The 113,821-nt window shown below is 62.0% G+C and carries 107 protein-coding genes and 1 pseudogene (2 of these 108 only partly in view); 52 read left to right on the top strand and 56 right to left on the bottom strand.

The window, feature by feature from the left end; all coding sequences use genetic code 11:
• The 11 genes from FJ443_RS08795 to FJ443_RS08745 form a co-directional block, all read right to left on the bottom strand.
• Positions 1-1,045, bottom strand: partial view of a hydantoinase B/oxoprolinase family protein gene (locus FJ443_RS08795; protein ID WP_140663522.1) — the 5' portion only. The gene continues 2,765 nt to the left of window position 1, outside the view; only the first 1,045 of its 3,810 coding nucleotides appear in the window; the start codon lies at positions 1,043-1,045; its stop codon lies beyond the left edge, outside the window.
• A 263-nt stretch (positions 1,046-1,308) separates the two neighbouring features.
• Positions 1,309-2,310 carry a N(2)-acetyl-L-2,4-diaminobutanoate deacetylase DoeB gene (doeB, locus tag FJ443_RS08790; protein WP_140499259.1) on the bottom strand — a complete coding sequence of 334 codons (1,002 nt, stop codon included), beginning with the start codon at positions 2,308-2,310 and terminating at the stop codon, positions 1,309-1,311.
• A gap of 5 nt (positions 2,311-2,315) precedes the next feature.
• Positions 2,316-3,494: an ectoine hydrolase DoeA gene (gene doeA / locus FJ443_RS08785; RefSeq protein WP_140499261.1), complete on the bottom strand. Its 1,179-nt coding sequence runs from the start codon at positions 3,492-3,494 to the stop codon at positions 2,316-2,318.
• 138 nt (positions 3,495-3,632) lie between these two features.
• Positions 3,633-4,625: an ectoine utilization protein EutC gene (gene eutC, locus FJ443_RS08780; RefSeq protein ID WP_140499263.1), complete on the bottom strand. Its 993-nt coding sequence runs from the start codon at positions 4,623-4,625 to the stop codon at positions 3,633-3,635.
• Complete coding sequence (eutB, locus tag FJ443_RS08775) at positions 4,625-5,611, bottom strand: hydroxyectoine utilization dehydratase EutB (protein ID WP_140663520.1); 987 nt, start codon at positions 5,609-5,611, stop codon at positions 4,625-4,627. Before eutB ends, eutC begins: the two co-directional genes overlap by 1 nt.
• 28 nt (positions 5,612-5,639) lie before the next feature.
• Entirely contained in the window at positions 5,640-6,416 is a 777-nt protein-coding gene (eutA, locus tag FJ443_RS08770; RefSeq protein ID WP_140517339.1) for an ectoine utilization protein EutA, read from the bottom strand.
• Positions 6,417-6,421: 5 nt separating this feature from the next.
• The gene (gene ehuD / locus FJ443_RS08765; RefSeq protein ID WP_140521357.1) at positions 6,422-7,081 is read right to left on the bottom strand and encodes an ectoine/hydroxyectoine ABC transporter permease subunit EhuD; all 660 of its coding nucleotides are present in this window, start codon (positions 7,079-7,081) and stop codon (positions 6,422-6,424) included.
• A gap of 16 nt (positions 7,082-7,097) precedes the next feature.
• Positions 7,098-7,757: an ectoine/hydroxyectoine ABC transporter permease subunit EhuC gene (gene ehuC / locus FJ443_RS08760; RefSeq protein ID WP_140499272.1), complete on the bottom strand. Its 660-nt coding sequence runs from the start codon at positions 7,755-7,757 to the stop codon at positions 7,098-7,100.
• Between the two features lie 208 nt (positions 7,758-7,965).
• The gene (ehuB, locus tag FJ443_RS08755) at positions 7,966-8,817 is read right to left on the bottom strand and encodes an ectoine/hydroxyectoine ABC transporter substrate-binding protein EhuB (protein WP_140521356.1); all 852 of its coding nucleotides are present in this window, start codon (positions 8,815-8,817) and stop codon (positions 7,966-7,968) included.
• A gap of 93 nt (positions 8,818-8,910) precedes the next feature.
• Complete coding sequence (ehuA, locus tag FJ443_RS08750) at positions 8,911-9,702, bottom strand: ectoine/hydroxyectoine ABC transporter ATP-binding protein EhuA (RefSeq protein WP_140499274.1); 792 nt, start codon at positions 9,700-9,702, stop codon at positions 8,911-8,913.
• A 221-nt stretch (positions 9,703-9,923) separates the two neighbouring features.
• Positions 9,924-11,309, bottom strand: a complete 1,386-nt coding sequence (locus FJ443_RS08745; RefSeq protein ID WP_140499275.1) for a PLP-dependent aminotransferase family protein — start codon at positions 11,307-11,309, stop codon at positions 9,924-9,926.
• 84 nt (positions 11,310-11,393) lie between these two features.
• Between FJ443_RS08745 and FJ443_RS08740 the strand changes: the two genes are divergently transcribed.
• The 4 genes from FJ443_RS08740 (at position 11,394) to FJ443_RS08725 (ending at position 16,210) form a co-directional block, all read left to right on the top strand.
• Positions 11,394-11,885: an Lrp/AsnC family transcriptional regulator gene (locus FJ443_RS08740; RefSeq protein ID WP_140517347.1), complete on the top strand. Its 492-nt coding sequence runs from the start codon at positions 11,394-11,396 to the stop codon at positions 11,883-11,885.
• 199 nt (positions 11,886-12,084) lie between these two features.
• The gene (locus FJ443_RS08735) at positions 12,085-13,578 is read left to right on the top strand and encodes an NAD-dependent succinate-semialdehyde dehydrogenase (RefSeq protein ID WP_140663844.1); all 1,494 of its coding nucleotides are present in this window, start codon (positions 12,085-12,087) and stop codon (positions 13,576-13,578) included.
• A 32-nt stretch (positions 13,579-13,610) separates the two neighbouring features.
• Positions 13,611-14,990, top strand: coding sequence for an aspartate aminotransferase family protein (locus FJ443_RS08730; protein ID WP_140499277.1), 1,380 nt, complete (start codon positions 13,611-13,613; stop codon positions 14,988-14,990).
• Between the two features lie 113 nt (positions 14,991-15,103).
• On the top strand, positions 15,104-16,210 hold the full coding sequence (locus FJ443_RS08725) for an alcohol dehydrogenase family protein (RefSeq protein ID WP_224646819.1): 1,107 nt from the start codon (positions 15,104-15,106) through the stop codon (positions 16,208-16,210).
• Between the two features lie 62 nt (positions 16,211-16,272).
• On the opposite strand, the gene FJ443_RS08720 is transcribed toward FJ443_RS08725, so the two are convergent.
• Genes FJ443_RS08720 through ehuB (FJ443_RS08700) form a run of 5 tightly spaced genes read right to left on the bottom strand, consistent with a single transcriptional unit; the run spans position 16,273 to position 20,082 of the window.
• Complete coding sequence (locus FJ443_RS08720; RefSeq protein WP_140517353.1) at positions 16,273-16,998, bottom strand: GntR family transcriptional regulator; 726 nt, start codon at positions 16,996-16,998, stop codon at positions 16,273-16,275.
• A complete protein-coding gene (ehuA, locus tag FJ443_RS08715; protein ID WP_140663518.1) occupies positions 16,995-17,774 on the bottom strand; it encodes an ectoine/hydroxyectoine ABC transporter ATP-binding protein EhuA in 780 nt (259 codons plus the stop codon). The genes FJ443_RS08720 and ehuA (FJ443_RS08715) overlap by 4 nt, the downstream gene beginning before the upstream one ends.
• Positions 17,771-18,430 carry an ectoine/hydroxyectoine ABC transporter permease subunit EhuD gene (gene ehuD / locus FJ443_RS08710; RefSeq protein WP_140499281.1) on the bottom strand — a complete coding sequence of 220 codons (660 nt, stop codon included), beginning with the start codon at positions 18,428-18,430 and terminating at the stop codon, positions 17,771-17,773. Before ehuD (FJ443_RS08710) ends, ehuA (FJ443_RS08715) begins: the two co-directional genes overlap by 4 nt.
• On the bottom strand, positions 18,427-19,155 hold the full coding sequence (gene ehuC, locus FJ443_RS08705; protein WP_140517355.1) for an ectoine/hydroxyectoine ABC transporter permease subunit EhuC: 729 nt from the start codon (positions 19,153-19,155) through the stop codon (positions 18,427-18,429). Before ehuC (FJ443_RS08705) ends, ehuD (FJ443_RS08710) begins: the two co-directional genes overlap by 4 nt.
• A gap of 57 nt (positions 19,156-19,212) precedes the next feature.
• Positions 19,213-20,082 carry an ectoine/hydroxyectoine ABC transporter substrate-binding protein EhuB gene (gene ehuB, locus FJ443_RS08700; protein ID WP_140517357.1) on the bottom strand — a complete coding sequence of 290 codons (870 nt, stop codon included), beginning with the start codon at positions 20,080-20,082 and terminating at the stop codon, positions 19,213-19,215.
• A gap of 452 nt (positions 20,083-20,534) precedes the next feature.
• On the opposite strand from ehuB (FJ443_RS08700), the gene FJ443_RS08695 reads away from it, so the two are divergent.
• The 5 genes from FJ443_RS08695 to FJ443_RS08675 are packed head-to-tail and all read left to right on the top strand — an operon-like array spanning position 20,535 to position 26,672.
• On the top strand, positions 20,535-21,683 hold the full coding sequence (locus FJ443_RS08695) for a Xaa-Pro peptidase family protein (RefSeq protein ID WP_140663516.1): 1,149 nt from the start codon (positions 20,535-20,537) through the stop codon (positions 21,681-21,683).
• Positions 21,684-21,692: 9 nt separating this feature from the next.
• Positions 21,693-22,949, top strand: coding sequence for a sarcosine oxidase subunit beta family protein (locus tag FJ443_RS08690; protein ID WP_140517363.1), 1,257 nt, complete (start codon positions 21,693-21,695; stop codon positions 22,947-22,949).
• A gap of 12 nt (positions 22,950-22,961) precedes the next feature.
• Positions 22,962-23,228 carry a sarcosine oxidase subunit delta gene (locus FJ443_RS08685; protein WP_140584683.1) on the top strand — a complete coding sequence of 89 codons (267 nt, stop codon included), beginning with the start codon at positions 22,962-22,964 and terminating at the stop codon, positions 23,226-23,228.
• Positions 23,225-26,173 carry a sarcosine oxidase subunit alpha family protein gene (locus FJ443_RS08680; RefSeq protein ID WP_348641932.1) on the top strand — a complete coding sequence of 983 codons (2,949 nt, stop codon included), beginning with the start codon at positions 23,225-23,227 and terminating at the stop codon, positions 26,171-26,173. Before FJ443_RS08685 ends, FJ443_RS08680 begins: the two co-directional genes overlap by 4 nt.
• Positions 26,166-26,672: a sarcosine oxidase subunit gamma family protein gene (locus FJ443_RS08675; RefSeq protein WP_226880567.1), complete on the top strand. Its 507-nt coding sequence runs from the start codon at positions 26,166-26,168 to the stop codon at positions 26,670-26,672. Before FJ443_RS08680 ends, FJ443_RS08675 begins: the two co-directional genes overlap by 8 nt.
• 224 nt (positions 26,673-26,896) lie before the next feature.
• Here FJ443_RS08675 and FJ443_RS08670 read toward each other — a convergent pair whose 3' ends face one another.
• The 5 genes from FJ443_RS08670 to FJ443_RS08650 all read right to left on the bottom strand — a co-directional run bounded on the left by FJ443_RS08670 (position 26,897) and on the right by FJ443_RS08650 (position 31,836).
• Positions 26,897-27,490: a DJ-1/PfpI family protein gene (locus tag FJ443_RS08670; RefSeq protein WP_140499290.1), complete on the bottom strand. Its 594-nt coding sequence runs from the start codon at positions 27,488-27,490 to the stop codon at positions 26,897-26,899.
• A 66-nt stretch (positions 27,491-27,556) separates the two neighbouring features.
• Positions 27,557-28,507 carry a substrate-binding domain-containing protein gene (locus FJ443_RS08665; protein WP_140499292.1) on the bottom strand — a complete coding sequence of 317 codons (951 nt, stop codon included), beginning with the start codon at positions 28,505-28,507 and terminating at the stop codon, positions 27,557-27,559.
• Positions 28,508-28,564: 57 nt separating this feature from the next.
• Entirely contained in the window at positions 28,565-29,536 is a 972-nt protein-coding gene (locus tag FJ443_RS08660; RefSeq protein ID WP_140499447.1) for an ABC transporter permease, read from the bottom strand.
• 17 nt (positions 29,537-29,553) lie between these two features.
• On the bottom strand, positions 29,554-31,131 hold the full coding sequence (locus tag FJ443_RS08655) for a sugar ABC transporter ATP-binding protein (protein ID WP_140521353.1): 1,578 nt from the start codon (positions 31,129-31,131) through the stop codon (positions 29,554-29,556).
• A gap of 6 nt (positions 31,132-31,137) precedes the next feature.
• A complete protein-coding gene (locus FJ443_RS08650) occupies positions 31,138-31,836 on the bottom strand; it encodes a GntR family transcriptional regulator (RefSeq protein ID WP_140663514.1) in 699 nt (232 codons plus the stop codon).
• Between the two features lie 206 nt (positions 31,837-32,042).
• Here FJ443_RS08650 and FJ443_RS08645 point away from each other — a divergent pair, with 206 nt between their 5' ends.
• From FJ443_RS08645 to FJ443_RS08635, 3 genes are read left to right on the top strand one after another with little or no spacing between them, the layout of a single operon-like run.
• Positions 32,043-33,266, top strand: a complete 1,224-nt coding sequence (locus tag FJ443_RS08645) for an iron-containing alcohol dehydrogenase (RefSeq protein ID WP_140663512.1) — start codon at positions 32,043-32,045, stop codon at positions 33,264-33,266.
• A 14-nt stretch (positions 33,267-33,280) separates the two neighbouring features.
• A complete protein-coding gene (locus FJ443_RS08640) occupies positions 33,281-34,768 on the top strand; it encodes an NAD-dependent succinate-semialdehyde dehydrogenase (RefSeq protein ID WP_140663510.1) in 1,488 nt (495 codons plus the stop codon).
• Positions 34,769-34,779: 11 nt separating this feature from the next.
• Positions 34,780-35,595 carry an alpha/beta hydrolase gene (locus FJ443_RS08635; RefSeq protein ID WP_140517373.1) on the top strand — a complete coding sequence of 272 codons (816 nt, stop codon included), beginning with the start codon at positions 34,780-34,782 and terminating at the stop codon, positions 35,593-35,595.
• A 59-nt stretch (positions 35,596-35,654) separates the two neighbouring features.
• On the opposite strand, the gene FJ443_RS08630 is transcribed toward FJ443_RS08635, so the two are convergent.
• From FJ443_RS08630 to FJ443_RS08605, 6 genes are all read right to left on the bottom strand, one after another.
• A complete protein-coding gene (locus tag FJ443_RS08630) occupies positions 35,655-36,023 on the bottom strand; it encodes a putative quinol monooxygenase (RefSeq protein WP_140517375.1) in 369 nt (122 codons plus the stop codon).
• 1 nt (position 36,024) lies between these two features.
• Complete coding sequence (locus FJ443_RS08625; RefSeq protein ID WP_140499306.1) at positions 36,025-36,999, bottom strand: ABC transporter permease; 975 nt, start codon at positions 36,997-36,999, stop codon at positions 36,025-36,027.
• On the bottom strand, positions 36,989-38,575 hold the full coding sequence (locus tag FJ443_RS08620; RefSeq protein WP_224680599.1) for a sugar ABC transporter ATP-binding protein: 1,587 nt from the start codon (positions 38,573-38,575) through the stop codon (positions 36,989-36,991). Before FJ443_RS08620 ends, FJ443_RS08625 begins: the two co-directional genes overlap by 11 nt.
• A complete protein-coding gene (locus FJ443_RS08615) occupies positions 38,572-39,741 on the bottom strand; it encodes a Gfo/Idh/MocA family oxidoreductase (protein WP_140499308.1) in 1,170 nt (389 codons plus the stop codon). The genes FJ443_RS08620 and FJ443_RS08615 overlap by 4 nt, the downstream gene beginning before the upstream one ends.
• Before the next feature lie 64 nt (positions 39,742-39,805).
• The gene (locus tag FJ443_RS08610) at positions 39,806-40,927 is read right to left on the bottom strand and encodes a substrate-binding domain-containing protein (RefSeq protein WP_140499310.1); all 1,122 of its coding nucleotides are present in this window, start codon (positions 40,925-40,927) and stop codon (positions 39,806-39,808) included.
• Positions 40,928-40,967: 40 nt separating this feature from the next.
• Positions 40,968-41,795 (bottom strand): sugar phosphate isomerase/epimerase family protein, encoded by an 828-nt coding sequence (locus FJ443_RS08605; RefSeq protein WP_140663508.1) that lies wholly within the window; start codon positions 41,793-41,795, stop codon positions 40,968-40,970.
• A gap of 314 nt (positions 41,796-42,109) precedes the next feature.
• On the opposite strand from FJ443_RS08605, the gene FJ443_RS08600 reads away from it, so the two are divergent.
• The 3 genes from FJ443_RS08600 to FJ443_RS08590 are packed head-to-tail and all read left to right on the top strand — an operon-like array spanning position 42,110 to position 44,779.
• Positions 42,110-43,483 (top strand): ROK family protein, encoded by a 1,374-nt coding sequence (locus FJ443_RS08600; protein ID WP_246681205.1) that lies wholly within the window; start codon positions 42,110-42,112, stop codon positions 43,481-43,483.
• A gap of 46 nt (positions 43,484-43,529) precedes the next feature.
• Positions 43,530-44,543, top strand: coding sequence for a substrate-binding domain-containing protein (locus tag FJ443_RS08595; protein ID WP_140499314.1), 1,014 nt, complete (start codon positions 43,530-43,532; stop codon positions 44,541-44,543).
• Positions 44,540-44,779, top strand: a complete 240-nt coding sequence (locus FJ443_RS08590) for a transporter substrate-binding domain-containing protein (RefSeq protein ID WP_181167255.1) — start codon at positions 44,540-44,542, stop codon at positions 44,777-44,779. The genes FJ443_RS08595 and FJ443_RS08590 overlap by 4 nt, the downstream gene beginning before the upstream one ends.
• Before the next feature lie 193 nt (positions 44,780-44,972).
• On the opposite strand, the gene FJ443_RS08585 is transcribed toward FJ443_RS08590, so the two are convergent.
• Positions 44,973-46,040, bottom strand: a complete 1,068-nt coding sequence (locus FJ443_RS08585) for an ornithine cyclodeaminase (RefSeq protein ID WP_140559895.1) — start codon at positions 46,038-46,040, stop codon at positions 44,973-44,975.
• Between the two features lie 3 nt (positions 46,041-46,043).
• Positions 46,044-46,964 (bottom strand): arginase, encoded by a 921-nt coding sequence (gene rocF, locus FJ443_RS08580; protein ID WP_140663506.1) that lies wholly within the window; start codon positions 46,962-46,964, stop codon positions 46,044-46,046.
• A gap of 128 nt (positions 46,965-47,092) precedes the next feature.
• Between rocF and FJ443_RS08575 the strand changes: the two genes are divergently transcribed.
• Complete coding sequence (locus FJ443_RS08575; RefSeq protein ID WP_140552091.1) at positions 47,093-47,530, top strand: Lrp/AsnC family transcriptional regulator; 438 nt, start codon at positions 47,093-47,095, stop codon at positions 47,528-47,530.
• Positions 47,531-47,756: 226 nt separating this feature from the next.
• Here FJ443_RS08575 and FJ443_RS32055 read toward each other — a convergent pair whose 3' ends face one another.
• The 4 genes from FJ443_RS32055 to FJ443_RS08560 form a co-directional block, all read right to left on the bottom strand.
• Positions 47,757-48,359, bottom strand: a complete 603-nt coding sequence (locus FJ443_RS32055; protein ID WP_348641931.1) for a cation transporter dimerization domain-containing protein — start codon at positions 48,357-48,359, stop codon at positions 47,757-47,759.
• Complete coding sequence (locus tag FJ443_RS32050) at positions 48,307-49,083, bottom strand: cation diffusion facilitator family transporter (protein WP_348641930.1); 777 nt, start codon at positions 49,081-49,083, stop codon at positions 48,307-48,309. Before FJ443_RS32050 ends, FJ443_RS32055 begins: the two co-directional genes overlap by 53 nt.
• A 10-nt stretch (positions 49,084-49,093) precedes the next feature.
• Positions 49,094-49,375 (bottom strand): metal-sensing transcriptional repressor, encoded by a 282-nt coding sequence (locus FJ443_RS08565; protein WP_140521342.1) that lies wholly within the window; start codon positions 49,373-49,375, stop codon positions 49,094-49,096.
• Between the two features lie 219 nt (positions 49,376-49,594).
• Positions 49,595-50,665 (bottom strand): NAD/NADP-dependent octopine/nopaline dehydrogenase family protein, encoded by a 1,071-nt coding sequence (locus tag FJ443_RS08560; protein WP_140499326.1) that lies wholly within the window; start codon positions 50,663-50,665, stop codon positions 49,595-49,597.
• A gap of 242 nt (positions 50,666-50,907) precedes the next feature.
• Here FJ443_RS08560 and FJ443_RS08555 point away from each other — a divergent pair, with 242 nt between their 5' ends.
• From FJ443_RS08555 to FJ443_RS31620, 10 genes are all read left to right on the top strand, one after another.
• Complete coding sequence (locus FJ443_RS08555) at positions 50,908-51,879, top strand: LysR family transcriptional regulator (RefSeq protein ID WP_140517381.1); 972 nt, start codon at positions 50,908-50,910, stop codon at positions 51,877-51,879.
• The gene (locus FJ443_RS08550) at positions 51,876-53,345 is read left to right on the top strand and encodes an NAD(P)/FAD-dependent oxidoreductase (protein ID WP_140663504.1); all 1,470 of its coding nucleotides are present in this window, start codon (positions 51,876-51,878) and stop codon (positions 53,343-53,345) included. The genes FJ443_RS08555 and FJ443_RS08550 overlap by 4 nt, the downstream gene beginning before the upstream one ends.
• Positions 53,342-53,824, top strand: a complete 483-nt coding sequence (locus FJ443_RS08545) for a hypothetical protein (protein ID WP_140521339.1) — start codon at positions 53,342-53,344, stop codon at positions 53,822-53,824. Before FJ443_RS08550 ends, FJ443_RS08545 begins: the two co-directional genes overlap by 4 nt.
• Positions 53,821-54,384 (top strand): peroxidase-related enzyme, encoded by a 564-nt coding sequence (locus FJ443_RS08540; RefSeq protein ID WP_140517387.1) that lies wholly within the window; start codon positions 53,821-53,823, stop codon positions 54,382-54,384. The genes FJ443_RS08545 and FJ443_RS08540 overlap by 4 nt, the downstream gene beginning before the upstream one ends.
• Before the next feature lie 57 nt (positions 54,385-54,441).
• A complete protein-coding gene (locus FJ443_RS08535; protein ID WP_140663502.1) occupies positions 54,442-55,182 on the top strand; it encodes an amino acid ABC transporter ATP-binding protein in 741 nt (246 codons plus the stop codon).
• Positions 55,183-55,206: 24 nt separating this feature from the next.
• A complete protein-coding gene (locus FJ443_RS08530; RefSeq protein ID WP_140499338.1) occupies positions 55,207-56,034 on the top strand; it encodes a transporter substrate-binding domain-containing protein in 828 nt (275 codons plus the stop codon).
• 66 nt (positions 56,035-56,100) lie between these two features.
• Positions 56,101-56,817: an amino acid ABC transporter permease gene (locus FJ443_RS08525; protein ID WP_140499340.1), complete on the top strand. Its 717-nt coding sequence runs from the start codon at positions 56,101-56,103 to the stop codon at positions 56,815-56,817.
• Positions 56,818-56,837: 20 nt separating this feature from the next.
• Positions 56,838-57,530 (top strand): amino acid ABC transporter permease, encoded by a 693-nt coding sequence (locus FJ443_RS08520; RefSeq protein WP_140622759.1) that lies wholly within the window; start codon positions 56,838-56,840, stop codon positions 57,528-57,530.
• Between the two features lie 234 nt (positions 57,531-57,764).
• The gene (locus FJ443_RS08515; RefSeq protein WP_246681204.1) at positions 57,765-59,120 is read left to right on the top strand and encodes a D-alanyl-D-alanine carboxypeptidase family protein; all 1,356 of its coding nucleotides are present in this window, start codon (positions 57,765-57,767) and stop codon (positions 59,118-59,120) included.
• A 327-nt stretch (positions 59,121-59,447) separates the two neighbouring features.
• Positions 59,448-59,822: an SH3 domain-containing protein gene (locus tag FJ443_RS31620; RefSeq protein WP_281405485.1), complete on the top strand. Its 375-nt coding sequence runs from the start codon at positions 59,448-59,450 to the stop codon at positions 59,820-59,822.
• A gap of 263 nt (positions 59,823-60,085) precedes the next feature.
• Here FJ443_RS31620 and fdhF read toward each other — a convergent pair whose 3' ends face one another.
• The 4 genes from fdhF to glp all read right to left on the bottom strand — a co-directional run bounded on the left by fdhF (position 60,086) and on the right by glp (position 66,285).
• Positions 60,086-62,878, bottom strand: a complete 2,793-nt coding sequence (gene fdhF / locus FJ443_RS08505; protein ID WP_140630415.1) for a formate dehydrogenase subunit alpha — start codon at positions 62,876-62,878, stop codon at positions 60,086-60,088.
• On the bottom strand, positions 62,878-64,551 hold the full coding sequence (locus tag FJ443_RS08500; RefSeq protein ID WP_140663500.1) for an NAD(P)H-dependent oxidoreductase subunit E: 1,674 nt from the start codon (positions 64,549-64,551) through the stop codon (positions 62,878-62,880). Before FJ443_RS08500 ends, fdhF begins: the two co-directional genes overlap by 1 nt.
• Before the next feature lie 149 nt (positions 64,552-64,700).
• The gene (locus tag FJ443_RS08495; RefSeq protein ID WP_224618804.1) at positions 64,701-64,952 is read right to left on the bottom strand and encodes a sulfurtransferase TusA family protein; all 252 of its coding nucleotides are present in this window, start codon (positions 64,950-64,952) and stop codon (positions 64,701-64,703) included.
• Positions 64,953-65,028: 76 nt separating this feature from the next.
• Positions 65,029-66,285: a gephyrin-like molybdotransferase Glp gene (glp, locus tag FJ443_RS08490; RefSeq protein WP_140663498.1), complete on the bottom strand. Its 1,257-nt coding sequence runs from the start codon at positions 66,283-66,285 to the stop codon at positions 65,029-65,031.
• A 150-nt stretch (positions 66,286-66,435) separates the two neighbouring features.
• Here glp and FJ443_RS08485 point away from each other — a divergent pair, with 150 nt between their 5' ends.
• Positions 66,436-67,320 (top strand): formate dehydrogenase accessory sulfurtransferase FdhD, encoded by an 885-nt coding sequence (locus FJ443_RS08485; RefSeq protein WP_140499459.1) that lies wholly within the window; start codon positions 66,436-66,438, stop codon positions 67,318-67,320.
• On the top strand, positions 67,310-67,951 hold the full coding sequence (gene mobA, locus FJ443_RS08480; protein WP_181175083.1) for a molybdenum cofactor guanylyltransferase MobA: 642 nt from the start codon (positions 67,310-67,312) through the stop codon (positions 67,949-67,951). The genes FJ443_RS08485 and mobA overlap by 11 nt, the downstream gene beginning before the upstream one ends.
• On the opposite strand, the gene FJ443_RS08475 is transcribed toward mobA, so the two are convergent.
• The 5 genes from FJ443_RS08475 to FJ443_RS08455 form a co-directional block, all read right to left on the bottom strand.
• Positions 67,935-69,884, bottom strand: a complete 1,950-nt coding sequence (locus tag FJ443_RS08475; protein ID WP_140521333.1) for a molybdopterin biosynthesis protein — start codon at positions 69,882-69,884, stop codon at positions 67,935-67,937. The two genes, mobA and FJ443_RS08475, sit on opposite strands and share 17 nt — an antisense overlap.
• 14 nt (positions 69,885-69,898) lie before the next feature.
• Positions 69,899-71,026, bottom strand: a complete 1,128-nt coding sequence (locus FJ443_RS08470) for a molybdopterin-binding protein (protein ID WP_140565616.1) — start codon at positions 71,024-71,026, stop codon at positions 69,899-69,901.
• Between the two features lie 42 nt (positions 71,027-71,068).
• Positions 71,069-71,854, bottom strand: coding sequence for an extracellular solute-binding protein (locus FJ443_RS08465; RefSeq protein WP_224519050.1), 786 nt, complete (start codon positions 71,852-71,854; stop codon positions 71,069-71,071).
• 62 nt (positions 71,855-71,916) lie between these two features.
• Positions 71,917-72,639 carry an ATP-binding cassette domain-containing protein gene (locus FJ443_RS08460; RefSeq protein WP_140663496.1) on the bottom strand — a complete coding sequence of 241 codons (723 nt, stop codon included), beginning with the start codon at positions 72,637-72,639 and terminating at the stop codon, positions 71,917-71,919.
• Positions 72,640-72,641: 2 nt separating this feature from the next.
• Positions 72,642-73,334, bottom strand: a complete 693-nt coding sequence (locus FJ443_RS08455; RefSeq protein WP_140521329.1) for an ABC transporter permease — start codon at positions 73,332-73,334, stop codon at positions 72,642-72,644.
• A 94-nt stretch (positions 73,335-73,428) separates the two neighbouring features.
• Between FJ443_RS08455 and FJ443_RS08450 the strand changes: the two genes are divergently transcribed.
• Positions 73,429-74,304, top strand: a complete 876-nt coding sequence (locus FJ443_RS08450) for a helix-turn-helix transcriptional regulator (RefSeq protein ID WP_140521328.1) — start codon at positions 73,429-73,431, stop codon at positions 74,302-74,304.
• 27 nt (positions 74,305-74,331) lie between these two features.
• Here FJ443_RS08450 and FJ443_RS08445 read toward each other — a convergent pair whose 3' ends face one another.
• Entirely contained in the window at positions 74,332-74,538 is a 207-nt protein-coding gene (locus tag FJ443_RS08445; RefSeq protein WP_140499366.1) for a DUF6494 family protein, read from the bottom strand.
• Positions 74,539-74,847: 309 nt separating this feature from the next.
• Complete coding sequence (locus FJ443_RS08440; RefSeq protein ID WP_281405529.1) at positions 74,848-75,576, bottom strand: ATP-binding cassette domain-containing protein; 729 nt, start codon at positions 75,574-75,576, stop codon at positions 74,848-74,850.
• Between the two features lie 385 nt (positions 75,577-75,961).
• On the opposite strand from FJ443_RS08440, the gene FJ443_RS08435 reads away from it, so the two are divergent.
• On the top strand, positions 75,962-77,584 hold the full coding sequence (locus FJ443_RS08435) for an alpha/beta-hydrolase family protein (RefSeq protein WP_140663494.1): 1,623 nt from the start codon (positions 75,962-75,964) through the stop codon (positions 77,582-77,584).
• 8 nt (positions 77,585-77,592) lie between these two features.
• Here FJ443_RS08435 and FJ443_RS08430 read toward each other — a convergent pair.
• The 3 genes and pseudogenes from FJ443_RS08430 to FJ443_RS31615 form a co-directional block, all read right to left on the bottom strand.
• A pseudogene (locus tag FJ443_RS08430) lies at positions 77,593-77,718 on the bottom strand (ionic transporter y4hA); the annotation flags it as partial.
• Between the two features lie 259 nt (positions 77,719-77,977).
• Positions 77,978-79,453, bottom strand: a complete 1,476-nt coding sequence (locus tag FJ443_RS08425; protein ID WP_140663492.1) for a Do family serine endopeptidase — start codon at positions 79,451-79,453, stop codon at positions 77,978-77,980.
• A gap of 656 nt (positions 79,454-80,109) precedes the next feature.
• On the bottom strand, positions 80,110-80,364 hold the full coding sequence (locus FJ443_RS31615) for a hypothetical protein (RefSeq protein WP_224618816.1): 255 nt from the start codon (positions 80,362-80,364) through the stop codon (positions 80,110-80,112).
• Between FJ443_RS31615 and FJ443_RS32045 the strand changes: the two genes are divergently transcribed.
• From FJ443_RS32045 to FJ443_RS08395, 5 genes are all read left to right on the top strand, one after another.
• Positions 80,258-80,680 carry a BA14K family protein gene (locus FJ443_RS32045; RefSeq protein ID WP_318012677.1) on the top strand — a complete coding sequence of 141 codons (423 nt, stop codon included), beginning with the start codon at positions 80,258-80,260 and terminating at the stop codon, positions 80,678-80,680. The two genes, FJ443_RS31615 and FJ443_RS32045, sit on opposite strands and share 107 nt — an antisense overlap.
• Positions 80,681-80,737: 57 nt before the next feature.
• The gene (locus FJ443_RS31610) at positions 80,738-81,298 is read left to right on the top strand and encodes a hypothetical protein (RefSeq protein WP_224618818.1); all 561 of its coding nucleotides are present in this window, start codon (positions 80,738-80,740) and stop codon (positions 81,296-81,298) included.
• 806 nt (positions 81,299-82,104) lie between these two features.
• Complete coding sequence (locus FJ443_RS08405; RefSeq protein WP_181167676.1) at positions 82,105-82,650, top strand: DUF308 domain-containing protein; 546 nt, start codon at positions 82,105-82,107, stop codon at positions 82,648-82,650.
• A gap of 415 nt (positions 82,651-83,065) precedes the next feature.
• Positions 83,066-83,587 (top strand): DUF1269 domain-containing protein, encoded by a 522-nt coding sequence (locus FJ443_RS08400; protein ID WP_140499392.1) that lies wholly within the window; start codon positions 83,066-83,068, stop codon positions 83,585-83,587.
• 85 nt (positions 83,588-83,672) lie between these two features.
• Positions 83,673-84,017, top strand: coding sequence for a hypothetical protein (locus FJ443_RS08395; protein ID WP_140499394.1), 345 nt, complete (start codon positions 83,673-83,675; stop codon positions 84,015-84,017).
• A gap of 31 nt (positions 84,018-84,048) precedes the next feature.
• On the opposite strand, the gene FJ443_RS08390 is transcribed toward FJ443_RS08395, so the two are convergent.
• From FJ443_RS08390 to FJ443_RS08375, 4 genes are all read right to left on the bottom strand, one after another.
• On the bottom strand, positions 84,049-85,077 hold the full coding sequence (locus FJ443_RS08390; protein WP_140663828.1) for an AI-2E family transporter: 1,029 nt from the start codon (positions 85,075-85,077) through the stop codon (positions 84,049-84,051).
• A gap of 147 nt (positions 85,078-85,224) precedes the next feature.
• Positions 85,225-85,482 carry a YMGG-like glycine zipper-containing protein gene (locus FJ443_RS32040; protein ID WP_348640292.1) on the bottom strand — a complete coding sequence of 86 codons (258 nt, stop codon included), beginning with the start codon at positions 85,480-85,482 and terminating at the stop codon, positions 85,225-85,227.
• Positions 85,483-85,737: 255 nt separating this feature from the next.
• Positions 85,738-86,982: an arginine deiminase gene (locus FJ443_RS08380; protein WP_140559915.1), complete on the bottom strand. Its 1,245-nt coding sequence runs from the start codon at positions 86,980-86,982 to the stop codon at positions 85,738-85,740.
• An 18-nt stretch (positions 86,983-87,000) separates the two neighbouring features.
• Complete coding sequence (locus FJ443_RS08375; RefSeq protein ID WP_140663490.1) at positions 87,001-88,434, bottom strand: basic amino acid/polyamine antiporter; 1,434 nt, start codon at positions 88,432-88,434, stop codon at positions 87,001-87,003.
• Positions 88,435-88,699: 265 nt separating this feature from the next.
• Between FJ443_RS08375 and FJ443_RS08370 the strand changes: the two genes are divergently transcribed.
• A complete protein-coding gene (locus FJ443_RS08370) occupies positions 88,700-90,130 on the top strand; it encodes a basic amino acid/polyamine antiporter (protein WP_140499401.1) in 1,431 nt (476 codons plus the stop codon).
• On the opposite strand, the gene FJ443_RS08365 is transcribed toward FJ443_RS08370, so the two are convergent.
• A complete protein-coding gene (locus tag FJ443_RS08365; protein ID WP_140556217.1) occupies positions 90,127-91,182 on the bottom strand; it encodes a helix-turn-helix domain-containing protein in 1,056 nt (351 codons plus the stop codon). The genes FJ443_RS08370 and FJ443_RS08365 overlap by 4 nt on opposite strands.
• A gap of 471 nt (positions 91,183-91,653) precedes the next feature.
• Here FJ443_RS08365 and FJ443_RS08360 point away from each other — a divergent pair, with 471 nt between their 5' ends.
• From FJ443_RS08360 to FJ443_RS31940, 14 genes are all read left to right on the top strand, one after another.
• Positions 91,654-92,847: a succinylglutamate desuccinylase/aspartoacylase family protein gene (locus tag FJ443_RS08360; protein ID WP_140663825.1), complete on the top strand. Its 1,194-nt coding sequence runs from the start codon at positions 91,654-91,656 to the stop codon at positions 92,845-92,847.
• 79 nt (positions 92,848-92,926) lie between these two features.
• Positions 92,927-94,369: an amidohydrolase family protein gene (locus FJ443_RS08355; RefSeq protein WP_140663488.1), complete on the top strand. Its 1,443-nt coding sequence runs from the start codon at positions 92,927-92,929 to the stop codon at positions 94,367-94,369.
• 266 nt (positions 94,370-94,635) lie between these two features.
• The gene (locus FJ443_RS08350) at positions 94,636-95,217 is read left to right on the top strand and encodes an HdeD family acid-resistance protein (protein ID WP_140499407.1); all 582 of its coding nucleotides are present in this window, start codon (positions 94,636-94,638) and stop codon (positions 95,215-95,217) included.
• Positions 95,218-95,232: 15 nt separating this feature from the next.
• Positions 95,233-96,366 (top strand): efflux RND transporter periplasmic adaptor subunit, encoded by a 1,134-nt coding sequence (locus tag FJ443_RS08345; RefSeq protein WP_140663486.1) that lies wholly within the window; start codon positions 95,233-95,235, stop codon positions 96,364-96,366.
• Entirely contained in the window at positions 96,363-99,524 is a 3,162-nt protein-coding gene (locus tag FJ443_RS08340) for an efflux RND transporter permease subunit (protein ID WP_140663484.1), read from the top strand. Before FJ443_RS08345 ends, FJ443_RS08340 begins: the two co-directional genes overlap by 4 nt.
• A gap of 238 nt (positions 99,525-99,762) precedes the next feature.
• Positions 99,763-100,470, top strand: coding sequence for an META domain-containing protein (locus FJ443_RS08335; protein WP_181168378.1), 708 nt, complete (start codon positions 99,763-99,765; stop codon positions 100,468-100,470).
• An 18-nt stretch (positions 100,471-100,488) separates the two neighbouring features.
• Positions 100,489-101,670, top strand: a complete 1,182-nt coding sequence (locus FJ443_RS08330) for an alpha/beta fold hydrolase (RefSeq protein ID WP_140499415.1) — start codon at positions 100,489-100,491, stop codon at positions 101,668-101,670.
• A gap of 38 nt (positions 101,671-101,708) precedes the next feature.
• Complete coding sequence (locus FJ443_RS08325) at positions 101,709-102,410, top strand: MgtC/SapB family protein (protein WP_140663480.1); 702 nt, start codon at positions 101,709-101,711, stop codon at positions 102,408-102,410.
• 62 nt (positions 102,411-102,472) lie between these two features.
• Positions 102,473-102,673, top strand: a complete 201-nt coding sequence (locus FJ443_RS08320) for a hypothetical protein (protein ID WP_140499417.1) — start codon at positions 102,473-102,475, stop codon at positions 102,671-102,673.
• A 68-nt stretch (positions 102,674-102,741) separates the two neighbouring features.
• Positions 102,742-103,722 carry an AraC family transcriptional regulator gene (locus FJ443_RS08315; RefSeq protein ID WP_140584247.1) on the top strand — a complete coding sequence of 327 codons (981 nt, stop codon included), beginning with the start codon at positions 102,742-102,744 and terminating at the stop codon, positions 103,720-103,722.
• A 653-nt stretch (positions 103,723-104,375) separates the two neighbouring features.
• Entirely contained in the window at positions 104,376-105,446 is a 1,071-nt protein-coding gene (locus FJ443_RS08310) for an AraC family transcriptional regulator (protein ID WP_140663478.1), read from the top strand.
• A gap of 534 nt (positions 105,447-105,980) precedes the next feature.
• Positions 105,981-107,048, top strand: a complete 1,068-nt coding sequence (locus FJ443_RS08305) for a helix-turn-helix domain-containing protein (RefSeq protein ID WP_140521311.1) — start codon at positions 105,981-105,983, stop codon at positions 107,046-107,048.
• Positions 107,049-107,299: 251 nt separating this feature from the next.
• A complete protein-coding gene (locus tag FJ443_RS32035) occupies positions 107,300-107,788 on the top strand; it encodes a L,D-transpeptidase (protein ID WP_348641929.1) in 489 nt (162 codons plus the stop codon).
• Entirely contained in the window at positions 107,754-107,900 is a 147-nt protein-coding gene (locus FJ443_RS31940; RefSeq protein ID WP_281405527.1) for a L,D-transpeptidase, read from the top strand. Before FJ443_RS32035 ends, FJ443_RS31940 begins: the two co-directional genes overlap by 35 nt.
• A gap of 137 nt (positions 107,901-108,037) precedes the next feature.
• Here the strand turns inward: FJ443_RS31940 and FJ443_RS08295 are convergent, their stop codons facing one another.
• The 4 genes from FJ443_RS08295 to FJ443_RS08280 all read right to left on the bottom strand — a co-directional run bounded on the left by FJ443_RS08295 (position 108,038) and on the right by FJ443_RS08280 (position 111,655).
• Positions 108,038-108,490 carry a universal stress protein gene (locus FJ443_RS08295; RefSeq protein WP_140499425.1) on the bottom strand — a complete coding sequence of 151 codons (453 nt, stop codon included), beginning with the start codon at positions 108,488-108,490 and terminating at the stop codon, positions 108,038-108,040.
• A 673-nt stretch (positions 108,491-109,163) separates the two neighbouring features.
• A complete protein-coding gene (locus tag FJ443_RS08290) occupies positions 109,164-109,988 on the bottom strand; it encodes a Ku protein (protein WP_140517447.1) in 825 nt (274 codons plus the stop codon).
• Positions 109,989-110,125: 137 nt separating this feature from the next.
• Positions 110,126-111,121 carry a YihY/virulence factor BrkB family protein gene (locus FJ443_RS08285; protein ID WP_140565663.1) on the bottom strand — a complete coding sequence of 332 codons (996 nt, stop codon included), beginning with the start codon at positions 111,119-111,121 and terminating at the stop codon, positions 110,126-110,128.
• Between the two features lie 228 nt (positions 111,122-111,349).
• Complete coding sequence (locus FJ443_RS08280) at positions 111,350-111,655, bottom strand: preprotein translocase subunit YajC (protein ID WP_140500644.1); 306 nt, start codon at positions 111,653-111,655, stop codon at positions 111,350-111,352.
• A gap of 449 nt (positions 111,656-112,104) precedes the next feature.
• Here FJ443_RS08280 and cyoA point away from each other — a divergent pair, with 449 nt between their 5' ends.
• Complete coding sequence (gene cyoA, locus FJ443_RS08275) at positions 112,105-113,196, top strand: ubiquinol oxidase subunit II (RefSeq protein ID WP_348640504.1); 1,092 nt, start codon at positions 112,105-112,107, stop codon at positions 113,194-113,196.
• A gap of 2 nt (positions 113,197-113,198) precedes the next feature.
• Positions 113,199-113,821 carry the beginning of a cytochrome o ubiquinol oxidase subunit I gene (gene cyoB / locus FJ443_RS08270; protein WP_181175081.1) on the top strand. Its footprint extends 1,375 nt past the window's final position, so only the first 623 of its 1,998 coding nucleotides appear in the window; the start codon lies at positions 113,199-113,201; its stop codon lies beyond the right edge, outside the window.

Below are 113,821 nucleotides of genomic sequence, written 5' to 3'. Positions count from 1 at the left end.
AGGCGCGCTCATATTCGCCGTCATAATGGGCGACATCGGTGGAGGTGCCCCCCATGTCGAAACCGATCACCTTTTCGAAGCCGGCGATCTTTGCCGTCTCGACCATGCCGACGACCCCGCCGGCCGGGCCAGACAGCAGCGCATCCTTGCCCTGGAACAGGTCCGCGGCGGTCAGCCCGCCAGAAGACATCATGAACATCAGGCGGGGATTTTCCCTTCCCCTCGAGGGGAGGGTGGCGGCGAAGCCGCCGGGTCGGGTCGGATCGACGGGGTTCGACGTCTTGGTGGTGCCTTCTGCGGCGGTCCCCTCTGCCGGCTTCGCTGACATCTCCCCCTCGAGGGGGGAGAGAACGCCGAGTTCCTGGCCTACCCTTTGCACATATCTCGACAGGATCGGAGACAGATAGGCGTCGACCACGGTGGTGTCCCCGCGGCCGACCAGCTTGATCAGCGGCGACACCTCGTGGCTGACCGAAACCTGGCCGAAACCGAGCTTGCGGCAGACCTTTGCGACTGCCTTTTCGTGATCGGGATATTTCCAGGCGTGCATGAAGACAATGGCGACCGCGTCGATGCCGTCCGCCTTTGCCTGTTCGATCGCCGGGCGACAGGCAGCGATGTCGAGCAGCCGTTCGACACAGCCGTCGGCAAGCACGCGCTCGTTGACCTCGATGACGCGCTCGTAGAGCTGTTCGGGGAGGATGATCTCCTTGGCGAAGATGTCGGGCCGCGCCTGATAGGCGATCCTCAACGCATCGCGAAATCCCTTGGTGATGAGCAAAAGCACGCGGTCGCCCTTGCGCTCCAGCAGCGCATTGGTGGCGACCGTTGTGCCCATCTTTACGTCGCCTATCAGCCCGGCGGGTATAGGCTCGCCGGGGCGCAGGCCGAGAAGGTCGCGAATGCCCTGGATGGCCGCGTCGGCATAGGCCTCGGGATTTTCGGATAGAAGCTTGCGCGGATGCAGGCCGCCCTCGGGATCACGGCCGATGACATCGGTGAACGTGCCGCCGCGGTCGATCCAGAAATCCCATTTTTGTTGCATTCCGACACCCTCTTTATCGCGAGTATGGCAGCAAAGTCATACTCTTTGATACCCGAGTTCGCGCCGGAACAAGTCGTCGCGCCGGCGCCTCTTCGATGACGGTGGCTTTGGATGTCTGAGGCGATGGCAAGGCACGTGCCGCCGCGACGCGCCGGCCGGAGCCGTGAGCGCGGCCGGGCTGGCTCGCCGGCCGCTATCTGGATCCAGGGTGGAAGAATGCGAGATATGTCCAAGCCTGCCCGCCGTGCAGGCCGACCCTTCCGTTAGTCGACCAATGCGGCAACCACCGAGACGCAGTCCCCGGCCTTGACCAGGCCGGGGAAATGCCGCGCCGCCAACATGCCCGACATTTTTGCCCGGATCTCCTGGGGGGCGATGCCGGTTCGGCCGGTGGAATGGATGCGCGCCAGCACCGCGCCCTTCTCGACAGGCTCGCCGAGATCGACCATCGTCTCGACCATGCCGTCTTCCTCCGCGAAGGCAAAGCAATCGCCGGACGGCATGTCGAGCCATTGGGTTGGCGTCTTTTCGACCGCACCGGCAACGATGCCGGCATGCCTCAGCACGTTGAGCATGCCGCGCCGGGCGATCCGCACCGTCTCGGCTCTCGACGTGCCTCCACCGCCGAGCTCGGTGGTGACGAACACCTTGCCCATGTCCTCGGCGGCGGTATCGTACATGCCGACGGCATCGATCTCGATCATGCGCATCGAGAACGGCGCCGCGAAGGCTTCGACCGCCGCGAAGGCCCTTTGTTCCAGGGCCTTGTTCGGCAGCGTATGGGCGGCGCAGAACGGCACGAAGTCCAGCGTCTTGCCGCCGGAATGGAAGTCGAACACGATATCCGCGCGGGGAAGCAGCTCCCGCTGGAAATAATCGGCGATCTTTTCCGTCACCGTACCGTCTGGCCGGCCTGGAAAGCTGCGGTTCATGTTGCCCTTGTCGATCGGCGAGGTGCGCGTGCCGGCGCGGAAGGCCGGATAGTTCATCGCCGGCACGATGATGACCGTGCCGCTGACCTGGGCGGGATCGAGCGTGCGCGCCAGATCATAGAGCGCCAGCGGCCCTTCATATTCGTCGCCATGATTGCCGCCGGTCAGAAGGGCCGTCGGCCCCTTGCCGTTGCGCAGGACGCAGATCGGGATCATCACCGAGCCCCACGCCGAATCGTCGCGGCTGTAGGGCAGGCGCAGGAAACCGTGCTGTGCGCCGTCGCGATCGAAATCGACCGAGGGCGAGACCGGCGACGGACGAAGGTCGGACATCGGTTTCAATTCTTCACCACCAGCTTGCGCGGCACATTGGCCAGGCACTCGACGCCCGTCTCAGTGATCAGGATGGATTCGGTGATTTCCAGCCCCATCGTCTCCAGCCACAGGCCGGTCATAAAATGGAAGGTCATGCCGGGCTTCAGCTCGGTGCGGTCCCCGGGGCGCAGGCTCATCGTGCGTTCGCCCCAGTCCGGCGGATAGGAAAGGCCGATCGGGTAGCCGGTGCGGTTGTCCTTGACGATGCCATATTTCTTCAACACCGCGAAGAAGGCGTTGGCGATGTCTTCGCACGTGTTGCCGGGCTTGGCTGCCGCGAGCCCCGCGTCCATGCCTTCGAGCGTCGCCTTCTCCGCATCTAGGAATTCCTGTGTCGGCTTGCCGAGGAACACTGTTCGCGACAACGGGCAATGGTACCTGTTGTAGCACCCGGCGATTTCGAAGAACGTGCCCTCGCCCGACTTCATCGGCTTGTCGTCCCAGGTCAGGTGCGGCGCCGAGGCGTCGGCGCCCGACGGCAGCAGCGGCACGATCGCTGGATAGTCGCCGCCGATGCCGTCGACGCCACGCGTGCCGGCATCATAGATCTCGGCGACGAGATCGCATTTGCGCATGCCGACCTCTATCTTGTCGACGATGCGCTGGTGCATCGCCTCGACGATGCGGGCGGCCTTGCGCATATAGTCGATCTCGGTCGGGCTCTTCACAGCGCGCTGCCAGTTGACCAGCGCGGTGGCGTCGACGAAACGGGCATTGGGCAGGTGCTTCTGCAAAGAGGCGAAGGCGGCGGCCGAGAACCAGTAATTGTCCATCTCGACGCCGACGGTCAGCTTGCCCCAGCCGCGATCGGCAAGCACGCTCGACAGGAAATCCATCGGATGGCGCTCGGTCGACTGCACATAGTGATCAGCATAGCCGACGATGTTGTCATGCGCGAGATAGGCGGTGCGCTTGGCGCCGTTGGCGTCCTGACCGCGGCCATACCAGACCGGCTCGCCCGACGGCGGCACGATGACGGCCTGATGCACGTAGAAGGACCAGCCGTCATAGCCGGTGAGCCAGGCCATGTTGGAGGGGTCGCTGACAATAAGCAGATCGACGCCTTTCGCCGCCATGGCTTTCCGCGTTTTGGCGAGGCGATCCGCATACTCGCTTCGCGAGAATTTCAAATTCGGTTGCATTTTGTTGGTCCTCGTTTGTTGGGCCCTGGAACCCGCTTCAACTTCCGTTGAATCTGGCTCCAGGTAATTTTTTGTTTGAGCATGATCTCCTCGGAAAACCGGTTCCCACTTTTCCGGATCATGCTCTTGCGGCCAGCATCAACTTTCAAAAATGGTTCCGGCTTTCGCGACCCGGGCCCGGTCACGGGCTAGCGTGGCGATCGCGGTGTCCTGCACGCCGGTGCCGGTCAGGTCGGCGATGGTGATGTCGTCCGCCGCACGCCGGCCATGCCGTTCGCCGGCGATGATCTGACCGAGTTCGGCCACCTCCGTGTCCGCCGCCATCACGCCGGCGGAGATGGCATGGTGCAATTCACCGAGCCGGCGCGTCTGCCTTGCGCTGTCGGCGACATAGAGATCGGCCATGCGCAGGATTGCCGGTGCGATCTCGTTCTTGTGCTCGGCGTCCGAGCCCATGGCGGTGATGTGCTGGCCGGCCGAGACGAAGCCGGCCTTGATCAATGGTTCTGTCGAGGGCGTGGTGGTGACGATGATGTCGGCGCCGGCGGCCGCCTTGGCCGCATCCGGTTCTGCGCGCACCACGATGCCCAGTTTTTCGCTCAAGGCGCCGGCCGCGGCTTGCGCCTTGGCCGCGTCGCGCGCCCAGATGCGAGCTTCTTCGATCGGCCGCACCAGGCGCAGCGCCTCGAGCTGCAATCCGGCCTGCACGCCGGCGCCGAAGATCGCGGCAATGGATGAATCCGGCCGCGACAGATGTTTTGCGGCGACCGCCCCGGCGGCTGCGGTGCGGACGTCGGTGAGATAGCCATTGTCGAGCAGCAACGCCTCGACCAGACCGGTTTTTGCCGACAGCAGCACCATCATGCCGTTGACGCTGGGCAGGCCGAGCTTGGGATTGTCGAAGAAGCCGGGGCTGATCTTGATGGCGAAGCCGTCGATGCCAGGCACATAGGCGGTCTTCACGTCGACCTCGCCGCGATGCTCGGGGATGTCGAGCCGCAGGATGGGCGGCATCGCCACCGGCAGGGTAGCGAGCGCCCGGAAGGCGTTTTCGACGCAGGCGACGGCGTCGAGATCGAGAGCTACGATCTCGCGTAGTTGTTTCTCGGTAAGGATGGTCATCCGGCTCATCAGGCGCGCTCCGCAACTACTTCGCCGCAAACGATCTTTCTGTGCAGGCTCATATCGATATTGCGACCGGAAAGCAGAACGACCACCGGTCCGTTTGGCTTCACCTTGCCGGCAAGCAGCGCAGCGATACCGACCGCGCCGGCGCCCTCGACGATCTCGCGCTCCTGTTCATAGGCATGGCGGATGCCGGCGGCGATCTCGTCTTCGGAAAGCAGCACGACGTCGTCGAGCAGGTCTCGGCACATGGAAAAGGTCAGCCGGTTGTCGAGGCCAATGCCGCCGCCGAGCGAATCCGCCAGCGTCGGCAGTTCCTCCAGCTGCACCGGGCGCCCCGCCTCGAGGCTGGCTTTCATCGCCGCGCCGCGCGCCATCGAGATGCCGACGACCTTTGTGCTCGGCCTGACGCCCTTGACCGCTGCGGCAATCCCGGAGGCCAACCCGCCGCCGGAGAGCTGCACCAGCACCAGAGCGGCGTCAGGAACCTGCTCCATGATCTCCAGCCCGAGCGTGCCCTGCCCGGCGATGATGTCGGGATGGTCGAAGGGTGGCAGCATCACCAGACCCTCTTGCGCCACCAGCCGCTCGACCTCCTGCTGCGCGTCGTCCTGGCTGTCGCCGACAATGCGGATTTCCGCGCCGAGGCAGCGGATGGCATCGAGCTTGTTCCGAGGCACCAGCCGGGACATGCAGACAACCGCGCGCATGCCTTCGAGCCTGGCGGCATGGGCGAGTGCGCGGCCGTGATTGCCGGTCGAGACCGCGACAACACCGCGTGCCCGCTGCTCGGCATTGAGCGAAGCAATGGCGTTCGAGGCGCCACGCAGCTTAAAGCTGCCCGTGGTCTGGCGGTGCTCCAGCTTGAGGTGAACGGGAAGGCCGAGCCGCTCCGACAGGCTCTCGGACGGCACGACCGGTGTCGACTCGACCTTGCCGGTGATGCGTTGGCGCGCGGCGCGGATGTCTGAAAGGGCGACGGCGCGCGTCATGGGTCGCTCGTGCATGCAGGACATGACCTTACTGTCCAAGCGGCAAGGTCGTCAGCCGCCCGAACTCCGGACGCGGCACATCATCGCCACACAGTCGCAGGCAATTCCACGCGCTCGCCTGGTTGCTGGTGACGACCGGGCGGCCGATAGCCTGTTCCATCGCGGCAACCGCCAGCGCCGAGCGCAGCGCCGTGCAGGACACGAACAACGCCTCGGCCTGCGGGTCAGTCGCCTCGCGCGCCAGATCGACGAGGGCTGCCGGCGCAATGCGCGCCATCTCGCGGTCATCCTCGAAGCCGAGACAGGTGAAGCTGGCGATCTCGAAGCCGCGTTCGGCGAAATAGGCCGCCATCGGCCGGCTCGTCTCGACGGTGTAGGGGGTGAGAATACTGATCCTCTTCGCGCCCAGAGCCCTCAGTCCGCGCACGCCCGCCATCGGCGGCGTGACCACGGGCACGCCAGGCTTGGCCGCCTGGATCGCCGCCTCGATCTCGGCATCGCCGATCACCACGGAGGCCGACGTGCAGGAGTAGCAGATGGCATCGAGCGGTTCGTCCGGCAGGATCAGCGCCGCGCCAGCCGTCAGTTCGGGCTGCATCTTGCGCAGATTCTGAGGTGTGGTCGGATTCTTATAGGGGATGCGGGCGACATAGATGCCGATCCTCTCACTCGCCACCATGCGACGGAAGTCCGGCTCGCTGGTGTGGTCGGTGGCCAGGATGATCAGGCCGACGCGCTTTTCCAACGGGCGCACCTCGAGTGCGGGCCTTGTCGGCATCAGCCTGATTTCGGGAAGCGGCTTCATGGGAACTACCTTTCGATCTTGCCGTAGCGATGTTCCAGCCAGCGCAGCAGCATAACCGAGAAAAGGCTGATGATCAGGAAGAAGGCGCCGACCAGCGTCATCGGCTCGACATAGCGGTAATAGGTGTTGGCGACGCTCTTGGCCTGGTTCATCAGCTCCAGCACGGTGATCGCCGACAGCAGCGGCGTCTCCTTGAACATGGCGATGAAATAATTGGCCAGCGCCGGGATCATCGGCGGGATTGCCTGCGGTATGACGATGTGGGTCCAGGTCTGGCGAGCGCTGAGATTGCAGGCTTTGGCCGCCTCCCACTGGCCGCGCGGCACGTTCTCGATGCCGGCGCGATAGACCTCCGCCGTATAGGTGCCGTAGTGCAGCCCAAGACCGATGACGCCGGCCACCAGCGGCGGCAGCAGGATGCCGAAATCGGGCAGCACGTAGAAAATGAAGTAGAGCTGCACCAGCAGCGGCGTGCCGCGGATGAATTCGGCCGCCCAGCCGACCGTGCGCGACATCATCTTGTTCGGCGAGCGGCGGGCCAGTGCGATGCCCAGCCCGACGATTGCCGCCAGCACCGAGCCGAGCACCGTCGCCAGGATGGTGATCTTCACCCCCTCGATCAGCGTCGGCAGGATCTGCCGGACGAAATCCCAGTCCCAATCCATTACAGGGCCCAATCCATCAGACGCGCACTCCGTCGAGGCCGCGCGCCATGCGCCGCTCCAGCGACCGCACGCCCCAGGAGATGACGAGCGCGAGCGCGAAATAGATCACCAGGATGGTGGTGAACGGCATCAGCGTGCTGCCGGTCTGCGAGCGCACCACCTGCGCCTGGAAGGTGAGATCGGCGAGCGAAATCAGCGAGACGACGGATGTCGCCTTGAGCAGTTCGATGGCGTTGTTGCCGAAGGTCGGCAGCATCACAAGAAGCGCCTGCGGTAGGATGACATGGCGCATGCCCTGCCAGCGGCCGAGATTGAGAGCCGTGCAGGCCTCGTACTGCTCGGCGCCGACCGACTGGATGGCACCGCGTACCACTTCCGCCGCATAGGCGCCGACATTGAGGCCCAGCGCCAGCACGCCGGCTTGCAGCGGAGTGAGTTCGACGCCCGCCAGGGGCAACACGAAATAGGCCCAGAACAGCTGTACGAAAATCGATGTGCCGCGGAAGAACTCGATATAAGCGGTGGCGAGCGCCCGCAACGCGAAGAAGCGCGACAGCCGCCCCATGCCGGCCAGGAAGGCCATCACGAGGGCCAGCACCGACCCCATCAGCGTCAGCTCGATGGTGACAAGCGCTCCCTGCAATATCAGGCCGAGATAGCCGGACCATTGGGTCATGTATCAGAGGCTTCCAACGTTTGGTTTTAGCAACTTCTCCTCTCTCACGGGGAGAAGTTGCCGGTTCACCCTCCTTAGCTGCAGCGCAGCTGCCGCGAAGGACGGGCAGGCGGATGAGGCGCGGCTCCAAGCTCGCAAAAACGCGCGCTGCCCCTCATCCGGCCCTTCAGCCACCTTCTCTCCGTGGACGGGGAGAAGGGAAAAGCGCTTATTTCGCCGCGCAGAGCTTGTCGCGCGTCGTCGACATCGCCGCCGCCGCCGAGAAGCCGTAGGGCTCGATGATCTTGGCGAACTCGCCCGACTTCTTCATCTTGGCGAGCTCGACGTCGAAGGCGTCGCGCAGCGCCTCGTCACCCTTCTTGAAAGCGGCGCCGTCGCAATAGACGGGCGCGCCCTGCACGGGTGCTATGACTTCGAGGCTCGGGTCATTGGCCTTCTTCATCAGATCGTTGATCGACAGGACGGGGAGCGAATAGGCGTCGATGCGGCCGTCCTGCACCATCTTCAGCCCGCTCTGGCCGTCGGGCACGACGATGACGCGGTCACGCGGCACGCCGGCGTTGAGCGCGAGCTTCTCCTCAGTGCCGCCGCCGGGCGCGCCGATGGTAGCGGAGGTGTCCTTGGCGACATCCTCATAGCTCTTGAAGCCCTTCGGATTGCCCTTCTTCACCAGCATCGCCTCGGCGTCGCACAGCACCGGCTCGGAATAGGCAACCGCCGCACAACGCTCCGGCTTCATGAACAGCCCGGCGGTGACAACGTCGAAGCGGCCGGCCTGCAGGCCGGGGATCATGGCACCATATTCCGAGATCGAGGCGGCGACGTCGGCGACGCCCAGCCGCTTGAAGATTTCCCGCGCCACGTCGGGCGCGGCGCCCGAAACCTTGCCGTCGGCGGCGACCGCCGTGTAGGGCGGCTCGTTGGCGATGGCGAGGCGGGCGAAGCCTTGCGCCTTCAGCTGCTCGAGCTTGCTGTCGTCGGCCGATCCGACGTTCGAGGCCGCGAGCACCGCGGTCAGCGCAAGACCGGCGACGCCGGCCAGAATGCCAAGTTTTTTCATTGTTCCCAACTCCATGTTTGTGTTCTTGGTTGCAGTCATTTCAGGACGGCAATGCCGCCCTTGCGGACGGTGTCGCCGCCTCTGGCATGGCGGTCAGACGCGATGTCCGGCCGCGATGATCTTCTTCAGGAAACCTTGCGTGCGCTCCTGTTTGGGATGGCGGAAAATCTCATCGGGTTTGCCCTCCTCGACGATGCGGCCGCGGTCGAAGAACAGCACCCGGTCGGCGAAGTCGTGGGCAAAGCCCATTTCATGGGTGACGAGCAGCATCGTCATGTCGGTTTCGGCCGCGAGCTTGCGCATCACGTTGAGCACCTCCTCGACCAGTTCGGGATCGAGCGCCGAGGTGACCTCGTCGAACAGCATGATCCGGGGCGACAGTGCCAGCGCGCGGGCAATCGCGACGCGCTGCTTCTGGCCGCCCGAAAGCTGTGCCGGCATGGCCTTGGCCTTGTCGGCCATGCCGACCATGTCGAGCAATTCCATCGCCCGCTTCTCGGCGGCAGCGCGCGGCGTGCCCTTGGTCAGCATCGGCGCCAGCGTGACATTGTCGATGACGCATTTGTGCGGGAACAGATTGAACAGCTGGAAGACCATGCCGATCTTCTGGCGCATCCTGGCCAGATGCCGCTCGTCGGCAGCCAGCAGCTGGCCGTTTCGCTCCATGTGATAAAGATGCTCGCCGTCGATCTGGATGTGGCCGCCATCGATGCGCTCCAGCGTCATCAGGATGCGCAGGATCGTCGTCTTGCCCGAGCCGGACGGGCCAATCAGCGCCAGCTTCTCGCCGGGCATGACCTGCATGGACAGGCCGTCCAGCACCTTGAAAGTGCCGAAGCTTTTCGAAATGCCATCGACCTTGATGATAGGCGCGGATGCGGACAAACGAATTTCCCGTGCTGGAGAAGCCTATGCCCTTAACGATGCGGAACCCGCCAAATCATGTCAATTGGGAAAATAATATCATGACAATTATTCTGATCCCGCACAATTCTTGGACATTCAGTGCCTAGCAATGTGCCGAGATCGAAATCAAGTCGAACCGAAAATGACAGCACCGGGGACGCCTTTGGCGGTCGGCATCGTCTGGATAGCGGCACATCTCGCTAGATTGCGAGCAGCAGATGCTCGGGGTCGCCAAGCAGCAGCTTGGTGACAACGCCGAGGCCGGCGCGCAGTTCCCCCTCGGTGGTCGAGCCCAGCGAGATGCGCACCGCCGGTTGCCAGGGCGCTTGCGAGATGCGGAAGGAGGCGCCGGGCGCGATCGCCACGCCTTGCAGGCGCGCCTGGGCGACGAAGCTCTCCTCGGCACGGTCGGCGGGCAGCTGCAACCAGACATGCAGTCCGTCGCGCCGGGTGCGATAGTCGACGCCGGCCAGCACCTCGGCGACGATGTCCTGGCGTCGCCGCAATGCTGTGCGCTGCCAGCGCACCAGTTCCATCGCGGTGCCGTCGGTCACCCATTTGGTGGCGATCTCCGCCACCAGCGGCGTCGCCATCCAGTTGGAAACCAGATGCCGGTTGGCGACCGCGGCGACATAGCGGTCGGGGGCGGCGAGATAGCCGATGCGCAGGCCCGGCACCACGATCTTGGTGAAGGACGTGACGTAGAGCGTGCGTTCAGGCGCGAAGGCGGCGACCGGCGGCGGCCGGTCCTCGACCAGCGGCCCCAACACATCGTTCTCGATGATGGCTATGTCGTGCCTGCGCGCAACCGCCGCAATCTGCTCGCGCCGCGCCGCATCCATCAGCGTCGCCGTCGGGTTGATCACCGAAGGCTGCACGAACACGGCGCGGATGTCGGAGATCCGGCAGGCCTCGTCCAGCGCTTCCGGGATAAGGCCATTGCCGTCTATCGGCAGGCCTTCGAGGTTGAAGCCGAGATAGCGGGCGAGCGGCACCAGCGTATGGTGGCCGATCGCCTCGGTGGCGACGGTCGAGCCGGGCGGCGCCACGCTCATCAGCGCCACCGTCATGCCGGCGGTAGCGCCATTGGTCAGGCTGATATTCTGCGGCGAGGCATCGAGACCGCACAGCTTCAGCCACTCGACCGCCACGGCGCGGTGACGGGGAAACACCATGTTGGGCCGGAACGACAGCGCCGAACTCGACGGCAGGTTGTCGGCCAGCCAGCCCAGCGCCTGCTTCAGCCGCTCCAGATGCATCGGCTCGCAGACCGGCTTCAGGATCGAGAGATCGATCACTTCGCCCAGCCGCTCCGGCAGATAGGGCGGCTCAGGCTCGCGCCGCTGCGTCTGGACGAAGCTGCCGCGGCCGATCTCGCCCGAGATCAGGCCGCGGCGAATCAGTTCCTCATAGGCGCGACTGACCGTCTGCACCGATAGTTTCAACTCGTCGGCCAGCCGGCGATGCGTCGGCAGCCGCGCGCCGTTGGCGAGCCGCCCATCATGAATGGCGCGTGCGAACTGGTCGGCCAGCGACTGGTAGGCGGGCCGCCGGATGAGCGCGGGATCAGGTTGCCATAATGTCATGACTTATTAGAGATCGAAATCAGTGCAATTGACAATCGAAATAATGCGCCGTCATGGTACGGCGGGACCAAAAAGTGGATACAGATGGCCGCCGCGAAACTCGACCCGATCGACCTCAGAATCCTCGACGCGATCCAGCGTGACGGGCGCATCACCAAGCTGGCGCTGGCCGACAAGGTCGGCCTGTCACCGACGCCGTGCTGGATGCGGCTGCGCAAGCTGGAAAAGGCCGGCATCGTCTCCGGCTATCATGCCTCGATTGCTATGCGCGTCGTCGCACCCGTCGCCACCGTGCTGATGGAGGTGACGCTGGCCAGCCATCGCCAGGCCGATTTCGACCGCTTCGAGCGTGTCATCCGCGACATACCTGAGATTGTAGCCTGCTGGTCGGTGGGCGGCGGCGTCGACTACGTTCTGAAGGTGATGGCGCGCGATATCGATACCTATCAGCGGCTGGTCGATGCCTTGCTCGAACGCGAAATCGGCATCGATCGTTACTTCACCTACATCGTCATCAAGACGGTGAAGGACGAGACCGTGCTACCGCTTGCCGATCTGTTGCCGGTGCAGTCCTGAGATCGAAACCAGCGTTCATCTGGCACCGTACGCTCGGAGAATGCGCGAAAGCACCCGCCCCACCCCTGCGGCTAGACAGATCGTCCTGCTCCCCAGCCGAATAGAGAGAATCTCTCTATATAGCTGCACCTAAACAGCCTCATCCTTCGCGCCGACGCCCCTAGTCTTGCGGCATCACCCCAATCGGGAGCAATCGATGATGTCCGCGCACTTTGCCCGTTCGCACCGCCATGAGGCGCTCGACCGCCTCGCCGACCGCCGGCTGCTGCGCGAGCTTGCCTATGTCGACGGGCACTGGACGGCAAGCGAGGCGGCGGAGAGCTTCGAGGTCACCGACCCGGCGACCGGCGCCACGGTGGCCTTTGTCGCCGCGCTCGATGGCCGCCAGACGGCAAGTGCGATCGACGCGGCGGCGCGCGCTTTCCCTGCCTGGCGGGCGCTGTTGCCGCAGGAGCGCTCGAAAATCCTGCGCAAATGGTTCGACCTCATCATAGCCGCGAAAGACGATCTCGCTCTGCTGATGACGCTGGAACAGGGCAAGCCCTTGAAGGAATCGCTCGGTGAGATCGATTATGCCGCCTCTTTCGTCGAATGGTATGCCGAGGAAGCAAAGCGCCTCAACGCCGAAAGCGTAACTAGCCATCTGGCGAAGGCGGAAATGACGGTGCGGCGCGAGCCGCTCGGCGTCGTCGGCGTCGTGACGCCGTGGAACTTCCCGTCCGCCATGCTGACCCGCAAGGCGGCTGCGGCCCTTGCCGCCGGTTGCACCATCGTCGCGCACCCCTCTTCGGAAACGCCGCTCTCGGCGCTGGCGCTGGCCGAACTCGGCGAGCGCGCCGGCCTGCCCGCCGGCGTCTTCAACGTCGTCACTGGCAAGGCGTCGATCATAGTCGGGCGAATGTGCGAGGACCCGCGCGTGCGCGCCATGAGCTTCACCGGTTCGACCGAGATCGGCAGGCTGATCGCGGCCCAGAGCGCGCCGACGATGAAGCGGCTGGTTATGGAGCTTGGCGGCCACGCGCCGCTGATCGTCTTTGCCGACGCCGATCTCGACAAGGCCGTGCGCATCGCCGTCGACGCCAAATTCGCCACGTCCGGCCAGGACTGCCTCGCGGCCAACCGCATCTATGTCCAGCGGCCGATCTACGATCGTTTCTGCGCCGCCTTCGCCAAGCGCATCGAGGCGCTGCGGACCGGCAATGGCCTTGCCGACGAAAGCGACATCGGCCCGCTGATGCATGAGCGCGCCGTCAAGAAGGTCGAGCAGCAGGTCACCGACGCGCTCGCCCATGGCGCCCGCTGCCTCGTTGGCGGCATAAGGCACCAGGCCGGCCCGTTGTTTTACCAGCCGACGCTGCTGGCTGACGTATCTGACGAGGCACTGATCATGCGCGAAGAAACGTTTGGTCCGGTCGCAGCCGTGACGCCGTTCGACAGCGAGGACGAGGTGACCGCGCGCGCCAACGCCACTGAATATGGTCTGGTCGCCTATGTCGTGACCGAGAACGGCGCCCGCCAGCAGCGCCTGGGCAGGGCGCTGGACTACGGCATGGTCGCCATCAACCGCGTCAAGATCACCGGTGCGCCGATCCCGTTCGGCGGCGTCAAGCAGTCCGGCATTGGCCGCGAGGGTTCGCGTCAGGGGCTCGAAGCTTTCACCGATCTCAAATATCTTTGCCTGGACGTCGCTTAAGCCGCGTCCACGTTCCTCAAGGAGTCAAAAGAATGCTCGACCAGTCCAACGAACTCGCCGCCTGGGATCGTGATCACTTCTTCCATCCCTCGACGCATATGGGCACCCACGCGCGCGGTGAATCGCCGACGCGCATCATGGCCGGCGGTGAAGGCGTCACCGTCTGGGACAGCAACGGCAGAAAAAGTATCGATGCCTTCGCCGGCCTCTACTGCGTCAATGTCGGCTATGGCCGCCAGAAGATCGCTGACGCCATCGCCGCCCAGGCCACGAACCTCGCCTATTACCACGCCTATGTCGGCCACGGCACCGAGGCCTCGATCACGCTGTCGAAGATGATCATCGACCGTGCGCCGAAGGGCATGTCGAGGGTCTATTTCGGCCTCTCCGGTTCGGATGCCAACGAAACCAACATCAAGCTGATCTGGTACTACAACAACGTGCTTGGCCGCCCGGAGAAGAAGAAGATCATCTCGCGCTGGCGCGGCTATCACGGCTCCGGCATCATGACGGGATCGCTGACCGGGCTCGATCTTTTCCACAATGCCTTCGACTTGCCGCGCGCGCCGATCCTGCACACAGAGGCGCCCTATTATTTCCGCCGCGCCGACCGCTCGATGAGCGAGGAGCAGTTCTCGCAGCATTGCGCCGACAAGCTGGAAGAGATGATCCTGGCCGAAGGCCCCGAGACCGTCGCCGCCTTCATCGGCGAGCCGATCCTCGGCACTGGCGGCATCGTGCCGCCGCCCGCCGGCTACTGGGAGAAAATCCAGGCGGTGCTGAAGAAGTACGACGTGCTCCTGGTCGCCGACGAAGTGGTGACGGGCTTCGGCCGGCTGGGCACCATGTTCGGCTCCGACCATTACGGCATCAAGCCGGACCTGATCACCATCGCCAAGGGCTTGACCTCCGCCTACGCGCCGCTGTCGGGCGTCATCGTCGCCGACAAGATGTGGCAGGTGCTGGTGCAGGGCTCCGACAAGCTCGGCTCGCTCGGTCACGGCTGGACTTATTCGGCGCATCCGATCTGCGTCGCCGCGGGTGTGGCCAACCTCGAACTGATCGATGAGATGGATCTGGTGAGGAATGCCGGCGAGACCGGCGCCTATTTCCGCGCCGAATTGACCAAGGCCGTCGGCGGCCACAAAAACGTCGGCGAGGTGCGCGGCGACGGCATGCTGGCGGCGGTCGAGTTCGTCGCCGACAAGGACGACCGTGTGTTCTTCGATCCGGCGCAGAAGATCGGACCGCAGATCGCCACGACCCTCGCCGCAAGCGGGGTCATCGGCCGCGCCATGCCGCAGGGCGACATTTTGGGCTTCGCCCCGCCGCTTTGCCTGACGCGCGAGGAGGCTGACACCGTGGTGGCCAAGACCGCCGATGCCGTGAAGAGCGTGTTCGCCAATCTCTAATTGCCGAGATCGGCGCTGCCCCTCATCCGCCTGCCGGCACCTTCTCGTCGTTCACGGAGAGAGGGTAAAGGTGAGGGGCAGCGCCACCTACAAAGTATTCGGAAGTGAACGCGATGACCTCTCATCCCACCCTCCCCGCCACCATGGCGGCCGTGCAGCTTACCGGCCACGGCGGCCCGGAAAAGCTCGTCTACCGCACCGACGTGAAAGTGCCTGTGCCCGCCGCCGGCGAAGTGCTGGTCAAGGTCAGCGCCTGCGGCATGAACAACACCGACGTCTGGGTTCGCCAGGGCGCCTATGGCACGGAGGAGGACGCAGGGGCCGTGTCGACATGGCGGCGCCAGGGCAACACCCTGACCTTTCCGCGTATCCAGGGCACCGACACGGTCGGCACCGTCGCTGCCGTTGGCGCAGGGGTCTCGCCGGAACGCATCGGCGAACGAGTGATGGTCGATTTCTCGATCTACAATCGCGACGACGATTCGCTCGCCGACATTGACTATATGGGTCACGGCCGCGACGGCGGTTACGCCGAATACCAGGCTGTACCGGCCGAGAACGCCCATGTCGTCGACACTGACTTGAGCGATGTCGAACTCGCCACCTTCTGCTGCGCCTATCTCACCGGCGAGCAGATGCTGGAACGTGCAGGGCTCAAGGCCGGCGAACGCGTGCTGGTCACCGGCGCCTCGGGCGGCGTCGGCTCCGGCATCGTGCAATTGGCGCGGGCGCGCGGAGCCATTCCCTATGCCGTCGTCGGCAAGGGCAAGGAGCAGGCGGTGCTCGACATCGGCGCCGAAGCCGTGATCACCCGTGGCGTGGCCGACCTGCCGCAAGCCGTGGCCAAGGTGACCGGCGGCCAGCCCATCGACGTCGTGGCCGACCTTGTCGGCGGCGCGATCTTCAACGATCTGTTGCGCATCCTGAGGCCCGAGGGCCGCTACACCACCGCAGGCGCCATCGCCGGCCCGGTCGTCCAGCTCGATCTCAGGACCATGTATCTCAAGCAGCTTCAGCTCCACGGCTCGAGCCAGGGCACACGTGCGGATTTCCGCCGTATCGTGCGCTATATCGAGGAAGACAAGATCCGGCCGCTGGTCGGCGGCGTCTACAGGCTTTCCGATTTCCACCGCGCCCAAGCCGATTTCATCGCCAAGGATTTCGTCGGCAAGCTGGTGGTGGTGCCTGATGCCGTGGCTGAACGGCGGCACCCTAAATAAGAGGACGGAGCAGCAGCGCTTCTCGGCGCCGCAAGCTACGTCACCATGACAAAGGACGACCGTCAGGTCTTGCCGTCAAATTCATCATGTCGGCCGGCATGGCGCACCATGCGCCGAAAGCTCATCGAGATATGGGCTCGCCTGATGTGCCCGATCGATTCCCAATCCCCGATTTCCGCCGCAGCCAGCACTTCCTCCATTTCGCGCCGGAAGGCCGTGAACTCCTCCACCAGGCCGAGCTGCGGCATCATCTTGAGGACTACGCGCGCAACCTGAAAATACAGTCTTTCGCTTATTTCGCGCAGGGGCTGGTTCCCGGTCATGCCGGATAGTTCAGTGAAGAAGTCCATGTTCAGCTGCAGGAAGGCACGCTGATCCGGGTTGAGCATATCGGAATCGCAGCGCGCGATGAGCGCTCGGATGCGATCGAGGTCGACCGCCGTTCGGGGAATTGGCGAAAGCTTGCCGACAAGCAGCGCGAGTTCCAGTCGCAGATGATAGACCTGCTGCAACTCCTCGATGTCGACGTCGGTAACGATCGTACCGACGCCGTGGATCGATTGCACAAGCCCTTCGGCCTCGAGCCGCGCCAGCACGCGTCGGACCGGTGTGCGGCTGATCTCGAATTCCTGGGCGAGTTCTTCCTCGGAGAGCCGGCTCCCCGGCGGATAATCGAGAAGGCAGATACGGTCGCGCAGGATCAGGTAGATGCGTTCGAACCGTTCGCGCGCCGAAAGCGGACGCGAAGGCGGCACTGTCTTGGCCGAGGCATCCGTATCAAGCGTCATCCAGCCTCCAGGACAGCGTGCAGGAACTGCCGCGTCCGCTCATTCTTGGGTGCGCCGAAAAGCTCTGCTGGCGGCCCCTGCTCGCAAATTTTACCCTGGTAGAAGAAGCAGACGCGATCGGAAAATTCCTTGGCGAAGCCCATCTGGTGGGTGACCATGAGCATCGTCAGATCATGCTCGCGGCCGATTTGCCTTATCACTTGCAGCACTTCGCCGACAAGTTCCGGATCGAGCGCGGACGTCACCTCGTCGAACAGCATTATCTTGGGCCGCATCGCCAGCGCCCTGGCAATGGCGACGCGCTGTTGCTGGCCGCCGGAAAGCTGTGAAGGGTAATGATCCTTCTTCTGCGACAGCCCGACCATGTCGAGAAGCTCGGCCGCCCGTGCTTCGGCATCGGCCCGCTTCATGCCAAGCACGGTCATCGGCGCCTCGATGCAATTGGCCATCGCCGTCATGTGTGGAAACAGGTTGAAAGACTGGAACACCATGCCGATCTTCGCCCGGATGCGGCGGATATGGGCAAGATTGGCGGGCACCAGCTTTCCGCCTTGCTTCATATGTGTCAGTGGCTCGCCTTCGACCCAGATGACGCCGTTATTGATCGTCTCCAGCGTCATCAGCATGCGCAAGACCGTGGTCTTGCCGGAACCGGACGGTCCGATGACGGAAACCTTCTCGCCGCGCGCGATTTCGAGGTTCAGCCCGTCGAGCACGGTGAGCGCGCCGTAACGCTTCGAGACATTGTCGAAACGGACCATCGGTTGTTCGGTCATCGCGCGGTCCTCCGGTTGAGCAGGCGTTCGAGAGCACGGATGAGCGCGGCCGAAACCAGGCTCATGGCCAGGAAGAACAGGCCGACCAGCGTGATCGGTTCGGTGTAGCGGAAGGTTTCGGAGCCGATGATCTTGGCCGTCTGCATGAGTTCCAGCACGGCGATGGCCGACAGCAGCGGCGTCTCCTTGAACAGCGCGACGAGATAGTTGCCGAGCGCCGGCACGATCGGCGGTATCGCTTGCGGGATGATGATGTCGCGAAAGGTCGTCCAGGAGGAGAGGTTGAGTGCGATCGAGGCTTCCCACTGGCCGCGATGGATGTTGTCGAAGCCCGCGCGGTAGACCTCCGAGCAATAGGCGGCGTAGTGGATGCCGATGGCCAGAACACCGGCCGTGAATGCGTCGAGCACGACGCCGAATTTCGGAAAGACGAAATAGAGAAAGAAGATCTGGATGAGCAGCGGCGTCGAGCGGATCAGTTCGACCAGCACCGAGATCGTCCAGCCGGTCCAGGGCACCGCGATACGGATTACCGCAAGGACCAGGCCGAGCAAAGCCGCGATGACGAAGCCGAGCAGCGTCGCCTCGATCGAGACGACGGCGGCGCGTGCCAGCACCGGCAGGATCTCCGCGGCAAAACTCCAATCCCAGATCATGCCGCCCTCCCCCGCGCCAGGCCGAGCGAGGCCCGCCTTTCGAGAAGCCGCATGCCGATGGAAACGGTGAGCGACATGGCGAGGTACATCAGCAGCACCAGCGTGAAGATGGGAATGGTCTTGAAGGTGTTCTGGTTCATCTGCTGCGCCTTGAAGGCGAGGTCCGTGAGCGTGATCAGCGAAACCAGCGCCGTCGATTTCAAAAGCTCGATGAAAAGATTGCCCCAGGGCGGGATCATGGCGACGAAGGCTTGGGGCAGGATGATCCGGCGCAGCATTTGCGCGCGGCTCATGTTGAGCGCCGTTCCCGCCTCCCATTGGCCGCGCGCGACCGACTGGATTGCGCCGCGCACGCATTCGGATCCATAGGCGCCGACATTCAAGCCAAGCGCCAGCACCGCGACGGGAAACGCGTCGAGCGTGACCCCGAATTGCGGCAGCACGAAAAACAGCCAGAACAATTGCACCAGCGCCGAGGTGCCGCGAAAGATTTCGACATAGACCGTCGCCAGCCATCTGAGGGGCGCTGGACCATACATGCGCGCCAGCGCGGCGAGCACCCCCATCACGACCGCCAGCAGGCTGCCGAGGACGGCGATCTCGATCGTCAGGACGGCACCCTGCAATAGTCCCGGTAGGAACAGCCTGTATGTCTCCTGCGTCGCCAGCGCCGCGATCACGGCCAGCGAAACGACCAGCATGGCAACGAGCGTGCGGATACCCATCTGCTTCTCCGAGGAAAAAAGAGGGCGGCGTTTTCACGCCGCCCAGCAGTTGGGAATTTATTCGCCCTTGCAGAGCTCTGCAGTCGACTTGTTCGGCAGATAATCCTTGCCGAAGCCGAGCGGCTCGACCAGCGCGATATGCTCCGGCGTACCGAGGAACTTCTTCAGTTCGGCGTTGAACGCTTCCTGCAGATCGGTGTCCTCCTTGCGGAAGCCGAAGCCGCCATGGCCCTTCACCGACTTGCCGGCAACTTCACCGAAGGGCTTGGTCGATTCGACGCCATCGGCCTTCTTGGCCATGTCGGCGATCGAGAGCGCGGTTAGCGCGGCAGCATCGGCACGGCCAGACTGGACCGCCGCGACCAGGCTGGATTGGTCGGGCAAGGAAACGACTTGTCCTTGGGCAACGCCGGCGTCCTTCGCATATCCCCCCTCGACGGCGCCCGCCATCACGGCGAGCTTGAGATCGGGATTGTCCTTGATGCTCGAATAGTCCTTCACGCCTTTCGGATTGCCCTTCGCGACCAGCATGGCCTGGCCGATGCCATAGGACGGTTCGGAAAAATTGATCTCGGCGCAGCGCTTGGGATTGATGAACATGCCGGCGGCGATGATGTCGAAGCGGCCGGCCTTGAGACCCGGAATGAGCGAGCCGAATTCGGTCAGCACGCCGTCGACCTGCGCAATGCCCATCTTGGCGAGCACCGCCTTGGCGACTTCCGGCGCTTCGCCGGTCAATTTGCCGTCAGGCGTGGCGAAACCGAACGGCGCCTCATTGGCGAAGCCGACGCGGATATAGCCGTCCTTCTTGGCGCGTTCGAGCGTCGTTTCGGCATGGGCCGGCAGTGACGTGAATGCGGTCGCGGCGAGCGCAAGACAGGCGGCGGCCTTCACGAGCGCGCGGCGGGATATCTGTGACGTGAACATGCTTTCCCCTTTTCTTCTTCGATAATTATCGGGCTCGAACGATGTTTCTCCACCATCGCGTCAAGCGCACTAAGACGTATACAACTCATCTGGACATATCGCAAGACGCACTGTACGAATCTGGAAAAATCGCCATTGGGCTTGATTGTGCGGCTTTGTGATGCGCAAGTTGTGCACAATTAAGGTGTGCTTTCTCGATGCGATACGAACCGCCTTTGGATGAGGGCAGGAAGGAAAACGGCTTTGGACGCGTCGGGCGGGTTCAGCAAGGCGGAATACGCGCAGCGCCTGGCCGACGTGAGACAACGCATGGCAAGGCCGGCTTCGATCTCATCATCTGTCAGGACCCCAGCGTCACCGAAGGCGGCGGCGAGCGGCTCTGCGACGTGGCCCCCGATCCCATCGTCATTGACTGACCATCAGCCCAGGACCGGCAACTCAAGGACACCTCAATGGACCGCAATCCCTTTTCCGAAGCCGAGATCGCCGGCCGCTTGTCGAAAGTTCGCACGGCATTGGCAGAGCGCAAGCTCGACGCCGCCGTCTTCGCCTCGCCGGAGACTGTTTTCTACCTCACCGGCCTCGACCATTGGGGTTATTTCGCGCCGCACCTCCTGATCGTCACGCTCGACCGGCGCCCTATCCTGGTCACCCGGTCGATGGAGAAGGTAACGATCGAGAACCAGGTAAGGGCGGCGGAATTCCGTGGTCACTCCGACAGCGAGACCGCGGCCGACCTCACCGCACGCGTTATTTCCGAACTCGGCCTGGCCGGCAAACGGATAGGCCTCGAACACTGGACCTCCGGACTCAGCCACGGCCTCGCCCTGAAGCTCGAGGCGCAGGCCGACGCCAAGTGGAGCGACGTCTCCGGGCTGGTCGACAAGATGCGGTTGGTGAAGAGCGCCGAGGAACAGGTGCTGATGCGCCGCGCCGCCAAGGTCACGGATGCTGCGGCAGGTGCCGCAATCGCTGCCATCTCCGACGGCGCCGCCGAGCAGGAGGTTGCCGCCCAATGCGTGGCGGCGATGGTGCGCGCCGGCGGCCACGCGCCGGGCTTCGGCCCGTTCATCCGGCCCGCCGCCCGGCTCGGCGAGGAGCACACGACCTGGGGCGACGGCATCTATCGCAGCGGCGAGCCGGTCTTCGTCGAACTGTCGGGCTGTGTCTCGCGCTATCACGCGCCGCTTGGCCGGCTGATCCGCATCGGCAACATCAAGGACGAAGATGCCGCCATGGCCGAGGTCACGGCCAAGGCATTCGAGGCCGTCGTCAGGGCGCTCGAGCCAGGCGCCTGGGCGCGCGATGTCTACGCCGCCTGGCAAGGCGTCGCTGACGAGGCCGGCCTGTCGCATTATCGCCGCCATCATTGCGGCTATCTCGTCGGCATCGGCCAGCCGCCCTCATGGACCGGCGGCAATTCGGTGACGGGCCTCAGGCACGATTCCGATCTCGAAATCGAGACCGGGATGAGCTTCCACATCCTGTCCTGGCTGATGGGCACCGGCCGCGGCGACCATTTCATCTCCAACACCGTGCTGCTGACCGATGCGGGGGCCGAAGTGCTGACCCGCACCCCGGCCGGCCCGATCGTCCGCTAGACCATGAACATGGCGCGCTATTCGGCGTTTTCGATTTTCCGCAATGCCCTTTCCGGCCAGAAGAACTGGCGGCGCGCCTGGCGCGCGGCCGAGCCGAAGCCCGCCTATGACGTGATCGTCGTCGGTGGCGGCGGGCATGGCCTTGCGACGGCTTTCTACCTCGCCGAGAACCACGGCATCCGCAATGTCGCCGTTCTGGAAAAGGGCTATGTCGGCGGCGGCAATGTCGGCCGCAACACCACCGTCATCCGCTCCAACTACCTGCTCGACGGCAACACCCAGTTCTACGAATTCTCGGTCAAGCTGTGGGAAGGCTTGTCGCGGGCGCTGAACTTCAACGTGATGTTTTCGCAGCGCGGCCAGATCGTCACTGCCCATTCGGCCGATCAACTCGACACATTCAGCCATCGCGCCAACATCATGCGTCTGAACGGCATCGACGCCGACATACTCGACCGCGACGCTGTGCGCCGGCTGGTACCCTATCTCGATTTCTCCGAAACCGCGCGATTTCCGATCCATGGTGCGATCTTGCAAGGCCGCGCAGGCACCGCCCGCCATGACGCCGTCGCCTGGGGCTATGCGCGCGCTGCCGACGGCCACGGGGTCGACATCATCCAGAATTGCGAGGTGACCGGCTTTGTCCGCGACGGCGAAAGGATCGTCGGCGTCGAGACCAGCAAGGGCCGCATCGGCGCCGGCAAGGTCGGCCTCGCCGTCGCAGGCCATACTTCGCTCCTCGCCGCCAGGGCCGGCCTGGAACTGCCGATCGAAAGCCACGTGCTCCAGGCTTTCGTCACCGAGCCGCTCAAGCCGCTGGTAGATCACGTCGTCGCTTATGGCGCAGACCATTTCTATGTCAGCCAGTCGGACAAGGGCGGGCTGGTCTTCGGTGGCAATCTCGACGGCTACAATTCCTACGCCCAGCGCGGCAATCTCGGCGTCGTGGGCGAAGTGGCGGAGGCGGCGATAGCCCTGATGCCCTGCATCTCGCGTGTCAGGCTGCTGCGCCATTGGGGCGGCGTCATGGACATGACGCCGGACGCCAGTCCGATCATCTGCCCGACCCCGATAGAAGGGCTCTATCTCAATGGCGGCTGGTGCTATGGCGGCTTCAAGGCGACGCCGGCCTCCGGCTGGTGCTTTGCCCATATGCTGGCCACCGGCAAGCCGCATCCGCTGACCGCCGCCTACGCGCTCGACCGTTTCCGGACCGGCCACACGCTCGACGAGGCCGGCGCCGGCCCCTCGGCCTGGCTGCAATAGAGAGCGAGAGAAATGCTTCGCATCGACTGCCCATGCTGCGGCCCGCGCGACCATGACGAGTTCCGCTATGGCGGCGACGCTTCCGCGGTGCGCCCGGCGCATGACGATCCCGATCCGGAGGCGTGGTACCGCTATGTCTACGTGCGCAAGAACCCGGCGGGGCTGCACCGGGAATTCTGGCAGCATGTGACCGGCTGCCGGCAATGGCTGGTCATCGAGCGCGACACGAGGAACCACGCTATCGCATCGGTCGGCTTCGCCAGGAACATGCCAGCATGAAAATGATTGGAAATCGTCTGGCCGCCGGCGGCCGTATCGACCGCACGCAGCCGCTCCGCTTCACATTCGACGGCCGCGAGCTGGGCGGCTATCGAGGCGATACGCTTGCTTCCGCGCTGCTTGCCAATCGGCTCATGCTGACAGCCCGCAGCTTCAAATACCATCGGCCGCGCGGCATCTTCTCGGCCGGCCCGGAAGAACCCAACGCGCTGGTTACGCTCGGAAGCGGCGGACGGCGCGAACCGAACCTTCCGGCCACGACACTGGAACTGGCTGAAGGTATGACTGCCGAAAGCCAGAATCGCTGGCCGTCTCTTGCCTTCGACGTGCAGAGCGTCAACGGCCTGTTTGCGCCCCTCCTTTCCGCCGGCTTCTACTACAAGACCTTCATGGGTCCGACCCGCCGCGCCTGGATGTTTTACGAGCATTTCATCCGCAAAGCCGCGGGATTGGGCCGTGCCGGCACCGAACCCGATCCCGACCGTTACGAGACCGGGCATGCATTTGCCGATGTTGCAGTCGTCGGCGGCGGCCCTGCCGGCCTGTCGGCGGCGCGCGCCGCGGCAGCCAGCGGCGCCAGGGTCGTCCTCGTCGAACAGGACTTTCTGCTCGGTGGCCAGCTTCTTGCCGAGCGCACCGATGGCAAGGCGGCAGCCTGGCTGACAAAGATCGAGGCGGAGCTTGCCGGCCAGCCCAACGTCACCCTGATGCGCAAGACGATGGCGTTCGGCACCTATGATGGCAACACGCTGGGGCTGATCGAGAGGCATGACGGCCAGGTCGCGCAAGGCGCTGCTCGGCAGGTTTTCATCGTGCTTCGCGCCGGCTCGATCATCTTTGCCGCCGGTGCTATCGAACGGCCGCTGGTGTTCTCCAACAACGACCGGCCAGGCATCATGCTGGCGTCCGCCGCCCGGACCTATCTCAACCGCTTCGCCGTGCTGCCGGGGAAGAATATCCTCGTGGCCACGATGAACGACGGCGCCTATCGCGCTGCTTTCGACCTCGCCGCCGCCGGCGCGCAGGTGACGGTCGCGGATCAGCGCGGCGCTCCGCCCGCCGGTCTGGCGGCGGAAGCCGGACGCCTGAACGTAGAGATCCGCTCCGGAACCCGGATCGCCGATCTGCGCGGCAGCCATGCGGTGAAGGCCGTACGGCTTGCCGGCCCGAGCGCCAAATCGGAAATCGCCTGCGATTTCGTCTGCGTCTCCGGCGGCTGGTCGCCGACGGTGCATCTCACCTCGCATCTTGGCGTCAGGCCCGTCTATCGCGACGACATCGACGGCTTCGTTCCGGGCGGCTTTCCGGCAGGCCAGTTCGGCGCCGGCGCGATGATGGGGCGCTTCTCGACCGCCGACGCGATCGAGGACGGCCACCGCGCCGGCGTCGAAGCGGCATGCTTCTGTGGAAAACCGGCGGCCATGCCGGCGCCGGATGAACTCGATCTCGAAGGGGCCCCGGCCGCTCCCTTTCGTGCGATCTCTTCCGCGGGGCGCAGCAAGGCCTTCGTCGATCTACAGATGGATGTGACCACCAAGGACATCGAGCTCGCCCATCGCGAGGGCTATGAATCGGTCGAACACCTGAAGCGCTACACCACGCTCGGCATGGGGACCGACCAGGGCAAAACCAGCAATTTCGCAGCACTTTCCGCCATGGCGGCGCTGCGCCGGGCAACGATCCCGCAAACCGGAACCACGACCTTCCGCCCGCCCTACGCGGCGCTCGCGATCGGCGCGCTGGCCGGCCGTGCCGTCGGTCATCATTTCAAGCCGGTCCGCCGCACGCCGATGCACGACTGGCACCTGGCAAACGGTGCCGAGATGCTCGAGGTCGGCCTCTGGATGCGTCCGTATTTCTATCGCGATGCCGGACGCGACGTGAATGAAGCCTATGTCGCGGAGATGCGGGCCGTACGCGGCGGCGCCGGGCTGATGGACATTTCCACCCTCGGCAAGATCGACGTGCAGGGACCGGACGCGGCCATCTTCCTCGACCGCGTCTACGCCAATGGTTTCGCCAAGCTTCCCGTTGGCCGCGCGCGCTACGGCGTCATGCTGCGCGACGACGGCATCGTCTTCGACGACGGCACCACCACGCGCTTGTCGCAAAATCGCTTCTTCATGACCACCTCTACCGCCAAGGCCGCCGACGTCTTGTCGCGGCTGGAATTTCTGCTCGACACCGCCTGGCCGGATTTGCGTGTCGCGGTCTCATCGGTAAGCGACGAGTGGGCGGCGATGTCGATCGCCGGGCCACGAAGCCGCGATGTCCTTGCCGCCGCCTTTCCCGCGCTCGATGTCTCCAACGAGACGCTGCCGCATATGGGCGTCATCGAAGCCGGGTTCGACGGACGGGCCCTGCGCGTTATTCGCCTCAGCTATTCCGGCGAGCGCGCCTACGAGATCTATGTCGGCGCCAGCGCCGGCAAACAGGCCTGGAGCCGTCTCATCGAAGCAGGCGCGCCGTTCGGCCTCAAGCCCTATGGCGTCGAGGCGCTTGGTGCGCTGCGCGTCGAAAAGGGCCATGTCGCCGGGCCCGAGATCGATGGCCGCACCACGCTCGACGATCTCGGCCTCGGCCGCATGGTTGGCAAACGCAGCGGATTCGTCGGCGACGTCCTCCGACGCCGCCCGGCGTTTCAGGCGCCCGACCGCCAGCGCCTCATCGGGCTGGAATGCATCGAGGACGGCAAGCGGCTGCGCGGAGGCGCCATATTGTTCCTGCCTGGCGATGCCGTCACCGGCCACGGGCGCGGCCGGATCACGTCGGTCACCTTCAGCCCGGAACTCGGCCACTATGTCGGACTGGCGCTGTTCGCCGGCAATGCCCCGGCCGAAGGAGACGAGATCACCGCGGTCTACCCGATGCGGACAGAGACGGTTCGCGCCCGCGTCGTGCCCTCCGTCTTCCTCGATCCCAAGGGAGAGCGCATGCATGGTTGAACCTGTGCTGTCGAAGGACTTCAACCTGTGGGCCTCCGATTGCCCGATCGTTCAGATCGAGGGCTGGGACGGAACACTGGCAAGATTCGAAACGAGCGTCTCGCAGGCCTTGGGCGCGACGCTTCCTGCCGACGTCGGCGAGACGGTTCGGCATGCTGGCGCCCTCATCGTCAGGATCGCGCCCCGCCGTCTTTGGCTGATCGTCGAGACAGGTGCGGAACCGCCGGCCATTGCGATCGATCCTGAATTGGGCTGCTCGGTTCTGCTCGGCGAAGGCCGGGTGCGATTCAGGATGGAGGGTGCGCGTCTTCAGGACATTCTCTCTGCCTGCATGCCGGTCGACTGGTCGTCCGCCGCTTCGGCTCCCGGCCGTGCCGTACAGACGTCCGTCCATCACGTGCCGGCGCTCTATCTGCGAACGGGCGAGAGCAGCTGCGACCTGATCGTGCCGCGAAGCTTCGCCCGCAGCCTTGCCGACTGGATTGCCGCCGCGCGTTAAAGCAACCCCAGGAAAAGTGCGTAACGTTTTTCCGCTCGCGATTGCGTAAGGAAAAAGCTGGACCTGTCCGGCGATCCTGTCGGCCGCTAAACCGGCAGGACTCACCGCGCGCATACCTTTTGCACGACGCTCGATACAGTCGTCCGCATCGGCGAAGGTCTCGGCATCACTGGTGGAGGCCGACACGCCACGGCAGCGCGCCGGCCTCCGCCTTGGTTAGCGGCTCAGTTGTGGCGGATTTCCGTGCCGAGCACTTTCAGGCACTCACGGATGAAGGCGGCCAGCGCCGTCCATCCCTTGGCCGACACCATCGTACCATCGACATAGGCTTCCGTCGGCGAGAGGTCGATATAGGTACCGCCCGCGAGAGTGACTTCCGGCTCGCAGGCGCCCAGCGCCCCGACCTTCTTGCCGCGCACGACGCCGTCGACCGCAATCAGGATCTGCACGCCATGGCAGATCGTGAAGATCGGCTTCTTGGTCTCGTGAAAGTGTCGAACGATCGTCTGCACCCGCTTGTCGGTGCGGATGTATTCCGGTCCGCGTCCGCCCGCGCAGTAGACCGCGTGGTACTGGTCGAGCTGCTTTTCCGCATCCGAGAACGTCTTGTTGATCAGCGCGTAGTGCCCGAGCTTTTCGGTGTAGGTCTGGTCCCCTTCGAAATCGTGCAGCGAGGTCTTGATCAGGTCGCCCGCATTCTTGTCGGGGCAGACGACATGGACCGTGTGACCAACGGCTTCCATCGCTTGCTGGTAAACGAAAATCTCGTATTCCTCGGTGAACTCACCGGTCAGCATCAATATCTTCTTGCCTGGCATAGCTCTTCCTCTCTGTTGTTGGCATGCAAGGCGCATCACGCGCCTTGCCTCATTCGGATGCGGGCCTCAGAACGGGGAGTCGGGGAAGTAATATTCCTTGGCGTTGGCCTGGGTTATGAGCGGGGCGTCGAGTTTGACGGCACCGCGAACCGGAGCCTGGCCGATCAAGTTGGCCACGGTCATGTAGATAGCGGTCTTGATCATCGCCGGCGGATACGGCGTCTCGACCGGTGTCATCGCATCCCCGTCTATCACCTTCTTCACGATGTCCTTCATGCCGTTGCCGCCGAGCGCTAGCTTGATATCGGTTCGGCCGGACTGCTTGACGGCCTCGAGCACACCGAGAAGCATGTCGTCGTCATTGGCCCAGACCGCATCGATGTGCGGGTGCTTGGCCAGGTAATCCTGCATGAGCTTGAAGGCCTCGTCGCTGTTCCAGTGTGCATACTGCATGTCGAGCACCTTCAGGCCGGTGCCCTTGATGGTATCCTCGAAGCCCTTGATGCGCTCGTCGTCGATGACGGTGGGAATGCCGCGCAGCACGACGACGTCACCTTTGCCGCCCAGTTTGTCGATCATGAACTTCGCCGTGTTGGTGCCAACCGCGATGTTGTCGCCGGCAAGATACAGGTCCTGGATGGAAGGGTCGGTCAATCCCCTGTCGACGACGGTGATGAACGTACCCATCTCCTTGATGGCTTTCACCGGCTGGGTCAGTTCCTCGGAGGTGTAGGGCAGTATCACCAGCGCATCCAGCTTGCGGCTGGCCGACAGATCCTCCAGCGCGCTTACCTGGTCGGCCGCCGAGGGCGACGTCTTCACGACGACTTCGACATCCGGGAAGGCCGCGTTGATTTCCTTTGCGGCGGCCTGCGCGTGATAGACGATGCCGGCCGTCCAGCCATGATCCGCCGCCGGGATCGACACCGCGACCACCTTCTTGTCGGCTGCAAGCGCCTGGCCGGCCACCATCAGTGCGCCGACTGCCGCAACGGCAACCCATTTCCTGCTAAACATAAATACCTCCCAGAGATATGGACCACACAACAGGCGCCCGTCCGGTCCGAAGACGAGCTATTTCGAAAATCTTTGCACGAGCATGGCGATGATGATGATGACGCCCTGCACCGCGGCGACGAGGTATTCGGAAACGAAATCCGACAACACCATCAGGTTGGCGATCAGCTCCAGGATCACCGCACCGGCGATGGTGCCCCAGATGCGGCCCTTGCCGCCCCGCAGCGCCGTTCCGCCAATGACAACGGCCGTTATCACCTGCAGCTCCCAAAGCTGTCCGGTGGTCGGGGTGGCGGCTCCCAGACGAGGCACGTAACAGATGGCGGCGACCGCCACGCATGCACCCTGGATGACATAGGCAATGGTGCGCGTCTTGACGACCGAGATGCCCGAATAGCGAGCGACGTCCTCGTTCGCGCCCACCGCCGCGCATTTGCGGCCATATTTGGTCTTGTAGAGGACAAATGCGCCGACCACCGCAACGAGCGCCGACAGAAGGATCGGCACCGGAATGCCCGCGACGGCGCCGAAATAGACCGGCCGGTACGCGTCCCGCAGCGAGCGATCGATCGGGATCGTGCCGCCGTCGGTCATGTAGGTGATCAGTGCGCGGAAGATACCCATTGTGCCGAGCGTGGCGATGAACGGCTCGATCCTTCCGACCGTGACGATGAGACCGTTCGCGAGGCCGCATAGAAGCCCCGCGACGACTGCTATCACCATGCCTGCCGGGATGGCCCAAAGGCCGAGGCTGGGGGCCATCATGTTCATGAACATGATCGTGACGCCGGCGATGAAGGCGACCATCGAGCCGACCGAAAGGTCGAGCCCGCCTGATGAGATCACGAATGTGGCGCCGACGGCTATGATGGCGACATAAGCGCTGCGCGTGATCACGTTGCCTAGGTTTGTCGCGGAAAGAAAATCCGGATTGATGAGGAATCCCGCCACCAGCAGTGCGAACAATGCGAGGAAAGGGCCGGCATCCGTCCACGAGAAATGGTGCTGCCTGTCGCTTCGGGCAGACATGGAATGGGTAAGCGCCGTCACTGTCTTCCTCCTTGGGCCGTGCCATGGCCTTTGTCACTGGTCGCCAGCAGCGCGATGTTGCTTTCGATCATCGTTTCGCCCGAGACCTCGCCGCTGATCCTGCCTTCGCGCATGACCAGGACGCGGTCGCAGATGCCGACCAGTTCCTGCATCTCCGACGAGATGACGATGCAGGCTTTGCCTTGGCCCACGAGTTCCTGGATGAAGGCGTAGATCTGCGCCTTGTTGGCGATGTCGATCCCGCGCGTCGGCTCATCGATGATCACGACCGAAGGATTGGTCAGGAGCACCTTGGCCAGCAGAAGTTTCTGCTGGTTTCCGCCCGAAAGCTGCCCTGCCCTGGCGTTGTGGCTCTTCACCCGGATGTCGTAGCTGGAGACGGCCCGGGCGAGCGCCTCGGATTCGCGACCGCGCAGAACCAGCAGTCCCGGATGCAGAAGGTCAAGCGACGAGAGAGTCAGGTTCGGCGCCAGCCGCTCCTGCAAAAGCAGGCCCTTGCCCTTGCGATCTTCCGTCAGATAGCCGATGCCCGCCTCTATGGCCTCGCGCTGCGAACGTATCTGTATCGGCGACCCGTTGAGCTCGATCGTAGCCGTCGCCGGCCTAAGCCCCACAATGCCTTCGAACAACTCGGTTCGCCCCGCCCCGATCATGCCGGCGAAGCCAAGAATCTCGCCTTTGTGAACGGTAAAGGACACGTCCCGTGCATAACCTGGAACAGTCGCGTTTCTGACGGTCAGCATGGGCCGGCTCGTCTGGACCTCGCGCTTGTGAGGATAAAGCGCGGCGAGTTCGCGCCCGACCATAAGCTGCGCCATGTCGGCCTGGCTCAACGCATGGCCGGGATAGGTGCCGATCATCTTGCCGTCGCGCAGGACCGTGACCTTGTCCGCCAGCCGCTGCACCTCGTCGAGGCGATGGCTGATGTAGAGAACCGCGATGCCCCGCGCCCTGAGCCCGAAGATGATGGCGAGCAAACGCTCGACCTCCCCACCGGTCAGCACCGCTGTTGGCTCGTCGAAGATGACGACCCTGTGGTCGTCGAGCAACGCGCGGGCGATTTGCACGAGCTGGCGATCCGCCAGCGAAATGTCTCGGACCAGCGCGGTCGGCGACACCTCGCAACCGATCTCGGCCAGTTTCGCGGCCGCTATGCGGCGCATGGCGCCATCATCGACGATTCCGCGCCTGGAGAGCTCGCGGCCGAGAAAGAGATTGTCAGTCACCGTGAGCGCTTCGGCCAGGAGGATTTCCTGATGCACCAGCGCGATGCCGGCCGCCTGCGCCTGGTGAGGTGTCCTGAAACTCACGCGGTCACCGGCCATGGACAGGCTGCCGGCGGTTGGCTCGATGTAACCGGAAAGCAAGCGCATGAACGTCGACTTGCCGGCGCCATTCTCGCCGATGACGGCATGGATCTCGCCAGGGAAAATATCCAGCGTGATGTCCGACAACACGGTCACCGGGCCGTATTGTTTGCAAAGCCCTTCCGCGCGTAGCACCGGAGCCACAGCCGGTGTGGGCTCCGGCGGCAAAGCGGTGACGCTTCCGTCGATGCGAGTGGCAACTGGCATCGCGGCCTACTCGAATGCAGGCAGGAGCCTGTCCCGCGAATTCTCTATGTGCACGCGCATGGCCTTTTCGGCGGCAACCGGATCGCTGGCCGCGAAAGCGGCGAGGATGGCTTCGTGCTCGTCGAGCGCCTCCTCGGTGACCCGCGAGTGATACATCAGGCGGAAAATGTGGAAGTGGGTGTGCTGGTGGTTCAGCGTTTCGCGGATGAGCTCGTTCTGCGCGAACTCCATGACCTTGTCGTGGAAGATAGCATCCTGGCGGGCGAAGTTCGAATAACGCAGGCGTTCGTCCTTGCCCACCCGCCTGGCCATCACGCCAGCCGCCTCCTGCAAAATCATCAGCCGGGCTTCATCGAGCGCAGCGGCTGTCTTGGCGGCGGCTGCGGGTTCGAGCAGCAGGCGCAGTTCATAGAGTTCGTCGAAACGGCGCCGTGTGATCTGGGGCGCGGCCCGGTACCCGATAAGATGGGTTTTCACCACCAGGCCCTCGCCTTCCAGCCGCCCAAGAGCTTCGCGGATGGGCGTATGCGAGACGTTGAACTCCTTGACGAGGTTATCGACGGTGATCCGCGATCCCGGAGCTATCTTCAGCGACATCAGCTGCTGGAAGATCGCCTCGTAGACGTCGCCCGACAGGCTGTTGGCGCGCTGGATGCGGCCCGCCAACCGAGCGTCATTGTCGACGGTAAGGTCTGGATTCTGCATGTTTTGCCTCTTGACAGGAGCGACCTCTAACACGATGCTCCGCGCAATTCAATCCTATATCCTATACGATTTTATAGAGGATATTTAATGAAGCAGGAAAACTCGACGGCTCTGGCCCGTGCCTTGCCCGAACCACGCCACGCACGCTGGGCAAGCGATGATCTCCGATCCCCCGCTCGCCAATCCATATTCGAAGGACACAGTTCATGACGCTATTTGCAGCAGCCCGGTTGCCGCATGAGATTCTTTTCGGCAAAGGCCAGCGCCACGCGCTGCCTGATATTGCCGCCAAATATGGCCGGCGCGCATTCATCTGCACGGATGAGCGTTTCGCCGGGACGCCAATGTTCGCGCAGATCAGCGCGGCACTGAGAGCAGGCTCGATCGAAACGCTCGTGTACGATCGCATCCTCCCGGATGTTCCTCGTGACAGCGTTGCCGTCTGTGCCGCCCATGCGAAGGACTTCAAGCCGGACATGGTGATCGGGATCGGTGGGGGCAGTTGCCTGGACATGGCCAAAAGCGCCGCGCTGCTGATCAGTCACGGCGGGTCGCTTCAGGACTACTACGGGGAGTTCAAGGTGCCCGGCCCCACGCTTCCGGTAATCGCGGTCCCGACCACCGCCGGCACCGGTTCGGAAGTGACGCCGGTGGCGGTGATCTCCGATCCGGAGCGGACGCTTAAGGTCGGCATTTCCAGTCCCCATCTCATTGCCGCGGTCGCGCTCTGCGATCCGGAACTCACCGCGACATGCCCGCCCTCCCTCACGGCAATCGCCGGAGCCGACGCGCTCACCCACGCGATCGAAGCCTTTACGTCCGCCAAACGCGGCGCCGATCCGCACTTGCCGCAGCGGCATGTCTTCGTCGGCAAGAGCGCCCTGACCGATCATTTCGCGCTGCTGGCCATCCAGCTCCTGGGCCGCAGTCTCGAAAAGGCGTACAGGGACGGCTCGGACGAAGACGCACGCGCCGATGTCATGATGGGAGCGCTGGCGGCCGGCTGCGCTTTCGGCACGGCCGGAACGGCGGCTGCCCACGCCGTGCAATATCCCGTCGGCGCGCTTACCCACACGCCGCACGGATTAGGCGTGGCGACGATGCTTCCCTACGTGATGAGCTACAATCTGCCCGCCGCGACCGACGAAATAGCGGCGGTCGGCGCCGCTCTGGGGGTGACGGAGACAAAGAGCGCCGAGGCGACCGCGCGCGCCACCATCGATGAGGTGGCCCGGCTGTTCGCGGCGATCGGCATCACCCGGACGCTGGCCGATCTGGGTCTTCCACACGACAAGATCGACTGGACCGCCGAGCAGGCGCTCGGCATCGATCGACTGATCAAGAACAACCCTCGTCCTTTCGACATCGCCGCGATGCGGCGGCTGGTGAGGGCCGCCTATGACGGCGACATGGCCGCAAGCTCAGTCTGACCAGAGGTGATGAGATGAACGTACCCCAAGGGCAACTCAACGAAGATCCGGACATGTTCGACTACACCACATTCTCGCACGGCCTCTATATCGACGGACACTGGCGACCGTCTTCCGACGGTCGCCTCATTGAGGTGATCGATCCTTCCACGGAGGCCGTGATTGCGGCTGTCCCGGACGCCACGATTGCCGATGCCACCGCTGCCGTCGAGGCGGCTGCGAAGGCGGCTGCAAGCTGGCGCGCAACCGCGCCGCGCAAGCGTTCGGAAATCCTGCGGCGTTGTTTCGAATTGATGGTCGAACGGTCCGATACGCTGGCGGCGCTGATCTCGCTGGAGAACGGCAAGGCGCTGCGCGACGCGCGCGGCGAGGTCGCCTATGCGGCTGAATTCTTCCGCTGGAATGCCGAGGAAGCGGTGCGCATCAGCGGCGAGTTCGGCCTGGCGCCGTCAGGCGCCAACCGGATCGTCGTTGATTATCATCCGATCGGCATCTGCGTGCTCATAACGCCCTGGAATTTCCCCGCCGCCATGGCGACACGCAAGATCGCGCCGGCGCTGGCCGCCGGCTGCACCGTCATTCTGAAGCCCGCCAGCGAGACGCCCCTGACCGCCTACGCGCTCGCCGCGCTGTACGAGGAGGCGGGTGTGCCTCCCGGCGTCGTCAATGTGCTCACCACTTCGAACCCCGGACCAGTGACCTCCGCCATGCTCGCCGACCCGCGCGTCCGGAAGCTATCCTTCACCGGTTCGACCGGCGTGGGTCGTGTTCTGCTGGCCGAAGCCGCCAAGCACGTCATCTCATGCTCGATGGAACTCGGCGGCAACGCCCCGTTCATCGTCTTCGATGACGCCGACCTGGACGCGGCCCTCGACGGCGCGATGGTCGCCAAGATGCGAAACGCCGGCGAGGCCTGCACGGCAGCCAACCGCATCTACGCGCAGGCCGGCATCCATGACGCGTTTGCCGAAGGTCTGCGCCAACGCATGGCCGCGCTCAAGCTCGGTTCAGGCACCGACCCGGACACCGAATGCGGTCCGATGATTACCAGGAAGGCCGTCGAGAAGATCGATCGGCTGGTCAAGGACGCGGTCGGCCGTGGGGCCAGGATCCTGTGCGGCGGCGCGGTCGCCGACGACAAGGGCTATTTCTATCCGCCGACCGTCCTTCGGGACGTGCCCGCGAATGCCGAGATGGCGCAGGAGGAGATATTCGGTCCGGTGGCCCCGATCAGCCGCTTCGAGAACGAGGACGAAGTCATCGCGCGCGCCAACGACACGGAATACGGCCTTGCCGCCTACATCTACACGCGTGATCTGGCCAGGGGCATGCACGTGGCATCGAAGATCGAAACGGGCATGGTCGCGCTCAATCGCGGCCTGATGTCGGATCCGGCGGCACCTTTCGGCGGCGTCAAGCAGAGCGGCCTTGGCCGCGAAGGCGGACAGAAGCACGGCATTGCCGAGTTCATGGAGGCGAAGTACATCGCCGTGACCATGTGAACGGGCAGCCCATGCAGAATGATCCTTTCCGCATCCGCGACCACGTCGCCGAGTTCGACGACATCGTCGCCGAGATCGTTCGTCGCAGCACGGAGGTGCGGGCAACCATGCCGATGGTTGCCGATATCCCCTATGGAGCGGATGCCACCGAGACCATCGACCTGTTCTTTCCGGAGGGCAAGCGCGACCGCCTGCCGGTCCATGTGTTCATCCATGGCGGCTACTGGCGCATGTTCTCCAAGCGCGACTATTCCTATGTCGCCGAGACGGTGACGCGCGCCGGCGCAATCGCGGTCATCGTCGATTATGCGCTGATGCCGGCTGTGAGGATGGCCACGATCGTCGACCAGGTGCGGCGCGCCAAAAGCTGGGTGCTCGACCATATCGGCGATCACGGCGGCGATACCGAGCGCCTGACCGTGAGCGGACATTCAGCCGGCGCCCAACTTGCGACGATGCTTTTCAATGACGACGGCCGGACTTCGACAATCAAAGGCGCGTTGCTGCTTGGCGGTCTCTACGACCTGAAGCCCCTTCAGACCTCTTTCCTTGCCGCCGAGATCGCGATAACGGACGAGGACGCAGCCAGGTTCTCGCCGCTCACCCGCCGTTTCGATCCGTCGGTGTCGGTCGAGATCGCTGTCGGCACCGATGAAACGCCGCCATTCCACAGCCAGGCCGAGGCGTTTACGCGGCATCTGAAGGAGCAGGGACTACAGGTCTCGCAGACCGCCCTTCCTGGAGCCAATCACATGAGCAGCGTTCTCGACCTCGGCTTGGCCGGCACCGAGGCGGCAACCATGCTGACAAACCTGGTTTCCGGCTGAGGCCATTGGCGTTCCGTCAAAAGCTGGCACTTTCAGCTGTCACCCGCGTCCCGAGCGCTTTACCTGTCTCCATCGGATCTGCTCTCACCGTGCGGGGTTGGAAACGATCGCTCATGCGATGCCAGCGCCAGCTGGCTGAGCATGACGAATTGACGGACATCCACCGGCCGCGCAACGAGGTCGTCGAGCTTCCCGAACAGCGGCATCAGATGTGGCATGGAGAGGTGCCTGTCGAGATCGTCCTTCGAACGCCAGTTCTCGTAAAACATGAATACGCAGGGGTCAGCCGGGTCGACATGGAAGTCGTAGTTGATGCAGCCCTCCTCGGCACGTGTCGGTTCGACGAGGCCCGACAGGATTCTTTGCAGTTCATCGCGGGTTTCGGGTTTGGCAACCACGGTGCCGATGACCGTATAGGGAACCGTCATCTCATTTCCTCCCCTGGCTGAGTGCAACGGCAAGGATGATGATGGCGCCGCGCGCGATTAGCTGCTGGCTGAACTCCAACCCCATCAGAATCAGGCCGTTATTGATGAGGCCGATCATCAGCGCGCCGACAATCGTCCCGATCACCGTGCCGGAGCCGCCGAACAGGCTGGTGCCGCCAAGCACCGCCGCGGCTATCACCGACAGTTCGTCGCCTTGGCCGAGTTGGAAGCGCCCCGATTGCAGCCGGCCGGCGTAGAGCATTCCGGCCAGCGCCGCCGCCATGGCCGAGATGGTAAGCACGCGGAACTTGACCGACTTGGTGTCGATGCCGGAATAACGCGCCGCGATCTCGCCGCCGCCGGTGGCCAGCACGCGGCGGCCAAAGCTCGTTCGCCTCAAAACGACGTGGCCGACGGCTCCCAGCACCAGCATCCAGATCAGCAGCACCGGCACCGGCCCGACATTGCCGCCGCCGAAGATCCAGGAGTAGCTCTTCGAGATGATCGGCACCGCAGCCGTATCGCTGATCCACATTGCGGTGCCGGTAGCGATGCCCATCATAGCCAACGTGGTAAGGAAGGATGGAATTCCGACCCGCGTCGTCAACAGGCCGTTGAAGGTGCCGACGACGGCGCCTGTGGCGAGCCCCGCCATCACACCGGTGATCGGTCCGCCGGCGTCGATCGCCATCGCCGTCGTCACCGAGGCGAGACCCGCGACGGCACCAACGGACAGGTCGATCTCGCCTGCCGACAGAACATAGGTCATGGCGATCGCCATCACCGCGATCATCGCCGTCTGCCGCACGATGTTGAGCAGGTTGTTGAGGTTGAGGAAGCCCTTGTCGAACAACGTTATCGCGAAAATGATGAAGATGACGACGAAACCGATGTAGATGATGTTCTGCCGCCAGTTGGTGAGCCCAAGCCTCGCTGCCAGCGAGGACTGGGACGCGGCAGCCTGACTAGTGGACATGTATTCCTCCCTGGCTCTTGCTCAGCGCTTTCTGGATGACGATCTGCAGCTTGCGCTCGGCCGCCTGGAGTCGCGCAACCGGATCGTTCTTTGGCGCCGAGGGATCGTCGAGATCGGCGCGGCTGACATCGTTCACGACGCGCCCCTCGGAGAGGACGATGATACGGTCGCAGGCCGACAGCATCTCGGACAGCTCCGACGAGATCATGATGATTGCCTTGCCGGCGTTGGCGAGCTGGCGAACCAGCAGGATGATTTCCGACTTCGAACCGATATCGATGCCGGAGGTCGGCTCGTCGAGGACCAGGATCTCCGGATTCCTCGAAAGCCATTTGCCGATGACGACCTTCTGCTGGTTGCCGCCCGAAAGTGTGCGCACCGGGCTGTCGCGCGATGCAGTCTTGATCCGCAGCTGGGCGATCTGGCGATCAGTCAGCTCGCGCATCTTTTTCGTCGACACAAAGGCCTTGCTGCTCAACTGGCCGAGCACGGCGAGCGTCATGTTGGAGGCGACCGAATGCTCCGCGATGACGCCCTGCCGTAGCCGATCCTCCGGCACCAGCGCCACACCGGCCTCGATGGCGTCACTTGGTCTGGCGATCGCCACCGGCTCGCCGGCAATGCGGATCTCGCCTTCGACGATCGGATCTATGCCGGCGATGACGCGCGCGATCGCCGACCGCCCGGAGCCCAGCAGCCCGGCTAGGCCGACCACTTCGCCGCTGTGGACGACGAAGCTGACGTTCTTCGGTTTCTCCACCCCTGAAACACCGTCGAGCTCAAGCAGCGGCGCCCCGACATTCGATTCGCCGCGTACCACGTCGGACAGACCGCGCGAGCGTTTGCCGACAATATGCTCAATCATCGTTTCGATCGGCAGTTCCGACATCGGCGCGGTGATGACGTTGCGGCCATCGCGCAAGATCGTGGCGCGGTCGGCGATGCGGGCTATCTCGTCCATGCGGTGCGAGACATAGATGATGGCGACGCCTTCCGATCTCAGTTTGCGCAGGAAGGCAAACAGCCGCTCGACATCGGATACCGCCAGCGCCGTCGACGGTTCATCCAGGACTAGCACTTTCGCATTCTGCGAGATCGCCTTGACGATCTCCGTCAACTGCCGTTGGCCGGCGCCGAGATTGCCGACCGTCGCTTTCGGATCGACCTCGACCTGCAGCATGTCGAACAGGTCCTTGGCGCGCTTTTCGGCGGTGCGATCGTCGATCAGGCCGAACGCGACCTTGGCTTCGCGGGTCAGGAAAACATTCTGCGCCACGGTCAGCGTGGGGATGAGGCTCATTTCCTGGAAGATCATGGCGATGCCCGCCCGCCTTGAAGCTTCGGGCGAGATTTCGGCGAGTGGCTTGCCATCGACTAGAATGGTACCGGTGTCCGGCACATGAACGCCGCTCAACACTTTCAGGATGGTCGACTTACCGGCACCATTGCCACCGAGCAATGCGTGGATTTCGCCTTTCTCTACCCGCAGGTCGACATCGACCAGCGCCTTGACGCCGCCGAAGGATTTGGTGACGCCTTTCATTTCCACCGCATGAACAGGCGCCGCGATTGTCATGGTCGGACCTTGGTCCACTGGCCGGATTGGCCGGATTCGATCAGCGCGTCGGCCACCCGCTCGGTCTTGTAGCCATCCTCGAAATTGGGCAAGGGCTGCTTGCCCGAAACAATAGCCGAGAAGAAATCGAAACACTCCACGATCTTGGTTTCGGAATAGCCGATGCCGAGCGCCGGGATTGGCCACAGACCCGACCCATAGGGGTGCGCCGGACCGGAATAGACGGACCTGAAGCCGCGTGCATCCGCAGGATCATCGGCAAACATCACCTGCAATTCGTCGCGCCGTTCGTAGTTGAAAGCAATGGAGCCTTTGGTGCCGTGGATCTCGAAAGTGATGAAATTGTTGCGGCCATAGGCGTTGCGGGTCGCCTCCAGCGAACCGATCGCGCCGTCGGCGAATTTCAGCAGCGTCATCACCTCATCGTCGACGTCGACCTCAGCCCGCTCGGTATCGGTATTCCTCTCTGCCGCGCCGAGCCTGTCGAGATTGCCGCGTTGGATCGGTCGCGTTTTGTTGTAGGTGCGCACCAACGCGCTGACCTCGGCGATCTCGCCGACCAGATAACGGGCAAGGTCGACGACATGGGTGCCGATGTCGCCGATCGAGCCGGACCCGGCGATCTTCTTCTGAAAGCGCCAGGACAGAGGCGAATCCGGATCGGCCGACCAGTCCTGCAGATAGGTGCCGCGGAAGTTGAGAATCTTACCGATGCGGCCTTCCTCTATGTACTGGCGGGCAAGCGCCACTGCCGGCGTGCGACGATAGTTGAAGGCAACCATGTGGATGACGCCGGCTTTGTTCACCGCGTCGAGCATGGTCTTTGCCTCGTCGCCGCCGCGCGCCAGCGGCTTTTCGCAGATGATGTGCTTGCCGGCTTCAGCGGCCGCGATCGCGATCGCGGCATGGCTGTCGTTCGGGGTGACGATGTCAATGACGTCGATGTCGGATCGCGTCACCACCGAACGCCAGTCAGCGGATGATTCCTCGAATCCGTAGCGACGGCGGCCTTCGTCGGCCAGTGTCTCGGTGATGTCGACCACCACCTTGCGCACGGGGATGGCGGGGGCGGGCCAGAAGAACATCGGCATCGTCGCATAAGCGAGCGCATGGGCTTTACCCATAAAGCCGCCGCCGATCATCGCCACGTTGAGCGTCTTGGTCATGATGGTCTCCTGTCGAATTGAGAAGAGGTGCGGCCGGCTGGGAGTGCGCCGGCCGCAGGGCGCGCTACATGCTGCCCTTGATCTTGTCGGTCGCCTCGGCGTGATAGACGGCTTTCCAACCCTCGAGCAGCGTGTCCTTGGTGACGGGCAGCGCCGGCAAGGCGACGAAGGCCGGAGCCTCCTTGCCGAGCAGACCGTAGCCTGCGAGCAGGGCTTCGGTGACGCCCTGGTCAAACGGACGCTGGGCGCCCAGGCCCTTCACGAAGCCCCCGCCCGCCATATTGATTGCGACGTTCTCGCCGAGGTCGCAGGTGGTGATGACAAGGTCGTCGCGACCAGCGGTGCGGGCCGCCGAGATGACGCCTTCGGCCGGCACGTCCCACACCGCCCAGATGCCGTTGATGGCAGGGTTGGAAGTGAGGATGGCCGATGCCGCCTTTTCGGCGTCGCCGGTGAAGTCCGGGCCGCCAATGCCTTGTTCGGCGACAATCTTGATATCGGGGTAGTTGTCGGCGATCGTCTTCTTGAAGCCATCATAACGCTGTTTGGTGACAAAGAAGTCGGCGGCGTGGAAGACCAGACCAATGTCGCCCTTGCCCCCCAGCGCCTTGGCCATCAGATGCGCTGCGGCGACGCCGTTGCCATAATTGTCGGCCGAGACTACGGAGACGTAATCCTTGCCCGCGACGAAGCCGGCCGGCACGTTGTCCATGAACACCAGCTTCACGCCCTTATCGGCAACTGCCCTGTACGCGGACGCCGTCGCCGACGGGTCGGTGGGGATCGAAACGATGATCTTGGGGTTCTGGGCCATCACAGTTTCGAGGTCGGCGACCTGCTTTTCCGGCTTGAATCCGGCATCGGTCGTGGCGATCACCTCGATGCCCATCTTGCCAAACTGGTCTTTGAGGCCGGCGATCTGCGCGCGTGACCAGTCATTGCCGCCATAGTGCATGACGATCGCCGCCGTCGCCTTCATGTCCTTGATCTTGGCCAGTTCCTCCTGCGTCAGATTGACGGACGCCGCCGACGCTGGAGCTTCGCCGTTCGGCCCCTTGGAGAGCACTGTCTTCTGCAGTTCGGCGAGTGCTGAATCGGGGTCGGCGAAAGCGGGAGCTGCGGTATAGAGGCTGGCGGCCAGCAATGCCGCCGTGAACGTCCCGGCTATTGTGTTGAAACGTGTCATTTGGGTCTCCTCCCTGATGACAGGCTTGGTACCTGTCGGTTCAACTCTGCTTCAAAGCGCTCTTCAGATATTTCATGCTGAGTTCCGCCCCTTGCTTGGGGTCTGGCCAGGCATCCAGCTCGGTTGCGATCCAGCCGGAAAATCCGGTGTCCTCGAGCGCCTGGATGATCGGCTCCATATCAAGGTCGCCGCGGTCGAGCGGCGTGAAGGCGAAGGGATCGCGCTGCCAGCCCTTCAAATGCACATAGCTGATGCGCTTGCTGAATTCGCGAATCTGCGCGGCCGGATCACCGCCAGCGGCTGCCAGATGCGCGGTGTCCGGACAGAAATCGATCGCGGTATGTTTGAAAATCTCGCGAACTTCGTCGGGACCTTCGACGATGGTCGACAGATGCGGGTGATAGTGCGCGCGCAAGCCCGCCTTGGCTGCGATGTCGATGATCTTGTCGAGCGCCGCGCCGAGGCGCTTGAAATCATCTGGCTGCCGGCCTTTGGCTCGCTTGGCGCCACCGCCGACGACCAGATGCTCGCCGCCGAGTTCGGCCACGGCAGCCGCTCCGCGTTCGATCCGCGCCAACTCCTCGCCAAGGATATCGTCGAAGATAAAGTTGGCACCGGAGTAGCCGGCCACGAGCACGACGCCGGACTGGTCCAAGGCAGCGCGCAGCGCGCCATTGCGTCCTTGATAGTCGAGGAGATTGCCGTCGAAGAGTTCTGTTCCGGTATATCCGGCCGATCCAATGTCGCGGATCGCCTGCTCCATGTCACCAAAGGTGCGATAGGTAAGCTGGGTGATCGAAGTGACGCCGACGGCGTTGCCACCGAGCGCACCCCAGCAATTGGCGTGATAGGCCAGTTTCACCGGCATCTCGTATCCTCCCTGCCTGTAGCCGATGCATCACCGCGCGCAGCGCGGGGCCGGCATCTTTGGCTGGAGAAGAATTCGGACAACGGACGTGCGACATCCTTCGCCTTCGCGAGGGCTGTCGACGTTAGGAGCCCTCCTCCGAACCTGGCTGATACTTATGCCCGCCTTTCGCCGCTCGTCAATCATTAAAATGCAAAAGTCGGCATACTTTTGTTTGTAAAATACATAAGTTCCTGCTTGATCCGTAAATGAGGCCACGGTACCCATGGCTAACGGCGTGATGACCCTGAGCCGGCAGCGATAGAGATCGGGAGATGAGCCTCGGCAAGAGTATGGACGAGCGCAGCGCCACAGACCCCGTACAGTCGGACCAACCGCGCCGCGCCGCCGGCCGGCCGCGTGCCAGCGAATCCGCGCATGGCAGCCTGGCCACGCTGCTCAACCTTATACGGACCGAGGCGGCAACGACCCGCCAGGAGCTAGAGAACCAGTCGGAACTGGGGCGCGCCGTCGTCACGGATCGTCTCGCCACGCTGCTTCGGCTAGGGCTGATAGAAGAAGGCGAACTCGGCCCGGCGATCGGCGGACGCGCACCACGCCATGTCCGCTTCCGGCCGCGCATTGGCATGATCCTGGCCGCCGTGCTCGATCATTCCTCGCTGGCAGTCGGTGTATCAGACCTGTCCGGCCGCCTGCTGGCCGAACATCACGAAGCGGTGGAACTGGCCGCAGGTCCCGAGCCGGTGGTCCAGCGGCTAGCAACGCTGTTTGCCTGGATGCTGGAAGAGCATGGCAGTGAGGCCAGCATCTGGGGCATCGGGCTGGCGGTGCCCGGAGCCGTTGAGAAATGCGATGATCAGCGGCTGTTCGCGCCGGCGCTGAATGCGTTCCAGAACTGGGATGGATTCCCTTTCGTCGAGCAGTTGGCCACGCTTGTCGGCGCGCCGGTATGGGTGCGAAGCGGCGTCCAGACGATGACGATGGGCGAACTGAAGTCCGGCAGCGGCCTCGCCGACATGATCTTCGTCAAGCTCGGCCGCTCGATCAGCGCCGGCGTGGTTTCGGAGGGAGCGTTGCACCGTGGCGCGCAGGGCGCTGCCGGCATGATCGGTCATACTTTCATCGAGGGCAGAAATCTCGAAGCTGTTGCCGGCAGCGAAGCGCTCGGACGCGAGGCCCGCCAGGCGGCCGAGAGCGGGAGCAGCCCCTATCTGGCCGAGATGCTTGCGCGCGCCGGCGAAGTGACGGTCACCGACGCTGGCCACGGCGCCCAATTGGGCGATCCGTTCTGTATCGACCTTCTCGGGCGTTGCGGCCGTGCGGTCGGCGAGGTACTGGCGCCATTGGCCAATCTGCTGAACCCGTCATTGATCGTACTCGGCGGCAGCGTGGCCCAGACCGGGGACATACTGTTGGCAGCCGTACGCGAGGCGGTCTATCGCCAGTCGCATCCGATCGTCACCCGCGACCTGCGCATCGTCCGTTCGCAGATGGGCGGCTCGGCCGGACTGGTCGGCGCCGCCCAAGTCGTTGCGGAAGCACTGTTCGATGCGAAATTTCTGCAGGGGTGGATTACGCTCGGTTCACCGCGTGAGCATCCGGAATTCAAGGATTTTCTCGCGCGGGCCGCACTCGGAACCAGCGCTCGCCCGGCAAAGCCACGGCCACCGGGAGGAGCGCTTGCATAGCATCGCCAAGTCGGCCGGGCCGCGTGAACCTGGGGAGGGTTGAGGAATGGCGATCACCGGCCTTGGGCCGCATGGCGAACGGGCGGTTCCAGCCGACCAGGTCGGGTTGTCGAATGCCGACGCCGATCTCGCCCGCAACCGGCGCTTCTCGGTCGCCATCGTTCTCCACACCACCAAGAGCGACTGGGCTAAGGAGGAATTGGCCGGGATCGTCACCACGCTTGGCCGCTACGGAGCGGCGGTGGTCGAGGTCGTCGACTGCGGCTTCGACATCGAGCGGCAAATTTCGGAACTGAAACGGCTGGCCGGCGAAGCCGTGGATGCGGTGGTCTCCATTCCAATCGGCAGCAACCGTGCCGCCGACGCGCATCGTGCAATATCGGCGGCCGGAAAGAAGCTGTTGCTGCTCGACAATGCCCCAACCGGCATGCTGCCCGGCAAGGATTACGTCAGCGTTGTTTCCAGCGACAATTTCGGTCTCGGTCAGATCGGCGCAGAACTCCTGGCGCCACATATACCACAGGGCGGAAAGGTCGGCGTTCTGGCCTATGGCATCGATTTCTTCGCGACGCATGAGCGCGAGATTGCTTTCCGAAAATGGATGGCTGCTCGACGTCCCGACCTGACGCTGGTTCGCGGCAAGTTTGCCGACGTGTCGCAAGCGAGAGCCGCGACCGCCGACTTGCTGCAGGCCAATCCGGAGCTCGCCGGACTGTTTGCCGTCTGGGACGTGCCGGCAATCGCTGCCGTCGCGGCGATCCGCGATGCGGGCAAGGCTATTCCGGTGACGACAGTCGACCTCGGCAACGACGTCGCCACGGACCTCGTTGGTGGAGGCCTGATCAAGGGCATCGCCGCGCAACTGCCTCACGATCAGGGCGTTGCTACGGGCATTGCCACAATTCTCGGCCTGCTCGAACGCCAGCCGCCGGCCTGGATCGCGCTTCCCGGGCTCAGTGTCACGGCCAGCAATGTAGTAGAAGCCTATCAAGTCGTCTGGCGCACACCAGCGCCCGCCGCCTTGCTAATGGCGCGCAAGCCACGAAACAGCCTGCCTTGACCGACAATGTCGTCTTCGCGAGGGACCGCGCGGCAAAGAGCAACGGCACGCTGATCACAAGCGGTCCGCGTCTCGTCGGCGCCATCATGGCGTCAAATGTTTGCCTGGGCATCCGCAAGCAGGAGCCCGAGCTTCAGGCGATCCTCAACAAGGCGCTCGGCGAGATGGCCGCGGACGGTACGCTCGCGCAGATGTCGAAGAAGTGGTTTGAAGTGGGCTTGAGCCCGAAGAGCTAAAACAATTCCAGGAAAAGTGTAGAGCGGTCTTCCCGGAAAAGCGTGTAGCGCTTTCCCTGGAGAATTGCATAAAAGTGATAGAGCGCTTCGTCATTTCCATCGAACGATGAACCGCTTTAGGATATCGAGCCGCGCGCCGCTCGGCGCCGCAGCTATTGCGAGGCGGACATTCGGCCGCAGGTTCTGCGAAAACTCAGCCGGATACGGCCGTGATCTGGGCGGCCTTGTCGGCGCGCAGCAGCATGCCGAAGAGGTCGCGTGGCTCATCCGGGTCCGCCAGCAGATCGAGCTCCTCGTAGAGGCCGGTGCGCTGAAGCTGGTCGCGGACGTAGCGCAGCGCGGAAAAGTCCTCGATCGCAAAGCCGACGGAATCGAACAAGGTGATCTGGCTGGCATCCCGGCGGCCGGCGGCCTTGCCGGTCATCACTTGCCACAACTCCGTCACGGGATGGTCCGGCTCGAGTTGCTGGACTTCACCCTCGATGCGCGACTGCGGCGGGTATTCGACGAATATGTCGGAGCGCAGCAGAATATCGCGATGCAATTCCGTCTTGCCGGGGCAATCGCCGCCGACGGCATTTATGTGCACGCCCGATCCGACCATGTTGTCCGTCAGGATGGTCGCGGAGCGTTTGTCGGCGGTGACCGTCGTGATGATGTGAGCCCCTTCCACCGCCTCCTGCGCCGAAGCGCAGATCGCGATGTCGAAACCGAACCCCGCAAGGTTTTTCGCGCACTTCAAGGATGCCGACCGATCGATGTCATAGAGGCGAAGCCTGTCGATGCCGAGCAGGGCCTTGAAGGCGATGGCCTGGAATTCCGACTGGGCGCCATTGCCGATGATTGCCATGCAGTCCGCCGCATTGGGAGCAAGGTATTTGGCCGCGACGGCCGACGTCGCCGCCGTGCGCAACGCGGTCAGGATGGTCATTTCCGAAAGCAGCATCGGATAGCCATTGCCGACATCGGCCATCACGCCGAACGCCGTCACGGTCTGGCGCCCGTCGCGCGTGTTTTTTGGATGACCGTTGACATACTTGAAGCCGTAGAGCTGTCCGTCGCTCGTAGGCATCAGTTCGATGACGCCGTCGATGCTGTGCGAAGCGATGCGCGGGGTCTTGTCGAACAATTCCCAGCGTCGGAAATCCTCTTCGATATAGGCAGCGAGATCGATGAGAAAGCGATCGATGCCGACGGCAAGAACCAGCTTCATCATGTGATCGACGCTGACGAAGGGCACGATGTTCAGATGGGGGGTCACAGTTCAATAACTCCGTGTGGGACGGTCCATGATCCGCCGGCCCATCAGGCTCGCGGTCAGGTCCACGAGAAGGGTTGCGGTGCGGTTGCGTTCGTCGAGTGCGGGATTGAGCTCGACCAGGTCGAGGCTGGTGACGAGATGGCTGTCGTGCAACATCTCCATCACCAGATGAGCCTCGCGGAAGGTGGCGCCGCCCGGCACGGTGGTGCCCACGGCAGGCGCGATCGAAGGGTCGAGAAAATCGACATCGAGGCTGACATGCAGCATGCCGTTTTCGGCACTGACCCGCTCGAGAAAGGCGCGAAGCAGCGGGGCCATGCCGTATTCGTCAATCATCCGCATGTCGTGCACGGTGACGCCCGCCTTGCGTAGCGCTTCGCGCTCCGCCGGATCGACGCTGCGGATGCCCAACGTGCAGATACGGGCCGGATCCACGCAAGTCGCCAGGCTGGGGAAGTAGCCTTCGAAGCCGGGTTGCCCGCTGGCATAAGCCAGCGGCACGCCATGCAAATTCCCGCTGGTCGTGGTGTCGAGCGTGTGAAAATCAGGATGTGCGTCGAGCCACAGCACGAAGAGCGGGCGGCCGGCTTCCGCCGCCCGGCGGGCGATACCGGCCAGCGTGCCCGCGGAAATGCTGTGGTCGCCACCAAGGAAGATCGGCATGGCGCCGGCGCTGGCTGCATAGGCCGCCTCGGTAATCGCCGCCGTCCATGCGACGATTTCCGGCAGCGCCTTCAAGGCGGCATTGCCGTGGCTGATCGGGCGCAGGTCGGCGGAGGCGACGGTGCCAAGATCGGCCAACGTATGCCCGAGTTCAGTGAGCGCGGCCGCCAGGCCTGCGGTACGGAGCGCGCTGGGCCCCATCTCGCAACCCATCCGGCCCGAGCCGACCTGGATCGGTGCCCCGACGATCGTGCAATGCATTCCTATGTCCCCGCGAGCGTTTTCGATGCCTTATTGGAGCGCGGACAGCTGGCAGAATGAACATATCAAATTGGCATATTTATCGAAATGGGCTATCAAAATGGAATGATTTGGTTGCATTCTGGGCCATGGATCAGCTTGACGAACAGCTCATCACGCTTTTGCGGCATGACGCGCGGCGCAGCATCTCGGACCTTGCCATGGATGTCGGCGTCTCGCGGGCAACGGTCAGGTCCCGTATGGAGCGTCTTGAAAAAGCCGGTGCGATCATCGGTTATACCGTCATCCTGCGAGCCGATGCCGTCGACCAGCGTGTACGCGGCATCATGATGGTGGAAATCGAAGGGCATGCCGCCGATCGTGTGATCCGCGCTCTTGGCGGCTTCTCGGAGGTTTCGACGATCCATACCACCAACGGCCGCTGGGACCTGGTGATAGAACTGGGGACACAGACACTGACCGAATTCGACGCCGTGCTGCGGCGCATCCGCCTGATCCCCGGCATCACCGGCAGCGAGACCAGCCTGTTGTTGGCGACACCCCGGAGCACCAAGGCGCGGCTTTGATCGCTGTCTGCGAATAGCCTAGCTGGCCAAACCGGCAGTGCTGCTCCTGCACCGTTGTGCGGCGCAACCCTAAATGAGCTCGGACTTGGCCAACCTGTGGCAACCTCCAGCGGGGGCGGACCTTGCTGAGAAGAACAGAGCTGCGTGAGCGGCGAGATCTGTCATCGACCCGCGTCACGCGACACCGATTGAGCGAACGCGTCAAGTCGCGCAAGTCTGCCCCGTCCTAGTGTTGGTGGCCTTCCGGCTCAACCATCTTGAACGGCAGGACCTGTTGCTTGCCCTTAGAGGTCAGGATCAGCCTCGCCTCGAACTCGTGCGGCTCGGCGGGGGCGACGCTGCTTTCACGGCGGTGGTGATTGCCGGCGACAGGCCCGAGCGAAAGCGTCTCGGGACCTTCGGACCGGTCGATGATCACGGTCGCCCCCAGATCGTCGGCATGGCTGTCGATGGTGAGACGCAAGCGCTCGCCAGCGGGCGTATCGACGATTTCGAGCGTTCCCGTTGCCAGGTCGCTGACGACCTTGAAAGGCTCCGGCGCATGATCGGCGTGGGCCGAACCGCCCGCCACGGATCCGCCTTCGCCTTCCAGACGGATGTTCGCCTCCGAGAGCGCCGGCAGGTGGTCGAACAGCTCCCCTCTCAAAGCCTCCGCGATGCCGACCACATCCTTTGCGCTCGCTGTCTCGGCCACCTTGATGGCGATATCCGCATGCAGCCTGTGGCCGATCCAGCGCGCCCGCACCTGGGCGACCCGTTGGATGCCCCTCACATGTTCAGCCGCATGATGGATTTCCTCGACGATGCCCGGCTCGACGCCATCCAGCATGCGTGTCAGCACCGCCTTTGAGGACTGCCAGACGATGGCGAGGATAGCCACAGTGATCAAAAGGCCGATGATCGGGTCCGCGAGCGGGAAGCCTAGCCAGACGCCGGCCGCGCCGGACCACCGCAAGGCTGGTGAAGCCATCGGTGCGGGCGTGATAGCCGTCGGCGATCAGGGCCGCGCTGTTTATCTCGCGGCCGACGCGGATGCGGAATACCGCGACAGCCTCATTGCCCAGGAAACCGACGAGGCCGGCGGCGGCAACCCAGCCGAGGAAGCTGATGGCTTGGGGATGGATCAACCTGTCGATCGCCTCATAGCCGGCGACGATGGCACTGAAGAGGATAATCAGGACGATGATGATGCCGGCCAGGTCCTCGACCCGGCCAAGGCCGTAGGTGAAGGTCTTGCTGGGCTTGCGCCGCGCCAGCATGAAGGCGATCCACAGCGGGATGGCGGTGACCGCGTCGCCGACATTGTGGATGGTGTCGGCAAGCAGCGCCACGCTGCCCGAGAGGAATACGATGACCAGTTGCAGCACCGCTGTAAGGGCTAGCAGCACGAACGACCATTTGATCGCCCAGATGCCGCGTGTGGTCGTCGCGATTGTGGGATCGACCACGCCATGCGTGTGGCCGTGTCCGCCCTCGCCATGGTCATGGCCATGCCCGCCGAAGCCTTGAGCTGCCGGGCCGAAGCCGAACCAGCCGCGAATGCCGTCCATCATGGAGCGTGTCTCACAAGTATTTGGTGATGTCCTTGAATTCATCGATCGAGCGGCGCTGCTCACGCGGCAGCGGCCCCACGACATCTTCCAGGCAGTTGTTTAGGTGATCCTGGATGAGCGTCTTCTTGGCCTGGGAAACAGCCCTTTCGACGGCATGAAGCTGCTGGGCAATGTCAAGGCAAGGCCGGCCTGCTTCGATCATCTCAATAACGCCCCTCAGATGACCGTCGGCCCGCTTCAGCCGTTTGACGATGTCGGGATGGGTCTCGTGAATGTGGGGACGCTCTTTCATTCTGAAGTGCTATCCCCCCGGAGGGGATATTGTCAATTCAGGATGCTCGATTCCCCGCGGCGTCCCGAACGCTACTTTCGAGGGTTGCATGGCTGGTTCTGGCGATCGCGGCGCCAGCGACATCGCCCTGACGCTGCGCACCACTGTTAAAATGCACCGACGCGATGACGTAGCGCGGCGCCCCTAAATGTGATCATGCCGTATCGGCTGCGGGCGCACTCAAAACCCCGTGCGGCAAAGGTTTTCAAGATCCGCCTTTGCTATTCCCTCGAGGCCGAGCGCGGGAAGAATATCGTTATCCCCCTTGAGATCGCGACCGTAAGCCGCCGATAATATCGAAACTCCAGACTCGTGGAGCGTCGCCGGTTTCTCGGTGATCTTACCCAACAATACGGTCGGCAGCAGTCCAAACGGAACATCCTCGAGAATGTAGCGGCTTTCGATTGTTGTCGGACCAAAGCCGCCACGGCCTTGACGATCCATCTCCTGGTTCATCTCCGAAACGGTTCCCTTCGGAACATGAAACGACAATGAAAAATGCTCCTGGACGGTGCGAACCGCGATACCAAAATGGGCCGCGATGGCTAGCCGTTCGGCATCCAGAGCCTCGATAAGGCGGCCAGCGGCAGGGGTGACGTTTCCCCCCTGGCTCCATTGCTCGGCTTTTTCCATGCGTGTCAGGTTGAGGAGGGCAATTCCCAAGTGGTTTTGCGGATTGAGGTTGCTGAGCGCGATCGCAAGCATGCCGTCGCGCTTGACAAAACGATCACCAAATAGGCTCGTGCAAAATCCGTATCCTTCATCCTGAGCTTTGAAAGGCAGCGTCGCGACATCAAGCTTCTGGCGAATGGTGGTGACATGGACCTCGGTTGGCCCGAGTTGCCGCCCGGTCAACAGTGTTGTGCCCCACAGGACGATCGGCAAGCTGACCTTGCGCTCCGCCAACCGCCTGGAGAGATACAGTGCCCCGAACGAACAATGCGAACTGATGATGACCGGGATTCCATCGATCAGATGGGGGGCGGCAGCATCCATCACCATCCTGTGGCCGTAAGCCGGAAGTGCAATCACCACCACGTCCGCGTTGGCGATGGCATCCTTGCAATCCTTGGCGATGCGCACCGGTACCGTCGCCGCGATGTCCCCCGTCGCTTTCAACAATTCGCCGGTAGCCAACCCCTTGGTGCGCTGCCCCGACGGTGACCAAAGCATTGGCGAATGCCCCGATCCTGCCAAATAGGCGGCAAGGCCATAAGCAATTGCTCCGGCGCCCAGAATACTCACGCGCATAATATTCCTCCTGTCGCAGGCTTTGTGGTTCGAGAATCCTTGCCGCCGTCACCTGAATTCTTTTCTTCAGGAGGCTTCGCAAGCTGGAGCCGCGTCTGACGTCCCTGTCCGCCTCCGACCCGGGTTCTGGCGCTGAGGCCGGCATATGCACAAAGCCCGTAACGAACATTCGTTTCCGCTTGACATATATCAAAAACGAATGAGACGATGTCAATCATACGGATTACGCATGTAGGAGAAACATGGAAACCCGGGACCTTCAGACCTTCCTTGCGGTTGCTGCCAGCGGCAGTATCACCAGGGCGGCTGACATGCTCGGGCGTTCCCAGCCTGCGGTGACGCGCACCATTCAGGAGCTCGAGGCCGAACTTGGCTTCGAATTGCTGCATCGGATCGGTCGACGGGTGCAGTTGTCTGAAGAAGGAGTCGCGTTCGAGGAGGAAGCACGACGCCTGCTGATGTCCTTCACCGAACTCGCAGCGCGGGCCAAGATGATCGCCGCCGGCAGAGGGCGAATCCTGCAGATCGTCACCACCTCCGCGATCGGCACCGGCTTGATCCCTACGGCCTTGGCTGAACTCCAAGGTGCCGAGCTTCCGCACGAGACGCATCTCGGGCAGTTCCTTCCCTCGACCGTCGCTCAGGAAGTGCGCAGCGGACGTGCCGAGGTCGGGTTTTCAAGCCTGCCGCTCGATACGCCCGGTCTGGATGTCCTGCGGCTCTATTCGGCGCCTGATGTTGCTGCCGTGCGGGAGGATGATCCGCTGGCCGAACTAGATGTCATACCGCTTTCCGCTTTTGCCGGCCGCCGCGTCGCCACGTTGCTCAACCCGCTGCGTTTCCAGCTGCATGTCTCCAAGGCGTTGGCGGCCAGGGGCATCGACACCGGGCCAGTAATCCGCACGAATACCGCCTACGGCGCGTTGCAGATCGTACGCCGGACTGGTGTTGCGGCTGTCATCGACCCCCTCACCGCCTATGGCGTGGGCCTGCCTGGGGTCGTCATTCGCCCGATCGATGTAACCGTCCTCTTTTATTGGGGTGTTGTGGCTGGCGAAAAACGCCCCCTTCGTCCAGTCGCGCAGGCGTTGGTGGATGCGGTCGAGGCGGTGGCTGAACGGTCGATCGTTGGCTTCAAGAAACTCGATCCGACCCTGGCCGGCCAATTGGTGACCGATCCTGCCTCCGGCACAAATCACGGAACGGGAATATGAAGCACACGCCCAGTTCGCTCCCCCCGAGAGGTCTAGCCGCGCTTGAAGCACAACTTGCTCAGGACCTCGATTTTCTCGAACTGCCTGCCAAGCCATGGGTTCCCGCACGTTCGCGCGATGGCGTGCCGGTCCGTGACGTCGTTGTGATCGGCGCCGGCATGTGCGGACTTGCTGCCACCGCAAAGCTGGTGCTGACGGGGATAACCAATGTCGTCGCCTATGACGCGGCTCCGGCCGGCTTCGAAGGGCCATGGATAACGTTTGCCCGCATGCAAACGCTCCGGTCGCCGAAAACGCTGCACGGTCCGTCGCTCGGTCTGCCGCAACTGACATTCCGCGCCTGGTTCACGGCACAATGGGGCGTCGAGGCATGGCGGTCGCTGGACAAAATCCCCAAAGGCCAGTGGATGGACTACCTGGTCTGGTACCGGAACGTGCTTGGTCTGCCAGTACGCAACAGCGTGCGCATGACAGGCGTTGCAGCCGTTGGCGATCTGATTGCGATCGATGTCGAGGGCGCGGAAACCGGCCGGGTTCTCACCCGTCGTCTCGTTCTAGCCACCGGTCGGTCCGGTCTCGGCGGTTTTGCCGTGCCCGATTTCCTCAGGGGCATCGATCGCTCCTATTGGGCCCATTCTGCCGACGACATCGATTTTGATGCACTGAAGGGCAAGCGTGTTGCGGTTATCGGCGCCGGCGCCTCTTCGATGGACAATGCCGCGACGGCGCTCGAGGCGGGCGCCGGTTCAGTCGACATGTTGATCCGGCGCAAGGAAATGCCGCGGATCAACAAGCTGACCGGGATCGGCAGCCAAGGTGTCATCCTCGGCATGTATCATTTGCCCGATTCCTGGAAGTGGAGATTCTTCGACTACACCGCCTCGACCCAGACGCCGCCGCCGCGTTCATCGACGCTTCGCGTGTCTCGTCATGCGAATGCCCGCTTCTTTCTCGACTGTGGTGTGGTCGCGGTGAAGGAAGATGCCGGAGGCCTTCTGGTCGGAACCACGCAAGGGCCGATGCGCTACGATTTCATGATCGCTGCGACCGGCTTTTCAAATGACTTCAGTGGTCGCCCGGAATTCGCCGCCTTCGCCCCACACATCCGCACCTGGTCGGATGGTCGATATACGCCGGACATGGGGCCGCCGCGCGCAGGCATGTTGGAGGCACCGGATCTCGGCCCCGCCTTCGAATTTCGCGAGCGCGTCCCCGGTTCCTGCCCGATGCTGGCGCATGTCCACTGCTTCAACGACGCCGCCATGCTGACCCATGGCAAGGTCTCCGGCGATATCCCGGCCGTCAGCGCCGGTGCCGACCGTCTGGTCCGCGGCATTGCCGCGTCGCTGTTCGCCGAAGATGTCGAAACCCACTTCGCCAATCTGATCGCCTACGACACCCCGGAACTTCTGGGCGACGAATGGGTCGATTCAACACCCTTGTTGCATAAGGAAGCCGCACTGTGATCGACGCAATGGACAAGGCTGCGGGTCTTTCACCGGACGATGCCCTTTTCGCTGCACGGCGGTTTCGGCCCGAATTCGTGCGAGGGGCTGAGGAATGTCGCCTCTCCGTCCTGCAGCCGGCAAACGATCAGGGGCTGGCACCGAATTTGCGGGTCGCTCTGGCCCGTCGCATGGCAGCTCTGAACGCCGATCCCGTCCTGATGGCCGAATATGATGTACAACTGGCTCAGCTTGGTCCCACGGAGCAGCTTCTGTCCTTGGCCCGGGGGGAAACGGATTTGAATGAACCTCTGGCGACCATCGCCCGACATGTTGACCTGATCACCCTGACGCCGAAAAAGGCGGAGGCGAGCCACATTGCCCTGCTCGCCCAAGCCGGATTGAACGATCCCCAGATCGTTGCGCTCTCCGAATTGATTGCCTTCATCAACTTCCAGACCCGGGTCGCGACCGGCTTGCGATTGATGAGGCGGGCATGATTTCCTCGGTGCGCCTGAAGCCGCTGAATTGGCATCCCTATATCGCACCGGTCGAGCTATCGGAGGCAACGCCGGAACAGCTCGAAGCAATGAAGGTTACGCCGTCGGCCAAGAAAGTTTCGGAATATGTGCGCACCCTTGTGCATGATCCCGAGAGCTATCTTGCCCGCACGGTGTTGTTCAACGCGATCATGTACGTCGAGGGCGGGCTTGCCCGTCCCGACCGCGAGCTTGGCGCACTGGGTGCCTCGATCGTCAATGGCTGCAAATTCTGTGCCGTCGTTCACGCCCGCCGGCATGCAGAGCTGACCAAGAGCGATGAAGTGGTCACGGCGCTGTATCTCGACAAACCTGAAAAGCTTGGGTCGCGCGATGCGGCAATCTACAACTTTGCCCGCCGCCTGTCGGCGGCGCCGTCGGAAGCGACGGCAGACGACGTCGCCTCGCTGCGATCAGTCGGCATGAATGATGCCGAGATCATCGACCTCGTCCACGCCATAGCGATCTTCGGCTGGGCAAACCGGCTGATGCACGTCCTGGGCCATGCGGAGAGCGGGTGATGACGTTGCATCCGGTCAAGCCAGTCCGTCCCACACTTCCCGAAGGGCCAACCAGCAATGCTTGAACTCAAAGATATAAAGCTGTCTTACGGAAGCACGCAGGTCCTGAACGGCGTCAATCTCTCGGTAAAGCGGGGTGACGTGGTGTCGATCATCGGCCCCAGTGGCACCGGCAAGACCACGCTGCTGAAATGCATCAACTATCTGGCCAAGCCGTCGTCAGGAACCATCGCGTTCGATCAGATTCGGATGGACTACCAGCGTGCCGACAAGGCCGCTGTCCAGGCGATCCGGTTGAGGACGGCGATGGTCTTTCAGCAGTTCAACGTCTTCAAGAACATGACGGTCCTCCAGAACGTGATGGATCCGCTCGTTGTGGTGCAGCGCAAATCCAGGGAAGAGGCGCGGGAAATCGCGCTCAGAGAGCTCGATCGGGTCGGTCTCTCGTCGAAGCGAGGCAGCTATCCATCCCAGCTCTCGGGCGGCCAGCTCCAGCGCACCGGCATCGCACGCGCGCTGGCGGTGCGTCCTGACGTCATCCTCTTCGATGAGCCTACGTCATCGCTGGACCCTGAACTTGTCGGTGAAGTTTTGAAGGTGATCAAGGATGTCACGTCGTCAGGGATCACGTCGCTGCTTGTGACCCACGAGATGCAATTCGCAAAGAACATCTCGAACCGGATCGTTTTCATGGACCGTGGCGTGGTTGCCGCCGACGGCAGTCCGGCTGAAATCTTCGACGCGCCTTCCAGTCCACGACTGGCTCAATTCCTGCAGTCGGAACTCGCTTTTCAATAGCTCAACAAGAAGGGAACCCAAGAAATGTCTGCAATCACATCCGGTTTTTCCCGCCGCTATGTCCTGGCCGTCGCTGGTGGCATCGCAATTGCCCTCGCAACCGCGGGGACCAGCTATGGTCAGACCGTCCGGACGATCAAGATCGCGACGTCTGCCGAATCCAAGCCGCTGGCCTGGGGCGCCATCGGCGTCGAACCGCAAGGCTATGAGCCCGATCTTCTGAGGGCGATCAATGCGAAGCTACCGCAATACAAGTTCGAAATGGAAGGTGTGTCCGACATCGCCCAGGAAACCGGCCTTGCCACCGGGAAGTACGACATCGCCGTAGGTGGCTACTACAAGTCGCCCGAGCGAGAGAAGCAATTCATCATTCCAGAGAACCCGATGGGCGCCAGTCTGATGAAAATCTACAGCAAGAAAGACAGCGGCATAAAGGAAATGAAGGACCTGGTCGGCAAGAGGATCGTTCCGACCACAGCCGGTGGCGGAACCTACAAGTTCATCATGAACTGGCAGAAAGAGAATCCGCAATACAAGCTCGACGTCACGGCATCGAGCGCCGGGATCCCCTACCCGAACCGCCTGGATGAAGTTCAGAACGGCAAGTTCGACGCATTGGTTCTACCGTCTAACCTCGGTGAGCAGGCGGTCATCGACAACAAGAAGCTCGATATCGTCGCATCCGATCCGGTCTACAGCAACAACACGTACATGCTGATTCACCGGTCAGCGGAAAACAAGATCCTGGCCGAGGACGTCAACAAGGTGCTCAAGGAACTGAAGGACGACGGCACGATCGACAAGCTCTCGCAGAAGTGGTTCGGCGAGGACATCGTGAAATACATGAAGTAACAAGGCGTCCTCAGCTGCATCTGGATAGCCGGCGTTGAGGCAGAACTGCAAGAAGGAGTGTTCCAAGTGGACGTTTCTGCTATGATTCCCGAGTTGCTCTCGGCGTTGCCGCTGACGCTGGCCATCACTTTTACGGCCCTCATTGCTGGGTTCTGCCTAGCTCTCCTTGCGACAACACTCCGGGTCCGCAGGGTGCCAGTGATCAGTCACCTGGCGGATCTCTACGTATCCTATGCCCGGAGTGTTCCCGTCGTCCTCCAATTGTTCGTTGCGTTTTACGGGCTTCCCTTGCTGGTAATCCTGTTCGGCTCCGAAGATTTTTTCTCGCCGACGATCGCTGCGATGGTGGCATTGAGCTTTTATCACGGCGGCTACCTGTCAGAAGTCCTGCGACCTGCATATCTGGCCGTCGATCGCGGCCAGCATGATGCGGCAGACAGTCTTGGATATACCTTTCGCCAGAAAATCACGCGCGTCATCGGGCCACAAGCAGTGCACTTCGCATTGCCGGGCTACGGGAACTCCGTCATCTACCTGATCCATAACGTTGCGCTGGTGATGTACATCGGGGCGGCGGATGTCATGGCGACCGCGCATTTGATCATGGAGCGCGACTATAATCAGTACCAGTTCGAAACCTATCTCGTGCTGGCGGTCATCTATTCGGTGATGTGCCTGATCGCATGGCTCATCGTCCGCTTCTTCGAGCTTCGTTCCCCGATGCAGGCACCGGAGGCTACGACATCTGCTCAGATCAAGAACACACTGATCGCGAGCGTGTGACCTAACAAGGGTATTTGACCATGTTTGAGACCGATATCCTGCTCCAGGACTCGCGGGAAATTCTGGGCGCCGTACCCGTAACGCTTGCAATGGCCCTCACGATCTTCGTGCTCTCGACGATGGTCGGCAGCCTGTTTGCGCTTGTGGAATATAGACGGATTCCCGCACTGCGAGAGCTCGTCATGGCCTACAAGGTCGTCTTCAAGGGCGTTCCGATGGTGATCGTGATCTTCCTCGCCTATTTCGGTCTTCCCCCCGCGCTTCAGTTTCTGTTTTCATTGGTTGGCATAGACTTCAACGCCCACCAAACGCCCAATTGGGTTATCCTTGTCATTGCGGTGACCGGCTGTGTCGCCGCGTTCCAGGCCGAGATTATCAAGGGAGCCCTCAACGCCTTTGACACCGGTCAGGCAGACGCAGCCTATTCGCTTGGCTATACAAGGGGGCAACTGTTTCGACGGGTGCTATTTCCCCAGGTCGCCCTGACAGCAATTCCCGATCTGACAACCTCGATGATGGTTATCATGAAGGCGCTTTCACTCGGATTCGCCATCGAAGTTGTCGATATCTTCGCGCAGTCACAGCTGACCGCCGCGTTGAATTTCTACTATCTCGAAGCCTTCGTAATTGCCGTCGTGATCTACATGGTGATTGCCTATCTCGTCACACAGATCGCCGACAGGCTGGAGCAAGCGCTTAGGGTACGGACGTGAGGATGTAGAATAGAATCTTCTAGCAAGATCGGCTTGTCTTCCGCGGAAGCATCCTGGTAGTCGGCGCCGCAATCGATGCGCGCCTCGAGCCGTGCGGCGTCAAGTTCCGCGAACCGTCACGGCGACCGACCTTATCTGGTGCGGAATCGAGGGATAGAGCCGAGACAATTTGAGGCCTCTCGTTAAGAATGCGATAACCAATTGGTAACGGTGCCTGCCTAGCTTCGTGATCCGATGGCCGGATCGCCCGGCCACATTTTACACGGAGCGGCGACGGGCGGGCGAATGTATCTGGTATTGGAGAAGCTTGTCGCCTTGCCGGCGTCATTGTTGAAATTCGCCTTGAGGATCTCGGTCGTCATCGTGTTTTGCGCCGCCTCTGCTTCCGCCGTGCAGGCCAATTCCAGATTTTCAGCCATTGTCATCGATGCCAAGACCGGCAAGACCCTCTACAGGGATCATGCGGACGTTCCGCGCTATCCAGCATCTCTCACCAAGATGATGACGCTCTACCTCATCTTCGACGCCCTCGAGAGCGGCAGGATCTCGAAAGGCACGGCAATACCGGTATCGGCCAATGCTGCCAACGAGGCGCCCTCCAAGCTCGGACTGAAGCAGGGTCAAACGATCACCGTCGAACAGGTCATATTGGCGCTGGTAACGAAGTCCGCCAACGATGCCGCGACGGCCATTGGCGAGTTCCTCGGCGGGTCGGAGGTCGGCTTTGCACGTCTCATGACGCAAAAAGCACGACAGTTGGGAATGACCTCCACCACGTTCAGGAACGCTAACGGACTGCCCGACACAGCCCAGAAGACCACGGCGCGCGACATGGCACGCCTTGGCCTGGCGCTCAGGGATCATCACCCTGGCTATTATTCCTACTTCAACACCCGATCCTTCAAATACAAAGGTCGGCGCTTCGGCAATCACAACCATCTGCTCGGCCGGGTGAAGGGCGTGGATGGGATCAAAACGGGATACACGAATGCCTCGGGCTTCAACCTGGTTTCTTCCGTCGAGGCGCAGGGCCGCAGCATCGTCGCGGTGGTGATGGGCGGACATACGGTCAGGAGCCGAGATGCACGCATGAAGCGTCTCATCAGCCGCTATCTGGCTAAGGCTTCCAACGGTCCGGACCGGTTCAGGATCGATCGTGGCGGAGAAAGCGCATTGGTCGCCTCCGCGGCTTCGAACGCATCGGTGCCCACTCCGACGTGGAAGCCAGCCCGGGTGGCCGATTCCCGAGCCGCTTTCGCCGCTGAGGCGATGGGCGATGTGTCCAGGGAGCAGGCCTTGTCTGCCGATGCCATCGATCCGATCAGCACCGCTTCCACCCAAGAAGGTCAATGGATCATCCAGATTGGATCGATGCCAAGCAAGGCCGCAGCTCGTGAAATCCTTTCACTCGCGGCTCGCAAAGCGCCAAAACTGCTTTCGAACACTTCTGCTTTTACCGAGGCCTTCGAAAAAGATGGCGATGTGTACTACCGCGCCCGATATGCCGGCTTCGATAACAAGTCGGAAGCGTGGCGCGCTTGCGGGCGACTGGCGCTCAAAAAAATCGATTGCTACGCGCTCACTCGGTAGGTGGGATCGAACGCCCATGCGAACGCTGCAACTCGCCTCTCCCGACGTTGTCTCACCAGGACCACGCGGCAATATCGAAAGATGTCCTCGAGCCCTCTTCAATCCTTCGCATGGGGCTTCGCTGTGAGACGCCGCGGTTGTGCGCCTCGGAGCAACGTCGTCTCGTCGACTTATCAAGACACCGGTTGCGGCTTTTTCGTCACGGGTAGCGTCCTTCGTTGTTGCCTCATCGCTGCACTATGTGTTGCAACTGTCACAAAGGCCGGCCCTCAAGCTGCTGTCAACGGGATTGCCTTGCCCCGCTTCGCGTCGTTGAAGAGTTCTCCTGTGAATATGCGGGTCGGACCGGGCACCCAATATGACGTCGAATGGGTTTATGTCCGGCCCAGGATTCCGCTTGAAATCTACCAGGAATATGGAAACTGGCGGCGCGTGCGAGATTGGCAGGGAACATCCGGCTGGGTCTTCGGTCCGCTTCTTTCGGGGCGAAGGACCGCTGTAACCGCCCCATGGAGCAAGGACAAGATCGCGCTGCGCCGGAAGCCTTCGGTTTCCAGCCTCGTCACCGCCTGGCTGGCGCCGGAAGTAATTGTCGAACTGGTGCGCTGCGACGGGCAATGGTGCAGGGTCGCGGTCAAGTCGCTGGCAGGTTTCGTCAGGCAAACCCGCCTTTGGGGCGTCTATCCTAACGAAACACTCTAACAGCAGCACTCGTCAGAAGGCTGCTGCTGGTCGGCCGGTGATGGCATTTCGCGTCGCCTTCAGCCAAATCAAACCTCGCGAGAAGAACGCCGAGTTGAGGGCGTTCCGCACAACTATGGCTGACATCTGGCCGGCGATAGCGCCCCTCCCACCTGTCGCGAGCCTTCGCGACGGCCTGCCCGACTATTCCGGCGGCCGTCGAGCAATGGACTTCCTCAAGTCAGCCGTCTCCCAACACTACCTCCGCGGGCAGGTTCCAAACGTCATTCGGCAGCTTCGACCGATCTCGATGCCGCCACGATCCGCGCGGCACAATATTTGAACTCGGGGATCTTGCCGTAAGGATCGAGCATAGGATTGGTAAGCATGTTGGCCGGGCTCTCATTAAAGCAGAACGGCATGAACACCATGCCATCGGCGACCTCTCGATCGGCCCGCAGAATGGCTTCGACAATGCCGCGCCGCGTCTCCACGTTGATCACGTCTCCCTGCGCCAGGCCGCGGCGCTTGATCTCGTAGGGATTCATTGCAGCAATGCCGTAGGGCTCGATCGCGTTGAGCACCCCGGCGCGGCGTGTCATGGCGCCCGTGTGCCAGTGCTCCAGCAGGCGCCCGGTGGTTAGCACCAGAGGATATTCGTCGTCGGGCACCTCGTCGGGAGGCAGGAGGTCGGCGGGCACGATGCGCCCGCGGCCATCCGCGGTCGGAAACCCGGTGGTGAAGACGATCTCGTTGCCAGGAACATCAGGACCATCGGCAGGATAGACGACGGACTCCTCGCGTTCGATGCGCTCCCAGGAAATGTGCTTCAGCGACGGCATTACTTGCGCCATTTCGCCGAAGACGTCCGAAACGTGCCCGTAGTTCCAGTCCAGCCCCATGCGTCTGGCAAGCTCGATGATGAGATCGAGATCCTGCCGCGCCTCGCCCGGCAGGTTGACGGCCGGCCGGCCGATCTGCACCTGCCGATTGGTATTGGTGTAAGTGCCGAGCTTCTCAGCATGCGCGGAGGCAGGGAGCACCACGTCGGCATGCCACGCTGTTTCGGTCAGGAAGATGTCCTGAACAACCAGATGCTCTAGCTTGGCGAGTGCGGCGCGCGCATGGCTCTGGTCCGGATCGGACATGGCCGGGTTCTCGCCCATGATGTACATGCCCCGGATCTCGCCGTCATGGATCGCGTCGACGATCTCGACGACGGTCAAGCCGCGTTTGGGGTCGAGCGTCTGGCCCCAGAAATTCTCGTACTGGCCGCGGATATCGGCATTCTCCACCGATTTGTAGTCGGGGAAATACATCGGGATGAGGCCCGCGTCCGAGGCGCCCTGGACATTGTTCTGGCCGCGCAGCGGATGCAGGCCTGTGCCGGCGCGCCCGACATGCCCCGTGATCAGCGCCAGCGCGATCAGGCAGCGCGAATTGTCCGTGCCGTGGGTGTGCTGCGAAATGCCCATGCCCCAAAAAATCATCGAGCGCTCCGCCTTGGCATAGGTGCGCGCCACCTCGCGCAGTACACCGGCCTCGATGCCGCAGACGGGAGCCATCGCCTCGGGCGAAAAATCCTTCACCTTGGCCTTCAATGCCTCGAAGCCGGAGACATTGGCCTGGATGTACTGCTCGTCATAGAGCCTCTCTTCTATGATGACGTGCAGCAGCGCGTTGAGCATCGCCACGTCGCTGCCCGGCTTGAAGCGCAGCGCATAGCTGGCGTGGCGCATCAGTTCCTGGCCGCGCGGATCCATCACGATCAGCTTGGTGCCGCGCTTTGCCGCTTGCTTGAAATAGGTGGCGGCCACTGGATGGTTTGTCGCCGGCCGCGCCCCGATGATGATCACGCATTCGGCCTTCATGGCGTCCATGAAAGGCGCCGAGACCGCGCCAGAGCCGACGCCCTCCATCAGAGCGGCCACGGAAGAGGCGTGGCAGAGCCGGGTGCAGTGGTCGATATTGTTGGTGCCGAAACCCTGCCGGACGAATTTCTGGAAGAGATAGGCCTCCTCATTCGACCCCTTTGCCGAGCCGAAGCCAGCCAGCGCCTTGCCACCATGCTGGTCGCGGATGCGTTTCAGCCCGCTGGCAGCGCGCTCCAGCGCCTCTTCCCAGCTGGCCTCGCGGAACACTGTCAGCGGGTCGACACTGCGCAGATCAATGTCGCCGGCCTTCGGCGCGTCGTCGCGACGGATCAGCGGCTTCGTCAGCCGTTCGGGCGACATCACATAGTCGAAGCCAAAGCGCCCCTTGACGCAGAGCCGGTTCTCGTTCGCCGGACCGTTACGGCCGTCAACCTGGACGATTTTATTGTCCTTGACAGCGACCTGCGTCTGGCAGCCAACGCCGCAAAACGGGCAAACCGTATCGACGACCTTGTCGAACGCCTGGACGACACGCGTCTTGCCGGTCTCGTCCATCAGCGATTTCTCGTAGAGCGCACCAGTCGGGCAAGCCTGGACGCATTCGCCACAGGTGACGCAGGTCGACAGGCCCATCGGATCGTGCATATCGAAGACAGGAATCGAGTGATTGCCGCGCTCGGCCATGCCGATCACGTCGTTGACCTGCACCTCGCGGCAGGCGCGCACGCAAGCGCCGCAGGTGATGCACGCGTCGAGATTGACGGCAATGGCCGGATTGGTGATGTCGAATTCTGGCGCTAGCCCCTCCTCGGTGAACTTGGAACGGTATCGGCTGCCCGAAATCCCCATCGAACCGGCCCATTGCCAGAATGCCGACTGGTTGTCTGGACCGTCGCTCGCCGGTCGCATGTTGCTTGCGAGGAGCTCGAATACCATCTCGCGCGATTTGCGGGCGCGTTCGGTATCGGTTTTCACGACCATGCCGGCGGAAGGCTGGCGAACGCAGGAGGCAGCCAGCACGCGCTCGCCTTCGATGTCGACCATGCAGGCGCGGCAATTGCCGTCGGGACGATAGCCCGGCATGTCGACATGGCACAGATGCGGAATCTTTGTTCCCTGGCGCTTGGCGACATCCCAGATAGTCTCGCCAGGGGCGGCGCTCACGGTTTGCCCATTGAGGGTGAATACCACGCTCTCGGCCATCAGAGGTCACTCCGGAAATGCGTCAGCAGATGGTTGATCGGATTGGGCGCCGCCTGGCCCAGGCCGCAGATCGACGAATCGCGCATCACGGCTTCGAGGTCGCGAATCTTATCTTCCGGCATCGGGCCCTGCTCCTGCAAGATAGCCACCAACTTTTCGGTTCCCTCGCGACAAGGCGTGCACTTCCCGCAGCTCTCATGTTTGAAGAATTTCATGAGGTTGAGCGTGACCTGCTTTATATTGTCGGCCCGCGAGAACACGACTATAGCATGGGACCCGACGAAGGCGCCCTGCTTGGCCAGATCGCCGCCGAAATCGAGCGGAATGTCCCCCAGTGCTGCTGGCAGGATGCCGCCTGAGGCGCCACCCGGCAAATAGGCCTTGAACTCATGACCGTCCGCCATACCGCCGCAATAGTCGTCGATCAATTCGCGTACCGTGACGCCGGCCGGCGCCAGCTTGACGCCGGGATTTTTCACCCGGCCGGATACGGACCATGAGCGGATGCCAGGGTGGCCGGGCCTGCCCTGCGCAGCGAACCATTGCGCGCCCTTTTCGACGATGTCGCGGATCCACCAGAGCGTCTCGACATTATGGTTGAGCGTCGGTCGTCCGAACAGGCCGACCTCGGCGATGTAGGGGGGGCGGTGGCGCGGCATGCCGCGCTTGCCCTCGATGCTTTCCAGCATCGCACTCTCCTCGCCGCAGATATACGCACCAGCGCCGCGGCGGAGCTCGATGAAGCCCGGCTTGACGATGCCGGTGGCCTCGAGTGCGGCGATCTCCTGACGAAGAATGGCGAGCACCGCAGGGTATTCGTCACGCATGTAAAGATAGATCCGTTCCGCCTCGACGGCGTGCGCCGCGATCAATGCACCCTCAAAGGCACGGTGCGGATCTCGCTCGAGATAGATGCGGTCCTTGAAGGTGCCGGGCTCCCCCTCGTCGCCATTGATCGACATCAGACGCGGGCCCGGATAGGAACGCACGAACTGCCACTTCTTGCCAGCGGGAAAACCCGCACCGCCCAGACCCCTCAAGCCCGCATCGCCCACGGTGGCGATGAGCTCGTCCGTGGTCAGCGCCCCAATCCGTACCCGCTGCAAAAGCTGGTAGCCGCCCGCCTGCCGATACGCCTCCAGCCCGACATAATCGGGCACGTTCACACCGGTCTCCGCTGCCGCGGCCATGCGCCTCAGGCCCTCGGCGGTTGCCTGGTCGACCTCGCGATCACCGATACGCGCGGCAGGCGCGCCAGCGCAACGGCCCATGCAGGGCGCGCGCATGACCCTGATCGCCGCTGGATCGGCGCCCGCTTGCAATTCAGCCAGGAGCGTGTCGGCGCCCGCCAGCATGCAACTCACTGAATCGCACACGCGGATTGTCAACGGCGCAGGCGGCATCTCGCCTTCCTTCACAACGTCGAAATGGTCGTAGAAGGTCGCCACCTCGTAGACCTCGGCCTGCGACAAGCGCATATCTTGCGCCAGCGCCCGCAAATGCCGCGCCGACAGGCAGCCATATCGGTCCTGGATCAGATGAAGGAATTCGATCAGCAAGTCGCGCCGTCGCTGGCGCGCGCCCAGGAGCGCCTGAACCTCGGCGAGCGCAGCGTCATCCAGCGGCCTGCCCTTTGGTCCGCGATCACGCGGCCGTCGTTCCTGGATCGTCATGTGCTCACCTCCCCGAGTGAAACGCCCTTACCTCTTAACGATACCCCGCGGACCAGGATGTCGACTATGAGGCACGACATGTCCCCTGCACGACTAGCGCAAGCATTGCGTCGCAAATCTTGGGGCCGCCGCCGACGGGGTGCAACTCGTCACATCGTCGCGGGCTGCGTCTTTTCGATCATGAACACGACGCGATCGCCGTCGCGCTCCGTCGCTTCAAGTCGCTCGCCCATCTCGTTGAGCAGATTGGGGATATCGATGACCGCCAGCGGGTCCGTGCAGTGAACCTCGAGCCGCTCGCCTGGCCTCAAGGCTTTCAACGCCTTGCGGGTCTTGAGCGCGGGCAAAGGGCACTTAAGCCCGGTCAGATCCAGCTTCGTCGTGGTTATCATGGTCGGCATGATGCCCGACGGGACCTGGCCGCGTCAATCGAGCCTGGGTTGCGGCTCTCGTTTCGAGGACGCGATCCGACGGCGCTCACATAAGACTGGAATAGGGGAGGAACTGGACCGTGTGACCTGGCTCGACACGGACTATCTCCTCTCCCAACTCGACGAGACCGTCGGTCGCGACCAGGGATGACAACAGTCCTGCGCCTTCCCTGGGAAACTTCGTCGCTTCGTAGCATCCATCCGCGGCCGCGCGTACGCTTGCTCGCACATACTCGCGCCGTCCCTGCTTTTTGCTATAGGAAAAGGCGGCCCGCATAGCGATCGGGGTCGGTGGTTGCTGGAGGGCCCCCGCAAGGGCGAGGATTGCCGGGCGGGCAATATGCGCGAAGGTGACGAAGCTCGCCACCGGATTGCCAGGAAGTCCGATCAGCGGGGTTCCATCGATCACCCCCATGGCGACCGGCCGGCCCGGCTTGATCGCGACGCGCCAGAACACCAAGGTTCCGGCACTCTCGACGGCGGCCTTCACGCAATCTGCCTCGCCCGTCGACACACCGCCCGAAGTCAGGATCAGGTCATGGCTTAATGCCGCTTCGCTCAGCTTTTCAGCGATCAGTCTGCTGTCATCCACGAGGATACCGAGATCGGTGATGTCGCAGCAGAGTCGAGCGAGCATCGCCGTCAGCATGAAACGGTTGGAGTCGAAAAGCTGCGCCGGTCCGCGCATGTCTCCCGGCGCGACGATTTCGTCCCCGGTCGAGAACACTGCGACGCGTATCCTGCGCCTAACCTGGAGTTCCGTGAACCCCAATGCGGCGGCGAGCGCGATATCTTGCGGCCGCATCCGATGGCCCGCCGGGAGGACGGCCTCGCCCAATGCGACATCTTCACCCGCAGGGCGCACATTGGCACCCTTTTTCAGGCCGGGCGGGAGAAGGATCCTGCCGGAGCCGTCGATGCTCACGTCTTCCTGCATGAACACCGTGTCGACCCCGTCGGGCATTGGAGCGCCAGTGAAGATGCGTACCGTCTGGCCCGGCCGCACAGGTTCATTCGCCGCCATGCCGGCCTGAACCCTCCCGGCAACGGCGAATGCCGTCTCGACGGTCTGCGGCAGATCTGCCCCTCGCACGGCGTAGCCGTCGACCGCGGAATTCGTGAAGGGCGGCAGCGGCAGCGATGCCACCATCTTTTTTGCCAGGACGCGCCCATCCGCCAGCAAGAGCGGGACCGTCTCGACCTCCTGTACGGCGCTGAGTTTCGAGGCGATCAGCGCGGCAGTCTCGTCGATGGGCCGCATCTGTCCGCCGAAAGCGAAGCAGTCATCCGAGATTTGCGCCATTTATATTCCCACTCTACGAGCGTGTCGGCTTCTTCGTAATCGCATCAATCCGGCTTTTTTTAATCAGCTTCGGTTGAACAGCCTGTAAGATACGGCAAGCTAGCGCAGGCGCGAGCCAGAATACGACGTCAGGAGACTGCCATGCCTTTGATGCTACGCCAACCGGAACACGCTATCATCACACCCGATCCGCAAGACCAACGGCTGACGGAGCTGGTTGCGGGCGTCGACCATACAGGCGCGGCGGTAGAGGTCCGCGTACCGATCGAACGTGCCCTGACGCTCTATCTCAACGCTCAGGAGATCGTCACGATGATGACGGTCAACGACTATCCGGAATATCTTGCGCTCGGCTATCTGCTGAACCAGAACATGCTTCTGCCCACCGATGTGGTGACGGACGTCGAGTATGACGAGGACCTCCAGGTCGTGGTCGTTCGCACCGAGCGCAACACCGACTACGAGCAGAAGCTCAGAAAGCGAACGCAGACTTCGGGTTGCGCCCAAGGCACTGCCTTCGGCGACGTGCTGGAGGCGATCGAGGACATCACGCTCCCGCCCGCTGAGCTTCGCACCTCCTGGCTCTACGAGCTGACGCACAAAATCAACACCACGCCGTCGCTCTATCTGGAGGCAGGCGCGATCCATGGCTGCGTCCTTTGCAGGAAGGGCACGCCAATCTGCTATATGGAAGACGTCGGCCGCCATAACGCTGTCGACAAGATCGCCGGCTGGATGTACCGCCACGCCATCGATCCGGGGGACAAGATCATGTACACGACCGGGCGGCTGACCTCCGAGATGACGATCAAGACGGTTCGGATGGGCATTCCCATCCTGGTTTCGCGTTCCGGCTTCACCGCCTGGGGTGTGGCGCTGGCCCGCCAAGTGGGGCTGACGCTGGTCGGCCGGGCGCGCGGCAAGCGCTTCACCGCACTTTCGGGCCAGGAGCGGATCGTCTTCGACCAGGATATCGCTTCGGTCGATGAGGAAGCGCCGCGCCACCGCCGCAAGGGTGCCGAGCATGACGACTGAGCGGCCCATGACGCTGGGCGTCGTGCTCGCCGGCGGTCTGGGTCGGCGCATGGGCGGCGGGGACAAGCCGACGCGCGTGATCGGCGGACGCACGATGCTCGAGCATGTCATCGAACGGCTAGGACCTCAATGCGACGGGCTCGTGCTTAATGCCAATGGCGACCCCGTTCGTTTCGCCCGTTTTGGCCTGCCCGTCGTCGCCGACACGATCGAGGGTTATCCGGGGCCGCTCGCCGGCATGCTCGCCGCGCTCGATTGGACGGCGGACAACAGGCCCGACGTCGAGTGGGTGGTCAGCGCCGCCGGTGATTGTCCTTTCCTGCCGCGCGACCTCGTTGCACGCCTCCAGCGGGCGCGCATGACCGAGGGGGCGGATTTGGCGGTGGCGGCATCCGGTGGTCAGGCGCATCCGGTCATCGGGCTCTGGAAAGTCGCCCTGCGGGACGAATTGCGGCATGCGTTGACCAACGAGAGCCTGCGCAAGATCGACCGGTGGACCAGTCGCTACGGCCTTGCCACCGTATCCTGGCCGGCAGAGCCGGTGGACCCGTTCTTCAACGCCAACACAGTCGAGGACCTCGCCGAAGCCGAGCGGCTGGCCGCGTTGCTTGCCGCTAACCCGGCCGGCTGAACCCCGCGCGCTCCAGCGCCGAATGCACCTCGTCGGCCTGGAGGACTTCGAGGAACGCGTGCACCGCGGGCCGATCCTTTCGCGCGCAAACCAGCGCGAAGTCGTAGTGCTCTTCGGTCAACGGGATAAGACCGAGCCCGGCCGCACGCGCGACCGGCGCAATGGTGACGCCCCAGTCAGCGCGCTTCTGTGCCACAGCCGCGGCCACGGCATTGTGTGTGCGCGGCTGGTTCCAGTAGCCGTCCGGGCGTTCCGCGCCGAGGAGTTGGTCGATCAGGATACGCGTTCCCGAGCCTTGGTTGCGGTTGACCATCATGCAATCGGGATCGGCGAGCGCGGCACGGACCGCATCCTCCGCGCCGAGGCCCTCGAAGCGCTCGTCCCCTCGGCGGAACACCAAACCTTGCATGCGGCGCCAGCCTGGCACGAGTTCGAGACCGTCACCGAGGAAGGGCGCGTTGTAGTTCCGCGTCTTCGGGTCGAAGAGATGGATGGGAGCGAGATCGCACTCGCCGCGCTTGGCCGCCGCAAGACCGCCCAGGCTTCCCACAGACAGCGAGCGCACCGAAATACCGCGACGCGAAAGTTCGCCAACGACCAGATCGAGGCCGACGCAATGACTGCCGATGACGACGAGGTCGGGAACGCGGACCCGCGGCGTGAACAGCGTCACCGGCACGTCGGCACCGGCAGGCACGTGATCGGCCAGGGCCTCGATGCGGATGAAGCCATCCGCCTGGGTAAAGGATGTTATCGCTCCCGAGCCCTTACCAGTCGGATAGGCCGTCAATCCTCCCTGCCCTTGCACAAGGGAGACCATCGCGAATTCGGTCCGTCCGAGTTCTGAAGGAACCCGCAACGGAAGGCTTGCGGTGACCTGAGCATCGACGCGCGGCGGCAGCCCCGCCATGCGCCGCAGGGCGGGTACCACCATGTCATGGAAGGTGAACATGGCCGAGGTCGGAAATCCCGGCAGGACGATGACCGGCTTGCCCCCGCACACCGCAAGGCAAAGCGGCTTTCCGGGCTTCAGCGCCACGCCGTGGGCGATGATGCCGGGTTTGCCCAGTCGGCCGATAATGCGATGCGTGACATCCCCTGCCCCTTTGGACGTGCCGCCCGACAGGATCATTACGTCGTGGGCGGCGAGCGCCTCGCGCATAGCCGTCTCAAGCGTTGCCTCGTCGTCCGGGAAGGCGCCGAGAAAATGCGCTTCGCCGCCATTTTCAGTGACAGCCGCAGCGATGATCGGCCCGTTGGCGTCATAGATGCCGGCCGCCCGCAGCGGCTCGCCCGGCTGAACGAGTTCATCGCCAGTGGAGAGCACGGCCACGCGTGGCCTGCGCGCCACGGCCACTTGTGCGATTCCGCACGCGGCGAGCATGCCGATTTCGCGCGAGCCGATTTGCGTTCCGGTGCGCAGCACGACCTCTCCTCGCGCCATGTCGGATCCTGCATTGGAGACAAACTGGCCGGGCGAGATGCCGCGCCCCACCTCGATGGCACTCAATCCCACCGGATGCGTATGCTCCACCATGATGATGGCGTCCGCGCCACGCGGCAGCGGCCCGCCGGTTGCGATGGGCGTGGCGGTTCCGGTCAGAACGGGGAGTTGCGGAACCGTGCCGCAGGCAATCGCTTCCGCATTCAGCTCAAGCCGAACGGGACGGGTTTCAGAGGCGGCAGCCAGATCGGCCGCACGTACCGCGAAGCCATCGACATTGGAGCGGTCGAAGGGCGGCACGTCGACCGGCGCCGCCACGTCCTCGGCAAGAACCAGCCCGAGCGCGTCGGCCAGCGTCCGCGTCTCGGTCGGCAACGGGCGGGGAAACAGCGCTGCCTCGAAGCGAGCCAGCGCAGCTTCGCGCGACAATATCGTCAGGAACTGCTCCTGCCCGCTGTTCTGCCGGGCCGATGATGGAGAATTCGTCATAGCGGCTCACTCGATCAAAAGTTGCGGAGCGGAAAGGCGGAGACGGGCGTACCGGCGGCATACCCTTCGCTATCGCCCGGGACCGCAAGCCAGGCGTCGGCAAGCCGCATCGCGTCCAGCGAAAAGTCGCCGACCGCGAGCGGCGTCCACATGTCCCTTTCCTTCCCGAGCAGAACGAGCTCGTAAAGTCCGACCGCGGATGAGATTTTCCGCGAGAGCGGCAAGATGATGCCGGGCCGTTCAGATCTGCCCGACAGGCGGTCCAGGACTGGCTGGACAAGCGCAAGGAACCCGGCGAAAGCTTGGTGCGGCGATCCGGCCAATGCGACCACCGGTGTCTTGCCGAGCCGGCCTATTGCCGTTGTCCCTCCGGGCCGTAAGGCAATGCCGTGCCCAATCAACACCCCGCGCCGCGCCAGAGCCTCGGCGGTCACGTCGGCGTGGCCGTCACCAGTACCGCCGATCAGGAGCAGAAAATCGCAGGCCTCGCCGTCAAGAGCGACAATGATCGATGCCGCGTCGCGCTCTACGGTCTCTATACCGACGATCGAAACGCCCGAGGCACTCAGGCTCTCGACCACGAGCCGCATGGAGAATGTCTCGTGGCTGTCGGCAGCGACATCGATCACGCGCACGCGCGGGCTCCGTATGGCAAGCTGGCTCAGTCCCACTTTGCGGGCGACCAGCAGGTCGGCGACGCCGATCGCCTTTCCCTCAAGCATTGGCGGGCGGGCCGCCGCCATATCCTCGCCCGCCCGGCGCACACCCTGACCGGGCACCGCTTCAGCTGCTGCTTGGATCATCGGTCCACTGCAATCGACGAGGCCGGCCTGCAGCACACAGTCGCGATCTTCAGGCATGGCCTCACCCGTCTCGACCCAGATCGGCGCGACCGGCAAAACTAAGGGCGAATAGGCTGATGCCCCCATGAGGTCGAGGGCGCGACACGCCCAGCCGTCGACGGCAGCGATGTCTCGCACAGGCTGAGCCGGCACGACAGGCGGCATCCCGGCAGCGACATAGCCCAAGGCTTGTTCAGGCGGCACCAAGCGGGGGGTGACGGGCATTACACCATCGAGCAGCGCGTCGAGCGCCGCTTCCAGGGGAGTCAGCGGGCCCGTCGAAGAAAACGTTCTCGTCATGGCGCGATATTGAAGCAGACGCGAGCCTGTTTGCAACCAGCTTCAGGAACGCCCGCGCTGCGCGTTCGGGAAGAAGAGCTGCTGGCCGTCGATCTTGTACTCTCCGATCGCCTTCTGGCCTTCCGGAGAAATCAGCCAATCGATGAAGCGCTGGCCGGCCTCCACTTTGACGCTTGGATGCTTGTGAGGATTCACCAGCATCACGCCATACTGATTGAACAGCCGCTTGTCACCCTCGACGGCGATGTCCAACTCGCCACGATTCTTGAACGACAGCCAAGTGCCACGATCGGAAAGCGTATAGGCGTTCATGGCTGCCGCGGCGTTGAGCGCCGCCCCCATGCCCTGCCCGATCTCCTTGTACCACGGGCCCCTGGCCGCCTCGATGTCGATGCCGGCCGTCTTCCACAGACCCAATTCGGCCGAATGGGTGCCGGACCTGTCACCACGCGACACGAAGGCCGCCTTCTTGGCTTTGATGGCGATCAGCGCGGCTGCGATGTCCTTGGTCCCGCTGACGCCCGCCGGGTCGCTCTTGGGGCCAACGAGGACGAAGTCGTTGTACATCACGTCGAAGCGCTTCACCCCGAAGCCTTCCTCGATGAACTTCTCCTCCTGCGCCTTGGCATGGACGAAGACCACGTCGGCATCGCCACGCCGACCGGTGTCGAGCGCCTGACCGGTGCCCTGAGCGACAATCTTCACGCCGATGCCGGTTTTCTTCTCGAACAGCGGCAGGATGTGATCGAACAGGCCGGAATCCTGGGTCGAGGTCGTCGACGCCACGACTATCGACTGGTCCTGGGCAGGCGCGCCGCCTGCTAGCATCAGAAGCACCACAAGCGCAGAGAATATTCGGCGGGTCAGCATCTCAATCTCGGTCCAGTTGATCAAAGCACGAGCTCGCCGCGCACGAAGGCAGCGGCTTGCGGGGTCGCGGGGCGGTCAAGGAAGTCGTCGGCGTCGGCATGCTCGCAAACGCGCCCGCGGAGCAGAAAGACGACGTCTGCCGCGATCCTGCGCACTTGGCCGAGATGGTGCGACGCCATGATGATTTTCGTGCCCGATTGGGCAGCCGTGATGATGATCTGCTCGACAAAACGCGTCGCCGCCGGATCGAGGCTGGCTGTCGGCTCGTCGAGCAGCAGGATTTCGGGCTGGCGCGCCAGGGCCCGGGCGAGGGCCAGCCGCTGCTGCTCGCCACCGGAGAGATGCCGTGCCGGACGTGCAGCGAGATCGAGAAGACCGACGCGCTCGAGCAGTTCCTCCACGCGCGGGGCCCGGAGCCGGCGCGGACAGCCCGCTTGAGCCAGTGCATAGGCGACATTCGCGGCCGCCGAGCGACGCAGCATCACCGGCTTCTGGAACAGGATTGCACGCCGTGTCGGCGGGGAAAGCGTTCGTCCCCCCCAAGTCAGGGTTCCAGCAGAAGGTGCAACAAGCCCCATGCAGAGCCGCAGCAGGGAGGTTTTGCCCGACCCGTTCGGGCCGACGACCAGAGTCGGGGCGCGCGGCCCGATCGTCAGGTTCACCCGGTCCAGGATGGTCGTCGCACCGGCGACCAGCGACACGTCATCGAAGACAAGTGGAAGATCGCTCTGAGCAGCCCGCATCCCTAGCCAGCCCGTTGCTCGGACCAAACTCGCACGCCCCAGGCGGCGGCGTTGATCAGCAAGATGAGGAAAATCAGCATCAGGCCGAGCCCCATGGCGAGCGGCAGGTTTCCCTTCGAGGTCTCAAGTGCGATTGCCGTCGTCATGGTGCGGGTGAAGCCATCTATGTTGCCGCCGACGATCATCACGGTGCCGACCTCGGCCGCCGCCCTGCCGAAGCCCGCGAGCAGAGCCGTGACGAGGCTGAAGCGGCCGTCCCACAAAAGCGTGGCGACCAGGCCCGCCGGCCCGACCTGCATCGCAGTCAGTTCCTCACGATACTCGCGCCACAGATCCTCGACCGTCTGGCGAGTCAGCGCGGCAATGATGGGCAGCACCAGTAGCGCCTGCGCGATGACCATCGCGGCGGGTGTGAACAAGAGGCCGAATTCACCCAGCGGCCCGGATCGCGATAGCAGCAGATAGACCGTCAGCCCGACCACCACCGGCGGCAGGCCCATGAAACCGTTCAGCAGCACGACGATCGCCGAACGACCGGGAAAGCGCGCCAGCGCGATAATTGCGCCCAGCGGAAGACCGGCGATCATGGCGATCGCGACAGCCGAAAGGCTCACGGCGAGCGACAGGCGCACGATGGCAAACAGCGTGGCGTCGCCGCTCGCGATCAGTTGCCATGCGCCCAGCCCTTCCGACATTGCTCCTCGCAGCCTGTCCCGTGTCAATGTCCTGCAACTCCTCCGTCACTGTCAAATCCTTGAACCTGAACAGGAATATGCATATCAATGCAGGATGGATTTGCTGACGACGTCCGAAGCCGCCGACTATCTGCGCATTGGTGAGCGCAAGCTTTATGAGCTGATTGCGGAGGAGCGTGTCCCGTGCAGCAAGGTGGCGGGCAAGTGGCTGTTTCCTCGGCATGAACTCGACCGTTGGGTCATGTCGGGGTTGATCCGGCCCGCAGGAATGACGCAATCCGAGCCGCCGCCGATCGTCGGTGGCAGCCAGGACGACCTGCTCGAATGGGCTCTCCGCCAATCAGCCTCCGGCCTGGCCTTTCTGACGGAAGGCACGGAAGCCGGCGTGACACGCCTGCTGCGCGGCGAGGTGTCTGTCGCCGCGATTCATTTCCACAGCCCCGACCCGGACCCGAATGTCGCCGCGATTGCGGCCAGACCGCGGCTTTACGATGCGGTGCTGGTCGGATTCGCCCGCCGCGAGCAAGGCCTGCTGCTCGCGCCAGGCAATCCAAAATCGCTCAACAACCTGACCGACGTACTTGCGACCGGCGCACGCATCGCGGTTCGTCAACGCGGCGCAGGCGCGGACATGCTGCTCACGCAATTGCTGGCGGACTCCGGCGCGAAACAGGACGACGTCAACCGGTTGGAGCCGCCCTGCCTGACCGGACCCGATCTCGCGGCTGCCGTGCGCATTGGTAGGGCCGATTGCGGAATTGCCACGCGCGCGGCCGCCCGCGCCGCTGGCCTCGATTTCGTTCCATTGGCCTGGGAAAGCTTCGATCTCCTGATGCGGCAGCGGACCTACTTCCAGCAACGGATCCAGACGCTCCTGCGTTTGCTAGGGCAGGAAATCTTCGCCAGCCGCGCCGCCGAGCTTGGCGGATACGATCCATCGCCCGCCGGGCAGATACGGTTCTTCAAGTAGCAGCCGACCCCGATCAAGCCGCAGCTCTCATCCAAGATCGATCTCGCCCTCCACGACATGGCGCAAGCCTGCCGGCTCCGAGGTGATGACGGCCCTCACGGTCAGTCGGCCCTGTCCTTTCAGGCCCTTCTCCGCCACGGCTTTCTCGATTGCCTGCTGCGAAGTCACGCCGACCTGCTTCAGGAACTTGCGCATGGAGACGTTGAAGGGATCGGTTTCCATATTCTGGGTCATATGATTGCCTCGAACGGTGTGGACGATATGGCCGGTCCGGCAAGCTTGGTGCCCGCAACGGCGGCGCTGCGCCAACGGAGCACGGAATGGCCCGGGGTGCAATGAGGACGACGCTCGCACTATGTCTGACGCGGTCCGTTCCTCTGTGGCGTAACAACGCGTGGTGCCGAGATCCCTGGTCATGCCGGAGCGCCGCGGGCGATTGCCGTGACGGCCGATGGGCAAACGGCGATCACCGGTGGTTTCGCAGCAAGTGGCAACTGATGAAGGGCATGATGGGATGGGCTGTTTTTCGCCCGTCAGCGCGCCCTAAGCAATCCTGGTACCACTACGAGCATCGAACAGATGCACCTTGGATACCATGATCTCCAACCCAACCTCTTGATCAAGTTTGAAGGGCGGCTGATCCCGCACCTCGGCCACGAGGTCGACTCCACCTGCACTTAATGTAAGCTCCTGGGCCTCACCGGTCGGCTCGACCACTTGCACCCTCGCCTGAGAGTGGTTGCCACCAACCGAAATGTGCTGCGGACGAATCCCATAAACTACCCCATCCTTGTCGCCCATCCGAGCATCCGCCGGCAAGGGTAAGCGCAAGCCCTGATCGGCGACGAATGCGCCGTTGTCGATGCGGCCCTCGATCAGGTTCATTTCCGGCGAGCCGATAAAGCTTGCGACGAACAGATTGGCTGGGTTCTCGTAGAGCTCGGAGGGGCTGCCGATCTGTTCGATCCGGCCTTTGTTCAACACCACGATGCGGTCGGCGAGCGTCATCGCCTCGGTCTGGTCATGCGTGACATAGATGCTTGTTCGGCCGAGCCGTTGGTGAAGCTTCTTGATTTCGGCGCGCATCTTGACACGCAACTTGGCATCGAGGTTGCTAAGCGGCTCATCAAACAGGAAAGCGGCTGGATCGCGCACGATGGCGCGGCCCATGGCGACACGTTGGCGCTGGCCGCCGGACAACTGCCGCGGCATGCGGCCAAGCAGATCCTGCAGGCCAAGGATTTTGGCCGCCGCCTTGACCCTCGAGACAATCTCTTCCCTAGGGACCTTCGCCAGTCGAAGCGCAACGACAATGGTGGCCCCGGAGGGTCAACGTTTTCTAGAGGAAGTCAACAAATTAGCGGACGGTTCGGCAACCCGTTTCCTTCATATTCTCTGGTATGGTCTGGCGAACCTAAGGAACCGGGGGAACACTAGTTTTTACTACGCGTGGTATCCCTGTCTTGTCCCGCAAAGGGGTCGATGCATGTTGACCCAGGGCATGAGCCCGACTGGTTAGGAGGCCAATAGCGGACGCGCGACTCCGAAGATATAAAAACCATAGGCCAACGTTATCCTGCGGTCCAACTCGAGGCGTAACACCCAAGTGACAACTACTCGTTTCCTTAGTATCTGGCGATCGCTCTCCGGTGTCGGCATGGCCCTCGGCATGCTATTCTTCGCGGCCGCCCTGACGCCGACGCTCGTTCCCCGCACCGACCTGACGCAAGGCGTACTGGCGGGTGCGTGCTTCGCCATCGGCTACAGCCTTGGCGTCGCCTTGCGGTGGCTGTGGAAATACCTCGAGATTCCGGAACTGCCGCCACGGCCGCGTTTGCTGTCCAAGGCGATTATCCTGGTCCCGTGCCTCGGCCTTGCCGTTGTGGCACTGTGGCGATCCGGCGCGTGGCAGAACTCCATCCGCGCGGTGATGGGCATGCCGGCTGTCGATGGCGCTCATCCCGTCAATGTCTGCGCCCTGGCCATTTGCACCTTCATCGTCGTGCTCGCGCTGGCGCGCCTTGTCGCTTGGCTGGTGCGCGCCATCGCCGGGGCACTGAGACGCTACATACCCCGGCGCCTGGCGAATGTCGCCGGCGCCGCTGTCGCCGTGCTGCTCATCTGGTTGCTGGTGAGCGACGTTGCGATCCGCGCGATCTTCGGCGCGCTCGATTCCTCGTTCGCCAAGTTCGACGCACTCATGGAACCGGAGCGCCAGCAGCCGAGCGAACCCTCCAGGACCGGAAGCCCCGCCTCGCTGGTCAGGTGGGACGAGCTCGGCCGCGCCGGCCGCGAGTTCATCGCGGACGGTCCCGCCGCCGCCGAGATAGGGACCTTCACCGGCCGGCCGGCGCAACAGCCGGTCCGGGTCTATGTCGGGCTGGGAGCGGCGAACAGTGCGCAAGCCCGCGCGAAACTCGCGCTGGAGGAGCTGAAGCGGGCGGGCGGCTTCAGCAAATCCACGCTTGTGGTCATCACGCCGACCGGGACCGGATGGATCGATCCGGCCTCGATGGATGCGCTCGAATATCTGTGCCGCGGCGATGTCGCCAGCGTCGCCGCGCAATATTCCTATCTGAGCAGTCCGCTGTCGCTGCTGGCGCAGCCGGAATACGGCGCCGAGACGGCCCGGGCGCTGTTCCTCGAAATCTACGGCTACTGGACCACCCTGCCGAAGCAGTGGCGGCCGAGGCTTTACCTGCACGGGCTCAGCCTTGGCGCCATGAACTCCGAAAGATCGGCCGGGCTGTTCGAGATATTCAGCGATCCGATCAGCGGCGCACTCTGGAGCGGCCCGCCCTTCGAAAGCCGCATCTGGCGCTCGGTGAGCGATACGCGCAACAACGGCTCGCCGCAGTGGCTGCCGATCTTCCGCAATAGCAGCCTGGTCCGGTTCATGAACCAAAGCGGCCCGGCGGTGGCGCCCGACACGCCCTGGGGCCCGCTGAGGATCGTCTACCTGCAATATGCCAGCGACCCGATCGTATTCTTCGATTATCGCGACGCCTACCGGCAGCCGGATTGGATGAAGGCGCCGCGCGGGCCGGACGTCTCGCCGCAACTGAGCTGGTACCCGGTGGTGACCATGCTGCAGCTCGGTCTCGATATGGCCGTGGCGACAACCACGCCGATCGGCTACGGCCATGTCTACGCGCCGCAGGACTATGTGGAAGCCTGGAGTGCGGTGTTGGGCGTGAAGGACTGGTCGCGACAGGACCTCGCCGCCCTCAAAACCCATCTTGCCAGCAAGGTTGCAGCACAGGCCGACAGAGGCGGCTAGCTGGGGCTTCAGGGCACGGCCGAAATCAGCAGGAACATGGCGAATATGCCGAGATGGACCACTCCCTGGAGTCTCGTCGTGCGGCCCGTGCCGAGCGTGGGCGTGCTGACGAACATGGTGAGCAGAAGAAACACCGCGAGCCCCGACATCCGTTCAGGCTCATGATGCAGTCGATTTGCCACTGACATAAATGGCGGAAAACGGCAGCGGGCGTAGGGAGCCCGCTGCCGCCAGGAGCGAGGCACGACGACGGACTGACGTGCTCGGCTCCTTGTTCCCGCAGCGGCTTGGCGGCAGACATCGCCGCGGGAAATTGCTGGATGTTCGCGGCTATCGCGGCGGCAGCATTTGGGGCGGGCGCCCTGAAACCAACAGGCTCCAGGCCGCCTTCTGTCAGGCCTTGCCCACGGGCAGCGCGACGAACCGGCTCGAGTCGTCGCGGGTGATCTGCATCAGTACGGCCTTGCGGCCAGCCTTGGCTGCATCGGCCATGGCCTTGGAGACGTCATCAGTGGTGTTCACCTTGGCCGAACTGACGGCGGTGATGACATCGCCCGGCTGGATGCCACGATCGGCCGCATCGCTATTGGGATCCACATCGGTGACGACCAGTCCTTTGCCATCGTCTGACTTGGCGATGGTCAGGCCAAGATCGGCCAATGCGTCGGCCTTGGCAGGCGCGACCTGCTTGCCGTCATCGCCGGAGGCCTGCTTGTCGCTGGACGGCAGTGTGCCGAGATCGACCTTGATCGTCCGGCTTTTGCCGTCACGAAATACGGTAAGATCGACCGATTTTCCCGGCGCATAGGCGCCGATCGTGCGGGCGAGTTCCTTCGGCGAGGCGACATCCTTGCCGTCGACCTGGGTGATGACGTCACCGGCGGCAATGCCTGCCTTGTTGCCGGGACCAGCGTCCTGGGCGTTCGAGACCAGTGTGCCCTTGTCGGATTTCAGACCAAGGGATTCAGCAATTTCAGCGGTGACCGGCTGGATCTGGACGCCGAGCCAACCTCGCTTGATGGAGCCTTCCTTCATCAGGTCTTCCACGACCTGCTTGGCGGTCGAGGCCGGGATGTCGAAACCAATGCCGACACTGCCGCCCGACGGCGAGAAGATGGCTGTGTTGATACCGATCACCTGGCCATTGAGATTGAAAGTCGGGCCCCCCGAATTGCCATGATTGACCGGAGCATCGATCTGGATGAAGTCGTCATAGGGGCCGGCGCCGATATCGCGGCCCCGAGCGGATACGATGCCGGAAGTGACGGTGCCGCCGAGGCCGAACGGGTTGCCGACTGCCACCACCCAATCACCGATGCGGATCTTGGAGTCGTCGGCGAAGTCGACATAGGTGAACTTGCCGCCGCCATCGACCTTCAGCACAGCCAGGTCCGTCCGCGGATCGGTGCCGACCAGCTTGGCGTCGAGTTCCTTACCGTCACTGGTGACGATGGTGAAGGACGAGCCTTCCGAGACGACGTGATTGTTGGTGACGAGATATCCGTCCTCCGAGATGAAGAAGCCTGAACCCTGTGCCACCGGGCGCGGCTTGCCGTCACCATGTTTGAAGCCGCCCTGCTGCCGGTTGTCGGGCAGGTTCTCGAAACCATCCTGATCGTCGGAACCGTCGTCGGCGACCGGCTGGACCGTGGACTTGACCTTGACGCTGACGACCGCCGGCGAAACCTGCTCGACGACATCGGCGAAGCTCGGCATCTGCGGCGCCTGGACATGCACCGCGTCGGCCAGCACGGGGGCAGTGCCGGAAACAACAGCTCCGACGCCTACAGCGCCTACAGCGCTCAGCGACACTACAGCCGCCGCCAGGCGCCGACGAGTTCCGGAATGCGAATTGGGGACAATATTCATGGGGTTCCATCCTTTTGAGTGAGATGCACTGAGCATCCTTGGCCAGGATGGTTAGAAGAACCTACATTACGGCATCATTGCCATATCATGAAAGTTTTGTCATTTTCATTCCATAGTATTTATAAAGACAATATGTATAGTTATTTTCACTAATATTGCAAATTTGTAACTTGCACGTTCGATTATTATTCAATTCTGTGACATCGAATTCGGTGGATTTGCGATGTCACGACAATCTAAATCGACACTAGAAAAAGTGAATGTGCCTTCCGATTTATTCGGAGTTTACGCGACATTGGGCCGGGGCTTGCCGGGCGGCGATTTCAGATCGAATTTCATCGCGAGTTCTCTATGTGTTGATTGCATGGCAGGCCATTTGAAGGTAGCGCGCATGGCATTGGGCGCGCCTTTGTCGCCGGGACGCCAAGAGGCCGCTCCGGGCAGTGATTTTCCGCAGGGTGAGAGCCTCCCCAGGAGGTGATTATCGTCCAAGCGAGGCGTCGAGAGGGTCTGTCGCTAGCTCGCTAAAGACCGGCGCACCGCTACCATACCACTGGCCCTCCGTCCCGCATCGCCACCGGCATTCGAGCAACACTGGTGGCGCCTGTCGCGACGGGCGTCATTGGCGGAAAGACATGCTGTTCGACTAGCCTCATTCATACCGCAAGCAAGAAATAAACGCTCGATCCACGTTTGGGATTCACCGCATATTCCAAGAAAACCAGGTACTGCCTTAAATTACTTGGCTTTGATGCCATCCGCAGCAGCAGGTCGCACGGCGGGATGAAGTCCACGGAGAAGCATATGAGGCGCATCATCGTCGCTGCGATCATCGCAAGCATGGCAGCCCCCACCTGGGCAATGCCCGTCGGAGCGCTAAGGCCGTCGGTTTCCGATACGGTCACGAACATCGACCTAAGGAGGCCTTCCCGCCATCGACCGGGACATGGAGTACGGCCACCGCACCACAGGCCGCCCCATTATCGGCCCTCGCGTCCGCCACGCCATCACCGGCATTCGAGGAACAATAGCGGCGCCGTCGCCGCGGGCCTCATTGGCGGAATGCTGCTCGGCGGGATGGCGATCTCGGCTGCCCGCCAGCACAATCACAGCGCTTGGAACAACCATGTGAACTGGTGCTCGCAGCGGTACCGCTCCTACCGGGTCTCGGACAATAGCTGGCAGCCCTACAATGGCCCACGCCGGCAGTGCATCTCGCCCTTCTGAGTGCGCTCTGGGCTCGCTGGTGCTAGGAAGCCTACTGGGATTTGTTGAAACGGCTGAATGCAAGCTTGGACGGGAGCAAAAGCGAGCCTGGCAAAGGCCGGCGGGGCCATTGGCGTGAGCCAGCGGAAGTATCCCGCCTGTTCAAAGAGCATCTCCGCGAAGGCGTTTGCCGATCAATTGATACATGTCCGGCGATCTGGTCGATGCGACGAATCTCGGTCCGAAAGTCGCAGGTCCGCAGGGAAGACATGGTTCTCTGTTTTCATCCACGTCGATGCGCCAGTTGGGAGGACTATTGTGCTAAAAAATCTATCGATCGCGGCAATCAGCGCCATCATGATTGTAAGCTTCAAGCATTCCGCGTTTGGCACGTCGATCGGCGTGGGCAATCCCTACCCAGTCAGTCACTACGAGTGCCAGGACGGCACGCGTCTGGCAGTGCGTCTCCTCGGGGATCGCGCTTCTGTATCCGTCAACGACGCGGCCGAGGTCGATCTGCCCTCCATGGGACCGGAAGGAACGACGTATTCGAACGGTCAGTGGACGCTGACCATCATACAGGGACGCCTGTCCTGGGGTGTTGGCCGAGCTGTGCCATCTCTATGCGCCGGCGGTTGAGCCTCCCACCTCAGGAAAACTGATGACGACTATCCAGTTCGGTCGCGCACTTCATCGCAGCTTTCGAGATCCAGATACGCGTCGGCTCCTCGTGCATTGCAGTGTTTCTGGACGCCTGGTGCCTCGGCGCGGCCGGCGGCAGGAACAATGGCACCCATGACAATCTCCATCCGTCAAACCAGCGGTTAATGCATGTCGCCCAGAAGTGCGCAGCGGTTCTGGGACAACGATATGCATCAAAACAAAGACTTAAAGCGAGTCGCCTGAATCTGTTTCGACGCGACACGCTTTAATCCCAAGAGATGCGCTTCGACAATAATACCGAAAACGCACGCGCTCTGACGGCAGTGCATAAAATGCAAAGAATCCAGAAACTAGGCATTGTGTCTCCAAATATCCGAGCCACCATGCAGAATTATTGACAACGTGTTCGCATGCGCGTGATGTCGGCTTAATTCACCAAAGAGGACGAAAGATATGCGGAGATATGCACTAGCTGCCCTGTTAAGTGCCGCACTCGGCTTTGGTATTCCTCTTGCCGCTGTGTCCCCAGCGGGAGCTGTGACCGTAAATATAAATATCGGATCAAACCTTAACAACGGCCGCGCGATTACTTGCGCTCAAGGCCAGCGATTGATTCAGAGCAGAGGCTTCAGGGACGTGCGTCGCGTGGACTGCCGGGGACGCAATTTTGTTTATCACGCGCGTCGCATTGGCGGCAGCACTTTCGAAATAGTGCTGAATGCCCGTACTGGCCGCGTGGTGGATTTCCACCGCATTCGTAGATGACTCAGAGAGGCAAGGGAATGACGCAGTTGTCCGAGACCCAGCAACCCAGACGATCTGCGTGGACGAACTCGGCGATCGGAATCGTCTTTATCCTGGCAGGGATCTTCGTGTTGGGCGATCTGGCGCTGGCCACGACCATCAGCGCACTTGTCCTGGGAATTGCGATCGTATGCGCCGGCTTTGTCGAGATCGCCCTCGCCATCTGGGCCGGCGGGTGGCGTGGTTTTCTCTGGCAGACGATGCTCGGCATCCTGTACGTCGTTTTTGGCTGCCTGCTCATCAGCTTGCCGGTGCTGGGATCTATCATCCTCACATGGGTGCTCGGTGTCGTGCTCGTGATATCTGGGCTCGGAAGAATGTCTTTGAGCCTGCGCTACCTGTCCACCGACCGATGGATGATGCTTGTTTCCGGCCTGTTCGGTCTCGCGGCTGGCTTCTTGATACTCATCGGATGGCCATCGACCGGGGTTTGGGTGATTGGGGCGTTCATGGGTATCGACCTAGTTCTTCACGGCCTGGGCTGGCTCGTTACAGGCTTTCGGCCAACGGATACGACCCGATGATCCAACCATTTTCACCGTGACCGTTACCCGCTTTGCGGCATTGGCTCCTGTCCTGCCGCGACGGTTCCCAAGCGCGGCAAGCTTTTTGCGTAGGGTTTCATTTTGTCCTGGACGTCGCGAACGGCCCGTCGATGCGCACGATGCCGCATGATCGGGATCAGCCACCCCTCGAGACCAGCAGCGCGCCTCTGATCACATAGGAGAAGTTCGGGCGGCTCCGGACGAGAATTCGTCGCGACAAAGCCGAGCGCAACGGACGAAGCGGCCGACAACCAATGTCGAGACCGCAGGCTTGCCAGTCGGACAGGCAAGCAAAATGAGACGTGCTGCACACTATTCGGATTTCCGGCTCAATCTTTCACCTTCTAGGATGTGTATTACGTGCCCTTGGAAAGTCTTAGCCTAGGAGGGCCCCATGTCCGATTTGATCGTCATCGTCTATCCAAACGAGGCCAAGGCTGAAGAGGTACGTCAACGGCTCATAGGACTTCAAAAGGAATACGTTATTAAACTTGGCGACGCGGTTATTGCCACGAAGACCGAGGCGGGTGCGATTAAGCTCAATCAACTTGTGAATACGACGGCGGCAGGCGCTGTATCCGGTAGCTTCTGGGGCTTGCTTATCGGTGTTCTCTTCCTGAATCCGCTGATCGGGCTTGCGGTCGGCGCCACCTCCGGAGCCCTTGGCGGCGCTTTGACGGACGTGGGTATCAACGATGCGTTCATGCGCGATCTGTCAGCCAGCATCCAGCCTGGGGACGCTGCCCTGTTCGTGCTCGCGCACGAGATGACAGCGGACAAGGTGCTCAAGGAGATCCAGGCCTTTGGCGGTGTGGTGCTTAAGACGTCGCTGGATGAGACGAAGGAGCAGGTTCTGCGCGATGCGCTTCAACGCGCTTCGGCGATGGCCGGCCAAGGCGCGGCCGCGACCGCCTGACCGCGGTCACGGAATATCCCGGAATCGGAACTCTGCTGGTCGGCAAGGGCGATGGATGGCCGGATAGCAAGTGGGCGATGCAAGCATGTCCGGCCTTGAGACAGCGGCCCTGCTTTTGATTGAAGCCATCTGCGGCGCGGGCGGAGCTTTCGCTACGACTTGGTTTTGGCGCATGGCTGCGCTGGGTTGGAAATCTGTCGCGGCGGCTGGCGTCGTGGGAGGACTGACCCTGACAGGGCTGGCCGGTCGGATTCCCGCCTTGGCAAACTTCCTCGGCAACGTCGAAAATGCTGTCGATGCCACCGCTCGTGGTGTCGGCACCCTCACGCCCGGCGTGCTGATTGGCGTCGGCATTGCCGGCCTTCTTGGCGGCATCCTGTCGGTTTGTATCATCGGCCTCGTCCGGGGCGCGGGATCCGGACGTCGCTAGGGGCCCGGCCAATCGAATTTCCTGGCGGCAATCACGCGTTCCGCCGATCGGCGGACCCAAGCAACTGAGCGATCCAAAGGGTCGCCGGCGATTGCGAGCAAAAAGTAACCAGCGCGATGGTGATGGGCACACCTATGAACGCGCCGAACACACCCCAAAGAAACGACCAGAAGAAGACCGAAAACAGCACCACAAAAGGCGACATCGCCAACACGTAACCGGCAACCCGCGGTTCTATGTAGCTGCCGATGACGAACTGAATGATGTTGAGGCCGGCAAAAATCGAGACGGCGGCCTGTGGCGATCCGAACTGCGCGAGCGCGTAAAGCGTCGGCAAGAATGTCGCGACGAACGGCCCGATAAACGGAATATAGTTCAAGGTGAAGGCGATAACGCCCCACTCGGCGGCAAACCGCAGTCCGAAAGCCGCCGAAAGCGCCCAGACCATCGAACCGGTCGCAAGGCTCATCAATGTCCGAACCAGCATGTAACGTCGCCATTTCGATGCCGTCTGACTGCTGCCGTTGATCAGTGCGGCCGCCGCCTGGGCGCTCAGCGCTACACGAGCATTGCGAGCCGCCGCTTCAGCGTCGAGAAGACCCAGAAGCACGTAAACGACGACAACGATCCAGAACGAGATCACGGTGTTCAGCCTTGCGGTCACGCCTTGAGCTATCCGCACGAACCAGCCGACATTGAAATGCTCGGCCCAGGCGCCGGCCATCACGACACCGTGCCCTTCCAACCACTCGGCGAGTTGACTGTAGAGTCCTTGAAAGCGGGCGCTGTCGGCGAGGACCGATCGGCCAATGCGGCCAAAACCCCAACTCGCGATCGATGCAAAGGCGAAGAATGCCAGGACGACGACACAGACGACTATCGCCAGTGCGATCAGCTTTGGAAGAAGCCGCTGCAGGTTGCGCTGCAATGGCCACACCAGCGCGATGAGGAAAAGAGCGCACACGACTGGCGCGAAAATTGAGGCAGCGGCCTGCAGCGCCCATATGACGGCGATAACCGCCAGAATATACGTAGGCGCAAAGAGCGTTCGCTTCGCCATGGTATAGTCTGTTCCCGGCCGGCTGGATGGCGTTACAGACAACTCCGAAATTGGTCCGGAAGCTTGCTCAGCGCCCAGACCAATGTTCATCGATATCGCTTTACCAGCTCGATTCGTGCTGAATAAAGCTGATCTTACGCATCGCGCCTAGCACCGTTTTGTGATGGGTCGACCCTGACGATCGCGAACCGTGTGACCCCAGCGATCACGAACCCAGCATTCGCGATGATGCGCGCGCGGTGCCGTCGCAGCGCCGACCACAGCCCCTGTGCCGCCACCGACCGCCGCGCCTACAAGGGCACCTCGACTGCCGTTTGCAAGGCCGCCGATGACCGCACCCGTTCCGGCTCCTGCCAACGCCGTGCCTGCTGTTCGCTGTTCCGTGGCAGTACAACCCGCGGCCATCAGAGCCAAAGCAGAAACGAATATAATACTTCTCATGGTTTCATCTCCCGGGTACATTTACATCCGCTCGCCAACAACGAGCATTCCGTCCAAACAATGTGCCGATTGTTCCTAAACGATTGGGAGCGACTCCAACGCTCTATGAGCAATTCTGGGGTAGACGGTCTTTATGTGCTGGAGGCCGTCCGACAGGCATGGCCTTCAGACTATTTGGGGGCCGACCGGCCGCCTGTACCGAGCCTGGCCGGATTGCTATCAATAGTCGACCGCATCACGAATGATGGGACATGTCATGCAATGACCCCCGCCTCGGCCACGGCCGAGCTCCGCGCCTGAGATAGTGATGACTTCTATGCCTTCCTTGCGCAGCAGCGTATTTGTGTACGTGTTGCGATCGTAGGCAAAGACGACACCAGGCGAGGCGCAAACCAAGTTGGCGCCGCTGTCCCACTGGGTGCGCTCGCGCATGTAGTCGTTGCCGCCGGTTTCAACGACGCGCATCTTCTTGAGACCAAGCGAGTCACGCACCGTCTCAATGAAACTGCCTTTGTCCTTGTGGAGTTCGACGCCCCCCTTGCCGTCAGGGCGATAGGAGAATGCGTCAATGCCGTTGACGATGTCCGGATACATCAGCACGCAGTCGCGATCGGCAAACGTGAATACCGTGTCGAGATGCATCGCCGCGCGCAGCTTAGGCATTGCGGCGACGATCACACGTTCGGCAACTCCTTTCTCAAACAGGGCCGCCGCCACTTGGCTGATAGCCTGGCGCGAAGTGCGCTCGCTCATGCCGATAAGCACATTGCCCTTGCCGATAGGCATCACGTCCCCACCCTCGAATGTGGCAAGCCCCCAATCCCTGGTCGGGTCACCCCACCAGACATTGACCTTGCCGGCGAAGTCCGGGTGGAACTTGTATATCGACGTGGTGAGGATGGTCTCCTCGTGGCGAGCAGGCCAATAAAGGGCGTTCAGCGTCACGCCGCCATAGATCCAGCAGGTGGTGTCCCGGGTGTAGAGCGTGTTGGGCAAAGGCGGCAGCAGATATTCGTTGACGCCGGCCGCGTCACGGATCAGCGCCAGTTGTTCGCCGCCGATGCTTTCCGGGAATTCGAAGGTCGACAGCCCGCCGATCAGTGTTTCAGCGAGGTCGCGATTAGAGAGGCCGTCGAGATAGGAGCGGACCTCGTCGATGAGGCCGAGGCCGACCTGGTTCGGTACGATCTGCTGGTCGAGGATCCACTTCTTGGCTTCCGGAATGGCGACCGTCTCGGCGAGCAGATTGTGCATCTCGACCACCTCGACGCCCCTGTCGCGCATCTTGGTCATGAAGTCGAAATGATCGCGCTTGGCATTGTCTACCCAGAGCACGTCGTCGAAGAGGAGTGCGTCACAATTGCTGGGTGTCAGCCGCTGGTGGGCGCGGCCGGGAGCGCACACCATGACCTTGCGCAACTGACCAACCTCTGAATGAACGCCGAATGAAGTATTGTTTGTCATGACCTTCCTTCTTTCTGTTCAAGGTGCGATGGCGCCCGTCAGCAGCCCGTAGGCTCCGATCAGGCCAGCGATGAGCGTGGCGGCGAACACGAAGAGTTCGGCGAGCGTGAACAGCTGCAATTTCTGCTCGCGCCGCGCCCAGACGTAGAGGATAGTTCCGGGCGCGAAGAGGACGGCAACAAGCAGCACGTATTTGAGCCCGGCGGCGACGAACATGAAGACCGTGTAAATCACCGCGATCCAGGCGAAGATCTGGTCGCGGCCGCGCTGATCCGGCGTCTTTTCATAGCCAACGCCGCTACGAGCGAGCAGGATGCCGTAGCCAGCCACGAGCAGGTAGGGCAGCAACGCGGTGACGCTCGTCATGTCGAGCATGAAGTTGAACGCGTCCCGCGACCAGTAGGTGGAGATCACGAAGAGCGACACGACGATGTTGGTGAGCCAGAGTGCGTTAGCGGGAACCTTGTTGCCATTCTGCGCTGCGAAGAGCCTTGGCATGTCCTCCGACTTCGCCGCCGCGAACAGCACCTCGGCGCAGATTAGGGACCAGGCGAGATAGGCGCCGAGCACCGAGATCAGAACGCCGATCGAGATGAAGACCGCACCCCAGTGACCGACGACCGCTTCGAGAACGCCGGCCATCGACGGCTGCTGGACACCGGCGACAGCCGATTGCGGCAGAGCCGCGTAGGGCAGCAGCGTGACCGCTACCATCAGGCCTGTGACGCCGACGAAACCGAGAATCGTCGCCGTACCGACGTCGGAACGCACCTTGGCAAAGCGGGAATAGACGCTGGCGCCCTCGATGCCGAGGAAGACGAAGACCGTGATCAGCATTGTGTCGCGCACCTGGGCGATCAGGGACTTCGGCGGCATGTCCAAGCCGCCGAAGAAATTCTCGCGGAACTGCCCGAAATGAAAGAAGAAGATCAGGAGCAGGATGAAGACCAGGATCGGCACGATCTTGGCAATCGTCACGACAGTATTGATGAAGGTCGCCTGCTCGACGCCGCGCAGGATCATGAAGTGGAAAGCCCAGATGCCGATCAACGAGACGATGATGGCGATGGCGCTGCTGCCGTCCCCAAAGATCCCGGGAAAGAACCGCCCCAGCGTCGAGCCGATGAGCACCCAATAGAAGACGTTGCCCAGGCAACTACCGAGCCAGTAGCCGAAGGCGGACAGGAAGCCCATGTAGTTGCCGAAGCCGGCCTTGGCATAGGCGAAGACGCCTGAGTCGATGTCTGGCCTCTTCTCGGCCAACGCCTGGAACACCCGCGCCAGCATGTACATGCCGGTTCCCGCAATTGCCCAGGCGATGATTGCGCCGAACGGACCTGTCGCAGTCGCGAACCGGCCAGGCAGATTGAAGATGCCCGCGCCGACCATCGATCCCACAACCATGCTGGTCAGCGCAAACAGCGAAAGCTTCTGATTTTCGTTTGAAGTCATAAACCGCTCTCCTGGCTGCGCGAACCAGAGTTCGCGATCAGACGCCTCGCCGACACGTCTCGGTCCAGCAAGGTTATGTCTGATCAGAAGCAGTAAATGCGAATATCGGCAACCGGTTAAACGAGCCAAGGCAAAGGTTTTGGACGTCAGGTATACTAGTGGGATTTTATGCCAATCACGTGGGCGCCAGATTCGAGATAGGTTGCAGGCGTAACAATGAGGCCGCTGGACCGCCGTCCGCCAAGGAATTGTTGATCCAAATTCAATGAACTCGACCGTTCAGCAAAAATTCTCGATATGGACCCTGACGGCTATGGTCGTCGGTTCGATGGTCGGCGCGGGCATCTTCTCTTTGCCGCAGGCTTTTGGTCGCGAGACCGGTCCGTTCGGGGCCATGATCGCTTGGGCCATCGCTGGCGTCGGAATGCTGATGTTGGCCTTCGTCTTCCAGACCTTGTCGGTTCGCAAGCCGGACCTCGATGCGGGCGTGTATGCCTATGCCAAGGCCGGCTTTGGCAACTATCTCGGCTTCCTCTCGGCCCTCGGTTACTGGTCTGCCGCCGTTCTCGGCAACGTTTCCTATTTCGTGCTGATAAAGTCGACGCTGGGGCTTTTCTTTCCTGTGTTCGGCGATGGCAATACCATCACGGCGATCGTCATTTCCTCGATGCTTCTGTGGATCGTACATTCGCTGATCCTGCGGGGCGTCAAGGAAGCGGCGGCGATCAACACCATTGTCACTTACGCCAAGATCATTCCGATCTTTCTCTTTATCATCTTCGTTATCTACGGCTTCAGCGCCGATGTCTTCACGGCCAATTTCTGGGGCGGGGAAGAAGTCAGCGTTGGCAGCATCGCGAGCCAGGTTCGCGGGACCATGTTGGTGACCGTATTCGTCTTTGTCGGAATCGAAGGCGCGAGCGTCTATTCGCGTTACGCACGCAACCGCGGGGATGTCGGGGTCGCGACGCTCCTTGGTTTTCTCGGCGTGCTCTGTCTGCTTGTGCTGGTCACCATTCCCTCCTACGGGATCATGCTTCGTCCTGAACTGACAGCGCTGCGCAATCCCTCCATGGCCGGCGTATTGGAAGCGGTGGTCGGGCCATGGGGCGCCAAGTTCGTCAGCTTCGGCCTGCTGATCTCCGTTGCCGGTGCCTATCTGTCCTGGGTGCTGCTGGCCGCTGAAATCCTGTTCACCGCATCACATCACCAGACCATGCCGCGTTTTCTTGCGTATAGAAACAAGCATGGCGTGCCGTCGCGGGCGCTCTGGCTGACCAATACGGTCGTGCAGGTTTTTCTGGTCCTGACGCTCTTTGCTCAACAGGCCTTCAGGCTCGCTCTCGAGCTGACCAGTTCCATGATCCTCATCCCATATCTTCTTGTCGCCGCTTACGGGGTCAAGCTCGCATGGGGCGGCGAGAGCTACGAGAACGACCCCGTAGCGCGGCGTGTCGACTTCGCAAGGGCGGCGATAGCATTGATCTATACGGCCGGTCTCATCTACGCCGCCAGCGCCAAGCACCTGCTGCTCTCGGCCGTCATCTACGGACCGGGCACGATCCTCTTCGTCATGGCTCGGAAGGAGCGGGGGCAGAGGGTGTTTACTCCCGCCGAGATGGGGATGTTCGTCGTCGCCGCACTTGGCGCGGTCGCGGCAATCTACGGCATCCTTGCCGGCGCCATCGCAGTCTAGGGCCCAAAGCTGTTTCGCAGCAGAAGACCACTCAGCGTGTGCGCCCTGCTGTCAGGCTGGCTGATCTGCTGCGAGCTCGTGGCTTGGGCGCCTTGCCAGCCTTCCACGCGTGCCTCCTTTGGCGTAATGCCGAATTCCTTCCTGAACATCCGGCTATACGCCGATGGATCCGTGAAGCCCCAATCCCCGGCAATGGCGGAGATCGGGCGCCCATCCAAGCTGTTGGAAAGTATATCGCGTGTCTTGAGCAGGCGTTTGTGGCGAATATAATTCGAAACACCTCCGGCCGGTTCGAATATCCGGTAGAGGCGAGAGCGGGACACACCGAGTTCGCGGCAAAGCCTGTCGGATGCCAAGGACTGATCATTCAAACTTTGTGCAATGATTTTGGCAGCGCGCTCGGCGATCACGGCGTCGATCACACGCTTCGCCTCGGTGATGCGGTCATGTGATGGCGACACGCACGCAGCCAGCAGATTGGTGGTGGCAGTGGCAATGTGCGACACATCCACGGCCCTCAGATCGGAAAAGGAACGGTGCAGCAGAAGCATGTAGTCTGCCAGGAGTCTTTTCGACTCCTCACGTATTTCAATCCTGGACGATTGGATGAAAGGCAGGTCGCGTGGCAGGAAAACGGCAAGGAGGGCGTCGTTCTCCATCACGCATTCGTAGGGCTCTGCAAAAGATTGCAGGGTCGTTCTCACGACCTGCCAACTTCCAGGAAGCCTGCCCTTGGACAAGGGCAGGCTCAAATACCAATTGTCCACCGAAGGGTTTTTCAAATGCCGCCAGCGACAGCGGTAGCCACTGCCAGGCAATTCGAGGAACATGACAGCCAACGTTCCCAGATCCCACACTGTTTCATGTGCTGGAAACGAATGGCTCCGTTCTTGCATAAGTTCAGTGTCGGCAACGCCTTGATACCAGGTTCGAAACAGGTCGAATTGCTTAGCAGGTGGTGCCGTGGAGGTATCGATGTCGACGGCGCATTGCAGGGACTTCTCGGCACCTGCTCCTCCAGATAGCCCGGCGGCATGAACCATAGCATCCATAGCAACTATCCGTCTTTGTTGGTGCAACACGGGTTATTGCAAGAACATTAGTTCATTCTAATATATACAACTCCGGCAAGCAATGTTGAAGGTGGATGTAATACCCTGTCTACTACCAGCATAGAAGCATGTTAATCAATCGTTAACATGCCATCTGGCCCATTTGAGGTATCCACCAGGAATTCGTGAACTGGGCTTAATTGTACCCGACGGAAGTTGTGGAGGTGGCTGCGTGATATCCGAGGCTTATCAGACCGGTTGTGGTGGCTCTCAACTCAGTATGCAAGGCATCCCAATCATAGACCACCAGTCCATTTTTCTTGTTGGAGGCTGTACTCCCTGAAATGTCTTGTGGGACTAATGCCCGGATACCACGCGCACAACGGGAATCGGTAAGGACGATCTAGCCGCCCTCGCAGGCGTCACCGCGAGATCTGCAGCATGATCCTCATCGGCAGGGACCACACAGCCATGGCGCATGAAACCAGCGAGGGCCTCGGACGTCGCGACTTCATGATCGCATCGGTCGCTACCATCGGCGCTGCCGCTGCGCTCATGGCCGGGCCGGCGCAGGCGCAAACGGGCTCGGCACCTGCAAGCGCGTCTCCCGCAGGGACGTCGGGGACCGTCTATACCGGCGATGTCATCGACGGAAAGAAGGTCATCAGTTCGCTTGACATCTCGGATCTGAAATCAGGCAAGCACAGCTTTTATTTCCAGGGCGTACAGATGCCGACGGGCCAGCACTGGTACGTCTCGGTGATGGTCGCCAAGGGGGCAGCCCCAGGCAAACGACTGGGGCTGATGAGCGGCGTGCATGGCGATGAAATGAGCCCCATTCAAACCGTGCAATCCGTAATGCGTGAGCTCGATCCGGCCGCGATGTCGGGATCGGTGGTGGCGGTACTCGACATTTCGCGCCCCGCAATGGAAGGCATGGAACGGAGATGGCCGAATTCGGGGCGCGGGATCGACCTGATCGACATCAATCGGTTGTTCCCTGGCAACGAGGACGCTCCCGACGCGCCGACGCGCCACGCCGGCCTGATATTCAACCGGCTTCTGCGGTCAAACCTCGACTACGGGATCGATTTTCATACAGCCGCCACGGGCATGGACGCGACGGCGTTCCACCTTGCGCGCATGGATCTCCCCGAAGTGCGGGCGATGGCGGAACTCTATCCGGTCGATCAGATTTTCGACAACTTTGGCGAGCGAGGTCTTCTCGCCAATGCCCTCATCGATGCCGGCATTCCCGCCTTCACGCCCGAGATCGGCAAGCCGCGGATCTTCGATCACGACATGATCGCCCTGTTCGTCGAAGGAACGATGAACGTCATCAAGCACCACGGAATAATTTCAGGCCCTATCGGCAGAACCAGCAAGGATTCGAGCGTTTTCGTCGCGGACGGCATGTTTCCCGTCACCGCGACGCATGGCGGTTTCGTCGAATTGTTGGTCGAACTCAATGAGACCGTTCGGCCCGGACAGAAAGTTGCAGTCCAGAGGAACACCTTCGGCGAAATCGTCGCGGAATATTTCGTGCCTCTCGGCGGCGAAGTCGGCGCCAGGCGGACCGATGCAACAGCCGAGTCGGGGACTCCGATCGTATTCCTCATCTTTGACAGCGCCAATCCTGTCGGCGGCGATGTGTTGGTCGAGTAACGGGACCTGAAACGACAAGAACCGCGACACGAAGCGCCGTCCGGCAGGTGTCAGTGTCGCTCAACCGAAAGCAAAAGACATGCTGCGGCTAGGCTCGAAGTACGGTCACCTCGTTCACAGTTCCGGTTGCGGTTGTCTCAATCCCGATCTTCAACGAGTCTCTCGTCGTCTGGAGGCCTTTTCCAGGCGTAGTTTTCTCTCCGGTTTCGGGGCTGCCGCCATCGCCGGGGTGCTGACAAAGCCGTCCTTCGCGCAGACGGCCGCGCCCCCTTCCAAGATCCTGTTTCGCGAAGTCCGGCTATTCGACGGCAAGTCGGGTACGGTGAAGGACGGAGCGCAAATCCTGGTGGAGGGCGGCAGGATTTCCGGAATCGATATGACGAACGCCCCTCCCCCGGAGGACGCCACCGTCATCAAATGCCGCAATGGCGTTCTCATGCCAGGGCTCATCGACGCGCATTGGCATGCGATCTTCGCGGCGGTCCCGGTCAACATCCTGCTTAACGGCGACCCGGGGATTATCTTCGCAGCGTCCACCGCCGAGGCGGATCGCACGCTCAGTCGCGGCTTCACCACCATACGCGATCTGGGAGGTCCCTCCTTCTCCTTCAAGCAGGCTATCGACACCGGGCTGATCCCTGGCCCGCGCATCTATCCCTCCGGCGCGATGATCACGACCTCCGGGGGTCACGCCGATCTTCGCCTGCCAAGCGAGATTCCGCGCGACGGCGGCAAGCTCAGCAAAGGTGAACTCCTGGGGGGAGCGGCCATCGTCGACGATATCGGCGACCTGAAGATGCGGATCCGGGAGCAGCTTCTCCAAGGCGCGTCACAGATAAAGTTGGTGGGCGGCGGTGGCGTATCATCGCCCCGCAGTCCGCTGGACATCGTCACCTTCAGCGAAGAAGAGCTGCGGGCAGGCGTCGAGGTGGCACAGGATTGGAGCACCTACGTTACCGTGCACGCCTATACGTCTCGCGCGATACGACGCGCGCTGGCAGCTGGGGTGCAGTCGATCGAGCACGCGCATCTGATGGACGAGGACACGGCGGCGATGATCGCCGAGAAGGGCACATGGCTAAGCACCCAGCCCTTCCTGACGGCGGAGGACACCGGCCCGCTGACGGGACCTAGCGCCGACCGCGCCCAGGAGCTTTTCTCAGGGACGCCGAGGATATATGCCTTCGCTCGCAAGCACGGCATCAAGACGGCCTGGGGTTCCGACGTGCTGTTCTCGCCTGCGTTGGGTCCGCGCCAGAGCATGATGCTCACGCATTTGGCCAACTGGTACAAGAACGCCGAAGTCCTGCAGATGGCCACCTCCGGCAATGCCGAGCTGCTCGCACTCTCCGGTCTGCGCAACCCTTATCCGGGCAAGCTCGGCGTCATTGAGGAAGGAGCTTTCGCGGACCTCTTAGTCGTGGACGGCAATCCGCTCGACGACATCCGGCTGATCGAGGATCCGCATAGGAACTTCGTCGTCATCATGAAGGACGGCCGGCTTCACAAGAGCACCCTTTGAGAGCCAGCGGAAAGCCGTATGCCGCCTTCACTTCCCAGCGATCAGTTAATCCGGCACGACCTCATGGTCCTGACGAAGCAAGCCCGCGAGAAAATCTCGACTAGGCAGTCGTCGTCATCGGGAAATCTCGCCGCGAGGCAACCAGACAGGCTCCTGACGCTCCGTCCGGCAGACTTCTTCCTGATACTTTCCATTGAGCGCTCTCGGCTCTCTTCTCTGCCCGCAGGGTGCGAGATCGATATTTAGAACCTGCATGGAACGGGGACATGCCAGAAAAATCGGATCACCCACCTGCAACGCCATATGAACGGGCCGAAATCGAGCAGGGCAAGTGGCGCAGGTTTCTGCTCTTTGGGCTCCTCCTGCTTGCGGGCGGCGTGTTTTCAGTCGCAGTTCCCAGCGTTTCCAATTTCGCATCCAACGTCGTGTTCGCCGTGGCCCTGATGGCAGTCGGCGTCATCAAGGTCATCCAATCGCTCTGGATCAAAAGTTGGGTGGGCTTCGTGTGGCAGGAACTGACCGGCTTCTTCGAGCTCATCGGCGGCATCATGATTTACTTCAATCCTATCAAAGCATCGGCCGCAATATCATTGTTCATAGCGTTTGTACTATTTGTCCACGGTGTTCTTCAATTAATCATCGCCGCTGAAGTCAGGAAAGTCGGCGGCTGGTATTGGTTCGCCGTTTCCGGAATCGTGGCCATATTCGCTGCTTTCTCCATACTGCTGAAGTGGCCGATCGTCAGGGAGATGCCGACTGGCTTGGTGGCCGGATTTTCCATGATGATTGCTGGACTGGCGTATCTCGTCATTGCCCTGAGCGTGCGCAGGACGAAGATTTTGTCTTGAGAGCAGGATACGACGATGATGAAAAGCAATTTTGACTTTCGAGCCAGGGTCGTGGCGGCCGCATTGCTAGTCGGCGTGGGCGGCTTCGCGGGAGCGGCACGTGCGCAGACCGCGGCGACGGTGCCAGTGGTCGTGCAGAAGGTCCAGTCCGGTCCGGCAAACGCGCCGCTGACATACAACGCGCAGGTCGAGGCGATCGATGCGGTCGACATTCAGGCGCGCGCGTCCGGCCTGCTCAAGGAGATCAGGTTCTCCGAAGGCCAGCGCGTGAAGGAGGGCGATCTGCTTTTCGAAATCGAGCCGGATCAACTGTCGGCGGCGGTAATGTCCGCACAGGCGCAAGTGGCCAGGACCGAAGCCACCCGCAACGCCGCGCGACAAAGCCTCTCACGCGCCAGGGACCTGCTCAGCCGCAGGACTATTTCTCAGGCCACGTTGGATGACGCTCAGGCTGCATTCGATGTCGCCGCGGCGGATGTTCAAAGCGCCAATGCAGCCCTCAATACGGCCGAACTCAATCTTTCCTATGCTCAGATCAGGTCTCCCATCAATGGCACCATCGGCCGCTCCCTGGCGACGCGCGGTAATCTCGTGGGGCCCGGCTCCGGATCATTGGCGCGCATCGTCCAGCTCGATCCTATCCGCGTCGCATTCTCGATCGCTGACAGCACTTTGGTCGACATCAGGCAGAAACTCGCCGGGGGCCAGAAGATCGATGCGAACAAATTCCACCTGAGTCTGTCTCTCGCCAACGGCACACAATTTGCTTCACCGGGGCGGGTGCAGTTCATCGACAACGAGGTCAATCAGCAGACCGGTACCGTCGCCGTCCGCGCGCTGTTCCCCAACCCGGACCACATATTGGCGCCTGGCCAGTTCGTCCGGCTAACAATCGTCGACGAAGAAGCCAGGAAATTGCCGATGGTGCCGATGGCGTCCGTTCTTCAAGACCGCCAGAGCAAGTTCGTCTTCGTGCTCAACGACAACAATACCGTGACCAGGCAGGCGATCACGACCGGTGCGCGCATCGACAATCGCTGGGCGGCGACGAGCGGATTGGAAGGCGGCGAAACGATCGTCGTCGAGGGCCTGCAACGCGTTTCCGATGGTCAGCAGGTCACCCCCCGCGAAGCGGAGGGTACGCAATGATCTCGGACCTCTTCATCAGCCGCACCCGGCTCGCGATCGTCGTCTCGATCATCATTTCGATCGCCGGCGGGATCGCGGTGTTTTCCCTTCCCATACAGCAGTATCCGCAGATCACCCCTCCAACGGTGACGGTGTCGGCCTCCTATCCGGGAGCAAGCGCGGAAGTCATCGCCGACGTGGTGGGCGGCCCGCTGGAGACGGCCATCAATGGCGTGGACCACATGATGTACATGTCGTCCACCAGCTCCAATGCCGGCCAATACACGCTATCGGTGACCTTCGAGGTCGGAACCGATCCCGAGACAGCACAGATCAACGTGCAGAACCGCGCCCAGCTGGCGATCTCGCGCCTGCCGGCGGCGGTCGCGCAGCAAGGTGTCTCCGTGCGTGCCCGCTCGCCGGATTTTATCCTCGGCATCGCTTTCTATTCGCCGGACGACAGCCTCGATGCGCTGGCGATCACGAATTTCATCACCACGACCGTCGCCGACACGATATCGCGCGTGCGGGGCGTCGGCGAGGCCTCGGTCGCCGGGGCTTCGGAATACTCGATGAGGGTGTGGCTCAACCCGCAGCGCATGGACGCGCTTGGCCTGACGCCCGACGATGTCTCGGCCGCCATCCAGCGGCAAAACATCCAGGCGACGCTCGGACAGGCCGGCGCGCCCCCGCAGGCGCAGGGCTCGGAGCTGCAATACACTCTGGTCGCGCAGGGGCGGCTGAGAAGCGTCGAGGGATTCGGGGACATCGTCGTGCGCACGGGCTCGGCGGGGGCCAAGGTCTACCTGCGCGACATCGCGCGGCTCGAGCTTGGCGCACTAAGCTATGCTTCGAGCGCCAGCTTTGCCGGACACGCCTCGGCGATGATGCAGATCAACCAGTCGCCCGGCGCCAACGCCATCCAGACCGCGGCGTCGGTCCGCGCCGAACTGGAGCGCCTCTCGTCACGTTTTCCCAAAGGCATGCAGTATCACATCGTCTACGATGCGACCCGCTTCGTGAATGCCAGCATCTCGCTGACGGCCAGAACCCTGCTTGAGGCGTTCCTGATCGTTCTCGCAGTCACCTACGTCTTCCTGCAGGATTGGCGCGCCATGTTCATCTCGGCGCTTGCCATCCCGGTTTCCATGCTCGGCGCCTTGGCGGTGCTGTTTGCCGCCGGCTATTCGCTGAACATGATTTCTCTTTTGGCGCTGGTGCTGGCGATCGGCCTGGTGGTGGACGATGCCATCCTTGTCGTCGAGAACGTCAAGCATGTGCTGGAGGATACCCCTGACATCGCGGTCGCCGACGCCACGCGCAAGGCGATGCACCAGATCACCGGGCCGATCATTTCCACGACCTTGGTGCTGCTTGCCGTGGTGACGCCGACTGCGTTTCTCGGCGGCATAGGCGGCCAGCTCTACCGGCAGTTCGCCGTGACGCTGTCTTCGGCCCTGGTGATTTCCTCCTTTGTCGGATTGACCCTGAGCCCGGCGCTGGCCGCACTGCTTTTGCGGCGCGATGTGGGCCATTTCAAGCGTGGCCCGCTGGCCTGGTTCACGGCATTCATGAACAAGACGCGTGACGGCTATGGACGCCTCGTCGGGTTTCTGGTGCGGCATTGGTACGTGCCGATGGCGGGATTGCTTGCCTGTTTTGCCGCCGCCTATCTGATCTTCACCGGGCTACCGTCGACTTTCCTGCCCGACGAGGACCAAGGCGCGCTGTTCGTCGACATCCAGTTGCCCAATGCCGCTTCGCTCGACCGCACGAAAGCCATCGTGGAGGACGTGCGCAAGATTCTGACCGACACCGGAGGCGTGCAAGACGTCATCACGGTTGCGGGGTTCAGCATCCTTCAGTCGACGAGTTCGCCGAGCGGCGCAATGGCGGTCGCGGCGCTGAAGCCCTGGGACGAGCGCAGGTCCAGCGAACTGCAGCTCGCCGGCATCCTGCAGGCGCTGCGGATGAAGTTCTCCCAAATTCCGGGCGCGAACGTCGCCGTGTTCGCGCCGCCGGCGATTGCCGGCATCGGCTCGGTCGGTGGCCTGGACTTCCGCCTGCAAGCGCTTGAAGGACAGCCGCCACAAGAGATCGCGCAGGTCGTCGGCGCCCTGCTTGGCGCCTTCAATCATCTGCCGGAGCTCGGCGGGGCCGCCACCACCTTCAGCGCCAATGTCCCGCAGGTCTATGTCGACGTCGACAGAACGCGCGCCGAAGCGCTTGGGGTAAGCGTGTCGGACGTCTATTCCACCATCGGCGCGGCCTTCGGATCGCGCTACGTAAATGATTTTACGCTCAATGGCCGCGTGTTCCAGGTCAATCTGCAGGCCGATGCCGATTTCCGTGCCCATGCGGAAGACATCTTGAACCTGCATGTGCGTAGCCGGAACGGCACCATGGTGCCCTTGAACAATCTGGCGTCGTTGACGACGATCCTGTCGCCATTCGCCATCCAGCGTTACAATCTCTCGGTCGCCGCTCCCATAAACGCCATTACCGCACCTGGAAGCAGCAGCGGCGGCGCCATGGACGCGATGGAGAAGACAGTGGCCCAGCTGTTGCCGAATGGCTATGGCTTCGAGTGGTCAGGCCTGTCGTTTCAAGAGCGCCGCGGCAGTGGCCAGGAGGGGCTGGTCTTTGCGCTGGCGTTCCTCTTTGCCTATCTCTTCCTTGTCGCCCAATACGAGAGCTGGTCGCTTCCGTTGATCGTCATCCTTTCGCTCGGAGCGGCTCTCTTCGGCGCCATAGCGGCATTGAAGGTCTTCGGGTTGCAGAACAGCCTCTACGTGCAGATCGCCATCGTGCTGCTGATCGGGCTGGCGGCGAAGAATGCCATCCTGATCGTGGAATTCGCCAAGGAGCGGCGCGATGAGGGACTAAGCATAATGAAGGCGGCGCGGATCGGGGCCGAGCAGCGCTTCCGGGCCGTCATGATGACCGCGGTTTCCTTCATCCTCGGGATCATTCCTCTTGTCGTGTCGACTGGTGCCGGTGCGGGCGCGCGGCGGGCTGTTGGCGTCACAATTTTCGGGGGCATGGCCGCGGCTACGACTATTGGCCTGTTGATCATCCCCTCCGTCTATTTTGTCGTCCAGAAAGCAACCGAGTATCTGTCGTCCCGGCGTCGGGGAGATCGTACGGAACGCCTCGATACGATCGAACCATCACATTGAGGTTCGTCCTCGCCAAAGGGCGGTCGAAATGGCCCGCGGCAACCATTTATATTCTTGGAATCTCAATTCTTGGCTTTGCGTCCATTTTTTCGCCGAACGGACTCCTTCTCCGAAACGCGACGATGGACTGAAGACCGGATGTAGGTACATTCGGCGCAATATTTGGCGAAGTTGCCCCCAGAGGCCGGTTTCCGGGCGGCCTTCGAATTCAGTGACGCATCGTCTGGAGGCTGCAACCGTGAGTCCAAAGTCCTGCTCATCCTTGCCGTTGGCCGCTTTGCTCGCGGTGTTGTCGCTGTACGCCACCGCAACGAGCAATGCGGAGGCTGCCTCGTTGGCTGCACGCGGCAACGAACCCGGCTGGCAAATCAGCATCTCGGACACCGCGCTCAGCTTTAACGCCTTAGGGGGCGAGACCTTCACAGCTCAGCCGGCTCCGCGTCCCACAAGGCAAGGCGACGCCGACACCTATCTGGCGACGGTAGACGGCCGGCAACTCGCGCTGACCATCGCTGCCAAAATATGCGTCGATACCATGAGCGGAATGCCATACCCCCAAACCGCGACCGTCATCCTTGGCGACCGGAAATTTGAAGGCTGCGCCGGAGAGCCGGGCGACCTCCTTCACGGAGATTGGCTCGTGGACGAGATTCGAGAAGAAACCACGGTCGCGGGTTCGAAACCCACCCTTGCCTTCGAGCCGGATGGACGCATCCATGGGAATGGTTCGTGCAATCGGTTCTTTGGCGGCTTCGCCTTGACCGGAGAAGCGCTGACGATCTCGGAAACCGGCTCGTCCAGGATGATCTGCGATCAGCCCCTCATGGATCAAGAGCGCAATCTTCTGGAGGCACTCGGGTCCGTCCGTCGCTTTGAAGCCCCACAGACAGGACGAGTGCAACTGTTGGACAAGGATGGCCAAAGGCTGGTGAGTTTACGAAGATAAGCCGGCGCGGCCAGCAGCATGCAGAACCCCGCAGGACGATTTGTGTTGGTTATCTCGCTGGCATTGCTGGTGCAAAGCTGCGCCGGTCCAAGAGCCGTGACGGGCCTTGCCTCGCCTGTACAAATTAGCAACGAAATGTCGGCTATTTCCTTCCTGATTGCCACCACGCGCACAAGGTTCCCCACCTCCGAACCGCCCTATTCGCGGGATCGTTCCCCGACGTTGAGTTTTTCGCAGTTGACTGTCGTCGTGCCGGCCACACACCGGCCGGGCGTCGTCGAGACGTCATCGACATCACCCGATCCGAAGCGCCATTTTTCCGCTCGTGATCTTGTCCGCTTCGAGAACAGAGCATCCTTCGCAGGTCGGTTGAACGGGATGCTGGCGAAGCGTCCGCCTTCGGAGCGCGAGGTGTTTATCTTCGTGCACGGCTACAACAACAATTTTGCCGAAGGCCTGTTTCGTAATGCCCAAGTCGTCCACGACTACCGCATCTCCTCGGTTCCGGTTCATTTCTCCTGGGCGTCGGCGGGATCTATCGGCGCCTATCTTTTCGATCGCGATAGCGCTCTCCAGGCGCGGGACGGCTTGGCCGAAACGATCGAAATCGCAGCTCGATCGAACGCTAGCGGTGTTTTCATCGTCGGCCATTCCATGGGCGCGTATGTCGTAATGGAGGCGCTTCGCACCCTTGTATTGCAAGGTAAGGCGGCGGTTACCTCAAGAATCCGCGGCGTCTTGCTTGCCGCGCCCGATATCGATCCAGATGTCTTCAGCAGCCAAGTCAGGGACATACCCCAACTGCCGCACCCCTTCACGATCGTTGTCTCTCGGCGAGATCGCGCCTTGAGCCTGTCGCGGCGCATTGCAGGTGGCCAGCCACGAGTCGGCAGTGGCTTCGATATCCCGCTCCTCCAGAAAAAGGACATTCAGGTTATCGACATTTCCGACGTGGACGGCGGCGGCCACAGCGGCTTTGCAACGTCGGAAACACTGATGAAGCTGTTGAGGTCCGGGCCCCTGCTGCGCCGTCTCATCGTGAACGAAGATATGCCGGTCGAAGACAAAGCCGAAGAGACCCGGCAGATCATCTTCGATAACGCCTCCCTCGTTCTCCATCTGCCGCTCACAATCCTGAAGCGGTCGGCATCCCGGCAATCCGTGTCCCAGCAGCCGGCGTCCGAGATCGGCGCCATGTGATGAAAGCCCCTGCATTTTGAATCAGACGGAATGAACATTTGGAAGCTGAAGTCGCGATAACAATCCTGCTGAAGCTTGTGCTTGCGTTGCTGCTCGGCGCGCTGATCGGTGCGGAACGCCAGTACCGGCAACAATATACAGGACTTGTGACGCACGCGCTGGTCGCACTGGGCGCGGCGGCATACTCCTCGCTGCCGGGCGCTCTTGGCTCAGGTCTCGATCTTAGAATGGGGGCTCAGGTCGTAACCGGCATTGGGTTCCTTGGCGCCGGCCTGATCATCAGGGACGGTTCCAACATAAGAGGGTTGAGTACGTCCGCGACGATCTGGAGCACTGGCTCTGTCGGGGTCTTCGTAGGCTTTGGCTTTCTGCTGCTGGCCGCGGAAACCGCAATGCTCATTATTATACTCAATTCGCTTCTTCCTAATTTCTCAAGATTCTTTCGAAGGCACTCTCAGGAACAACCTGCCGTCGAATACACGTACACCATAGAGATCGTATGCTCACGAGATAATGTTTATTTGCTCAGATCGATTCTGCTTCAGACCATCAATACAAACCTCCTCCGCCTACGCTCCCTTAACAGCCATCCCATCAATGAGGGCGACGCCATGAGAATAGAAGCAACGTTGTTCAGCAACCGTGATGATGCGCAATCAGTCGAACGCGTCGTCGCTCACCTCGCGCTCGACTCGAATGTTCAGTCGGCTTCCTGGGAGCCGGAAGAAAAGACCGAATAGAGCGAAAGCCAGAAAGACCCTCGACACCACCTCGAAACGTCAAATTTTAAGGAGCTGCTACAATGGAAGGAAACACCAAGGCCTTGTTGGCAAACAAATTGATAGCTATCGGCCTCTTGCTCATAGGCTTTCTCATTTTTGCATCGGGCTATCGCTATGGCTCTCCATCGAGCATCATGGTTGGCTGTCTTCTCTTTGCTATCGGAATCATTCTTCTGATTATAAAGATCGCCCGCAGAAACAAGCCGGACTCGGTTGCTTGACTTATCGAGTTGGACGAAAGCGATCGCGTCCAACTCCAGTCCGGACAAAAGACTTGGAGAGGCCCTCGTTGTTGGAGGCTCCTAACTGGTACGCCCGCCAGTATAATTCCGTGGTCGCGCGCACCCGCGAGTCCGATCCCGACGCGGAATTCCATATCCAGCAGATTGGCGAGCAGCGCCATGCATCGAGCCTTGCAACGATAGACTATGGCGACGCGTTCGTCCTCGATTTGCGGGACAAGGGTGGCATCGCCATGTCCGGGGCGATCAATGACGATGCGTTGACGGCGGTGTTCCTCTGGGGCGAAGGCACGACCTTCAACGGACAACGGAGTGAAGTACCGCAGTTGCGGATCATCGGCCCGGGAACAGAATTCAAGCTGGAGATGCCAGGAAGCTATCGCCTCATGCGGATCGGTCTGCGTGGGTCCGCGCTCGAGTCTCTGCGCACGGCATCAGCCTCCCACCTGGGCCAGAGGACCGCGCTGATGCCAGGGATACATGAGCAACGCCTCACGGCAGGAGCCGAGCTGGAGCTTCAGCAGAGGCTGCTGCGAACCGTCGGGTTCGCGGAAGCTGCAGCACAGCGTGGCTATGACCTAAGTGCCGGCCTGGCCGTTGCGGCGAGCGAAGCGGGCGCCGCGCTCGCGCGGGTGCTTTCCCTCACGGAGCAACCATCCCCCCGCGCCCTCGGCTCCAGCGATCGGCGCGATATCGTTGATGCCACCCTGGCCATTCTGGAGGCAAGGCCTCATAGCCCTGTTTCCGTCAGTGCAGTCTGCGAGGTACTGGGCATTGGCGAGCGAATGTTGGAGCGCGCCTTTCAGGAACGTCTGGGAGTCAGCCCTCGAGCTTACGAGCGGGAGCGGCGGCTTCGGGCCGCGCACGGCCTTATCCTGACGCAGGGCGATCGCCTCTCGATCACCGACATCGCCATGAGCTTTGGTTTCTGGCACCTGGGCCGTTTCGCTGGAGCCTATACGTCAATCTTCGGATGCTCCCCCAGTGAGGCGCGTCGGCGCTTCTGGAGACACGCAGCACCAGACTGATGGGATGCTCAAACCTGCCGATCCGAGGCTGGTTAACGCGGTGCCCCAGGCATTTTGATCAGGATGGAAGACGATGAAGCCGTCGGCTCCTGTGGACGGAGGCAGTCGGCAGAAATGCCGGATCCCCCGCGGTCGGCGAATCCTAAAGCCAACCACACACCTACGCGTAGGGCCTCATCACAGCTATGTGCAGCCCGCATTCGGCCTATTTGCCTACTGAACCACCCCAATCCGAGAGCTTTCAGGCACTCCGTCGGAAAGTGGATAGAAATTGGTCGGCCGTCAGGAGATTCTGATGGCGCGACCTCAGTGGGGCCGCAACAAACTTTCCGACCGGTTGGTCGCAAGCAAGAGAAATGCAAGGTCACTCCACATGGCGCGCTCGGCGGCGACGAGAATGGCCATGGTCGCAAGGGTAAATACGATGCGAAAAACGCTGTCCCAGCTTCCACGAGAAATAAACGCATTGTCTACGTTTGGGATTCCTAGCCCACTCTAGGGGAGCATCTCCGGCTTAAGATTGCCTCAAAATCAATCTCATCCGCGGCGGCAGGTTGAGGGTGTGTTTTATTGTCGCTTTCCTTGCGGGAAACGACCTGCCGACCTCTTGAGCTGCCTATACTTCGGCGTCTCATGTACGACAGGAGTTTGTTATGGACGCGAGAGTAACCGCTGCCGGCATTCCCACCGACCCTTTTGCGGATGAGCCCCTAAGATGCGCCATCGACGTAAATAGCTTGTCGGCACCCCCAGCCGAACAGTTTGATTTCTATCGATCATGGTTTGCCGGGGTTGCCGAAATACAGCTTCTTCGGGCCGAGCACACCGTGTTCCCGGCTCGTCATCAGGTATGGCAGTTGGGCGATCTGGCGTTGAGTTCCATCGAAATCCCAGGCTCCGGCTACGAGATACAATGGGAACATCGCAGACGGTCCCTGTTGGATCACTGGATGCTGTCGGTGCCGTTCTCGCAGTCTGCTGCCGGCGAGATGATATCTCGTCGGCCCCGCATGAGGTGTCTGGCCTTGCCCGATGTTGGAGTGAGCAACGATGATCTGTTCATCACACTGTTTCTGCCCCGCACATGGCCGGCAACCAGATCATCGAAAATCGAAGCCAGCGACGAGGCACTGGATTTTCTTGCGCACTACGCCGTTCTGCTGCACCGCTCACTTCCTCATTTGAGAGAAGCGGATCTGCCCCATATCGTCACCGCGACTGCCAACATTTCCGCGGCTGCTCTTATGCCGACAAAAGATCATCTGGCAGAGGCGCAAGGGCCTGTGAACGCGGTGTCTGCCGCTCGGATTGCCAAGCGTATCGCAGAGAGGTTGAGCGATCCCGACTTGACGCCCAACAAACTCTGCCGTGCGGTCGGTGTTTCACGCTCCCGTCTCTACCGGATTTTCGAGCCGGTGGGCGGTGTGTCCAACTATGTGCGGCGCAAGCGGCTGCTGAAAACGCGCGACGCTCTAGCGGACAGTTCGGACAGGCGAACGATCTCCAGCATTGCCGAAGTATGGGGCTTCCAAGATCCGTCTACCTACAGCCGGATGTTCAAAACAGAGTTCGGCATCTCTCCAAGGGAAGCACGCGAACTCGGGTGGCAGGGCGTCAAGCATTCGACCTGGCTGACTGTGGATGAGCCAGTCGCGGATGCTGGCATCCTGAGCAACCTTCTGATCAACAATTCATTGGGATTGTCCCTTTCTTCAAGACAGTGACGGATTCCTGGCAGAGGTCGGGGGCACCTGGAGGATCATCCCACGAGCTACAAGAAATATACGTCAAACCCATATTATGGATTCCTCGCATATTTTTCAAAAATCGATGACCGTTTAAGCTCAGCCGTGTCCTCTTCATTAGCATCACGATTTTCGGTAACTCCACTCTGGGTTTTTAATTGTCAGGACCGTCTCCTTGCGAAAAGCACATCGTTCATTGTTGATCTGCTAGCTCGATAGGAGCTTGTGATGGAGGTAACAGTACGAAGCGATACTCTTGGCGAGCCGATCGCTGGAGCAGTTGCCATACACGCTGCCGACATCCGCACATCATCGATTCTGCTGGCTGGGCGAGATGTTCTTGTCGACTGGTTCTATACCACCCAAGCAGGTGCGGGTGTCAGGATTTCAAGTCCCATAACCTCGATCTCGCCGCGGCTACATCCGCCGGGGATGAGCCCGATACGTCTGGTCTCTTGATCGAGAATTCCATGGGGTTGCCGTCACCCTCTTTCAAGCAATGAGTTTGCCTCAATGCAAGACAAGCCATCAATTGTCAGCGAAAGCGAAACGATCGGGACCCCAGAACCTCTAAGATGCGTCGTAGACGTTGATACCTCGCAGGCGCCACCGCCCGAGCAATTCGACCTTTTCCGGAGTTGGCACTCAAATATAGCCGACGTCGAATTGCTGCGAGACGAGTTCGGCTCGTTCTCTGCGCGCGAGCGGGCGTGGCGGTTGGAGAGCCTCGTGCTGGCTTTCATCGAATATCCCGGGATGGGGTACCGTCGGCGGTGGCGCAGCAGAAAGAGTCCGGTGTTCGACCACTGGGCTCTTTCGGTGCCCCAGACAATCCCCGCGGGCGGCGGCACGCCAAGAATGGGACAGCTGCGCTGGCAATGCCTGGGTGCACCGCATGAAGACCAGGGTGAGGATGACGGTGTCCTTGCGCTATTCCTTCCGCGGGATTTCGCCTTCTCGCAACCCTTCACGCTCGATATCCGGCCCGAGATGGCCGCATTCGTCGCCGACTATGTTCTGCTGCTCTATCATTCCTTCCCCCATCGCACGGAAAGCGACGTCCCGTATGTCGCATCGGCGACCACCAGCCTGCTTGCCGCGTGCATTTCCCCGTCCCGGGATCACTTTTTCGAAGCACAGGAGCCGATCGACGCGGTCATCATGGCCCGCGCGAACAAGATCATAATAGCCAATCTGGCCGACCGGAATCTGACACCGGGAAAGCTCTCGCAAGACCTCGGCATTTCACGCTCTCGACTTTATCGGATTTTCGAACCAGCCGGAGGAATCTCGCACTATATCCGGCGACAGCGGCTGCTGAAAACGAGGGACGCGCTCGGAAACATCGCGGATGGACGCCCGATTTCGAGCATTGCGGAGGAGTGGGGCTTCATGGATCCCTCGACATATAGCCGGACATTCAGGCGCGAGTTCGGAATCTCGCCCAAAGAGGCGCGGGAGGCGGGCTGGCTGGGCCTCAAGCACCCTCCGTTGGCGGAGCGGTCGAACAACGGCAAACCTTCTCTGAACAGCCTCCTGGCCAACAATTGCCTTCTCAGCCATCAGCTTTCGACTACGTGATTGGAGTCTTCGGCTGAGGTAATCTTGTCGAAGACAAGAGTGAACCCATTCCTTGGCGAAGCTGGAGATTGGACGCCGGTTCGAACTGCCCGCCGGGAACACCCCGCAGTCTGACGAGGCGCTCGTATGGCATAAGAGATTGCACCCTCAGCGGAGAGGCCGATGTCAGAAGTGTTGGTCCCGATAGCGCAGGCTCATCGAAGCTCATAAAATACCAGCCAAGAAGTCATTAAATTTCGGAGGTTCATTTGGTGAATTCTTTGAGCAGACGATCCGTGATCGTTGGGGGAATATCATTTCTGGCGCTGTCCGGGCATGCGGAAGCTTCCCAAAAGAGTTGGTATATCGGGAGAATTCCAGATAAGCCTTTTGACATCCCTCTCGTAGACAAGACGCGCATCCCCCAGCAATTCCGTCGGCAAACAGTGCCTTACTTGGGTAGGGAAACCGCCGGAACAATCCTAATCAACAAGCAGGAGCGCTTCCTGTACTATGTCGAAGACGCAGGCAGGGCGATCCGCTTCGGCATCGCTGTCGGTCGGGATGGACAGCGATGGGGTGGAGAGGCCATCGTTGAACGAAGAGCCCAATGGCCGACCTGGACCCCCACCGCCAACATGCGACGCCGTAATCCGAGCTTGCCGCAGCGCGTTCCGGGAGGCCCAAACAATCCTCTCGGCGCCCGGGCGCTGTATCTGTATCGCAATGGACACGCTGTATCGCATTCATGGGACCAATGAGCCGTGGACCATTGGAAAAGCTGCATCATCCGGCTGCATCAGGATGTTGAACGAGCATATTTTTGAACTCTTCGGAACGGTGCGCAACGGCGCGCGCGTTATCGTTGTCTAGCCTGCGGCAATCATGAATGCCATTGCGCGGCACCTCTAAATGCCGAGGCCGACGCGTGGAGACATCCTCGTCACAGGACACCGTCTCTCCGGAAGCTTGAGCGCAGAGGAAGCCGGCGCTTCTCCGGTTTCGTTTGGCTACCGCACGACCAATACAGGCACACTTCCATCCGCGAGAACCTCCGACGTCTGGCTTCCCAGCAAAAGCTTTCTGATGCCACGACGGCCATGGGAAGCCATCACAATCAGGTCGCAGCCTCGTGACTTGGCGGTGTCGATAATCGCCTTGGCCGGGTAGGTATCCGGGACATGTAGAAATTCTGCGGAAACCCCCATCCGGTCGGCTGCCTCCCTGACTTGATCGAGGACTTGCCCTGCGAATTCCTTGCTCGCGGCCTCAAAACTATCAACCTCCTCCTGCGAAGGAATAGACCCGGAGGTAAATCCGGTTCCATAGTCAATCAGCATTGGCTCCGTGACCGTGACAACTGTCGCCTTGGCAGCCAAGGCTTTCGCCAGGGCTATCCCCTGCTCAACGCCCTTCCTGGCGACGTCGGAGCCATCCGTGCTCACGAGGATATGAGTGTACATCTGAGTTCTCCCTGCCTGGTCGACCACGGTTCCGGCAACACCAACACTCGTCGAGATATGCACGTTGGTGCACTGCAAGCCCTCTCTTGGACATCCAACTCACGCCGCTTGTATCGCGACGCTGGGCACATTCGGGAGCGGACGCACCATCTCCAAACCGCGGAGGAATAGCGCTAGCCCGGCCCGGCGATCACCAATTGCCTTTTCGTGTACCAGCTATGGTTAAATCACAGACAAGACGACAGATGTTCGCAATGCCTTTGTTGCCCGCTCAACCTACAATTCATCGAGTCATTGCGTTATGTGCAATTTATCCCAATGAATTGCATCTCGTCCAATTCTCCTTATTGCGACGTGCATATGTTGGCGATTCCCCTTTCGACCCCAAAATCGAACAATATGATTTGATCAATGTATCTTTCGGTGAGTATCTCCATGTGAAAAGAAGCACATTATTGACTGGAGGGGCGGCAGCCGTCACCGCCTGTCTGCAAAGCCCGCCTTTTCGCAGTCGATGGGACGTGCATCTTGGGGTTAAAGGCGACGCGCCCCTACACCGCGCGAATGACTCGGGCGGAAGCCCCGAGCCCGAGCGACCAATCGATCTTTTCTGATCCCGGCACAGGATCGTTTTCGGTCATAATTCGAAGAAAGCAGACAACCAGATCCGCGACTATGCCGATTTGCGTCCGGCTTTGGCTTTGGGGCGGTCCTTGATGCCTTCCTTGGCGAGACTCTTGCGGAGAACCGACGCCAGATCGATAACGTTCTCCTTGGGCGGGGGCACCGGTTTGGGCGGCTGCTTGCCCTTGCGTTTTGCGTCGATCAACGCGATGAGCGCATCCTCGTAGGTGTCTTCAAATTTCGACGGATCAAACTTGGTCACTTTTTTGTCGATCAGCAGGCCTGCGATTTCGAGCAGTTCCTGGTCATATTCATGGCTTTCCAGGTCTTTGAATACGGTCTCTTCCGAGATCATCTCGTCATGGGTCCGCAACTCGGTAAGCAGCATTCCCTTGCCATATGGCTGTATCACGACTTCGCGCCCGCGTTGGTACAGCACCACGCAGGACCGCGCCGCCACGCCCTTCTTGGCCATCGCTTCGCGCAGCACGGAGAAGGCCTCGGTAGAAGCACCGTCGGCAGGGATCAGGTAATAAGGCTTTTCCAGGTAGCGCGTATCGATATCCTTGATGGCGACAAACTCGTCGACCTCAAGCGTGTGCTCAGACGTCATCTTTAGCTTTTTGATCTCGTCCGGTTCGACCTTGATGAAATCGCCCGCGTCTGCCTCGTAGCCTTTGACTTGGTTTTCGCTATCGACGACATCGCCCGTCTCTTCGTCAACATAGGCAGCCTTGACGGGCAATCCATCTTTCCGATTCAAAATCTTGAAGTGGATTTTCGATGCCTCACTGGTTGCACCCACAAGCTTCACTCCGCACGACACGGACCCGACTTTCAGAAACCCTTTCCAAACTGCTCGTGGGGCCGCCATGCAGTCCTCCTGTCGCGCCGATCCTTGGCACAAACGTCAGCCGGATCGTTCCGTTCCGCCCGCCTGATCAGCATCGACGCACGCGATCGCATCACGGATGGTGCGGCTTTCCATGCCAACGGTGCCCCCGCGCGGCGTCAATCCTGCTTTCGCCGCGACAAATGCGAGAGCAGCGCGGTGATCAGGCTGCTTACCACAATCCATGCGGCGATCTCGCCGTCATGCACCTCAGGCCGGCGCGGCGTGTCTATCTTGTCGCCGCTCAACGCCACTACCGGCGCAAGGTCTGGCCGGCTTCCGCGCCTGACCGAGTAAGCGCGCGTAATTTCTGCACCGAAGAGGAATATCTGCGCTGAATAATAGACCCAAAGCAGCACCACCATAAGCGCGCCTGCCGCTCCGTAGGAAGTCGCTATCGCGCTGGTGCCGATATACCAGCCGATCAGCGACTTGCCGATGGTGAACAGCAACGCAGTAACCACCGAACCGACGGCAACATCGCGCCATTTGAGCGTGCGATCCGGCAAGACCTTGTAGATCGCGGCGAAGAGCAGCCCAATTAGCAAGAAAGAGACAACGGTGTTGACGGTGCCGAGCACCAGTTCGCCGAACGGCAGGTGGTGATTGATGACATCGCTCAGCGCGGTGATCGCTGCGCTTGCCGCCAGCGATACCAGCAGCATGAAGCCCAACGCGGCAACCAGGCCGAGGCTTGCCGCGCGCGCCCGCACCAGGCGCGAAAGCGACAGGCCGTCGGCTTTTACCTTCCAGATCTCGTTCAACGACTGTTGCATCTCACCGAAAACACCGGAGGCAGTGAAGAAGAGCGTCACCAATCCGATGAGCGTGGCAAGCGTCCCGGACCATCGGTGCGAAGCCGTCTCGATCGTCGCCTTGAGTAGATCGGCACTCTGCGCGCCCATCGCGCCGGATATCTCCGTTGACAGGGCGAGCTGGGCCGCATCCTTGCCCACGGCCAGACCGGCGATCGCCACGACGATCAGAAGGATCGGCGCCAGCGATGTCGTGGCGTAGAAAGCCACCGCTGCCCCGTGGCTCAACGCATTATCGTCGATGAAGCCGGTGACGGCGTCCTTCAAGAGAATCCAGGTACCGCGAACCCAGTGTGGCATCTCCCCTCACCAGTCACGCCATATGGGACGCGGAGCGTCGCGACCTATCTCGATCATGCCTGTCACGGCTCGTCGCACAGGGCTTCCCGTAGCCGATACAGCGCGCGGGTTGGGGTCAAGCTTCATCGAGCGCAGCCCGTCGGTAAGGCTGGCGCGGTGAGATGGCGTGGATAATCCCATCCCGCGAGCTCGGCCTCGTTGGCGAGCCTTACGTCGCAGGGTGATGCGTCAGCCATTTCGGGCCGCGCAATTTTTCTTGAGCCTTATGATCGCCGATTTGTGGACGGTAACCACCCCGCCACAGTCAATCCGTACGCTCAGCTTGTTGGTTTCAGGATCGACCCGAGTGACGTCCCCAACAAGAACGACTTTGTCTCCGACGTGAGTTCTGGGGGGCGCATCGATCGCATAAGGACGATCATAGGAGGGGATGCTCACCCTGGCGCGCCCACTGGGAAGCATGTCCATGACCGTACTCGTCAGGGCAACTTCATCACCGATTGCAACTTCTCGAGGCAGGTTGAATTGCAGCATGGCATTTCTCCCGAGACTATCCCAAATCAATGCTGGCAGCTCGAGTTGGTTGCCTGAAATCGCACCTACATAGCAGGCAATCGGAGACGTGCCGACGCGGATCGCGAGCCGCGGGCTCAACAGCTCGCCGGGGAGGAGCACACGGGGGCGGAACCTTTAAGAGCCAAGCCAACCGATATTGCGTGATCGCGAAACGTCCCAGCGCGCAACGGCGTCTCGCCCGAGGTTGGGTTGCATCTTGTAGGGCTCGCGTTCGCCGTAGCACCGGCGGTACCCCCGAGTTGGACATTTGCTGTCCGTTCCCGCAGGAGAAGCATCCAGCCTGCAGCACGTTAGGCGCAGTCTCTTTTCGCGAAATGTTGAGGCGAATTGCGTGGCCGACAAGGCAGGCCGACCACACGGGCGCCAGCTTGCCGTAACGCTGACGTAGAACAAGTTGAGATCGGAGCATGGGGCGCGCGAGACGCTCCGTCATCTCGATGCAGCGCCCTTCGCCGTTGGAGACAAAAGCGCATCTTTGCGGAACAAGCAGCCCGCGCCTCAGTTATGCAGGTACTCATCCCCGGGACGGCGGCTGGCTAAGATGTTTTCCAGTGTTACACCGTTGTAGTCGAGGCCTATCGCTTCTCTGGATTTTCGCGGCGGTAACCCTGTCGGGTTGCGCGGGAGGCGTGCTCGACCCGCAGGGACCGGTCGGCGCGGGGAACCGCACGATCCTCCTGAACTCACTGGCCGTCATGCTGGTCATCGTCATTCCGACGCTGGTCGCGCTGCTTGCCTTCGCCTGGATATTCCGTGCCTCGAACCGCAGGGCTCGGTATGATCCAGAGTTCACCTATTCCGGCCGGATCGAGCTCATCGTCTGGTCGATTCCGACGCTGACCATCCTCTTCCTCGGTGGCTTGATCTATTATGGATCGTACCATCTCGATCCTCGCAAGCCGATCGACTCCAGCCGGCCGCCACTCGAAATCCAAGTCGTGGCGCTCGACTGGAAGTGGCTGTTCCTCTATCCCGATCAAGGTGTCGGAACGGTCAACCAGCTGGTTATTCCGACCGGCATGCCGGTGCGTTTCAGATTGACCTCGGCCAGCGTCATGAACACCTTCTTTGTGCCCCAGCTCGGCAGCATGGTCTATGCCATGAACGGCATGCAGACCGAGGTCAACCTGCAGGCTGATCGCGAGGGCGAGTACTTCGGCCTGTCGGCGCATTTCAGTGGCGATGGCTTTTCGGACATGAATTTCCGTGTCAGGGCAGTCTCGGCTGACGCCTTCGCCAGTTGGGCCTCCTCCTTGCATGGCGGAGGCGGCGTGCTCAACGCCAGCGCCTATCGCCAGCTTGCCAGGCAAAGCATCAACGCGCCGGCATCCTCGTTCGGCCATGTGCAGCCGGGCTTGTTCGATGCGGTCGTGCACCAGACGCTACCTCCGGGGCCGGGACCTGCTGGAACCGCCGCCGGAGAGCCGCAGGTGAGCCCGAAAGCTGAGCCCAAGGCGGGAGCGCCGCCCATGGCTCACCAGCACGATGAAGGAGGATGACGATGCTCGGCAAGCTCGACTGGTCGGCCGTTCCCTTTGACCAGCCTATTCCGCTCGGCGCGGCCCTGATCGTCTTCCTCGCCGCCGCCGCCGTTCTGATCTGGGTAACGATCAAAGGCTACTGGCCCTACCTTTGGCATGAGTGGATAACCTCCGTCGACCACAAGCGGATCGGCGTCATGTATATCGTGCTGGCGGCGCTGATGCTTCTGCGCGGCTTCGTTGACGCCGTCATGATGCGCACCCAGCAGGTGCTCGCCATCCACGGGCCGGGATACCTGCCGCCGGAGCACTACGACCAGGTCTTTTCGGCCCACGGCACGATCATGATCTTCTTCGCCGCGATGCCCTTTGTCATTGGGCTGATGAATTTCGTCATCCCGCTGCAGCTCGGCATCCGCGACGTCGCCTTCCCGACGCTGAACTCAGTGAGCTTCTGGCTGACCGCGACCGGCGCGCTGCTCGTCAACATTTCGCTCGTCGTCGGCGAGTTCGCGCGCACCGGGTGGCTACCTTATGCACCGCTGTCGGAGACGACCTACTCGCCAGGCGTCGGCGTCGATTATTATTTGTGGTCGATCCAGATCTCCGGCGTCGGCACCCTGCTCACGGGCGTCAACCTGGC

The organism is Mesorhizobium sp. B2-6-1 (genome assembly GCF_006440475.1).
Lineage (GTDB): Bacteria > Pseudomonadota > Alphaproteobacteria > Rhizobiales > Rhizobiaceae > Mesorhizobium.
This window is presented reverse-complemented; position numbering and strand designations above follow the sequence as displayed.

Excerpts from the sequence above, each read along its gene's own strand:
- FJ443_RS08600 (WP_246681205.1), top strand. The coding sequence starts at position 42,110 with ATGAGCCTCGGCAAGAGTATGGACGAGCGCAGCGCCACAGACCCCGTA.
- FJ443_RS08615 (WP_140499308.1), bottom strand. The coding sequence starts at position 39,741 with ATGACCAAGACGCTCAACGTGGCGATGATCGGCGGCGGCTTTATGGGT.
- FJ443_RS08435 (WP_140663494.1), top strand. The coding sequence starts at position 75,962 with ATGGCCCTCGGCATGCTATTCTTCGCGGCCGCCCTGACGCCGACGCTC.
- FJ443_RS08540 (WP_140517387.1), top strand. The coding sequence starts at position 53,821 with ATGATTTCCTCGGTGCGCCTGAAGCCGCTGAATTGGCATCCCTATATC.
- FJ443_RS08400 (WP_140499392.1), top strand. The coding sequence starts at position 83,066 with ATGTCCGATTTGATCGTCATCGTCTATCCAAACGAGGCCAAGGCTGAA.
- ehuD (WP_140521357.1), bottom strand. The coding sequence starts at position 7,081 with ATGGATTGGGACTGGGATTTCGTCCGGCAGATCCTGCCGACGCTGATC.
- FJ443_RS08285 (WP_140565663.1), bottom strand. The coding sequence starts at position 111,121 with ATGCCACACTGGGTTCGCGGTACCTGGATTCTCTTGAAGGACGCCGTC.
- FJ443_RS08550 (WP_140663504.1), top strand. The coding sequence starts at position 51,876 with ATGAAGCACACGCCCAGTTCGCTCCCCCCGAGAGGTCTAGCCGCGCTT.
- FJ443_RS08405 (WP_181167676.1), top strand. The coding sequence starts at position 82,105 with ATGACGCAGTTGTCCGAGACCCAGCAACCCAGACGATCTGCGTGGACG.
- FJ443_RS31610 (WP_224618818.1), top strand. The coding sequence starts at position 80,738 with ATGCAAGCTTGGACGGGAGCAAAAGCGAGCCTGGCAAAGGCCGGCGGG.
- FJ443_RS08290 (WP_140517447.1), bottom strand. The coding sequence starts at position 109,988 with ATGGCGGCCCCACGAGCAGTTTGGAAAGGGTTTCTGAAAGTCGGGTCC.
- ehuC (WP_140499272.1), bottom strand. The coding sequence starts at position 7,757 with ATGACCCAATGGTCCGGCTATCTCGGCCTGATATTGCAGGGAGCGCTT.
- FJ443_RS32055 (WP_348641931.1), bottom strand. The coding sequence starts at position 48,359 with ATGCTGGATGGCGTCGAGCCGGGCATCGTCGAGGAAATCCATCATGCG.
- FJ443_RS08425 (WP_140663492.1), bottom strand. The coding sequence starts at position 79,453 with ATGAATATTGTCCCCAATTCGCATTCCGGAACTCGTCGGCGCCTGGCG.
- FJ443_RS08660 (WP_140499447.1), bottom strand. The coding sequence starts at position 29,536 with ATGTCTGCCCGAAGCGACAGGCAGCACCATTTCTCGTGGACGGATGCC.
- ehuB (WP_140521356.1), bottom strand. The coding sequence starts at position 8,817 with ATGAAAAAACTTGGCATTCTGGCCGGCGTCGCCGGTCTTGCGCTGACC.
- FJ443_RS32050 (WP_348641930.1), bottom strand. The coding sequence starts at position 49,083 with ATGATGGACGGCATTCGCGGCTGGTTCGGCTTCGGCCCGGCAGCTCAA.
- FJ443_RS08530 (WP_140499338.1), top strand. The coding sequence starts at position 55,207 with ATGTCTGCAATCACATCCGGTTTTTCCCGCCGCTATGTCCTGGCCGTC.
- FJ443_RS08475 (WP_140521333.1), bottom strand. The coding sequence starts at position 69,884 with ATGACGAATTCTCCATCATCGGCCCGGCAGAACAGCGGGCAGGAGCAG.
- FJ443_RS08500 (WP_140663500.1), bottom strand. The coding sequence starts at position 64,551 with ATGACGATCCAGGAACGACGGCCGCGTGATCGCGGACCAAAGGGCAGG.
- FJ443_RS08745 (WP_140499275.1), bottom strand. The coding sequence starts at position 11,309 with ATGACATTATGGCAACCTGATCCCGCGCTCATCCGGCGGCCCGCCTAC.
- FJ443_RS08280 (WP_140500644.1), bottom strand. The coding sequence starts at position 111,655 with ATGCTGCAATTCAACCTGCCTCGAGAAGTTGCAATCGGTGATGAAGTT.
- eutB (WP_140663520.1), bottom strand. The coding sequence starts at position 5,611 with ATGACGCGCGCCGTCGCCCTTTCAGACATCCGCGCCGCGCGCCAACGC.
- FJ443_RS08460 (WP_140663496.1), bottom strand. The coding sequence starts at position 72,639 with ATGCGGGCTGCTCAGAGCGATCTTCCACTTGTCTTCGATGACGTGTCG.
- FJ443_RS08555 (WP_140517381.1), top strand. The coding sequence starts at position 50,908 with ATGGAAACCCGGGACCTTCAGACCTTCCTTGCGGTTGCTGCCAGCGGC.
- FJ443_RS08455 (WP_140521329.1), bottom strand. The coding sequence starts at position 73,334 with ATGTCGGAAGGGCTGGGCGCATGGCAACTGATCGCGAGCGGCGACGCC.
- FJ443_RS08675 (WP_226880567.1), top strand. The coding sequence starts at position 26,166 with ATGGTTGAACCTGTGCTGTCGAAGGACTTCAACCTGTGGGCCTCCGAT.
- FJ443_RS08295 (WP_140499425.1), bottom strand. The coding sequence starts at position 108,490 with ATGTACACTCATATCCTCGTGAGCACGGATGGCTCCGACGTCGCCAGG.
- FJ443_RS08645 (WP_140663512.1), top strand. The coding sequence starts at position 32,043 with ATGACGCTATTTGCAGCAGCCCGGTTGCCGCATGAGATTCTTTTCGGC.
- glp (WP_140663498.1), bottom strand. The coding sequence starts at position 66,285 with ATGGCGCAAATCTCGGATGACTGCTTCGCTTTCGGCGGACAGATGCGG.
- doeB (WP_140499259.1), bottom strand. The coding sequence starts at position 2,310 with ATGTCCGACCTTCGTCCGTCGCCGGTCTCGCCCTCGGTCGATTTCGAT.
- FJ443_RS08340 (WP_140663484.1), top strand. The coding sequence starts at position 96,363 with ATGATCTCGGACCTCTTCATCAGCCGCACCCGGCTCGCGATCGTCGTC.
- FJ443_RS08725 (WP_224646819.1), top strand. The coding sequence starts at position 15,104 with ATGACCTCTCATCCCACCCTCCCCGCCACCATGGCGGCCGTGCAGCTT.
- FJ443_RS08630 (WP_140517375.1), bottom strand. The coding sequence starts at position 36,023 with ATGACGGTTCCCTATACGGTCATCGGCACCGTGGTTGCCAAACCCGAA.
- FJ443_RS08680 (WP_348641932.1), top strand. The coding sequence starts at position 23,225 with ATGAAAATGATTGGAAATCGTCTGGCCGCCGGCGGCCGTATCGACCGC.
- ehuC (WP_140517355.1), bottom strand. The coding sequence starts at position 19,155 with ATGGGTATCCGCACGCTCGTTGCCATGCTGGTCGTTTCGCTGGCCGTG.
- FJ443_RS08465 (WP_224519050.1), bottom strand. The coding sequence starts at position 71,854 with ATGCTAGCAGGCGGCGCGCCTGCCCAGGACCAGTCGATAGTCGTGGCG.
- FJ443_RS08390 (WP_140663828.1), bottom strand. The coding sequence starts at position 85,077 with ATGGCGAAGCGAACGCTCTTTGCGCCTACGTATATTCTGGCGGTTATC.
- FJ443_RS08605 (WP_140663508.1), bottom strand. The coding sequence starts at position 41,795 with ATGCCGGTGAAACTGGCCTATCACGCCAATTGCTGGGGTGCGCTCGGT.
- mobA (WP_181175083.1), top strand. The coding sequence starts at position 67,310 with ATGACGACTGAGCGGCCCATGACGCTGGGCGTCGTGCTCGCCGGCGGT.
- FJ443_RS08720 (WP_140517353.1), bottom strand. The coding sequence starts at position 16,998 with ATGACGCTTGATACGGATGCCTCGGCCAAGACAGTGCCGCCTTCGCGT.
- FJ443_RS08485 (WP_140499459.1), top strand. The coding sequence starts at position 66,436 with ATGCTACGCCAACCGGAACACGCTATCATCACACCCGATCCGCAAGAC.
- eutC (WP_140499263.1), bottom strand. The coding sequence starts at position 4,625 with ATGAGCCGGATGACCATCCTTACCGAGAAACAACTACGCGAGATCGTA.
- FJ443_RS08650 (WP_140663514.1), bottom strand. The coding sequence starts at position 31,836 with ATGCAGAATCCAGACCTTACCGTCGACAATGACGCTCGGTTGGCGGGC.
- FJ443_RS08375 (WP_140663490.1), bottom strand. The coding sequence starts at position 88,434 with ATGACTTCAAACGAAAATCAGAAGCTTTCGCTGTTTGCGCTGACCAGC.
- FJ443_RS08595 (WP_140499314.1), top strand. The coding sequence starts at position 43,530 with ATGGCGATCACCGGCCTTGGGCCGCATGGCGAACGGGCGGTTCCAGCC.
- FJ443_RS32040 (WP_348640292.1), bottom strand. The coding sequence starts at position 85,482 with ATGGCCGCGGGTTGTACTGCCACGGAACAGCGAACAGCAGGCACGGCG.
- FJ443_RS08365 (WP_140556217.1), bottom strand. The coding sequence starts at position 91,182 with ATGGATGCTATGGTTCATGCCGCCGGGCTATCTGGAGGAGCAGGTGCC.
- FJ443_RS08310 (WP_140663478.1), top strand. The coding sequence starts at position 104,376 with ATGGACGCGAGAGTAACCGCTGCCGGCATTCCCACCGACCCTTTTGCG.
- FJ443_RS08620 (WP_224680599.1), bottom strand. The coding sequence starts at position 38,575 with ATGACAATCGCGGCGCCTGTTCATGCGGTGGAAATGAAAGGCGTCACC.
- FJ443_RS08670 (WP_140499290.1), bottom strand. The coding sequence starts at position 27,490 with ATGCCAGGCAAGAAGATATTGATGCTGACCGGTGAGTTCACCGAGGAA.
- FJ443_RS08625 (WP_140499306.1), bottom strand. The coding sequence starts at position 36,999 with ATGTCCACTAGTCAGGCTGCCGCGTCCCAGTCCTCGCTGGCAGCGAGG.
- FJ443_RS08740 (WP_140517347.1), top strand. The coding sequence starts at position 11,394 with ATGGCCGCCGCGAAACTCGACCCGATCGACCTCAGAATCCTCGACGCG.
- FJ443_RS08515 (WP_246681204.1), top strand. The coding sequence starts at position 57,765 with ATGGCCGGATCGCCCGGCCACATTTTACACGGAGCGGCGACGGGCGGG.
- FJ443_RS08380 (WP_140559915.1), bottom strand. The coding sequence starts at position 86,982 with ATGACAAACAATACTTCATTCGGCGTTCATTCAGAGGTTGGTCAGTTG.
- FJ443_RS08610 (WP_140499310.1), bottom strand. The coding sequence starts at position 40,927 with ATGACACGTTTCAACACAATAGCCGGGACGTTCACGGCGGCATTGCTG.
- FJ443_RS08575 (WP_140552091.1), top strand. The coding sequence starts at position 47,093 with ATGGATCAGCTTGACGAACAGCTCATCACGCTTTTGCGGCATGACGCG.
- ehuB (WP_140517357.1), bottom strand. The coding sequence starts at position 20,082 with ATGTTCACGTCACAGATATCCCGCCGCGCGCTCGTGAAGGCCGCCGCC.
- FJ443_RS08305 (WP_140521311.1), top strand. The coding sequence starts at position 105,981 with ATGCAAGACAAGCCATCAATTGTCAGCGAAAGCGAAACGATCGGGACC.
- FJ443_RS32045 (WP_318012677.1), top strand. The coding sequence starts at position 80,258 with ATGAGGCGCATCATCGTCGCTGCGATCATCGCAAGCATGGCAGCCCCC.
- FJ443_RS08685 (WP_140584683.1), top strand. The coding sequence starts at position 22,962 with ATGCTTCGCATCGACTGCCCATGCTGCGGCCCGCGCGACCATGACGAG.
- cyoA (WP_348640504.1), top strand. The coding sequence starts at position 112,105 with ATGGGGCGCGCGAGACGCTCCGTCATCTCGATGCAGCGCCCTTCGCCG.
- eutA (WP_140517339.1), bottom strand. The coding sequence starts at position 6,416 with ATGAAGCCGCTTCCCGAAATCAGGCTGATGCCGACAAGGCCCGCACTC.
- FJ443_RS08560 (WP_140499326.1), bottom strand. The coding sequence starts at position 50,665 with ATGCGCGTGAGTATTCTGGGCGCCGGAGCAATTGCTTATGGCCTTGCC.
- fdhF (WP_140630415.1), bottom strand. The coding sequence starts at position 62,878 with ATGGCCGAGAGCGTGGTATTCACCCTCAATGGGCAAACCGTGAGCGCC.
- FJ443_RS08470 (WP_140565616.1), bottom strand. The coding sequence starts at position 71,026 with ATGACGAGAACGTTTTCTTCGACGGGCCCGCTGACTCCCCTGGAAGCG.
- FJ443_RS08320 (WP_140499417.1), top strand. The coding sequence starts at position 102,473 with ATGGAAGGAAACACCAAGGCCTTGTTGGCAAACAAATTGATAGCTATC.
- FJ443_RS08345 (WP_140663486.1), top strand. The coding sequence starts at position 95,233 with ATGATGAAAAGCAATTTTGACTTTCGAGCCAGGGTCGTGGCGGCCGCA.
- FJ443_RS08735 (WP_140663844.1), top strand. The coding sequence starts at position 12,085 with ATGTCCGCGCACTTTGCCCGTTCGCACCGCCATGAGGCGCTCGACCGC.
- FJ443_RS08690 (WP_140517363.1), top strand. The coding sequence starts at position 21,693 with ATGGCGCGCTATTCGGCGTTTTCGATTTTCCGCAATGCCCTTTCCGGC.
- FJ443_RS08520 (WP_140622759.1), top strand. The coding sequence starts at position 56,838 with ATGTTTGAGACCGATATCCTGCTCCAGGACTCGCGGGAAATTCTGGGC.
- FJ443_RS08395 (WP_140499394.1), top strand. The coding sequence starts at position 83,673 with ATGTCCGGCCTTGAGACAGCGGCCCTGCTTTTGATTGAAGCCATCTGC.
- ehuD (WP_140499281.1), bottom strand. The coding sequence starts at position 18,430 with ATGATCTGGGATTGGAGTTTTGCCGCGGAGATCCTGCCGGTGCTGGCA.
- FJ443_RS08665 (WP_140499292.1), bottom strand. The coding sequence starts at position 28,507 with ATGTTTAGCAGGAAATGGGTTGCCGTTGCGGCAGTCGGCGCACTGATG.
- FJ443_RS08330 (WP_140499415.1), top strand. The coding sequence starts at position 100,489 with ATGCAGAACCCCGCAGGACGATTTGTGTTGGTTATCTCGCTGGCATTG.
- FJ443_RS08350 (WP_140499407.1), top strand. The coding sequence starts at position 94,636 with ATGCCAGAAAAATCGGATCACCCACCTGCAACGCCATATGAACGGGCC.
- FJ443_RS08445 (WP_140499366.1), bottom strand. The coding sequence starts at position 74,538 with ATGACCCAGAATATGGAAACCGATCCCTTCAACGTCTCCATGCGCAAG.
- FJ443_RS08360 (WP_140663825.1), top strand. The coding sequence starts at position 91,654 with ATGGCGCATGAAACCAGCGAGGGCCTCGGACGTCGCGACTTCATGATC.
- rocF (WP_140663506.1), bottom strand. The coding sequence starts at position 46,964 with ATGCATTGCACGATCGTCGGGGCACCGATCCAGGTCGGCTCGGGCCGG.
- FJ443_RS08495 (WP_224618804.1), bottom strand. The coding sequence starts at position 64,952 with ATGCCGACCATGATAACCACGACGAAGCTGGATCTGACCGGGCTTAAG.
- FJ443_RS31940 (WP_281405527.1), top strand. The coding sequence starts at position 107,754 with ATGGACACGCTGTATCGCATTCATGGGACCAATGAGCCGTGGACCATT.
- FJ443_RS31615 (WP_224618816.1), bottom strand. The coding sequence starts at position 80,364 with ATGTTCGTGACCGTATCGGAAACCGACGGCCTTAGCGCTCCGACGGGC.
- FJ443_RS08535 (WP_140663502.1), top strand. The coding sequence starts at position 54,442 with ATGCTTGAACTCAAAGATATAAAGCTGTCTTACGGAAGCACGCAGGTC.
- FJ443_RS08450 (WP_140521328.1), top strand. The coding sequence starts at position 73,429 with ATGGATTTGCTGACGACGTCCGAAGCCGCCGACTATCTGCGCATTGGT.
- FJ443_RS08355 (WP_140663488.1), top strand. The coding sequence starts at position 92,927 with ATGCTGCGGCTAGGCTCGAAGTACGGTCACCTCGTTCACAGTTCCGGT.
- FJ443_RS08635 (WP_140517373.1), top strand. The coding sequence starts at position 34,780 with ATGCAGAATGATCCTTTCCGCATCCGCGACCACGTCGCCGAGTTCGAC.
- FJ443_RS08695 (WP_140663516.1), top strand. The coding sequence starts at position 20,535 with ATGGACCGCAATCCCTTTTCCGAAGCCGAGATCGCCGGCCGCTTGTCG.
- doeA (WP_140499261.1), bottom strand. The coding sequence starts at position 3,494 with ATGCAACCGAATTTGAAATTCTCGCGAAGCGAGTATGCGGATCGCCTC.
- FJ443_RS08730 (WP_140499277.1), top strand. The coding sequence starts at position 13,611 with ATGCTCGACCAGTCCAACGAACTCGCCGCCTGGGATCGTGATCACTTC.
- ehuA (WP_140663518.1), bottom strand. The coding sequence starts at position 17,774 with ATGACCGAACAACCGATGGTCCGTTTCGACAATGTCTCGAAGCGTTAC.
- FJ443_RS08370 (WP_140499401.1), top strand. The coding sequence starts at position 88,700 with ATGAACTCGACCGTTCAGCAAAAATTCTCGATATGGACCCTGACGGCT.
- FJ443_RS08640 (WP_140663510.1), top strand. The coding sequence starts at position 33,281 with ATGAACGTACCCCAAGGGCAACTCAACGAAGATCCGGACATGTTCGAC.
- FJ443_RS08565 (WP_140521342.1), bottom strand. The coding sequence starts at position 49,375 with ATGAAAGAGCGTCCCCACATTCACGAGACCCATCCCGACATCGTCAAA.
- FJ443_RS08655 (WP_140521353.1), bottom strand. The coding sequence starts at position 31,131 with ATGCCAGTTGCCACTCGCATCGACGGAAGCGTCACCGCTTTGCCGCCG.